This window comes from Streptomyces sp. NBC_00341 (assembly GCF_041435055.1).
Lineage (GTDB): Bacteria > Actinomycetota > Actinomycetes > Streptomycetales > Streptomycetaceae > Streptomyces.
Map to the genome: position 1 here is coordinate 7,711,508 of NZ_CP108002.1, position 115,343 is coordinate 7,826,850.

At 70.6% G+C, this 115,343-nt stretch carries 103 protein-coding genes and 1 pseudogene (2 of these 104 running past the window's edge); 55 read left to right on the forward strand and 49 right to left on the reverse strand.

Features of this window, described 5'->3' with window-relative positions:
- From OG892_RS34470 to OG892_RS34485, 4 genes are all read right to left on the reverse strand, one after another.
- Positions 1-1,083: the 5' portion of a beta-galactosidase gene (locus OG892_RS34470; protein ID WP_371631146.1), read on the reverse strand. The gene continues 894 nt to the left of window position 1, outside the view; 1,083 of the gene's 1,977 nt are visible here — the first part of the coding sequence; its start codon is at positions 1,081-1,083; the stop codon falls past the left edge of the window.
- A 52-nt stretch (positions 1,084-1,135) separates the two neighbouring features.
- Positions 1,136-2,107 carry a carbohydrate ABC transporter permease gene (locus OG892_RS34475; RefSeq protein ID WP_328864669.1) on the reverse strand — a complete coding sequence of 324 codons (972 nt, stop codon included), beginning with the start codon at positions 2,105-2,107 and terminating at the stop codon, positions 1,136-1,138.
- Entirely contained in the window at positions 2,104-3,237 is a 1,134-nt protein-coding gene (locus OG892_RS34480) for an ABC transporter permease (protein ID WP_371631147.1), read from the reverse strand. The genes OG892_RS34475 and OG892_RS34480 overlap by 4 nt, the downstream gene beginning before the upstream one ends.
- A 128-nt stretch (positions 3,238-3,365) precedes the next feature.
- Positions 3,366-4,973, reverse strand: a complete 1,608-nt coding sequence (locus OG892_RS34485) for an extracellular solute-binding protein (RefSeq protein WP_371631740.1) — start codon at positions 4,971-4,973, stop codon at positions 3,366-3,368.
- Between the two features lie 519 nt (positions 4,974-5,492).
- Between OG892_RS34485 and OG892_RS34490 the strand changes: the two genes are divergently transcribed.
- Positions 5,493-8,387 (forward strand): glycoside hydrolase family 3 C-terminal domain-containing protein, encoded by a 2,895-nt coding sequence (locus OG892_RS34490; RefSeq protein ID WP_371631148.1) that lies wholly within the window; start codon positions 5,493-5,495, stop codon positions 8,385-8,387.
- A 67-nt stretch (positions 8,388-8,454) separates the two neighbouring features.
- Positions 8,455-10,731 (forward strand): alpha-xylosidase, encoded by a 2,277-nt coding sequence (gene yicI / locus OG892_RS34495; protein ID WP_371631149.1) that lies wholly within the window; start codon positions 8,455-8,457, stop codon positions 10,729-10,731.
- Positions 10,732-10,790: 59 nt separating this feature from the next.
- On the opposite strand, the gene OG892_RS34500 is transcribed toward yicI, so the two are convergent.
- Entirely contained in the window at positions 10,791-11,318 is a 528-nt protein-coding gene (locus OG892_RS34500; protein WP_073734321.1) for a DUF4232 domain-containing protein, read from the reverse strand.
- Positions 11,319-11,547: 229 nt separating this feature from the next.
- Here OG892_RS34500 and OG892_RS34505 point away from each other — a divergent pair, with 229 nt between their 5' ends.
- Positions 11,548-12,117: a TetR/AcrR family transcriptional regulator gene (locus OG892_RS34505; RefSeq protein WP_073734322.1), complete on the forward strand. Its 570-nt coding sequence runs from the start codon at positions 11,548-11,550 to the stop codon at positions 12,115-12,117.
- Between the two features lie 78 nt (positions 12,118-12,195).
- Complete coding sequence (locus OG892_RS34510; RefSeq protein ID WP_371631150.1) at positions 12,196-13,383, forward strand: GDSL-type esterase/lipase family protein; 1,188 nt, start codon at positions 12,196-12,198, stop codon at positions 13,381-13,383.
- A 116-nt stretch (positions 13,384-13,499) separates the two neighbouring features.
- Here OG892_RS34510 and OG892_RS34515 read toward each other — a convergent pair whose 3' ends face one another.
- The 3 genes from OG892_RS34515 to xylB all read right to left on the reverse strand — a co-directional run bounded on the left by OG892_RS34515 (position 13,500) and on the right by xylB (position 17,179).
- On the reverse strand, positions 13,500-14,327 hold the full coding sequence (locus OG892_RS34515) for a hypothetical protein (RefSeq protein WP_327339986.1): 828 nt from the start codon (positions 14,325-14,327) through the stop codon (positions 13,500-13,502).
- The gene (locus OG892_RS34520) at positions 14,324-15,598 is read right to left on the reverse strand and encodes a VWA domain-containing protein (RefSeq protein WP_158072232.1); all 1,275 of its coding nucleotides are present in this window, start codon (positions 15,596-15,598) and stop codon (positions 14,324-14,326) included. Before OG892_RS34520 ends, OG892_RS34515 begins: the two co-directional genes overlap by 4 nt.
- Before the next feature lie 87 nt (positions 15,599-15,685).
- Positions 15,686-17,179, reverse strand: coding sequence for a xylulokinase (gene xylB, locus OG892_RS34525; RefSeq protein WP_371631151.1), 1,494 nt, complete (start codon positions 17,177-17,179; stop codon positions 15,686-15,688).
- Between the two features lie 315 nt (positions 17,180-17,494).
- On the opposite strand from xylB, the gene xylA reads away from it, so the two are divergent.
- The gene (gene xylA / locus OG892_RS34530; protein ID WP_328695039.1) at positions 17,495-18,664 is read left to right on the forward strand and encodes a xylose isomerase; all 1,170 of its coding nucleotides are present in this window, start codon (positions 17,495-17,497) and stop codon (positions 18,662-18,664) included.
- Between the two features lie 141 nt (positions 18,665-18,805).
- On the opposite strand, the gene OG892_RS34535 is transcribed toward xylA, so the two are convergent.
- From OG892_RS34535 to OG892_RS34550, 4 genes are all read right to left on the reverse strand, one after another.
- The gene (locus tag OG892_RS34535; RefSeq protein WP_327339989.1) at positions 18,806-20,050 is read right to left on the reverse strand and encodes an ROK family protein; all 1,245 of its coding nucleotides are present in this window, start codon (positions 20,048-20,050) and stop codon (positions 18,806-18,808) included.
- A gap of 105 nt (positions 20,051-20,155) precedes the next feature.
- Positions 20,156-20,821 carry a DUF305 domain-containing protein gene (locus tag OG892_RS34540; RefSeq protein ID WP_371631152.1) on the reverse strand — a complete coding sequence of 222 codons (666 nt, stop codon included), beginning with the start codon at positions 20,819-20,821 and terminating at the stop codon, positions 20,156-20,158.
- Positions 20,818-21,465: a DUF3105 domain-containing protein gene (locus tag OG892_RS34545; protein WP_328695038.1), complete on the reverse strand. Its 648-nt coding sequence runs from the start codon at positions 21,463-21,465 to the stop codon at positions 20,818-20,820. Before OG892_RS34545 ends, OG892_RS34540 begins: the two co-directional genes overlap by 4 nt.
- Before the next feature lie 83 nt (positions 21,466-21,548).
- The gene (locus OG892_RS34550) at positions 21,549-21,974 is read right to left on the reverse strand and encodes a hypothetical protein (protein ID WP_371631153.1); all 426 of its coding nucleotides are present in this window, start codon (positions 21,972-21,974) and stop codon (positions 21,549-21,551) included.
- Positions 21,975-22,087: 113 nt separating this feature from the next.
- Here OG892_RS34550 and OG892_RS34555 point away from each other — a divergent pair, with 113 nt between their 5' ends.
- The gene (locus tag OG892_RS34555; RefSeq protein WP_371631154.1) at positions 22,088-23,053 is read left to right on the forward strand and encodes a phospholipid scramblase-related protein; all 966 of its coding nucleotides are present in this window, start codon (positions 22,088-22,090) and stop codon (positions 23,051-23,053) included.
- A 106-nt stretch (positions 23,054-23,159) separates the two neighbouring features.
- Here OG892_RS34555 and OG892_RS34560 read toward each other — a convergent pair whose 3' ends face one another.
- Complete coding sequence (locus tag OG892_RS34560) at positions 23,160-24,515, reverse strand: uracil-xanthine permease family protein (protein WP_371631155.1); 1,356 nt, start codon at positions 24,513-24,515, stop codon at positions 23,160-23,162.
- 8 nt (positions 24,516-24,523) lie between these two features.
- Positions 24,524-25,648, reverse strand: coding sequence for an aryl-sulfate sulfotransferase (locus tag OG892_RS34565; RefSeq protein ID WP_371631156.1), 1,125 nt, complete (start codon positions 25,646-25,648; stop codon positions 24,524-24,526).
- A gap of 108 nt (positions 25,649-25,756) precedes the next feature.
- Here OG892_RS34565 and OG892_RS34570 point away from each other — a divergent pair, with 108 nt between their 5' ends.
- Positions 25,757-26,344, forward strand: coding sequence for a helix-turn-helix domain-containing protein (locus OG892_RS34570; RefSeq protein WP_073734334.1), 588 nt, complete (start codon positions 25,757-25,759; stop codon positions 26,342-26,344).
- A 27-nt stretch (positions 26,345-26,371) separates the two neighbouring features.
- Here OG892_RS34570 and OG892_RS34575 read toward each other — a convergent pair whose 3' ends face one another.
- Positions 26,372-27,130, reverse strand: coding sequence for a VOC family protein (locus OG892_RS34575; RefSeq protein WP_371631157.1), 759 nt, complete (start codon positions 27,128-27,130; stop codon positions 26,372-26,374).
- Positions 27,131-27,358: 228 nt separating this feature from the next.
- Here OG892_RS34575 and OG892_RS34580 point away from each other — a divergent pair, with 228 nt between their 5' ends.
- Together OG892_RS34580 and OG892_RS34585 are read left to right on the forward strand one after the other, a co-directional pair.
- Positions 27,359-29,005 (forward strand): FUSC family protein, encoded by a 1,647-nt coding sequence (locus tag OG892_RS34580; RefSeq protein WP_371631741.1) that lies wholly within the window; start codon positions 27,359-27,361, stop codon positions 29,003-29,005.
- Positions 29,002-29,508 carry a MarR family winged helix-turn-helix transcriptional regulator gene (locus OG892_RS34585; RefSeq protein WP_073734337.1) on the forward strand — a complete coding sequence of 169 codons (507 nt, stop codon included), beginning with the start codon at positions 29,002-29,004 and terminating at the stop codon, positions 29,506-29,508. Before OG892_RS34580 ends, OG892_RS34585 begins: the two co-directional genes overlap by 4 nt.
- Here the strand turns inward: OG892_RS34585 and OG892_RS34590 are convergent.
- Positions 29,456-30,253 carry an IclR family transcriptional regulator gene (locus tag OG892_RS34590; RefSeq protein WP_371631158.1) on the reverse strand — a complete coding sequence of 266 codons (798 nt, stop codon included), beginning with the start codon at positions 30,251-30,253 and terminating at the stop codon, positions 29,456-29,458. The genes OG892_RS34585 and OG892_RS34590 overlap by 53 nt on opposite strands.
- Before the next feature lie 500 nt (positions 30,254-30,753).
- On the opposite strand from OG892_RS34590, the gene OG892_RS34595 reads away from it, so the two are divergent.
- From OG892_RS34595 to OG892_RS34620, 6 genes are all read left to right on the forward strand, one after another.
- On the forward strand, positions 30,754-32,364 hold the full coding sequence (locus OG892_RS34595; RefSeq protein WP_073734339.1) for a sensor histidine kinase KdpD: 1,611 nt from the start codon (positions 30,754-30,756) through the stop codon (positions 32,362-32,364).
- The gene (locus OG892_RS34600; RefSeq protein WP_024494673.1) at positions 32,361-32,768 is read left to right on the forward strand and encodes a roadblock/LC7 domain-containing protein; all 408 of its coding nucleotides are present in this window, start codon (positions 32,361-32,363) and stop codon (positions 32,766-32,768) included. The genes OG892_RS34595 and OG892_RS34600 overlap by 4 nt, the downstream gene beginning before the upstream one ends.
- On the forward strand, positions 32,765-33,136 hold the full coding sequence (locus OG892_RS34605; protein WP_073734340.1) for a DUF742 domain-containing protein: 372 nt from the start codon (positions 32,765-32,767) through the stop codon (positions 33,134-33,136). The genes OG892_RS34600 and OG892_RS34605 overlap by 4 nt, the downstream gene beginning before the upstream one ends.
- The gene (locus OG892_RS34610; protein ID WP_073734341.1) at positions 33,117-33,731 is read left to right on the forward strand and encodes an ATP/GTP-binding protein; all 615 of its coding nucleotides are present in this window, start codon (positions 33,117-33,119) and stop codon (positions 33,729-33,731) included. Before OG892_RS34605 ends, OG892_RS34610 begins: the two co-directional genes overlap by 20 nt.
- 89 nt (positions 33,732-33,820) lie before the next feature.
- A complete protein-coding gene (locus OG892_RS34615) occupies positions 33,821-35,377 on the forward strand; it encodes a cytochrome P450 (protein WP_328864656.1) in 1,557 nt (518 codons plus the stop codon).
- 138 nt (positions 35,378-35,515) lie between these two features.
- Entirely contained in the window at positions 35,516-36,856 is a 1,341-nt protein-coding gene (locus OG892_RS34620; protein ID WP_073734343.1) for a 6-phospho-beta-glucosidase, read from the forward strand.
- Positions 36,857-36,910: 54 nt separating this feature from the next.
- Here OG892_RS34620 and OG892_RS34625 read toward each other — a convergent pair whose 3' ends face one another.
- The 3 genes from OG892_RS34625 to OG892_RS34635 form a co-directional block, all read right to left on the reverse strand.
- A complete protein-coding gene (locus OG892_RS34625; protein WP_371631159.1) occupies positions 36,911-40,534 on the reverse strand; it encodes a WGR and DUF4132 domain-containing protein in 3,624 nt (1,207 codons plus the stop codon).
- A 285-nt stretch (positions 40,535-40,819) separates the two neighbouring features.
- Entirely contained in the window at positions 40,820-41,257 is a 438-nt protein-coding gene (locus tag OG892_RS34630) for a hypothetical protein (protein ID WP_328864654.1), read from the reverse strand.
- Positions 41,251-41,709: an ATP-binding protein gene (locus OG892_RS34635; RefSeq protein WP_073734346.1), complete on the reverse strand. Its 459-nt coding sequence runs from the start codon at positions 41,707-41,709 to the stop codon at positions 41,251-41,253. The genes OG892_RS34630 and OG892_RS34635 overlap by 7 nt, the downstream gene beginning before the upstream one ends.
- Positions 41,710-41,914: 205 nt before the next feature.
- Between OG892_RS34635 and OG892_RS34640 the strand changes: the two genes are divergently transcribed.
- The 3 genes from OG892_RS34640 (at position 41,915) to OG892_RS34650 (ending at position 43,539) form a co-directional block, all read left to right on the forward strand.
- Complete coding sequence (locus OG892_RS34640) at positions 41,915-42,775, forward strand: helix-turn-helix transcriptional regulator (RefSeq protein ID WP_073734347.1); 861 nt, start codon at positions 41,915-41,917, stop codon at positions 42,773-42,775.
- Entirely contained in the window at positions 42,775-43,011 is a 237-nt protein-coding gene (locus OG892_RS34645) for a DUF397 domain-containing protein (protein ID WP_024490276.1), read from the forward strand. Before OG892_RS34640 ends, OG892_RS34645 begins: the two co-directional genes overlap by 1 nt.
- Before the next feature lie 72 nt (positions 43,012-43,083).
- Positions 43,084-43,539 (forward strand): YchJ family protein, encoded by a 456-nt coding sequence (locus tag OG892_RS34650; protein ID WP_073734348.1) that lies wholly within the window; start codon positions 43,084-43,086, stop codon positions 43,537-43,539.
- Positions 43,540-43,563: 24 nt separating this feature from the next.
- Here OG892_RS34650 and OG892_RS34655 read toward each other — a convergent pair whose 3' ends face one another.
- Positions 43,564-44,235 carry an NAD(P)-dependent oxidoreductase gene (locus OG892_RS34655; protein WP_371631160.1) on the reverse strand — a complete coding sequence of 224 codons (672 nt, stop codon included), beginning with the start codon at positions 44,233-44,235 and terminating at the stop codon, positions 43,564-43,566.
- Positions 44,236-44,330: 95 nt separating this feature from the next.
- Here OG892_RS34655 and OG892_RS34660 point away from each other — a divergent pair, with 95 nt between their 5' ends.
- Positions 44,331-44,714, forward strand: coding sequence for a helix-turn-helix domain-containing protein (locus tag OG892_RS34660; protein WP_073734349.1), 384 nt, complete (start codon positions 44,331-44,333; stop codon positions 44,712-44,714).
- A gap of 15 nt (positions 44,715-44,729) precedes the next feature.
- Here the strand turns inward: OG892_RS34660 and OG892_RS34665 are convergent, their stop codons facing one another.
- Complete coding sequence (locus OG892_RS34665; RefSeq protein WP_073734350.1) at positions 44,730-46,802, reverse strand: MDR family MFS transporter; 2,073 nt, start codon at positions 46,800-46,802, stop codon at positions 44,730-44,732.
- A gap of 55 nt (positions 46,803-46,857) precedes the next feature.
- The gene (locus tag OG892_RS34670) at positions 46,858-47,685 is read right to left on the reverse strand and encodes a hypothetical protein (protein WP_073734351.1); all 828 of its coding nucleotides are present in this window, start codon (positions 47,683-47,685) and stop codon (positions 46,858-46,860) included.
- Positions 47,686-47,764: 79 nt separating this feature from the next.
- Here OG892_RS34670 and OG892_RS34675 point away from each other — a divergent pair, with 79 nt between their 5' ends.
- A complete protein-coding gene (locus OG892_RS34675; protein WP_371631161.1) occupies positions 47,765-49,018 on the forward strand; it encodes a cytochrome P450 in 1,254 nt (417 codons plus the stop codon).
- A 90-nt stretch (positions 49,019-49,108) separates the two neighbouring features.
- On the opposite strand, the gene OG892_RS34680 is transcribed toward OG892_RS34675, so the two are convergent.
- From OG892_RS34680 to OG892_RS34695, 4 genes are all read right to left on the reverse strand, one after another.
- Positions 49,109-50,323: an acyl-CoA dehydrogenase family protein gene (locus tag OG892_RS34680; protein WP_328864650.1), complete on the reverse strand. Its 1,215-nt coding sequence runs from the start codon at positions 50,321-50,323 to the stop codon at positions 49,109-49,111.
- A 4-nt stretch (positions 50,324-50,327) separates the two neighbouring features.
- Complete coding sequence (locus tag OG892_RS34685) at positions 50,328-50,801, reverse strand: SCP2 sterol-binding domain-containing protein (protein ID WP_371631162.1); 474 nt, start codon at positions 50,799-50,801, stop codon at positions 50,328-50,330.
- A 103-nt stretch (positions 50,802-50,904) separates the two neighbouring features.
- Positions 50,905-51,168 (reverse strand): hypothetical protein, encoded by a 264-nt coding sequence (locus OG892_RS34690; protein WP_073734355.1) that lies wholly within the window; start codon positions 51,166-51,168, stop codon positions 50,905-50,907.
- 223 nt (positions 51,169-51,391) lie between these two features.
- Entirely contained in the window at positions 51,392-52,606 is a 1,215-nt protein-coding gene (locus tag OG892_RS34695; protein WP_371631163.1) for a helix-turn-helix domain-containing protein, read from the reverse strand.
- Positions 52,607-53,566: 960 nt separating this feature from the next.
- On the opposite strand from OG892_RS34695, the gene OG892_RS34700 reads away from it, so the two are divergent.
- The 17 genes from OG892_RS34700 (at position 53,567) to OG892_RS34780 (ending at position 70,728) form a co-directional block, all read left to right on the forward strand.
- Positions 53,567-54,184: a hypothetical protein gene (locus OG892_RS34700; RefSeq protein WP_073734357.1), complete on the forward strand. Its 618-nt coding sequence runs from the start codon at positions 53,567-53,569 to the stop codon at positions 54,182-54,184.
- A 135-nt stretch (positions 54,185-54,319) separates the two neighbouring features.
- Positions 54,320-55,786, forward strand: a complete 1,467-nt coding sequence (locus OG892_RS34705; RefSeq protein WP_371631164.1) for a DUF6801 domain-containing protein — start codon at positions 54,320-54,322, stop codon at positions 55,784-55,786.
- Between the two features lie 78 nt (positions 55,787-55,864).
- Positions 55,865-56,818, forward strand: coding sequence for a hypothetical protein (locus OG892_RS34710; protein ID WP_073734358.1), 954 nt, complete (start codon positions 55,865-55,867; stop codon positions 56,816-56,818).
- Between the two features lie 541 nt (positions 56,819-57,359).
- Positions 57,360-58,355: an ABC transporter ATP-binding protein gene (locus tag OG892_RS34715; protein ID WP_073734359.1), complete on the forward strand. Its 996-nt coding sequence runs from the start codon at positions 57,360-57,362 to the stop codon at positions 58,353-58,355.
- The gene (locus OG892_RS34720; RefSeq protein ID WP_328864646.1) at positions 58,352-59,209 is read left to right on the forward strand and encodes an ABC transporter permease; all 858 of its coding nucleotides are present in this window, start codon (positions 58,352-58,354) and stop codon (positions 59,207-59,209) included. The genes OG892_RS34715 and OG892_RS34720 overlap by 4 nt, the downstream gene beginning before the upstream one ends.
- A 3-nt stretch (positions 59,210-59,212) precedes the next feature.
- A complete protein-coding gene (locus tag OG892_RS34725; RefSeq protein ID WP_073734361.1) occupies positions 59,213-60,016 on the forward strand; it encodes an ABC transporter permease in 804 nt (267 codons plus the stop codon).
- Entirely contained in the window at positions 60,016-61,329 is a 1,314-nt protein-coding gene (locus OG892_RS34730; protein WP_371631165.1) for an MCE family protein, read from the forward strand. The genes OG892_RS34725 and OG892_RS34730 overlap by 1 nt, the downstream gene beginning before the upstream one ends.
- Positions 61,326-62,357 (forward strand): MCE family protein, encoded by a 1,032-nt coding sequence (locus tag OG892_RS34735; RefSeq protein ID WP_371631166.1) that lies wholly within the window; start codon positions 61,326-61,328, stop codon positions 62,355-62,357. Before OG892_RS34730 ends, OG892_RS34735 begins: the two co-directional genes overlap by 4 nt.
- Positions 62,354-63,373, forward strand: a complete 1,020-nt coding sequence (locus OG892_RS34740) for an MCE family protein (RefSeq protein WP_371631167.1) — start codon at positions 62,354-62,356, stop codon at positions 63,371-63,373. The genes OG892_RS34735 and OG892_RS34740 overlap by 4 nt, the downstream gene beginning before the upstream one ends.
- A gap of 1 nt (position 63,374) precedes the next feature.
- On the forward strand, positions 63,375-64,490 hold the full coding sequence (locus tag OG892_RS34745; protein WP_371631168.1) for an MCE family protein: 1,116 nt from the start codon (positions 63,375-63,377) through the stop codon (positions 64,488-64,490).
- Positions 64,487-65,650, forward strand: a complete 1,164-nt coding sequence (locus tag OG892_RS34750) for an MCE family protein (protein ID WP_371631169.1) — start codon at positions 64,487-64,489, stop codon at positions 65,648-65,650. The genes OG892_RS34745 and OG892_RS34750 overlap by 4 nt, the downstream gene beginning before the upstream one ends.
- Positions 65,647-66,912 (forward strand): MCE family protein, encoded by a 1,266-nt coding sequence (locus tag OG892_RS34755; RefSeq protein WP_371631170.1) that lies wholly within the window; start codon positions 65,647-65,649, stop codon positions 66,910-66,912. The genes OG892_RS34750 and OG892_RS34755 overlap by 4 nt, the downstream gene beginning before the upstream one ends.
- Positions 66,909-67,430 carry a hypothetical protein gene (locus OG892_RS34760; RefSeq protein WP_073734368.1) on the forward strand — a complete coding sequence of 174 codons (522 nt, stop codon included), beginning with the start codon at positions 66,909-66,911 and terminating at the stop codon, positions 67,428-67,430. The genes OG892_RS34755 and OG892_RS34760 overlap by 4 nt, the downstream gene beginning before the upstream one ends.
- Entirely contained in the window at positions 67,427-68,110 is a 684-nt protein-coding gene (locus OG892_RS34765; protein WP_371631171.1) for a hypothetical protein, read from the forward strand. Before OG892_RS34760 ends, OG892_RS34765 begins: the two co-directional genes overlap by 4 nt.
- Before the next feature lie 60 nt (positions 68,111-68,170).
- Positions 68,171-68,701 carry a hypothetical protein gene (locus tag OG892_RS34770; RefSeq protein ID WP_073734369.1) on the forward strand — a complete coding sequence of 177 codons (531 nt, stop codon included), beginning with the start codon at positions 68,171-68,173 and terminating at the stop codon, positions 68,699-68,701.
- A 40-nt stretch (positions 68,702-68,741) separates the two neighbouring features.
- Positions 68,742-69,470 carry a hypothetical protein gene (locus OG892_RS34775; protein WP_073734370.1) on the forward strand — a complete coding sequence of 243 codons (729 nt, stop codon included), beginning with the start codon at positions 68,742-68,744 and terminating at the stop codon, positions 69,468-69,470.
- Positions 69,471-69,492: 22 nt separating this feature from the next.
- The gene (locus OG892_RS34780; protein WP_371631172.1) at positions 69,493-70,728 is read left to right on the forward strand and encodes a hypothetical protein; all 1,236 of its coding nucleotides are present in this window, start codon (positions 69,493-69,495) and stop codon (positions 70,726-70,728) included.
- A 16-nt stretch (positions 70,729-70,744) separates the two neighbouring features.
- On the opposite strand, the gene OG892_RS34785 is transcribed toward OG892_RS34780, so the two are convergent.
- Complete coding sequence (locus OG892_RS34785) at positions 70,745-71,812, reverse strand: ATP-dependent DNA ligase (RefSeq protein ID WP_371631173.1); 1,068 nt, start codon at positions 71,810-71,812, stop codon at positions 70,745-70,747.
- 97 nt (positions 71,813-71,909) lie between these two features.
- Here OG892_RS34785 and ligD point away from each other — a divergent pair, with 97 nt between their 5' ends.
- Both ligD and OG892_RS34795 read left to right on the forward strand, forming a co-directional pair.
- Entirely contained in the window at positions 71,910-72,920 is a 1,011-nt protein-coding gene (gene ligD / locus OG892_RS34790) for a non-homologous end-joining DNA ligase (RefSeq protein ID WP_328868295.1), read from the forward strand.
- A complete protein-coding gene (locus OG892_RS34795) occupies positions 72,917-74,038 on the forward strand; it encodes an ABC transporter permease (protein WP_371631174.1) in 1,122 nt (373 codons plus the stop codon). Before ligD ends, OG892_RS34795 begins: the two co-directional genes overlap by 4 nt.
- 20 nt (positions 74,039-74,058) lie before the next feature.
- Here the strand turns inward: OG892_RS34795 and OG892_RS34800 are convergent, their stop codons facing one another.
- Together OG892_RS34800 and OG892_RS34805 are read right to left on the reverse strand one after the other, a co-directional pair.
- The gene (locus OG892_RS34800; protein ID WP_371631742.1) at positions 74,059-76,224 is read right to left on the reverse strand and encodes an OmpL47-type beta-barrel domain-containing protein; all 2,166 of its coding nucleotides are present in this window, start codon (positions 76,222-76,224) and stop codon (positions 74,059-74,061) included.
- A 74-nt stretch (positions 76,225-76,298) separates the two neighbouring features.
- The gene (locus OG892_RS34805) at positions 76,299-78,788 is read right to left on the reverse strand and encodes a ThuA domain-containing protein (protein ID WP_073734735.1); all 2,490 of its coding nucleotides are present in this window, start codon (positions 78,786-78,788) and stop codon (positions 76,299-76,301) included.
- A gap of 263 nt (positions 78,789-79,051) precedes the next feature.
- Between OG892_RS34805 and OG892_RS34810 the strand changes: the two genes are divergently transcribed.
- Positions 79,052-80,167 (forward strand): multicopper oxidase domain-containing protein, encoded by a 1,116-nt coding sequence (locus tag OG892_RS34810; RefSeq protein ID WP_371631175.1) that lies wholly within the window; start codon positions 79,052-79,054, stop codon positions 80,165-80,167.
- A 49-nt stretch (positions 80,168-80,216) separates the two neighbouring features.
- On the opposite strand, the gene OG892_RS34815 is transcribed toward OG892_RS34810, so the two are convergent.
- Complete coding sequence (locus OG892_RS34815) at positions 80,217-80,828, reverse strand: restriction endonuclease (RefSeq protein WP_371631176.1); 612 nt, start codon at positions 80,826-80,828, stop codon at positions 80,217-80,219.
- A gap of 295 nt (positions 80,829-81,123) precedes the next feature.
- A complete protein-coding gene (locus OG892_RS34820; protein WP_371631177.1) occupies positions 81,124-83,352 on the reverse strand; it encodes a DEAD/DEAH box helicase in 2,229 nt (742 codons plus the stop codon).
- A 186-nt stretch (positions 83,353-83,538) separates the two neighbouring features.
- Here OG892_RS34820 and OG892_RS34825 point away from each other — a divergent pair, with 186 nt between their 5' ends.
- Together OG892_RS34825 and OG892_RS34830 are read left to right on the forward strand one after the other, a co-directional pair.
- Complete coding sequence (locus tag OG892_RS34825) at positions 83,539-84,324, forward strand: VOC family protein (RefSeq protein WP_328864631.1); 786 nt, start codon at positions 83,539-83,541, stop codon at positions 84,322-84,324.
- Between the two features lie 82 nt (positions 84,325-84,406).
- On the forward strand, positions 84,407-84,661 hold the full coding sequence (locus tag OG892_RS34830; RefSeq protein ID WP_024490309.1) for a WhiB family transcriptional regulator: 255 nt from the start codon (positions 84,407-84,409) through the stop codon (positions 84,659-84,661).
- A 70-nt stretch (positions 84,662-84,731) separates the two neighbouring features.
- Here OG892_RS34830 and OG892_RS34835 read toward each other — a convergent pair whose 3' ends face one another.
- The 4 genes from OG892_RS34835 to OG892_RS34850 form a co-directional block, all read right to left on the reverse strand.
- A complete protein-coding gene (locus OG892_RS34835; protein WP_371631178.1) occupies positions 84,732-85,646 on the reverse strand; it encodes a chitosanase in 915 nt (304 codons plus the stop codon).
- A gap of 90 nt (positions 85,647-85,736) precedes the next feature.
- On the reverse strand, positions 85,737-86,711 hold the full coding sequence (locus OG892_RS34840; protein WP_073734379.1) for an acyl-ACP desaturase: 975 nt from the start codon (positions 86,709-86,711) through the stop codon (positions 85,737-85,739).
- A 277-nt stretch (positions 86,712-86,988) separates the two neighbouring features.
- Positions 86,989-87,180 (reverse strand): hypothetical protein, encoded by a 192-nt coding sequence (locus OG892_RS34845; protein WP_073734380.1) that lies wholly within the window; start codon positions 87,178-87,180, stop codon positions 86,989-86,991.
- Positions 87,181-87,189: 9 nt separating this feature from the next.
- Positions 87,190-88,041, reverse strand: a complete 852-nt coding sequence (locus tag OG892_RS34850; protein WP_073734381.1) for a Scr1 family TA system antitoxin-like transcriptional regulator — start codon at positions 88,039-88,041, stop codon at positions 87,190-87,192.
- A gap of 154 nt (positions 88,042-88,195) precedes the next feature.
- Between OG892_RS34850 and OG892_RS34855 the strand changes: the two genes are divergently transcribed.
- Positions 88,196-88,669 (forward strand): ATP-binding protein, encoded by a 474-nt coding sequence (locus tag OG892_RS34855; RefSeq protein ID WP_371631179.1) that lies wholly within the window; start codon positions 88,196-88,198, stop codon positions 88,667-88,669.
- 47 nt (positions 88,670-88,716) lie between these two features.
- On the opposite strand, the gene OG892_RS34860 is transcribed toward OG892_RS34855, so the two are convergent.
- The 3 genes from OG892_RS34860 to OG892_RS34870 form a co-directional block, all read right to left on the reverse strand.
- Complete coding sequence (locus OG892_RS34860) at positions 88,717-90,348, reverse strand: ABC-F family ATP-binding cassette domain-containing protein (RefSeq protein WP_371631180.1); 1,632 nt, start codon at positions 90,346-90,348, stop codon at positions 88,717-88,719.
- Between the two features lie 290 nt (positions 90,349-90,638).
- Positions 90,639-91,055: an SsgA family sporulation/cell division regulator gene (locus OG892_RS34865; protein ID WP_371631181.1), complete on the reverse strand. Its 417-nt coding sequence runs from the start codon at positions 91,053-91,055 to the stop codon at positions 90,639-90,641.
- 141 nt (positions 91,056-91,196) lie between these two features.
- Complete coding sequence (locus OG892_RS34870; protein ID WP_073734385.1) at positions 91,197-91,490, reverse strand: YciI family protein; 294 nt, start codon at positions 91,488-91,490, stop codon at positions 91,197-91,199.
- Positions 91,491-91,588: 98 nt separating this feature from the next.
- On the opposite strand from OG892_RS34870, the gene OG892_RS34875 reads away from it, so the two are divergent.
- Both OG892_RS34875 and mmpA read left to right on the forward strand, forming a co-directional pair.
- Positions 91,589-92,266 carry an endonuclease V gene (locus OG892_RS34875; RefSeq protein ID WP_073734386.1) on the forward strand — a complete coding sequence of 226 codons (678 nt, stop codon included), beginning with the start codon at positions 91,589-91,591 and terminating at the stop codon, positions 92,264-92,266.
- Positions 92,267-92,345: 79 nt separating this feature from the next.
- Positions 92,346-92,489, forward strand: a complete 144-nt coding sequence (gene mmpA / locus OG892_RS34880; protein WP_199884340.1) for a morphogenic membrane protein MmpA — start codon at positions 92,346-92,348, stop codon at positions 92,487-92,489.
- A 28-nt stretch (positions 92,490-92,517) separates the two neighbouring features.
- On the opposite strand, the gene OG892_RS34885 is transcribed toward mmpA, so the two are convergent.
- Positions 92,518-93,708: a saccharopine dehydrogenase NADP-binding domain-containing protein gene (locus OG892_RS34885; protein ID WP_328864627.1), complete on the reverse strand. Its 1,191-nt coding sequence runs from the start codon at positions 93,706-93,708 to the stop codon at positions 92,518-92,520.
- Positions 93,709-94,074: 366 nt separating this feature from the next.
- On the opposite strand from OG892_RS34885, the gene OG892_RS34890 reads away from it, so the two are divergent.
- The 4 genes from OG892_RS34890 (at position 94,075) to OG892_RS34905 (ending at position 99,902) form a co-directional block, all read left to right on the forward strand.
- On the forward strand, positions 94,075-95,235 hold the full coding sequence (locus OG892_RS34890; RefSeq protein WP_328864626.1) for a CaiB/BaiF CoA-transferase family protein: 1,161 nt from the start codon (positions 94,075-94,077) through the stop codon (positions 95,233-95,235).
- Complete coding sequence (locus OG892_RS34895) at positions 95,235-96,377, forward strand: acyl-CoA dehydrogenase family protein (protein ID WP_371631182.1); 1,143 nt, start codon at positions 95,235-95,237, stop codon at positions 96,375-96,377. Before OG892_RS34890 ends, OG892_RS34895 begins: the two co-directional genes overlap by 1 nt.
- 71 nt (positions 96,378-96,448) lie before the next feature.
- Positions 96,449-97,663 (forward strand): acetyl-CoA C-acetyltransferase, encoded by a 1,215-nt coding sequence (locus OG892_RS34900; RefSeq protein ID WP_327340039.1) that lies wholly within the window; start codon positions 96,449-96,451, stop codon positions 97,661-97,663.
- A gap of 31 nt (positions 97,664-97,694) precedes the next feature.
- Positions 97,695-99,902, forward strand: coding sequence for a 3-hydroxyacyl-CoA dehydrogenase NAD-binding domain-containing protein (locus OG892_RS34905; protein ID WP_371631183.1), 2,208 nt, complete (start codon positions 97,695-97,697; stop codon positions 99,900-99,902).
- Positions 99,903-99,926: 24 nt separating this feature from the next.
- On the opposite strand, the gene OG892_RS34910 is transcribed toward OG892_RS34905, so the two are convergent.
- Positions 99,927-100,658, reverse strand: a complete 732-nt coding sequence (locus tag OG892_RS34910) for a MerR family transcriptional regulator (RefSeq protein ID WP_073734392.1) — start codon at positions 100,656-100,658, stop codon at positions 99,927-99,929.
- A 163-nt stretch (positions 100,659-100,821) separates the two neighbouring features.
- On the opposite strand from OG892_RS34910, the gene OG892_RS34915 reads away from it, so the two are divergent.
- From OG892_RS34915 to OG892_RS34925, 3 genes are all read left to right on the forward strand, one after another.
- The gene (locus OG892_RS34915) at positions 100,822-101,730 is read left to right on the forward strand and encodes an aminoglycoside phosphotransferase family protein (protein WP_371631184.1); all 909 of its coding nucleotides are present in this window, start codon (positions 100,822-100,824) and stop codon (positions 101,728-101,730) included.
- A gap of 117 nt (positions 101,731-101,847) precedes the next feature.
- Positions 101,848-102,324, forward strand: a complete 477-nt coding sequence (locus OG892_RS34920; protein ID WP_328695009.1) for a macro domain-containing protein — start codon at positions 101,848-101,850, stop codon at positions 102,322-102,324.
- A gap of 86 nt (positions 102,325-102,410) precedes the next feature.
- Positions 102,411-103,067, forward strand: coding sequence for a TetR/AcrR family transcriptional regulator (locus OG892_RS34925; protein ID WP_327340043.1), 657 nt, complete (start codon positions 102,411-102,413; stop codon positions 103,065-103,067).
- 20 nt (positions 103,068-103,087) lie between these two features.
- Here the strand turns inward: OG892_RS34925 and OG892_RS34930 are convergent, their stop codons facing one another.
- From OG892_RS34930 to OG892_RS34960, 7 genes are all read right to left on the reverse strand, one after another.
- A complete protein-coding gene (locus OG892_RS34930) occupies positions 103,088-104,053 on the reverse strand; it encodes a formylglycine-generating enzyme family protein (protein WP_371631185.1) in 966 nt (321 codons plus the stop codon).
- Positions 104,050-104,985: a hypothetical protein gene (locus OG892_RS34935; protein WP_371631186.1), complete on the reverse strand. Its 936-nt coding sequence runs from the start codon at positions 104,983-104,985 to the stop codon at positions 104,050-104,052. The genes OG892_RS34930 and OG892_RS34935 overlap by 4 nt, the downstream gene beginning before the upstream one ends.
- A complete protein-coding gene (locus tag OG892_RS34940) occupies positions 104,982-105,830 on the reverse strand; it encodes a carbohydrate ABC transporter permease (protein WP_079193312.1) in 849 nt (282 codons plus the stop codon). Before OG892_RS34940 ends, OG892_RS34935 begins: the two co-directional genes overlap by 4 nt.
- Positions 105,827-106,678 (reverse strand): carbohydrate ABC transporter permease, encoded by an 852-nt coding sequence (locus tag OG892_RS34945; protein ID WP_242436610.1) that lies wholly within the window; start codon positions 106,676-106,678, stop codon positions 105,827-105,829. Before OG892_RS34945 ends, OG892_RS34940 begins: the two co-directional genes overlap by 4 nt.
- Positions 106,679-106,879: 201 nt before the next feature.
- Entirely contained in the window at positions 106,880-108,133 is a 1,254-nt protein-coding gene (locus OG892_RS34950) for an extracellular solute-binding protein (RefSeq protein ID WP_073734398.1), read from the reverse strand.
- On the reverse strand, positions 108,130-109,500 hold the full coding sequence (locus OG892_RS34955; RefSeq protein ID WP_371631187.1) for a sulfatase: 1,371 nt from the start codon (positions 109,498-109,500) through the stop codon (positions 108,130-108,132). The genes OG892_RS34950 and OG892_RS34955 overlap by 4 nt, the downstream gene beginning before the upstream one ends.
- On the reverse strand, positions 109,497-110,540 hold the full coding sequence (locus tag OG892_RS34960; protein ID WP_371631188.1) for a hydroxyacid dehydrogenase: 1,044 nt from the start codon (positions 110,538-110,540) through the stop codon (positions 109,497-109,499). The genes OG892_RS34955 and OG892_RS34960 overlap by 4 nt, the downstream gene beginning before the upstream one ends.
- A gap of 117 nt (positions 110,541-110,657) precedes the next feature.
- Here OG892_RS34960 and OG892_RS34965 point away from each other — a divergent pair, with 117 nt between their 5' ends.
- On the forward strand, positions 110,658-111,830 hold the full coding sequence (locus OG892_RS34965) for an ROK family protein (protein WP_371631189.1): 1,173 nt from the start codon (positions 110,658-110,660) through the stop codon (positions 111,828-111,830).
- Between the two features lie 54 nt (positions 111,831-111,884).
- Here the strand turns inward: OG892_RS34965 and OG892_RS34970 are convergent, their stop codons facing one another.
- On the reverse strand, positions 111,885-112,769 hold the full coding sequence (locus OG892_RS34970; protein WP_371631190.1) for an oxygenase MpaB family protein: 885 nt from the start codon (positions 112,767-112,769) through the stop codon (positions 111,885-111,887).
- Positions 112,770-113,054: 285 nt separating this feature from the next.
- Between OG892_RS34970 and OG892_RS34975 the strand changes: the two are divergent.
- A pseudogene (locus OG892_RS34975) lies at positions 113,055-113,261 on the forward strand (oxygenase MpaB family protein); the annotation flags it as partial.
- Positions 113,262-113,364: 103 nt separating this feature from the next.
- On the opposite strand, the gene OG892_RS34980 reads toward OG892_RS34975, so the two are convergent.
- Positions 113,365-114,402, reverse strand: coding sequence for a LacI family DNA-binding transcriptional regulator (locus tag OG892_RS34980; RefSeq protein ID WP_073734403.1), 1,038 nt, complete (start codon positions 114,400-114,402; stop codon positions 113,365-113,367).
- Between the two features lie 237 nt (positions 114,403-114,639).
- Here OG892_RS34980 and OG892_RS34985 point away from each other — a divergent pair, with 237 nt between their 5' ends.
- Positions 114,640-115,343, forward strand: partial view of a M14 family metallocarboxypeptidase gene (locus OG892_RS34985; protein ID WP_371631191.1) — the 5' portion only. 634 nt of this gene lie beyond the right edge of the window; 704 of the gene's 1,338 nt are visible here — the first part of the coding sequence; it begins with the start codon at positions 114,640-114,642; its stop codon lies off the right edge, out of view.

The window sequence follows — 115,343 nt, forward strand, 5'->3', positions numbered from 1 at the left end:
GCTGAGCATCCCGGAATGGAACTTCTCCGAGCCCTGCCGGGACTGGCGCCACTGGAAGTAGCAGACGGCGTCCGCGCCACGCGCCACCGCCTGGAGCGACCAGAGCCGGTTCAGTCCCTCCGGTTTGGGGTGGTTGACCCCACGCCAGTTGACCGGCCCCGCGGCCTGTTCCATGAGCATCCACGGCCCGGCGGCCTGCGAGCGCGTCATGTCGGCGATCATCGCGTTGTACTGGCCGCCGTGCGGGTCCCGGGGGTCCGGGTAGATGTCGACGGAGACGATGTCCTCCTGCGCGGACCACGCCCAGGCGTCCTGTCCCGACCACAGCGGCATGAAGTTGGTGGTCACCGGGATGTGCGGGGTGTGCCGGGCGACGATGTCGCGCTCGGCGACGTAGCACTCCATCAGCGCGTCGGAGGTGAACCGCTTGAAGTCCAGTACCTGTGCCGGGTTCTTCATGTACTGCGCCTTGCGCGGCGGCAGGATCTCCGCCCACGCGTCGTAGCGCTGGCTCCAGAACGCGGTGCCCCAGGCCTCGTTGAGCGCGTCGACCGTGCCGTACCGGCTGCGCAGCCAGCGGCGGAAGTGGGCGGCCGTCCCGTCGCACCAGCAGTGCGTGCAGTACTCGTTGTTGATATGCCAGACGGTGAGCGCCGGGTGGTCCGCGTACCGGGCGGCGAGGTCCTCGGTGAGAGCGGCGGCGTAGCGGCGGTAGACCGGGGAGCTCGCGCAGAACTGCTGGCGCGAGCCGTACCAGATGACGGAACCGTCCTCCGCGCGCGGCAGCGTCTCGGGGTGCCGCGACCCCATCCAGGGCGGCGGGGAGGCGGTCGGGGTGGCGAGCACGACGCCGATCCCATGGGCGTGCATCAGGTCCATCAGCGTGTCCAGCCAGCCGAACTCCCTTGCGCCGGGGCGGGGTTCGATCTTCGCCCAGGAGAAGACGCCGAGGGTGACGGAGTTGACCCCGGCCTCCTTCATCAGCCGGGCGTCGTCCTCCCACACCTCCTCGGGCCACTGCTCGGGGTTGTAGTCGCCTCCGAAGAGGATGCGGCCGCGGGCCGCGTCGCGCAGGGACGGCATGGCGTCTCTCGTTCCTTGGAATGGGTTCTGCGACAGGGAGCTCGGTTGTGGATCAGCCCTTCACGGCGCCCGTGAGCATGCCCTTCTGGAAGTGCTTCTGGACGAACGGCGACAGCACCGCGACCGGGATCAGCGCGAGGATCATGACCGCCATCTGCACGGCGAGGCTGTTGATCGCCCCGCTGCTGACCGCCGCACCCATGGCGCCCGGGGGGACTTGGTGCTGGAGGACCAGCTGACGCAGGATCATCTGGAGCGGGTACTTGTCGCTGTCCTGGATGTAGAGCATCGCGTTGAACCACTGGCTCCAGTAGCCGACCGCGTAGAACAGCGAGATCACGGCGATCACCGCACGCGACAGCGGCATGATGATCTGGAGCAGGATGCGCCACTCGCCGGCGCCGTCGATGCGGGCGGCGTCGATGAGTTCGGGTGCGGTGTCCATGAAGAAGCCGCGCAGGACCAGCACGTTGAAGACGCTGATCGCGCTGGGCAAAATCATCGACCAGTAGCTGTCGCTCAGCCCGATGCCGGTGACCAGCAGATACGTCGGGATGAGACCGGCACCGAAGAACATCGTGGCCATCAGGGTCATCAGCAGCGGACGGTGCGCGTACGAATCGCGGCGGCTCAGCCCGTACGCGCACAGGACGGAGACGACCATGCTGACCACGGTGCCGACGACGGTGAGGCCGACGCTCACGGCGGCCGCGCGGGTCACCGCACCTCCGCTGAGCAGCTCCTTGTAGGCGATGAAGGTGATGTGCCTCGGCCAGACGACCAGGCCGCCGGCCTCGTTGATCGTCCTGGTGTCGGAGAGGCTGGTGACGAGCACCACCCAGATCGGGATGATCACGACCGCGCAGATCGCGACGAGACCGAATCCCTTGAAGGCGAGACCCGCCTTGGTGGGCTCCTCCTCCCACACCGGGCGGGGTTCCATGCGCAGGGCGCGCTGGAGCGGGGTCTCGGTGCGGGGCGCGGGGTCCACCGGGTCCTTCGCACGTTCCAGGAGAGTTGTCATTTCTTGGAGTACACCCCCTGCTCACCCAGCATGTGGGCGACCTTGTTGGCACCCAGCACCATGGCGACGCTGAACAGCCCCTTGAAGATCCCGGCGGCGGCCGCGTAGCCGAAGTCACCGGTCTTGATGCCCGTCCACCAGATGTAGGTGTCCAGGATTTCCGAGGCCCCGGCCCCGGCCTGGTCGCGCTGGAGCAGGATCTGCTCGAAGTCGAGGTTGAGCGCGCTGCCCACCCGCAGGACGAGCAGCAGCGCGATGACCGGGCGCAGCGCCGGCAGCGTCACGTGCCACATGCGGCGCCAGCGGCCCGCCCCGTCCACGGCGGCGGCCTCGTACAGATCGGTGTTGACGGCGGCGAGCGCGGCGAGGAAGACGATGACGCCCCAGCCGGCGTCCTTCCACACGGCCTGGGCGGAGACCAGGAACTTGAAGAAGCCCGGATTGGTCATCAGGTCGAAGCCCTCGTGACCGTGGTCGCGCAGCCACTGGGCGACCAGCCCGGCGCCGCCGAACATCTGCTGGAAGACGGTGACGACCAGCACCCAGGAGAAGAAGTGCGGCAGGTAGACGACGGCCTGCACCCAGGCCCGCACCCGGGCGCTCATGATCGTGTTGAGCAGCAGCGCGACCGCGATCGGGATGGGGAAGAAGAGGACGAGCTGTGTGACGAAGATGACCAGGGTGTTGATGAGGACTTCCCAGAAGCGGTAGTCCTCGAGGATCCGGGTGAAATTGTCGAACCCGACGAAGGGGCTGCCGGTGATGCCCAGGTCGTAGACGTCGTAGTCCTGGAAGGCCACGATGTTCCCGAGCAGCGGGATGTAGTTGAAGATCAGCAGCAGGGCGATGGCCGGCAGCGTCATCAGCACCAGGGTGCGGTCGCGCCGCAGCCGCTGGCGCCAGGTGATGCCTCCCGCCTGCGGTCCGTTCCTCACCGGTCTGCTCTTCGCCGGTCGGCTCTTCGGCGTACGGGCACGGCGGGCTCCGCTCGTCCGTGACCTGCCCGTTTGCCCGCCGGTCGGGTCCTTGCCGTCTCCCTCGCCGTCACCGGTGCCGCTGCCGCCGGCCGGGGCGTCCGCCCCGTCGGCGGTGCGGTCCGGGTCGGTCGCGACCGTGGCCCGTGGCTTCACCGTGTGCTCCCCATGTCGTGCTCTCCGCCCTGGCCGCCGGGGGTCGTGCGCCCGGCGGGCCCTCGTGCTGTCCTGCGTACGGTTGGTGCGCGTCGTACGTGTCGTACGCGCTGTACGTGCCGTACGCGTCAGTTGCCGGAGCCGTTCTTCTCGAGAATGTCCTGGTACCAGGCGCGCAGCTTCTCGCCGCCGCTCTTCTTCCAGGTGTTCACCGCGTCGTCGATGTCGCTGACCTTCTTGCGGCCGCGCCGGACGTCCTTCTGCAGGTCGTCGAAGGGCGTGTAGAGGGAGGCGTACCGCTGGGGTTCGACGATCTGCATGCCGAAGAAGAGCGGCTTCTTGACGTTCGGGGCCTGGCGCGCCATCCAGGCCGCGTAGTCCTTCGCCAGCTGCGGCTGGTCCGGGTAGGCGATGGAGGTCGGCGGTGAGGCGAGGTACAGGAAGGTGGCGGGCTGGGCCTCCTCGACACCCTGCGGGGTGAAGGCGGGTGCCCCGTCCTTGATCGTGTAGTGGGTGCCCTTCACGCCGTAGTTGGTGAGCATGAACTCCTCGGTGCCGAAAGGCGCGGCCGCGTAGTCGGCTATCGCGAGGAACTCCTCGATCCGCGCCTTGGAGAGCTTCTTGCTGAGGAAGGTGAAGATGCCCGCCGGGTCGTCCTGCCACAGGACCGGCCTGCCGCCGTCCTGGTCGAAGAAGTCGAGCGCCTGCATGTCGAACTTCGGGTTGGCGGTCGCCTGTTCGGTGACCATGCCTTTCCAGCCGCCGGTGCCGTCGTTGTACATCACCACGTGTCCGCTGGTGAAGCGGATCTTGGCGTCGGCGTCCTTGTTGGCCTCCGCGTCCGGGTGCACGTATCCGCCGTCGTGGAGCTTGCGGGCGAAGGCGAGCGCCTCGCGGTACTCCTTCGTCTCGATCTTGTGGACCAGCTTGCCGTTCTCCAGCTGCCAGTAGTGCGGCGCGTCGGGCAGCAGACCGTAGATCTTCTGGATGCAGGTCCAGAGGTCGTCGAAGGCCCAGACCTTCTTCCTGGGCGACGTGTACTCCTTGCCGAACGCCAGCAGGTCGTCCGCGCTCGCCGGTACGGCGCCGGAGCCGGTCAGGTCCTTGCGGTAGAAGATCGCGTTGCCGATGACCGGCGTCGGCATGGGCAGTCCGCGCAGCTTGCCGCCGAAGACGGAGTACTGCCAGGCGCCCGTCGGGATGTTCGCCAGGTTCGGGTACTTCTTGACGGCGTCGCCCGCCAGATAGGGGCTCAGGTCCGCGAACTTGGCGGTGATCGCGTTGCGGATCTGTCCCTGCATGTTCCAGCCGGGGATGGTCATGACGTCCGGGATGTCCGAACCGGCCAGCACCGCACCGATCTTGTCCTGGTAGGTGTTGCCGTCCTGCGGGTCGAAGTTCAGCGTGGCGCCGACCGCCTTGTTCACCGCCGCGTAGTACGGGTTGTTCTTCTTCGGGACGGTGCCCCACAGCGGGGTCATGACGCGGAACTGTGAACCCTTGCCCGGGACCGACTTCACCGAGGTGACCAGCGGGTCCGGCAGCTTGGTGAAGCCGGGGCTCGAACCGTTGACGCTCGCGACATCCGGCTCGACCAGGTTCAGCGGGGCGTACGCCGGCACAACCTTCTTGAGTGCCTTGCCCGTTGTCGCACCCTCCTTGCTCCCGGAGCCGGAGCCGGAGCCGCCGCACGCGGCGAGCAGCGGTACCCCGCCGGCCACGGCGACAGCGGCCACCGCGCCGGTGGCGAGGAAGCTTCTCCGGCTCGGGGCCGTGGAGGAGGGGGAGGAATTCGGCGTCATTGCGTCAACCCTTCGAGGCGCACCAGGACGACACGTGGCGGGTGACCGCCGTTCGGTTCCTGTGTCTGAGGTGGAGCGTTGCTGACTGGACCGGCGTGACCGGCCGCAGGTGAAGCGGTTCAACAGGGAGGTGGCAGAACCTGTCGCCGTCCCGGGAAATCCAGGGCGTCGGGCGCCCCGTCGAAGCTCTGTCGAAGCGCTTCGATGTTGCAGCGAGGTTAAGTGAAGGGTCCCGGTCGCACAAGAGTCCGTTTCCAGATTCCTCCGACCTGTTTCCTAACCGTTTCCTGACTCAACGGGAGCTGGTGTGAGCGGTGGTCGAGGTAGAGGCCTTGACACTGGCGGGGTTGGCCGCAGAGCATCGAAGCGCTTCGAAGGATCTTCTGAGGGTTCTCGGAAGCTCGAACGAGGTCCTGGCACCAAAACCTCCCACCTCTCCAAGGGGACCCGCACGTGACGGAACAACCGCAGCCCTTCCGCGACCCGCGACTGCCCTTCGCCAAGCGCATCGACGACCTGCTCCAGCGGCTCACGCCCGACGAGCGGATCGCGATGCTGCACCAGTACGCACCGGCCGTCGACCGGCTCGGGCTCGGCGCCTTCAGGACCGGTCAGGAGGCCCTGCACGGCGTGGCGTGGATGGGACCGGCGACGGTCTTCCCGCAGGCCGTCGGGCTCGGCGCCACCTGGAACGACGCGCTGGTGCGCCGGGTCGGGGAGGCGGTCGGCAACGAGGTCCGGGCCAAGCGCGCACAGGACGACCGGGTCGGCCTCAACGTCTGGGCCCCGACCGTGAATCTGCTGCGCAACCCGCTCTGGGGCCGGGGCGAGGAGGGGTACTCCGAGGACGCCTGCCTCACCTCCGCCATCGCGGTCGCGTACACCCGGGGGCTGCGCGGCGACCACCCGCTCTACTGGCGGACCGCCCCCGTCCTCAAGCACTGGCTCGCCCACAACAGCGAGACCGACCGCGACACCGCCTCCTCCTCGGTCCGCCCGAGGGTCCTGCACGAGTACGACCTCAAGGCCTTCCGCGACGCGGTCCGGGCCGGCGCGGTGGCCGGGGTCATGCCCGCGTACAACCTGGTCAACGGGCGGCCCAACCACCTGTCGCCGCTCCTGGCCCAGCAGTTGCGCGGCTGGACCGACCAGTCGCTGGTGGTCTGCTCCGACGCGGGCGCGCCCTCCAACCTCGTCGACTCCGAGCACTACTTCGCCACCCATGAGGAGGCGACGGCCGCCGCCCTGCGGGCCGGTGTCGACAGCTTCACCGATCACGGCCAGGACCCCACCGTCATGACCGGCCGCATCCGGCGAGCCCTGGAGCGCGGGCTGCTCGACGAGCACGACATCGACACCGCGGTCCGCAGACTGCTCGAACTGCGTTTCTCGCTCGGTGAGTTCGATCCCGGCCTCGACCCCTTCGCGGGCGCCGCCGACTTCGACACTGCCGAACACCGGGCGCTCGCCCAGGAGGCCGCGGAGCAGGCCGTCGTCCTGCTGAAGAACGACGGCCTGCTGCCGCTGGAGCCCGCCGCCGGGAAGACCGTGGCGGTCGTCGGGCTGCTCGCGGACGCCTGCAAGCTCGACTGGTACAGCGGCACGCTGATCCACCGCTCCACCCCGCTCGACGGGATCCGGGAACGGTTCGGCGCCGAGCACGTGGTGTTCGCGGAGGGCGCGGACCTGGTCCGGCTGAAGTGCGCGGACGGCTGGCTCCAGGTGCCGGCCGCGGACACCGGCCAGGACTCGGCACGGGGTGCCCAGGGCGCCCTTGACCCGGCGCTCCTCGCGGGGCGCACCGATCTGCCTCCGCTGACCTGCGGCGACACCCCGACAGACCTGGCGCTCGTGGACTGGGGAAACGGTGTGATCACCCTGCGCGAGCCGGCGGGCCGCTATCTGTCGGTGGCCGAGGACGGCTGTCTGCGGGCGTCCGCGGACGAGCCCGGCGGCTGGATCGTTCAGGAGACGTTCCGGCTGGAGGCGGTGGAGGGGCATGCGGGCGGTCACCGGATTCTGCACATCGGCACGGGTGGGTATGTCTCTGTCGCCGCCGACGGCGTAAAGGTTGCCGTCCCGGGCGAAGAAATCCCGGCCCCCGGTACAGGAGCCCCCGGAGCGGACGACGCCCCCGGGACGGTCTTCGAGGTGGAGGTGACCGAACGCGGTGAGGACGCCGTGGCCCGCGCCGCCGCCTCGGCCGACACCGTGATCGTCGTGGCCGGCAACGACGCCCACATCAACGGCCGCGAGACCGAGGACCGCACCACGCTCGATCTGCCCGCCCAGCAGGAACGCCTCTGGCGTGCCGCCCACGCCGCCAACCCGCGCACCGTCCTTGCCGTCACCTCCGCCTACCCGTACGCCCTCGCCGACGCGGCGGCCACGATCCCCGCGCTGCTGTGGACCGCGCACGGCGGACAGGCCGCCGGAACGGCGCTCGCCCGGGTCCTGGCGGGCGACGTCTCGCCGGCCGGCCGGCTGCCGCAGACCTGGTACGCCTCCGACGCGGAACTGCCCGGTCTGCTCGACTACGACATCATCGGCTCCCGGCAGACCTACCTCTATTACCGGGGCACACCGCTCTACCCGTTCGGCCACGGCCTCTCGTACAGCGAGTTCACCTACAGCGGCCTGACCGCGGAGCGTGCGGGCGACCTCGTGCGGGTGTCGCTGACCGTCACCAACGCGGGGGCCGTCGCCGCCGACGAGGTCGCCCAGCTCTACGTGCGGGCGGTCGCGCCGTCCGTCCCGAGGCCGCTGCGGCAGCTGGCCGGCCACCGCAGGCTGCACCTGGCGCCCGGCGCAGCGGAACGCGTCGAGTTCGGCGTCCCCGTGACCGAGCTCGGCCACTGGGACGTGGCGCACGGCCGCTGGACCGTCGAGCCCGGCGCGTACGAGATCCAGGCCGGCGCTTCCAGCGCCGACATCCGGACCGTCACCGTGCTCACCGTCGAGGGTGAACCGGCCGGCCCGCGGCAGGTCCTGACGCGAGGTCTGGAGGCGGCCGACTACGACGAGCAGTTGGGCACCGTGATCGTCGACCGGACGAAGACCGAGGGCGACGCCGTGTCCGCGTCCGCCACCCGCAACGAACTCCTCTACCGAAGCTGCGACTTCGGCGCCGGGGCCCAGGACCTCGCGGTGTCGGCGTCGGGGGAGGGGGCCGTACACATCACCGTCGACGGCGCCACGGTCACCGTTCCGGTGAGCGCCACCGGCGGACCGTACGACTACCGCACCCACCGGGCCGCGATCAGCGCCTCCGGCGTCCGCGACCTGCGCGTCACCCTGGACGGCGCCGTACGTCTGGCCCGGATGTCCTTCACCGGGGAAACGCAGTGAACCGTCCCGCGACGCGAACCCCCTCTCCCGCCAGTCCCGTTCGAGCTGCCCCCGGCAAGGAATCCTCATGAAGTTCACCGACGGCTTCTGGCTCATGCGTGAGGGCGTACGTGCCTGCTACGCCACCGAGATCCGCGATCTGCGCGTCAGCGAAGAGCGGTTCACCGCCTACGCGGCGGTCAAGCACGTCGCCGAACGCGGCGACACCCTCAACACCCCACTGATCACCGTCGAATGCTTCTCCCCGGCCGAGGGGATCATCGGCGTGCGCGCCACCCACCACGCCGGGACGGTGAACCGGGGGCCCGACTTCGCGCTCCCCGGACTGGACCCGGCAGCCGCCGGTGCCCGGACCCGGCAGGACGGGGCCGTCACCGAACTGACCAGCGGACCGCTCACCCTGCGCATGGACGGCGACGGGCCGTGGGGCCTCACCTTCCTCGACGCCGACGGCCGCCGTCTCACCGGGGCGGGCGACAAGGGCACCGCCTTCGCCACCACGTCGGACGGCACCCACCACATGGTCGCCCAACTCGCCCTGGACATCGGTGAGAACGTCTACGGCCTCGGTGAGCGCTTCACCCCGTACGTCAAGAACGGCCAGAGCGTCGACATCTGGCAGGCGGACGGCGGCACCAGCAGCGAACTGGCCTACAAGAACATCCCGTTCTACCTCTCGTCACGCGGCTACGGCGTCTTCGTCAACCACCCCGGAAGGGTCTCCTTCGAGATCGGCTCCGAGTCGGTCGGCCAGGTGCAGTTCAGCGTCGAGGACCAGTCGCTGGAGTACTACATCGTCGCCGGGCCGACCCCCAAGGAGGTGCTGGCCCGCTACACCGCGCTCACCGGCCGCCCCGCACTGCCGCCGGCCTGGTCGTTCGGTCTCTGGCTCACCACGTCGTTCTGCACCTCCTACGACGAGGAGACCGTGACGTCGTTCGTCGACGGCATGGCCGGACGCGAAATCCCGCTCTCCGTCTTCCACTTCGACTGCTTCTGGATGCGTGAGTACCAGTGGTCGGACTTCCTGTGGGACCCGGACGTCTTCCCCGACCCCGAAGGCATGCTGGCCCGGCTCAAGGAGCGCGGCCTGCGGATCAGCATGTGGATCAACCCGTACATCGCCCAGAAGTCCGCACTGTTCGCGGAGGCCGCGGAGCGCGGATACCTGGTCCGCCGGCCCAGCGGTGACGTCTGGCAGTGGGACCTGTGGCAGCCCGGCATGGCCCTGGTCGACTTCACGGACCCGGCGGCGCGCGAGTGGTACAGCGGCAAGCTCCGCGCCCTGCTCGACCAGGGCGTCGACTGCTTCAAGACGGACTTCGGCGAGCGCGTGCCCACCGATGTGGTGTGGCACGACGGCTCGGACCCCGAGCGGATGCACAACTACTACGCACAGATCTACAACCGGACGGTCTTCGAACTGCTGGAGAAGGAGCGCGGACCCGGCGAGGCGGTGCTCTTCGCCCGCTCCGCGACGGCCGGCGGCCAGCAGTTCCCCGTGCACTGGGGCGGTGACTGCTTCGCCTCGTTCACGGCGATGGCCGAGTCCCTGCGCGGCGGCCTCTCACTGAGTCTGTCCGGCTTCGGCTTCTGGAGCCATGACATCGGCGGCTTCGAGGGCACCCCGGACCCGGCGGTCTTCAAGCGCTGGCTCGCCTTCGGCCTGCTCTCCTCGCACAGCCGGCTGCACGGCAACGTGTCGTACCGGGTGCCGTGGGCGTTCGGCGAGGAGGCGGTGGACGTCGCCCGCGCGTTCACCCTCCTCAAGCACCGGCTGATGCCGTACCTGTACGGGGTCGCCGCCACCGCCCACCGGACGGGCGTGCCGATGATGCGCCCCATGCTGCTGGAGTTCCCGGACGATCCGACGACCCGGATGCTGGACCGTCAGTACATGCTCGGACCTGACCTGCTGGTCGCACCGGTCTTCACCGAGGACGGGCAGGTCGAGTACTACGTCCCCGAGGGCACCTGGACGTCGCTGCTGACCGGCGAGACCGTCACCGGGCCGGTCTGGCGCCACGAGACCCACGGCTTCGACAGCCTGCCGGTCCTGGTCCGCCCCGGCGCGGTGCTCCCCTGGGGCGCAGAGGACCAGCGCCCGGACGGCGACTGGCTGGACGGACTCACCCTGCGCGCCTACGGTCCGGTGGCCGCCGCCGACGCCGTGGTCACGGTGCCGGACCTGACGGGAGCGGTCGCCGCGACGTTCCGGGTGGTCCGGGACGGGGCGGCCCTGAGCGTCACGGCCGAGGGGAGCGACCGGCCCTTCCGGGTGGTCGACGAGGAGACCGGAGCCACCGGGGAGGGTGCGGGCACGGTGACGCTGCGGGGCGCCTGAGGGAGCTGCCCCCGGGACGCGCGGGGCGGTGACCGGCTCCCCCCGGCACCGTCCCGCGCTCAGCGTGTCGCGTCCGCCAGGGCCCGGTCGGCGGCGGCGCGGGAGGTGTGCCACAGGGTGGTGACCGGCTCCCACACCTGGATCCCGCGGCCCATGCCCACCGTCGCGGCGCCGAACGTGACGCCGTGGTGCGAGGGGTCCGCCGCCACGGACAGGGTGCGGACGACGTGGCCCTCGGTGGCGCCCGGGGCCGCCGTGCGTACGGCGGCGTACCCGTGCTCGCCCGGCGAGAGCACATAGGGGCCGCTGGTCGCCGGCGGCACGGCCTCGGCCGAGCCGTCCAGCCCCCGGAAGGTGACCGTGGGGATGCGGTCCACCACACAGGTGCTCCCGCCCCGGTTGGTGACGGCGATCCGGGCCACGTTCCGCTGCCCGCCGGACGAGGCCGAGACGCTGAGGGACTGCTCCTGGCAGATACCCGGACGGGGGGCCGACGTACCGGCCGGGGCGGCGGTCACGCCGGTGGCGGTCAGGGCCACGGCGGCCGTCGCGGTGAGCGCGGCGGTGAGAGCGGAGGACGGGCGCATGTTGTTTCTCCCCTTGGATCGACAGCCTGCGGTCGTGGCCGGAGGACCCGGCGACCGGTACAACCGACAGGGACATTCTGGACGGTATGCCACGCTCCTGGCGATAGATGGGGCATATCGCTTCAATATCTACCGTCGAGATGCCTGGGTATCCGGACGATTCCTATACCTCTTAGGTAAATCCTTAATAGGTATAGGATCGTGGGTGACGGCTGACGGAAGGAAGAGCATGGTGCGCGCAGGGCTGACGGCTGACCGCCTGGCTCAGGCCGGGGCGGAGCTGGCCGATGAGGTCGGCTTCGACCAGGTGACCGTCTCGGCGCTCGCCCGGCGGTTCGACGTCAAGGTCGCGAGCCTGTACTCGCATCTGAAGAACTCCCACGACCTCAAGACCAGAATCGCCCTGCTCGCCCTGGAGGAGCTCGCCGACCGCGGGGCCGCCGCACTCGCCGGACGGGCGGGCAAGGACGCACTCAAGGCCTTCGCGGACGTCTACCGCGACTACGCCCGCGAGCACCCCGGTCGTTACGCCGCCGCCCAGCTGAGGCTCGACCCGGAAGCGGCCGCCGCCAGCGCAGGCGGCAGGCACGCGCAGATGACCCGGGCCATCCTGCGCGGCTACGAACTGACCGAGCCCGATCAGACACACGCCGTCCGGCTGCTGGGCAGCGTCTTCCACGGCTACGTCAGCCTGGAGATGCAGGGCGGATTCAGCCACAGCGCCCCCGACTCGCAGGAGAGCTGGTCGTGGTCCCTGGACGCACTGGACGCCCTGCTGCGGAACTGGCCCGCGCCCTGACCGGAGTTCCCGGGCACCTCAGCGTTCCGAGCAACACCTCAACGTTCCGAGCAACAGGTAGAGGCAACAGGTAGAGACATGCAGACCGAATCCGACTGGATCACCACACCGATCACCGCAGACCTCCTGCGCGGGGCGCTCGACCTGGAGCGCACCGAGCACGGAGTGCGCCCGCACCGGCTGCCCGCCCGCGCCCGCGCACAGTGCGCAGACGCGCAGTTGGCGATGGCGGAGGCCCAGCCGTCCGGCGTGCGGCTGGTGTTCCGTACCGCCGCCACCGTGATCGAGCTGGACGCACTCCGCACCAAGACGGCCTACCAGGGCGCGCCGCCCCGCCCCGACGGCGTCTACGACCTGCTCGTCGACGGCCGCCTCGCGGGGCAGGGGAGCGTGACCGGCGGCAACGTCCTCCTGGTCGACATGACCGCCGGGACCGCGCAGACGCAGCCGGGACCGGTCGGCACCGTACGGTTCGCCGGGCTGCCCGAAGGCGTCAAGGACATCGAGATCTGGCTGCCGTACAACGAGAACACCGAGCTCGTCGCCCTGCGAACCGACGCCCCCGTCGAACCCGCCCCCGACCGGGGCCGCAAGGTGTGGCTGCATCACGGCAGTTCGATCAGCCACGGCTCGGACGCCGCGAGCCCCACCAGCACCTGGCCCGCACTGGCGGCCTCCCTCGGCGGGGTGGAGCTGGTCAACCTGGGCCTGGGCGGCAGCGCGCTGCTCGACCCGTTCACGGCGCGGGCGATGCGCGACACCCCCGCGGACCTGATCAGCGTCAAGATCGGCCTCAATCTCGTCAACGCCGACCTGATGCGGCTGCGGGCCTTCACCCCGGCGGTGCACGGCTTCCTCGACACCGTCCGCGAGGGGCACCCCACCGCTCCGCTGCTGGTCGTCTCGCCCGTCCTGTGCCCCATCCACGAGGACACCCCGGGCCCGAGCATGCCCGACTTCAGCAACCTCAGTGAGGGAAGGCTCCAGTTCAAGGCCATGGGCGACCCTTCGGAGAGGGCCGCGGGGAAGCTGACGCTCAACGTCATCCGGGAGGCCCTGAGCGACCTCGTCGAGCAGCGCGCCGCCGACGACCCGAACCTGTACTACCTCGACGGCCGCGCTCTGTACGGAGAGCGGGACTTCGCCGAACTGCCGCTGCCGGACCAGCTCCACCCGGACGCGGCCACCCACCGGCGCATGGGCGACCGGTTCGCCGCCCTCGCCTTCGCCCCCGACGGCCCGTTCGCCGCGGAACGCCCGGCCTGATCAATTCGTCGGTCACTGGGTCACCGCGTCACCGCGTCACCGCGTCACCGCGTCACTGCGTCAATGCGTCAGCCCGTCGGCCGGTCCGGGGTTCCGGTCCGGCCGACGGGCGTACGTCACATGCCGGGCGGGACCCGGGACGGGCGGCCGTTGCCACGGGTCAGCGAGTAGCCGAAGACGGCCGCGAGCGCGCCCAGCACCCCGCCGCCGACGGTCCACAGCCAGCGGTCGGTCCACCACCCCGAGGCCCAGCCGTCCTCGGGCTCACCCGCGAGCGGGACCGGGGCGGCGGAGGCGTCGTCGTCGGAGGCCTGCTCGGCCGAGGACACCCCGGGCACCAGCGGCTTGGAGAGCGTGCCGTCGACGTCCCCGGCACCGCCCTTCCCGGCCGAGGTGACCTCGACCTCGGTCCGCACCGGCAGACCGAGATCCGCCGAGGGCAGATCGACGACGGTGAGGCGGACGTAATAGCTTCCGGGCAGCGGGTCGTTGGCCCACGGCTCCGACCAGGCCCTGACGGTCCGCAGGACGCAGGTGAGCTCGACCGTGGCGGCGTCGGCCGCGGCCTTGCCGGTCTGCTTGCCGTACATGCAGGCCTGACGGCGCCGCAGCCCGTCGTACACGTCGATCTGCCACGTCGAGACGCCGTGCCGGGTGGCGGCCTCGGGCAGGGTGACCTTCGCCTTGACGGTGGGCCGCTGGCCCGCGTCGGCCGGGAACACCCAGTACAGGTAGTCGCCCGTGGATCCGCCGGCGGTGGCGGTCTGGTTCTGCTGGATCGCGGTGGCGGTACGGAAGGCGGTGCCCGCCTCCGTGGGGCCGGAGCCGTCGCCGGAGGCGCTGGGGCTCGGTGACGGGTCGTCCGCGACGGCGGCCCCCGCCCCGGTCAGCAGGGCGAGGCCGGTCAGCAGCGCACCCGCGAGCACACGTGTCGTACGGATCATCGGTTGGTCCTCCAGACGGCGATGCGCCAGCGCGAGATCCAGCCGGTCAGCAGGCCCGCGACCAGTCCGGTGAGGACGAGCACGCCGAGCAGCCACCAGCCGCGGCCCAGGCCGAACGCGGCGACATCGGCCGCGTTGTCGGGCCCGTCCACCACGTCGACGGTCAGCTCGACCGGCATTCCGGGCGAGGTCTTCACAGAGGCGGGCGCCGAGAAGGAGTTGCTGACCTGGAGGCAGACGGTCTCGGGGACCGGCTCCTCGTCGTCATCGTCCTGCTCGGGCCTGGGGTAGCGCAGTCCGGACGAGATGGCGTCGGTGCGCCCGGTCCCGGATTCGGAACCCCTGACGATCTCCCGGCCGTGCACGGTCACCGCCCGCAGCAGGGTCCCGTAGTCGTTGTTCACGGCGCGGTCCGCGAAGACGCTGACCGAGGCGCGCAGTTCCTGGCCGGGGAGTACCTCCACCCGGTACCAGCGGTGCTCACCGATCTTCTCGCGGTCGGTGTAGAGGCCCGCCTTGAGCTTCGGGGCGTCGGTGCAGCTGTCCGCGCCCTCCGTCGCCACGGGGGTGACGACGGGCTCTGCCGCCCGGTCGACCAACTGCTTTACGCGGCCGGAGAGTTGATCGGTGTGCTGGACGGCGGTGTATGTGCCGCCGGTGGCCTCCGCGATGCAGGTCAGCTGCTTGCGGATCTTCTCGTTCGGCACCAGGCCGAGGGTGTCGATGACCAGGTGGATGCCGCGTGCGGCGATGTCCCGGGCCACCTCGCACGGGTCGAGCGGGCCGCAGGTGTCCTCGCCGTCGCTGATCAGCACGATCCGGCGGGTGGAGTCGCCGCCCTCCAGATCGTCGGCGGCGCCCAGCAGGGCGGGTCCGATCGGGGTCCAGCCGGTGGGCGCGAGGGTGGCGACCGCGGTCTTGGCCTCCGTGCGGTCGAGCGGGCCGACCGGGTAGAGCGCCTTGGTGTCCTTGCAGCCGACCTTCCGGTCGTCGCCCGGGTAGTCGGCGCCGAGGGTGCGGATGCCGAGCTGCACCTGCTCGGGCACCGCGTCCAGGACCTCGTTGAACGCCTGCTTCGCCGCGGTCATCCGGGACTGGCCGTCGATGTCGCGGGTCCGCATGGAGCCACTGACATCGAGCACCAGCTCGACCTTGGGGGACGCTTTCGTGGGGGTTTCATCGGCCGCGGCGGGGAGGGCCGAGCCGAGCCCGGCGGTCAGGGTGGCGAGCAGAATACCCACCCCGACCGTCAGCCTTCTTCTTATGATCATCGCCGGATAGTAGTGAACATCAGTTCGCTATCCAAAACGGGTCGCTGACGGGACGTCGGCCGGTCGCCCGGCTGCCACCGCCCGCGTTCAGCCCTGCGGGCGGTCCGCGCCCAGCAGCGGTCCGGCCGCCCGGTCCAGTACCGAGCCGATCCGGTCCCAGGTGGCCAGGTCCCTTTCCACCGCCGCGAGTTGCCGGTCCTCGCCGGAACGCCAGCCGGTGGCGACGGCGACCGGGTCCGTCCCCGTGGCGGCAGAGGCGGCGAGGGCCGCCGCGCCCACCGCGACGAGTTCGCCGCTGGCCGGTACCGTCACCGGACGCCCCGACAGCCGCCGTACGGTCTCCACCCACTGGTGTCCCTGGGCGCCGCCGCCGATCAGCAGCAGCGGCCGGGCCGCCACCTCGGGGTCCGCCGGGTCGAGCCCGCAGGCGCGGAGCAGTTCGTCGAGCGCCCGCAGCACGGTGAAGACCGCGCCCTCGTAGGCGGCGCCCAGGAGTTGCTGGGGGGTGGTGTCGTGCCGCAGCCCGGTGAGGAGGCCGGAGGCGGTGGGCAGGTCGGGGGTGCGTTCGCCGTCCAGGTAGGGCAGGACCACGGCCTCGCCGCCGGGTGCGGCGTCGGCGCGGTCCAGGCCGAGCAGGGCGGCGACCTTGTCCACGGCGAGCGTGCAGTTGAGGGTGCAGGCCAGCGGGAGGTACGTGCCGTCGGCCGCGGCGAAGCCGGAGAGCGCGGCGGAGGCGGGCCTGGTCCGGGAGGCGGCGAAGACCGTGCCGGAGGTGCCCAGGCTGAGCACCGGGTGGTCCAGGAGCCCGGCGCCGCCGAGCCCGAGACCGACGGCGGCGCTCATGTTGTCACCGGTGCCCGCCGCGACGGCGATACCGGCGGGCAGGCCGAGTGCCTCGGCCGCACCTGCGGTCAGTGAGCCGATGCGGGCCGCGCCGCTCGCGGCCACTTCGGGCAGCGACGCGGGCTCGATGGAGAGGAGTTCGAGCAGCTCGGGGTCGTAGGTTCCGGTGGCGGTGGAGTACCAGCAGGTGCCGGACGCGTCGCCGGGGTCGGTGACGGCGCGGCCGGACAGCCGCTCGGTGAGGAAGTCGTGGGGCAGCCGGATCGCCGCCACCGCCGCGGCGGTGGCGGGTTCGTTCTCCCGCAGCCACTGCCATTTCGACGCCGTCATCGCGGCCACCGGCACGGAGCCGGTGCGCGCGGTCCAGGCGTCGGGTCCGCCCAGCGCCGCGGTGAGGGCGGCGGCCTGCGGGGCGGAACGGGTGTCGTTCCACAGCAGGGCAGGGCGCAGTGGGGCGCCGTTCGCGTCCAGTACGACGAGGCCGTGCTGCTGGCCCGCCACGGCGATCCCGGCGACAGCGGAGGCGGGGACGCCCGACTCCTCGAGCCCGGCGGCGACCGCGTCGCACAGCGCCTGCCACCACACCTCGGGGTCCGTCTCGCGGGCCCCGGCCTCCCCGGTGACGACATGGGGGGCACGGCCGACGGCGAGCAGCCGGCCGGTCGCGATGTCGACGAACGCCGCTTTGGTGGACTGGGTGGAGCTGTCCACACCGATGACGACGGTGAGCGGCGGCATGGCTGGCCTCATTCTCTGGTCTCAGGGGTCGGTCCCGCGTGGCGGGATGCCGTGGGGACATCGCCCTGCGGGTATTTGATCGTACGGAGAACAAATTAGGTGATCGAAGCGGCGGGGAACAGGGGGTGGGGTGGATTTCCGTCAAGCGGCGGATTAGGTAGTCGGGCGGGTGTTCGTGCGAGAGGGTGGGTATGGAGTCGGGCTGGGGGGTTACGTCGCCGGGGTGGTCGGTGCATGATTAGTCATGACACTGAACAAATTGAGGTTCGGCCGCCCGACCGGCTGCGGACCCATGGCACCGAAGGCGGTTGGACCATGACCGAGCGTTTCACCCCCACCCCGCAGGACAAGTTCACCTTCGGCCTGTGGACCGTGGGCTGGCAGGGGCGCGACCCGTTCGGCGACGCGACCCGGGAGGCGATCGACCCGGTCGACACCGTGCAGCGCCTCGCGGAGCTCGGTGCGTACGGTGTGACGTTCCACGACGACGACCTGATCCCGTTCGGCTCGACGGACTCCGAGCGCGAGGGCATCGTGAAGCGGTTCCGCCAGTCGCTGGACGCGGCCGGTCTCAAGGTTCCGATGGCCACGACGAACCTGTTCACGCACCCGGTGTTCAAGGACGGCGGGTTCACGTCGAACGACCGTGATGTGCGGCGGTTCGCGCTGCGCAAGGTGATCCGCAACATCGATCTGGCGGTCGAGCTGGGCGCTGAGACGTATGTGGCGTGGGGTGGCCGTGAGGGTGCGGAGTCCGGGGGTGCGAAGGACATCCGTCTCGCGCTGGACCGGATGAAGGAGGCGTTCGACCTGCTCGGGGAGTACGTCGTCGAGCAGGGCTACGACCTGAGGTTCGCCATCGAGCCGAAGCCGAACGAGCCGCGCGGGGACATCCTGCTGCCGACCGTCGGTCACGCCCTGGCGTTCATCGAGCGCCTGGAGCGCCCGGAGATGTACGGCGTGAACCCGGAGGTCGGCCACGAGCAGATGGCCGGGCTGAACTTCGCGCACGGCATCGCGCAGGCGATCTGGGCGGGCAAGCTCTTCCACCTGGACCTCAACGGCCAGTCCGGCATCAAGTACGACCAGGACCTCCGCTTCGGCGCCGGTGACCTGCGCCAGGCCTTCTGGCTCGTCGACCTGCTGGAGACGGCCGGCTACGAGGGCCCGCGCCACTTCGACTTCAAGCCGCCGCGGACCGAGGACTACGACGGCGTCTGGGCCTCGGCCGCGGGCTGCATGCGCAACTACCTGATCCTCAAGGACCGGGCCGCCGCCTTCCGCGCCGACCCGGTGGTGCAGGACGCGCTGCGCGCCTCCCGGCTGGACGAGCTGGCGCAGCCCACCGCCGCCGACGGGGTGGCGGGGCTGCTGGCCGACCGCTCCGCGTACGAGGACTTCGACGTGACGGCCGCGGCCGAGCGCGGCATGGCGTTCGAGGCCCTGGACCAGCTGGCGATGGACCACCTGCTCGGCGTCCGCTGACCCTGTCGCGGGGGCGGACGCGCTACTGGGACGCGCTCACTGGGACGTGCCTCCCTGGAGGCGCCTCCAGGGGGGCGCCCCGGGGCGCGTCCGCCCCCGCGTCGCAGGTCGTGTCCGCGGGCAGACTGTCCGCAGCGCCCCTCAGGCCGTGCCGCGCCCCGCGTACGCCACCGGGTCCGCGAGCACGTCCGTCATGACCAGGGCCGCCGCACCCCGTGCCGCGTCACCCGCGACGGACGAGGCGCGCAGCCTGCCGCTGCCCGGGGACCACAGCCCGGACACGACCCGGCCCGTCAGCTCCTCGTCCACGGGCGGCGACAGCCACGGCATCAGGTTCCGGTAGATCCCGCCGAGCACCACGGCGTCCGGGTCCAGCAGATTCACCGCCCCCGACAGCACCCGGCCCAGCATCCGGCCCGCCCCGGCAACGGCGGCGACCGCCCGTTCGTCGCCCGCCCGGGTGCGCCGCTCCAGCTCGGCGACCGCGATGCCGCTGCCGGTCTCCTCGATGCCGGCGGCCCGCAGGAGCGCCGCCTGGCCCGCGTACTGCTCCAGGCAGCCGCGCGAACCGCAGCGGCACTGCGGCCCCCGCGAGTCCACCACCACGTGCCCGATCTCGCCGGCGAAGCCGTGCGCCCCGCGCAGCAGCTCGCCGTTGATGACCAGGGCGCCGCCGACGCCGATCTCACCGGTCAGGTAAAGGAAGCTCCGGATCCGGTCCAGCCCGCCGAACCACAGTTCGGCCAGCGCCGCCAGATTGGCCTCGTTCTCCGAACTCACGGCCAGCGCCTCGCGTCCGGGACGCTCCTCGGCCAGCGCGGCCGCGAACAGCTCCTGCGCCGGGACCTGGTTCCAGCCGAGGTTCGGCGCCTGGCGCACCGCGCCGCCCGAGACCAGTCCGGGCAGCGCCAGCGCGACGCCCACCGGGAACAGCTCCTGCTCGCCCGCCGACTCCAGGGTGCGCGCGGCGATCCTGGCCGCCCGCGCCAGCACCTCCGCGGGGGGCGCGCCCCGGTTGTCGAGGTGCTCGGTGAGCCGGACCCGGCCGGTGCCCGCCAGATCGACGACGCACACCGACACGTAGTCGATGTTGACCTCGACACCGAGCCCGGCCGGACCGGTCCTGGCCATCTTGAGCGCGGTGCCGGGCCGGCCCGCCTGCCCGCTGAACGTCTTGCCGGACTCCGTCAGGAACCCGCTGTCGAGCAGCTGCTCGACGAGCGAGGAGACGGCGGCCCGGGTCAGCCCTACCCGCGCGGCGACCCCGGCCCGGGTCGCCTCGCCCTCGCCCTCGTCACGGACGGCCCGCAGCACGAGGCTGAGGTTGCTGCGCCGGACGGTGTCCTTGTCGGCCTTGGGCCCCAGCGGCGTGAGGTTGCTCTTCATATCGGTGCCGAGCCTATGCGATCTCGTACACCGGTACGGTCCGGATGCGGTTGCCCCCGGCCCCGGCCACGCCCGGTTCAAGGGGTGTGTCCGGGGCCGGCGGGCTCAGCCGGTGGCCCCGCGCTCCTTGAGCATGTCCGCCATGAGCGCGATCTCCGACCGCTGGGCCGTCACCATGCCCGATGCCAGGTTCCTGATCTCGTCGGTGCCCGCGGCATCCGCGGCGGCCTGTGCCATGTCCGCGCCGGCCCGGTGGTGCGCCGTCATCAGCCGCAGGAACCGCACCTCCGCGTCCTTGCCCTTCGCCTTGCGCAGCGCGTCGAGTTCGGTGTCGGTCGCCATGCCGGGCATCAGCGCCCCGTCGCCGCGCGGGGTGACGGTGTGGCCCATCCACTCCATGGGCGGGCCGGGCGAACTCTTCGCACGGCCCCATATCTCCAGCCAGCCCAGCATCATGCCGCGCTGGTTGGCCTGGGTGTTGATGATGTCGAACGCGAGCCGGCGCACCGCCACGTCGGTGGTCCGGTCCCGGACGATGAACGCCATCTCGACCGCCTGCTGGTGGTGGACCGCCATGTCGCGGGCGAATCCGACGTCCGCGGAGGTCTCGGCGGGAGCGGACGCCGCCGCCTTCGCGTCCGGTGCAGGGGCCGAGGCGGAGGGGCGGGCCAGCATGAGCGCGACCAGGGCCAGCGCGAGCAGCAGCAGGGCGCCGCCGGCCAGCACCAGCGGGCGGGACGCACGGACCGTGGACCCGGCCGAGGGGGTCACTTGGCGATCCCGCCGCTGCACGCGGCACCGGGCTCGGGGGTCTGCGGGCCCTGGACGTACTTCGTGAAGAACTGTGCGACCCGGGCGTCGGAGGCGCTCTTCACGGTCACCTGCTTCCCCCAGGCGCTGAGCATCAACGGCGCGGCCTGGTCCTCGACAGGGCTCATCAGGGAGTACGGGGTGGCCGATACCCGTTCACCGAGCTTCTTCACGTCGGCGGGCGCCGCCTTGCCGTTGTACGTGACCCAGACGGCGCCGTGCTCCAGCGAGTGGACCGCGTTCTCCTTCGGTATCGCCTCGGTGTAGACGTCGGCGTCGCAGTTCATCCACGCCGGGTTGTGGTCGCCGCCGACCGGCGGGTTCATCGGGTAGTCGACCTTCTTGTCGACGTGGTCGCGCCCGAGCTTGTCCCAGCTCTTCTCACCCCGGACGGGCGAGGACTGGGCGGCGGTCTCGGCCTTGTCCTTCTTGTCGGCGGTGTTCATCAGGTAGCCGCCGCCCGCGACGAGGCCGGCCAGGACGACGACGGCGGCGGTGATCGTGATGACGCGGCTGCGGCGCTCGCGGGCCCGCTCCTTGCGGCGGGCCTCCTCCAGCTTGGCGCGGCGGGCGTTGGCGGGCGTGTGCTTCTTGGCGGAGGCCATTGGTGGGTCCTCTGGTTCGGTGAGCCGGACGGTTTGCGGGCAGACGGATGAGCCCCCTCAGGAAGGGGGGACAGGCGCTGCTGCTAGATCCGTTGAACCTGGAGGCGCAGGTGGTCGACGTCGCCGACGGCGTCGTTGGAGGGGCCCCGGATGCCCGCGGCCCCGGTGAGGGAGCCGGCCGGGAGGACGGCCGGTGCGCAGGGGAGCGTGGCCGGTGCGGGCGGGGCGGTCAGGACGACCGGCGTGGCGTCGTCGGGTGCGACGTGGCAGGAACTTCCCCGGTTGCGCGGGGCGTCGGCCACCACGACGCGTGCCTCGTCCGCCACCGCCGCCCGGGTGAAGGAGTGGAAGGCGCTGAGGGGGACGGTGCCGTGATGCGGGTCCGCAGTGGGTCCCGCGGAGTTGAACGAGCAGCACGACGCCACGGAGAGCAGCACCAGCAACCAGCCGAGCAGCACGGGGACGCGGGCGCCGCGCACCCGGACGGTCCGTCCGCTCAGCCTGTTCATCCCGGACATCCTAGCGGTGTGTGAACTTTCAAATGAGTGCGGAGGGCCGTTCCGAAGCTGTGGATGTGCCGGGAGGGGGTTCCGCCCGCGGCATGGCGGGATAGTGTGCCCCGGTGACAACGCACTCGAACGTATCTGCGGGATGGTATCCGGATCCGCACGGCGCGCCCCAGCTGCTGCGCTACTGGGACGGCTCCCAGTGGACCGAGCACACCAACCCGGCGGGCGGCCAGCAGCAGGCTCCGGCCCAGGGCCAGGCTCCCGCTCAGGCGCAGGTGCCGCACCAGCAGGCCCCGCAGCACAACCAGCAGGCGGCCCAGCAGCACAGCCAGCAGCAGGCGCCCCAGCAGCAGTACCAGCAGCAGGCGGCCCCGCAGCACCAGCAGCAGGCTCCTGCCCAGCAGCCGGCCGCGATGCCGCAGCAGGGTGTCCACCCGCAGCAGGGCGCTCACCCTCAGCAGGGCGGCGGTCCGGGTGCGGGCTCGCTCTTCAACCAGCAGGTCCTGGTGGTGAACCAGAAGGCCAAGCTGATCGAGGTCACCAACGAGTACAGCGTCTTCGACCAGCACGGCAACACCGTCGGCTCGGTCGTCGAGGTCGGTCAGAGCGCGCTCCGCAAGGTCGTGCGGTTCCTCAGCAGCATCGACCAGTACATGACCCACCGTCTTGAGATCCGTGACGCCTACGGTCAGCCGCAGCTGCTGCTCACCCGCCCGGCGAAGTTCATCAAGTCCAAGGTCATCGTCCAGCGCCCCGACGGGCAGCCGGTCGGCGAGATCGTCCAGCAGAACGCCATCGGCAAGATCAACTTCGCGATCATGGTCGACGGGCAGCAGGTCGGCGCGATCAAGGCGGAGAACTGGCGCGCCTGGAACTTCGCGATCGTGGACCACAACGACGCCGAGATCGCCCGGATCACCAAGACCTGGGAAGGCCTCGCCAAGACGCTGTTCACCACGGCGGACAACTACGTGCTGCAGATCCACTACCAGCTGCCCGAGCCGCTGCTGAGCCTGGTGGTCGCCACGGCGCTGACCGTGGACACCGCGCTCAAGCAGGACTCCCGCGGCCTCGGCTGAGCCGCGCGGCCCGTACGCGAGACCGCCCGCGCCCCCCACCTGACACGGTGAGGGACGCGGGCGTTCGGCTGTGTTCAGTCCGCAGGAGTGCGGGCCGTCGCCGTGTTCAGTCCGCCGCGCGCTCCGGCTCCCGGTCCGGCTCCCGGTCCGGCTTCTGGTCCGGCGGCCCCAGCCTGGCGAACACCGCCGCGAGGATGACCGCGGCCAGCGCCCCGGCGGCCACACCGCTGCCGAAGACGGTCCGGGCCCACACCGGCATCCCCGCGTACATCTCGGGGGCGAAGACCGGCAGCAGCCCGACGCAGAGCGCGAGCGCGACCACGATGCCGTTGGTGCCGTGCGTGAGGTCCTCCCGGCTGAGCATGCCGAACCCCATCGTCGCGATCACCGCGTAGATGATCAGCCCCGCCGCGCCGACCACCGGCTCCGGGATGGCGGCGAGCAGCCGGGTGAGCGGCGTGATGAGGCCGCACAGGATCAGCAGCACCCCCGCGCCCGCCGTGACGAACCGGCTGCGCACCCGGGTCAGCTGGACGATGCCGATGTTCTCCGCGCTGGTCACCATCAGCGACGTACCGAAGATCCCGGCACCCAGTGAGGTCACGGCGTCCGCGCGGGAGATCCGCGGGACGTCCCGGGCCGGGTCCGGAGTCCGCCCCACCGCCTCACTGTTCAGGACGGTCTGCCCGGTCGCCTCGGCCAGCGACGCGAGCGCGAACACCAGCAGCGGCACGGCGGCCAGCAGGTCGAAATGCGGCGTGCCGTACGGGAACGGGTCGGGCAGCGCGAACGTACTGCCGTGCGCCATGTGGAACGCCGTACCGCTGAGCGCGGCGACGACGGTGCCTCCCACGAGCCCGAAGAGCACCGACATCTGCCGCCAGACGCCGCGCATGAACAGGAAGAACAGGGCGATGATGCCGAGCGTGGCGAAGCCGAGCCCGGGGCCGGAGGCGATCATCGGCGCGGTGATCTTGATCATGTTGATCCCGATCAGGACCACCGTGGTGCCCATCACCAGCGGCGGGAAGAACCGCACCAGTCGGCCGTAGAGCGGCAGTACGGCGATCAGGAAGACCGCCGCGATCAGCACGGAGCCCGAGGCGGTGGCGGGCCCGTGCTCCTTGGCGACCTGGAGGAAGATCGCCACCGCCGCACCGCCCGGCAGCATCAGGAACGGCAGCCTGGCGCCAACGCGCAGCGCCCGTACGCCGAGCGACTGGAGCAGCGCCCCGATACCGCAGAGCACCAGCGTGGCGCTGAGCAGCGACGCCGTCTGCGACGCCGACAGTGACAGCGTGGTGCCGATCAGGATGACCGAGGAGACCGGGGCGGCGACCCCGGCGAGCAGGTGCTGGAAGGCCAGCGGGACCAGCCGGGGGAGCGGCAGCCGCTCGTCGACCGGTGCAACGGACGGAACCGGCGCGGCAGGGGCGGCCGTGCCGGGGGCGGGGGAGGCCATGGTCCGGCTCAGCCCTTCGGGACGTCGAGCCAGGGGAGCTCCCCGGCCGAGTAGCGGTAGGAGCGGAACACGGCGTTGGGCTCGGACGGGAACAGCTTGCGCACTTCTTCTTCCTGGTAGCCGCCGAAGAACGGCACGATGTACTCCCAGCACAGGTAGCCGTCCCGGGTGACCTCGAAGAGCCGTCCGGCCGGGGAGTCCGTCACGAGCGTGTTCCCGTTCGGCAGCCGCTGGGCGCTGCCCATGAACGGCGCGAAGAACGACTCGCGTGCCGGGTCGTGGTACTCCCAGACAATGGTGCCACTCGACCGCTCGATCTCGATGACCCGGCTGAACGGGACGTCCCAGTGCGGGCGGAAGACGCCGTTGTCGAAGACCAGGAAGTTGCCGTTCTCCAGCTCGGTCGGGCAGTGCTGCTGCGAGACGACACCGGGCTCGCTGCGCCAGATGATCTCGCCGGTCTCCCGGCTGATGACGATCACCGCGGACGCGGAGCGAAGGCTCGCCAGGATGTTGCCGTCGCTGGTCGGCAGCACGCTGTTGATCAGCGGGTAGTGCTCGCGCGAGTAGTCGGGATGCAGCGGGAAGCCCTCGCGGTCGAGGTGCTCCGAGACCTTCCACTCCCAGACCGTGCGGCCCTCGGCGTCCACCTCGACGATGGTGTCCGCCCAGACCGTGCCGTCCGGCTCCGAGCCGGGGACCCCGCCCCGGACGGCGGCCGCGGCCTCGCCGGTCAGCGGCTCCAGCGCGGCGTAAAGCAGCCGGCCGTCCCCGTAGTGGTACGCGTCGTGGTGCTGGTAGCGGTCACGGTGCTCGCGTACGACGGTGCCGTCGGGGGTGATCTCCTGCATGATCCCGCCGCGGTACTTGTGCCACATCGGGAAGAGCGCCGGCTCGTCCGGGAGGACACCGCTGTACGCGAGGTTGCCATTGGGCAGGATCCTGGCGTGCCGTCCCGGCCGGTGCGGGAGGTCCCACCGGTGGACGACCTCACCGCGCATGTCGATGAGGTACACCTCGCCGCCGCCGGTCAGCGGGGCGAAGAGGGTGTACCCGCCGTAGGAGGCCTCCTCGTCCAGGGCTATGAGTCCGGTGCCGCGGCGCCGTCGCTGGTTCTGGTCCACGAGGGGCATGGATCGGTCCTCCCGGTTAACTTTATTAGGTGGGACTTAAAAGATTAACCGGCCCGGTAGGCTGCTCACTGCCCCGCCGGCTGTGGTGTGCGGCACGCGGGACACGGAATGAGTGAGATGAGCGAGGCGGACACCCCACTGGTCGGCCCGGGAATTCGCCGACGGCGCCGCGCCCTTGAGCTGACCCTCGCGGAGGTCGCGCGCCGGGCCGGTCTCTCCACGCCCTTCCTCAGCCAGATCGAGAACGGCCGCTCCCGGCCGAGCATGGGATCGCTCCAGCGCATCGCGGACGCGCTCGACACGACCGCGGTCCAGCTGCTGGCCACGGCGGAGGCGCCCCGCCCCGTCGATGTGGTGCGCGGCGCCTCCGCGTCCGTGCGGGAGACCGGTGCGGAGGGCGGTGACGGCCGGATGCGCCCGCTGGTGCGCGGCCATCAGCGCCTGCACGCCCTTGAGTTCACCGGGGACCACGACTGGGGCCGGGAGTTCAGGCACCGCAACGACGAGATCCTCTACGTCGCGGACGGCGGAGCCGAGGTCGAGGCGGACGGCAGCTTCTACCGGCTGGAGCGGGGCGACACCCTCTACTGCGCCGGCGGTCTCGTCCACCGCTGGCGCCCGACGGAACCGGGCACCCGGGTCCTGGTGGTCGGCATCGCGGACCACGTCCAGGCGACGGACGAGCAGACCGGGTGACCGGGGCGTTGCCGGGTTCCTCCGCCGCTACCCGTCCGTGCGGTGAACGCCGAACACGGCGCCCTGGGGGTCCCGGACCACGGCGATCCTGGGGCCCTGCGGAATGCTCGTGGGCGGCATCAGCAGATCGCCGCCGGCCTCCTTCGCCTTCTCCGCCGTCGCGTCCACGTCCGCGACGACGAAGTACGGCACCCAGTGCGGCGGCACCTCCGGCGGGAACTTCTCGTCCATCGTCAGCACACCGCCGAAGTCCGCGCCGTCGATGCCCCACTGCGGGTACGTCTTCGAGGCGCTGACCGTCCAGCCGAGGACGGCGGGATAGAAGGTGAGCGCCGGCCCGGCCTCACGGGTGACGAGCTCGGTCCAGCCCAGTGCGCCCGGTTCGTTGAACAGGTCGGCGCCCGCGAACGCGCGCCCCTGCCAGAGCGAGAACACCGCGCCGGACGGGTCTGCGACCACCGCGAACCTGCCCTGGTCGAAGATGTCCATCGGGCCGACCAGCAGTGAGCCGCCCGCCGCCGTCACCTTCCCGGCCGAGGAGTCCACGTCCCCGGTGGCGAAGGAGACCGTCCAGGCCGGCGGCCGGCCCGGCTGGTAGGCGGGGCTGAGCGCCGCGACGCGGGCCTCACCGAGGTGCGCCATCGTGTAGCCGCCCGCCTCCTCGCGCGGATCGGTCTCGCACCGCCAGCCGAAGAGAGTTCCGTAGAACGACTTCGCCGCCGGGACGTCGGAGGTGCTCAGTTCGATCCAGCAGGGACCACCGGGCACCGGTGCCGTGAGTTTCATCCTGATTCCTCCGCACATGCGTCGGTCCGCGTGACTTCTCTGTCGTTCGAACGCTATGGCCGTGGGCGGTCGCGGGCCATTGGAACGGAGATCTCGATCAAAGTGTTTTATATGTGTAATACCTGTTAACGTATTTGGGTGAGCGATACAACTACCCGGCCGCGTCGGCAGCCCTCCGTCCACCGGCTCCCGCTGGCGGGACCGCTGCGCCTGGCCCGGCCCTCCGACATGTGGCTCAAACCGGCCTCCAGCGTGGTCGTGGCCACGGCGATACCCAACCTGGTGCTGTTCTCCGTCGACCGCCTCGACCTCGTGATGTACACGATGGCCGGCTCGCTCTGCGCGCTGTACGGCCACAACCTGCCGTACGCGCGACGCGCCCGGAGCATCGCCGGAGTCGTCCTCGGAATGCTCGCCGGCCTGGCGGTATCGCTCATCACCGCGTCGCTGACCGGTTCGACCGCCGTCCTGATCGCCGTCGGCGCACTCCTGGCGGCCGGGCAGAAGCTGCTCTGCGACGCCACCCGGATCGGTCCCCCCGGACCGCTGATCTTCACGTTCGTCAGCTCCGCAGCCCTGTTCGCCCCGCAGCACCTGAGCCAGGTACCCGGTCACCTCGCCCTGACCCTCGGCGCGGGCGCGGTCTCCTGGCTGGTCACCGTCGCCGGTCCCGCGCTCATCCGCCGCGAGGGGCCCGAGCGCCTCGCGACGGCCCGCGCCCTGAACGCGGCAGCGGCCCACGCCGCGGACCCCGGTCACCACACCCGGCGCGCCGCGGTCGCCGCGGTGCACGCGGCGTGGCAGACCCTCCTCGCGGCCGGACGCCCCACTCCCGTACGCCGTGCGCTGGAGCGCCTCGTCGTGCACGCGGAGACCGCACTCGCCGCGGGCACGCCCGCCGCCGACGGGGGAGCGGCTGTCCACGGCGGGGGAGTCCCCGAGGCCGCCGACCCCGCCCTGCTGCGCGACTGGGCCGCCCGGACCCGGGCCCGCGGACCGGTGCCCACCCCGCCGGCCGCCCCCGGAACGGCCGCCGAACTCTTCGGCATCGAAGCCGAACGCACGGCCCTGCGCCCCACCGCACCGGGCGAGGCGCGCCGCGCACTGCTGCGCCGGCTGGGCCCCGGCTCCCCGCTGCTGCCGATCGCGGCCCGCGCCCTCATCGGCTGCGCCCTGGCCGGTTACCTCTCGGCGGCCGTCGGCGTCGGCCGCCCCTACTGGGCCATTGTCACCGCGGCCTCCCTCTTCCAGGCCAATGTCACGCTCTCCTGGAACCGGACCCTCCAGCGCACCCTCGGCAACCTCGTCGGCGTCCTGGTCTTCGCCGCCGTTCTCCCGGTCGCCCGGACCGGCCCGCTGGCCCTGATCGGCTTCTGCCTCTTCTTCAGCTTCGCCGCGGAGGCCCTGATCACCCGCAACTACTGGCTCGGCTCCGTCGCGGTGACCCCGATGGCCCTGCTCGTCCTGGAGTACGCCGGAAGCCACCCGGCCGGTGAACTCATCGGCGACCGGGTGCTGGACACCGTCATCGGCGCCGCGGCCGGAATCCTCACCGCGATGCTCGTCACCAACCGGCGCGCCGCGGGGCGGGTGGAATCGGCACTCGCCGCCGCCGAACTGGCCCGCGCCCACGCCGTACAGACCCTCGCCGCCCCCGGTTCGAGCCCCGCCGCACTCGAAGCCGCCCGCCGCGGGCTCACCGGCTGCCTGGTCGAGCTGCGCGAGGCGGACGAGACGGCGGCCGGCGAATGGTGGCAGCGCGACCTGCCCCAGGAGGAGGTACTCGCCGCCGAGCAGGCCGGACACCGTACGCTCGCGGCGACAGCAATACGGCAGGGGCTGATCGCCCCGGCCCCGGAGAACGGAGCGGTGTGACCGACGACATCGTCGCCTCGGTGGTACGGCAGTGGCAGGCAGTCAACCCGGAGCTGGACACCGGACCCATGGAGCTCATCGGCCGGATCAACCGCTGTGCCGCCCTGCTCCAGCAGGCCGAGGACGCCCCGCTGCGGGCCGCCGGACTGACCCGTGCCGAGTTCGACCTGCTCGGTGCGGTGCGCCGTACCGACCGCGAACTCACCCCGGGCGAACTGGCCAGGGAGACGTTCTCCTCCGGCGCGGCCGTGACCAAACGCCTGCGCGTCCTCCAGGAGCGCGGCCTCACAGAGCGTCGCGGCGACGCCCGGGACCGCCGGGTCGCGCACGTGCGGCTAACCGACGAGGGCCGCGCGCTCGTCGACGGACTGCTGCCGCAGCAACTGGCCTACGAACGCGCGGTGCTCTCCGGCCTCGACGCGGAGTCCAGGGACCGACTCAGCGCGCAGCTCAGCGAGCTGCTGGTACAGCTGGAGGGGCGGATCGGCGGGGCCCGCCGCTGACCGCCCGGAGCGCGGCGGACCGCCGCAGCTCCTCCGCGCGGCGCACCAGCGCGGCGTCGTCACCCCGGTCCGCGGGCGCGCAGGCCATCAGCGCGAGCAGGTCCCGCCGGCCGGAACCGGCCAGCGGGACGGCGACCGTGTTCATGCCCGGCACCGGCTCGCCGCGGCCCAGCGCGTATCCGCACGCGCGGATGTCCGCCAGCTCGTCGAGCAGCGCCGACGGCGGGCCGGCCGCGTCTGCGCCCTCGTCCGGCCGCTCCCGCGGATACAGGGCGTGGACCTGTTCCGGGGTCATCCGGGAGAGCAGCACCCTGCCGCCGGACGTGGCGTACGCGGGATAGGTGCGGCCCGCCTCCAGCACCACCCGCACCGGCTGCCCGGACTCGCGGCCGTCGGTGATGACGATCCGGTCCCCGATGAGCGTGACGCTCTGCACGGTCTCGCCGGTGCGCCGCACCGCGTCGTCCAGTACCGCACCGATCTGTTCGCGGTCCTCCGCACGGAACCCGGCGAGCCGCCCCAGCGCCATGAGCTCTGGACCGGGGGAGTAGCCGCGGCCCGAGGCGTCCCGGACCGCGAAGCCGCGCCCCTCCAGGGTGCTGAGCGCGCGGTGGGCGGTGGAGCGGCCGACGGAGAGCAGCGCGGCCGCCCCGGAGACGGTGAGCGAGTCGTGCGTGAGGTACAGCCGCAGCAGCCGAAGCCCGGTGTCGAGTGACTCGATGGTGTAGTCCCGTGTCGGCTCCATGAGATGTCCGTTCCTCTGTTCGTTCGGACGGCGACCACGCGCTCCACTCGCGTGCCGGTCAGAAATCTGTTCCTTTCGATCCGCTTCGATCACATGTGCCCCTGTACCGCTGTCCGGTACGGACTGCGTCGATCCGGAGTCGCTGTGTTCGCCGGTTTTCCCAGCAACCCTACGCCGCATGGGTGTTGAGGCCGTACAGGATCCGGCAGGCGGGTGCGTGCGTCCCGTACAGCGGGACGCAGGGGAGTGATTTATCCGAAATCTCCCCTCCCGTCACTCCCCGCGCACGCTCGGAGGCGGTGTGTGCAAAACCCGCGAGTGTATTACCGCTGGAGTGCTCGCGCAGGGGGTTGGGTGAATGTGCCGAAGCACTGTTTCGATCTGACTAAGCTCACGCGCAGTGAAGTCGAGTTGATGCGAATTCGAGCGCTTGTTCCCAACTGACCTGTAAGCGCTGTACTTCCTGAATAATCCCCCGAGTCAACCGCCAGAGGTTTTAGATGGTTCGTGTTGAATCACCGCCGATCGACCGAGAAACACCTGTCGTCCGCGCCGTGTTGCTGCCCGTTGTCGCGATGGCGGGCGCGACCGCCGCAGCCGTGGCGCTGGTTTCCGGGGCCGCGCGGATACCAGTCGTCCTGTGCGGCGTCTTCGCCACCGTCGTGGTCGCCGTGCTCACCGCCGAACTCGCCCGCCGCGCACGGACGATCCGCCGCCAGCGCGCCGAGTACGAGCACCGCTGCAGCGGCCTTGAACGCCGGCTGGCCAACCATGACGAAGAGACCGTGCGGATCAGCAAGGAGCTGCTGCCCGCCGCGATCCACCGGCTACGGGTGGGCAACTCCCCGGACGAGGTGCTGCGCGACGTCGTGGACGCCGACCCGGTCTACCGGCATCTGCCCGACGCCCAGCGCTCCCTCGTCTACACGGTGCTGGACATCATCGACAACGAGGAGGCGACGCGTGACTCCGCGCAGCGCGCCTTCGTCAACGTCGCCCGCCGCGTCCAGGCGATCGTCCACCGGCAGGCCAGTGAGCTGCGGGAGATGGAGGAGCACCACGGGCGCAACCCCGACGTCTTCGACGACCTGCTCCGCATCGACCACGGCACCGCGCTGATCGGCCGGCTCGCGGACTCCATCGCCGTCCTCGGCGGTGCCCGCCCCAGCCGCCAGTGGCCCAAGCCCGTACCGCTGTTCAGCGTGTTGCGCGGTGCCATGTCGCGGATCCTGGAGTACCCGCGCGTCGATCTGCACTCGATCGCCAAGGTCGCCATCATCGGCACCGCGGTCGAACCGCTCATCCACGCCTGCGCCGAACTCCTCGACAACGCGACCCGGTACTCGCCGCCGCAGACCCGTGTGCACGTCACCGCCGTCGAGGTGCAGACCGGCATCGCCATCGAGATCGAGGACGGCGGCGTCAGCCTCAGCGAGGAGGCCCGCGCGCGGGCCGAGAACATGCTCGCCAGGGCCCAGGCCGGCTCCAGCATGAACGACCTCGGTGAGTCCCCGCGGCTCGGCATGGCGGTCGTCGGCCGGCTGTCGCGGATGTACGACCTCCAGGTCTCGCTGCGGCAGTCCGCGTACGGCGGTGTCCGCGCGGTACTCATCGTGCCCCGCTCCATGATCACCACCGGTCCCGCGCCCGGCATCGCCCACGGCATCGGTGCCACCTCGCGGCCGACCAGCGACATCGACCTCGCGGACATGAAGCACGTCGTTCCGGCACGCAGCACCCACCGCAAGCCCAGCCCGCTGGGCGCCCGTCCGGCCACCGGTCCGGTGGCCCCCGCCGCCCGTCCGGCCGCCCCCATCGCCCCGGTCGCCATGGAGGACGAACTCCCCGTGGTGACGGAGTGGACCGCCGGCGGACTCCCGCAACGCCGCAGCCGCGGCCGCGCACCGCTGGGTTCGCACCACCTCCCCGCGCAGCCCGCAGACCCCACCGCGGGCCGGACCAACGGCCACGGAAACGGCCATGAGAACGGCAAGGAACCGCCTCCCGGAATCTGGCTGGAGGCGTTCACCAAGGGCGCCAACGGCGTTCCGCGGGAACCCGGGCCCGACGAAGACTCCGATGACGCGTGGGACAAGGGGGACCTCAAGTGATCCAGCAGCGGGGCAACATGGACTGGATGCTCAAAGAGCTGGCCGACGACGTTCCGGACATTCACCAGATCGTGGTGCTCTCCGCGGACGGCCTGCGCATCGCCCGGCACGGCGGCGACCCCGATGTCGCCGACCGGCTCGCGGCGGCCTGCGCCGGACTGCAGAGCCTGGCCGCGGCCGTCGCCTCCGAGATCCCGTACAGCGACGGCCGGATGCGGCTCGTCGTCATCGAGGTCACCGGCGGGTTCTTCTACCTGATGGCCGCCGGAGCCGGCGCGTATCTCGCCGTGCTCGCGGGCGAGACGGTGGACGCGGGGCTCGTCGGATCGCGCATGCGCGACATGGTCGTACGGATCGGCGCCCATCTGACGAGCCCGCCCCGGCACGACGGGCAGGCCGGATGAGTTCGATCCGACGAGAACGCCGCACGGTCGATCCGGCGCTGAGCGATCCGGAGCGGCTCTACGTGATCACCGGCGATCCCGACGGCAGCGAGCGGGCCGCACTCGACCTGGTCACGATGGTGGTCTCCAAGTCGCAGCCGACACCGACGGTCCAGCCCGAACAGGCCGTGATCCTGCGGCTCTGCCAGGCCCCCTTGTCCGTCGCGGAGATCTCCGCCTACCTCAGCCTGCCGTTCAGCGTGGTGACCTCGCTCCTCACCGATCTCCTCGCGACCCAACTGATCGAATCGCGAGCGCCGATCATCCGCGCGACCCTCCCGGACAGGTCCCTCCTCGAAGCGGTGATGCATGGACTTCAGAAACTCTGACACGATCACGGGCCCCCGGAGCGAGGACATCCTGCCCACCACGGCCACGGCCGCGGTGAAGGTCGTGATCGTCGGGGGGTTCGGGGTCGGCAAGACGACGATGGTCGGCTCCGTCAGCGAGATCCGGCCCCTGACCACCGAAGAGACCATGACCCAGGCCGGCGTCGGCGTGGACGACAACTACGGCGTGGAGAGCAAGACCGCCACCACCGTGGCCATGGACTTCGGCCGGATCAGCATCAGTGAGGAACTGATCCTCTATCTGTTCGGCACCCCCGGCCAGGAACGCTTCTGGTTCCTCTGGAACGGCCTGTTCGAGGGAGCGCTGGGCGCCGTCGTCCTCATCGACACCCGTCGGCTGGAGGTCAGCTTCGACGTCATCGGGCGGCTGGAGGAGCGCGGCGTACCGTTCGTCGTCGCCGTCAACACCTTCCCCGACGCACCGAAGCACCCCGTCGAGGCCCTGCGCAGCGCGCTGGACCTGCCGGACGAGGTCCCGATGGTCGACTGCGACGCCCGACTGCGCGCCTCCAGCCGCGATGTGCTGATGACGCTGATGCGGTACCTGCACACTGCGGCCGTCCCGCTCGGCTGACGTCCCACGCGTCCCGCGCACCCGTTCCGCGCGCCCCCACCGCGTACCCCCATTCGTCCGCCCTTGGCAGTCTGATCCCTGGAGCGATCGTGACAACCCCATTTCACTACGAGCCCGGAGCGGCCACGGGGCCGGTTCCGCCCCCCGAGTGCCCGGCCCACGGCCTCGGAATCGGCCCCGGCGGCCTGCGACGGCTCTACGGCCCCGAGGCAGAACAGGACCCGCACGGCCTGTACGACAAGCTGCGCGCCGAGCACGGCTCCGTGGCGCCCGTGCTGCTGCACGGCGACGTGCCGGCCTGGCTGGTCCTCGGGCACAGCGAGAACCTGCACATGACCCGTACGCCCTCGCAGTTCTCCCGCGACTCCCGCCGCTGGCGGGCGCTGCAGGACGGCACCGTGGCCCCCGACCACCCGCTGGCCCCGATCTTCACCTGGCAGCCGATCTGCGCCTTCGCGGACGGCGCCACCCACGAGCGCCAGCGCGGTGCCGTCACCGACTCCATGAACCGGATCGACACCCGCGGCGTCCGCCGCCACGTCAACCGCTACAGCAACCGGCTCGTCAACGACTTCTGCCGGGAGGGCCGCACCGACCTGGTCAGCGAGTTCGCCGAGCGGCTGCCGATGATGGTGATGTGCGCGATCCTCGGGATGCCGGAGGAGTACAACGACCGGATGGTGGGGGCCGCCCGGGACATGATCCGCGGCACCGCCACCGCCGTCGAGAGCAACGCCTACGTGCTCGCCGCGCTGAGCCGCCTCGTCGAACGGCGCCGCCGCGAACCCGCGGACGACTTCGCCACCTGGCTCGTCGAGCACCCCGCGGACATGAACGACCAGGAGGTCGCCGAGCATCTGCGGCTCATCCTGATCGCCTCCTACGAGTCGACCACCAACCTGATCGCCAACGTGCTCCGCATGGTGCTCACCGACCCGCGGTTCCGGGCCAGGCTCAGCGGCGGCCACATGACCGTCCCGGAGGCGGTCGAGCAGACCCTGTGGGACGAGCCGCCGTTCACCGCGGTCTTCGGCCGCTGGGCGGTCGGGGACACCGAGCTGGGCGGGCAGCGCATCAAGGCGGGCGACGCGATGATCGTCGGCATCGCCCCGGCCAACACCGACCCGGTGGTACGGCCCGACCTCAACGCCAACATGGAGGGCAACCGAGCCCACCTCGCGTTCAGCGGCGGCCCGCACGAATGCCCGGGGCAGGACATCGGGCGCGCCATCGCCGACGTCGGCGTGGACGCGCTGCTGATGCGGCTGCCCGACCTCGAACTCGCCGTGGACGAGAGCGAACTCACCTGGGTCGGCAACATCATGGGCCGCCACCTGACGCAGCTCCCGGCCGAGTTCGCCTCCCGTCCGCCGCAGGACGACCGGGAACCGCCGTCCATGGGCAAGCCGAACCCGGCCCGCCAGGACTGGGAGGTGCAGTCGGCGGTCCGCCACACGGCGCCGATCCCGGTCCGCGCCTCCGTGTCCCCGGACCCGGCCGGCACCGGTCCGACCGGGGCGACCGTCGCGGCCGACGGTTCCGCGGCCGCGCCCGGTGATGCCTCGGGCCTCGTTCCGCAGCAGCGCCGGCCGCCGGCCCCGGCCCGGCTGTGGAGCGTCGTGACGCGCTGGTGGAGCGGCCACTGACCTGCGGTGGAAGGTGACGACGGCCCGGCGGAAGGGGACCATCCGGTTTCCTTCCGCCGGGCCGTTGTCACCGTCGGGCGGCAGCACCGGCCCGTCGCACCGAGCCACTCGCGACGCCCCCACGTACCATGCGGAAGCGTGAAGCTGACAATTCTGGGTGGCGGCGGGTTCCGGGTTCCTCTGGTCTACGGGGCGCTGCTCGCCGACCACGCCGAGGGGCGGGTCTCCTCGGTCACCCTCTACGACACCGACCCCGACCGGCTCACCGCCGTCGCCCGGGTGCTCACCGAGCAGGCCGAGGGCATCGCGGACGCCCCGGCCGTCATCGCCACCACCGAACTCGACGAGGCGCTGCGCGGCGCCGACTTCGTCTTCTCCGCGATCCGGGTCGGCGGGCTCGCGGGCCGGGCCGCCGACGAACGGGTGGCCCTCGACGAAGGCGTGCTCGGACAGGAGACCGTCGGCGCGGGCGGGATCGCCTACGGACTGCGCACCGTGCCGGTCGCGGTCGACCTGGCCCGGCGCATCGCCCGGCTCGCCCCGCACGCCTGGGTCATCAACTTCACCAACCCGGCCGGACTGGTGACAGAGGCGATGGCCGCCCACCTCGGTGACCGGGTCATCGGGATCTGCGACTCGCCGGTCGGGCTCGGCCGCCGGATCGCCCGGGTGCTCGGCGCGGATCCCGACCGGGCCCGGATCGACTACGTCGGCCTCAACCACCTCGGCTGGGTGCGGGGACTGTACGTCGACGGCCGGGACGAACTGCCGAGGCTGTTCCAGGACCCGGAGCTGCTCGGCTCGTTCGAGGAGGGCAGGCTCTTCGGCACCGACTGGCTGCGGTCCCTGGGCGCGATCCCCAACGAGTACCTGCACTACTACTACTTCAACCGCGAGGCGGTCCGCGCCTACCAGGAGGCGGAGCAGACCCGGGGCGCCTTCCTCCGGGAGCAGCAGGAGGGCTTCTACGGCCGCATGAAGGACCCGGACACCCCCGCCCTGGCCACCTGGGACCGCACCCGCGCGGAGCGCGAGGCGACCTACATGTCGGAGAACCGGGAGGTGGCGGGGGCCGGCGAGCGCGAGGAGAGCGACCTCGACTCCGGCGGCTACGAGCAGGTCGCGCTGGCCCTCATGCGGGCCGTGGCCCGCGACGAACGGACCTCCCTGATCCTCAACGTCCGCAACCGCACCACGCTTTCCGTGCTCGACGCGGACGCCGTCATCGAGGTGCCCTGCCTGGTGGACGCGAACGGCGCCCACCCGGTCGCCGTCGACCCGCTGCCGTACCACGCGGTCGGGCTGGTCACCGCGGTGAAGGCCGTCGAGCGCGCGGTGCTGGACGCGGCGGCGAGCGGTGCACGTGCCGACGCCGTCCGGGCGTTCGCCCTGCATCCGCTGGTCGACTCGGTCTCGGTCGCCCGCCGACTGGTCGACGGCTACACCGGGGTCCACCCGGGGCTGGCCTATCTGAGGTAGCACGTCCTGTGACCGCCCCGCTGCCCCGCAGAGCGACCGCCGTCGGCGGTACGGTCACGCCGCCACGCCCTCCGTGAGTTCCGTCAGATCGGCGAGCAGCTCGGAGACGGTCACAGCGTCGAGGCCGCTGAAACGCAGCGTGTGGTCGCGGCTCTCCCGGTAGTCGTCGGGCCGGGTGTCGAGCCAGACCGTTTCGAGGGTCTGTCCGGGGTCCATGCCGACGGTGCCGGCGGCGATTACCTCCCGCAGCGCGATCACCAGGCAGCAGTCGTCGCCGAGCCGCTTGGAGATCCAGCGCTCCACGCCCGCGTCCTGTGGTACCCCTCGTTCCCAGCCGTGCCGCAGGAGTCCGAGGACCCTGCCGGCCGGAACCTGGAGCCCCTCGAAGCGCTTCAGCCGGTCGCTTCCCGCCTCCGCCTCGCTCAGCGTGAACACGCCGCGCCCGAGCTGTGCGAACGGCTGCTGGATCCCGTGGTCCGCGAACACCTCCGACCAGGCGGTCAGCTCCTCGCCGAGGTGCAGCGGATGTGCCGGTCGGACGGTCGCGTCCTCGGGCAGCGTGAAGGCCCCGGACCCGGCATCGGTGAAGGTGCGGTCCTCGGCGACCCGGAACGCGGTGTGCCCCTCGTCCGTCCCGCTCAGCCACACCAGTCGGCGCACCAGGTGCCACACCAGCGGATGGGCCACGAACAGATCGTGGAACTCCTGTGCCGACCAGGACCGGCCCGTAACCATCGCGGTCTCCAGTCGGCACACCTGGTCGGACGCGATGGTCCGCACGTCCCTCTTGAGCGCCGTGAAGCGCTTGCGCGTGGCCTGGGCCGACTTCATGTCGTCCCCGGAGCCGGGCGTCGGCAGGCCCTTGAGGAGCTTGCCGACGCCGTCCACGACGTACGGCCGCAACTGCTCGTCGAAGCCCACCGTGAACGTCCGGGTGCCGTAGTCGAGGACCGTCGAACCCTCCGCGTCCAGACCGAGGTCGGGCACCAGCCGGTCGGAGAGCTGTTCGCCGGTGAGGCCGAGATCCGAGGCCACTTCGGCGATCTTCTCCGTGGCCCGGATCTTCAGTGCCTTGGACTTCACTCGCTGGGAGATGTCGTGCAGGTGCCGGAGGGCGGCATCACCACCGATCGCTGCGAGCACATCGAGCCCTTCGACGGCCCGGTGGTGATCACCCTGGACGGGCCAGTAACAGATCACCGGGGTCAGCCGACGGACTGTCCCGGCGTCACCGAGCAGCCCCAGGGCGGACAGCGCCCATGATCCCTCGGCGGGGCAGGAGGCGAACTGCCACTGCTCGAAGAGCTTCCAGGCGAACTCGGTCAGAGAGGCGGGATCCGCCGTCCGCACGACATCGTCGAGCCCCGGATACACCTCGCCCGGCCTGGACATCGCCAGCATGGTCAGGACATGGCACACCGACTCCTGCGGCAGTGCTCCGCCGGAGCGGACGGCGATCGGCGGCAGCCGTGCGGGATCCGCCCAGCCCGGCAGGGCCGGCACGGCGACGGGCAGCGCCCGCTCCAGCGGATCGGCGGCCAGCAGCTCCGCCACCGCTTCCACCGCCAGGTCCCCGTGGCGTTCGGCGGCACCGTGCACGACGGCGTCGCCGTGCACCGCGGCGATCCGGAAGAGGGCCCTTTCGGCGGCACGCCGGGCCGGGCCGGCCTTCCCCACCGCGTCGGGCACCAGAAGCGGCGCAGCCGCGACGCCGTGCCGTTCGAACCAGGAACGGGTGAGGGCTCCCGTGGATTTGAGCCGTGCCGCCCAGGCGGCCATGTGCCGGGCGACGGTCACGTCGATGAACGGCAGCAGCAGCGGGGCCAGGGAGCTCGGCTGCCGGGGCACGGTCCGCAGCAGCAACGGCAGGGCGTCGAGCCCGAAGCGGGCGGCGATCGGCTTCAGCGTGTCCGAGCCGTTCCAGAGATCGGTCGGGTCCCAGACGGCGAGCGCCGGAGCGACCAGCTCCTCGGGCCCGTGCGCGTAGACCCACGCGGGCTGCAGGCTCGACGCGTTGAGGCCGTGCTGGAGGGTGGCGATCGTCTCCTCCCAGTCGTCGTCGCCGTCGAGCTGCCGCCGGTTGTACCAGGTCGTGGCCGCCGCCCACTGCTCCCGCTCACCGGGCAGCCATACCACCGCGGGCTCGGAGGCCGCCGTCAGGCCGGTCACCGCGGAACGCTTCGCCTTGCTCAGGGGCCGGGTCCACGGCGGCGCCGTCAGCACGGACGGCAGGGTGTCCGCGTCGGAGGCGTCGGCGACCCGGTTCACCGGGTTGAGGAGGGGTTCGACGATCTTCACGAGATCACTGTCGAGTGTCGGCAGTACGGCCTCCACGAGGCTGCGGTGGGCGGCGATGTGCCTCGGCAGCAACAGCTGTGCCGTGCTGTAGGTCCTGTCCGGACGGTCGCGCACATGTGCGGTCAGCAGGCGCAGCGCCCGTACCGGATAGCGGAGCATCGCCTGGGCGAGGGCGGCGTTGACCTGTTTCGTGTACGCCCGGTCGAGCAGCAGAAGGAACGCCTCGTCCGTCGGGACCTCCACGAGAGCGTTGGCGATCTGCCTCCTGCCGTCCGCGTCGGTGTAGGTGTTCTTCAGCCATTCGGCCAGTAGCGGGACGACGGCCGTGCCGATGCCCTCGGCCATCGTCGCGATCCGGGCCAGGCTCTGGCAGAGGCCCGGCAGGGGCGGGAACGCCGCAGCCTGCTCGGCGGAGTTGAGCGTGCAGTACACCAGGGACAGCAGGCCGTAGTCCTGTCCGGCGATCACTTCCGGATCGGTGCAGAGAGCGGCGACCCAGTCGGTCTCGCTCGGCGCCAGATAGGCGGTGGCGATCCTGCGGTGGGCGTCGGTTCGGCACCGGGTGAGCCCCTCGACCGTCGCGCGGTAGGTCTCCTCGTCCGTGGCGGCGAGCAGCGCGCGGACCCGGTCGGCTTCCGGGAACTGCGCGTTCGCCCAGTAGATGTAGTGAGGCCGGGGCAGCGCCTCCAGCCAGGGGCCGGAGCGCACTTGTCCACCCCGTTCCCAACGCGCCCGGACCATGAACAGCTCCACCGTGGCGCGGGCCGCGAACGGCAGGCCGTGGTCCCGCACCCAGCTGTCCACCCACGTCGCGGCAGTCGGCGAGGCGGGGCGGACGATGGAGGCCAGCCCCGCCGCCCCGGCCGGTGAGGGACAGCCCGCGAGGTGGTGCCGCACCTGGTCGACGAGTGCGGGATCGCTGCGGGGCGAGTCCAGGAATTCCTGGGTCAGGGCCATCTCTTCGGCCGTCCGGGCCGAGAGAGCGTCCAGGGCCTTTCGCTGCGGCCGGGCGGGGGTGCGGGCCACTCCGCCCCGGCGGGGATGGAGCAGCCGCTGCCAGCCGGCCGGCAGCACGAACGTGTCCTCGTCGGGCAGCGCCCGGGGCTGCCCGGTCAGGACACCGGCCCCGGAGGTGCTCGCCTCCGCAGCGGGACCGTCACCTGAGGGCGCCGCGGCCCCCACCTCCCGGTACCCCTTGCGTTCCTTCTCCGCCACCGACTTGGCCACCTGCGCGTCCGCCGCCCGCGCGGACGCGTACTCCTTCGTCTGCGTACGCCCGTCGCTCCCGCAGCGCCCGTGGCGCACCGTCACCACGGCCCCGTCCGCGCCGGTCTCCCAGAACTTCGACGCACTGCCCTCGACGTACTCCCAGCGACGCACAGGCCCGCCCCCTTCACATCCGGTCGACCCCTACTGCCACGGGTTTCTCGTTCAGTGGTTCCACAGTAGAGCCGGCCACTGACAACGCAGCGTGACCAGAGCCCCGGAGCGGGTGAAAGGGCGAGGCCGCCCTCCCGTACGCGGGCACCGGCGCCAGGCCGGGGCGTGAGCGGTGTGCTCCAGGTACGACTGGACAGCCCGAAGGGCCGGATCGTGGATGTGCGAGTACGCGGGTGGGGGGCGTCGCATCGTCGATGCGACGCCCCCCACCCTTGTCCCCGTCGGTCAGGGGGCGGAGGAGACCCGCGGGCCGCCCGCGGACGTCCACGAGGGCGTCACCCCGGTCACCTGGCAGACCATCAGGTAGAGCGGGATGGGCGGCGTGTAGGGCGTGCGGCTGTCGGGCTGATGGATCAGCCGGGGCCGCACCGCCGGGACGTAGGCGCCGCGCGCGTACGCCGCCTGATCGGGCCAGTCCAGTTCGAGATCGGAGCCCGACGGGACGATCCACCACCAGCGCTCCCCGTCGTCGAAGACACAGCCGGTACGCGGCAGATGAGACATCAGCCGGAAGCCGTACCGCGCCGGCACCCCCACCGCGTCGCAGCCCAGGGTCGCCGTGAGGGCCGAGGGGAGCGGGAGCTGCACCCGTCCGCCACCGGGGCGGCCCGGCTCACGGGGGCGACGGGTGCCCAGGAGATGGGACATGGCGTTCTTCAGCATGAGTGCTCCGAGCCGTGCGGCAGTTCTGCCCAGACGATGCGGCCCGAGCCGTCCCCCGCGTCGCGGGACCCCCAGGCGCTGCACATCGCGTCCACGAGCAGCAGGCCGCGTCCGTGCTCGTCGTCGGCGTTGCGGCACAACCGAGGTCCGCCGGGCTGGTGTCCTTGGTCCTGTACGGCTATGCGCAGCCGGTGGTCGAGGCAGCGCAGCTCGCACACGACGCGAGAGCTGGAGGTGTGCACCACCGCGTTGGTCACCAGCTCGGACACGATGAGGATCGCCGCGTCGTGGGCGTCGTCGTCCAGCCGCCACTCGTCCAGCCGGGCCCGTGTGAGCCGACGGGCACCGGCCACCGACTCCGGGTGCGCGGGCAGCGCGAAGCAGTACCGGAGCGCTTCCGTCCCGGGACTGAGGTCGACGAGCCGGGAGATGAGCGCACTGCCAGGTGCCACGACCGAATCCTCACAGTGGGGGCTGTGTCACGCTTCGCGATCTTGATGAAAAGAGGTGAACGCGACTAGTGAACTGGTTCACTCACCAACTGTCCCCCTGTCGCGAACACTTGGCAAGAGGCACTCTGAAATTTCCAGAGTGGCTGTGTCTTTGATGGCACGCGCATGGCACACTGCTCGCAAACAGCGCATGGGGAGGTCTGAAGTGAGTGAACCGCGGTCCGCCCCGACCGTGGGTCAGGTCGTTCTCGGCAAGCGCCTGCAGGATCTGCGGGAACGTGTCGGCCTGAGCCGTGACCAGGCTGCCAAGGTGCTGCGTGTCGCGCCCGCGACGATACGCAGGCTGGAGACGGCCGAGGTCGCCCTCAAGATCGCCTATGTGCAACTCCTCCTGAAGGCCTACGGGATCTCCGAGGAGGAGGCCGACGCCTTCGTCGTCCTCGCGGAGGAGGCCAACAAGCCGGGCTGGTGGCAGCGTTTCCACGACGTGCTGCCCGACTGGTTCAGCATGTACGTCAGCCTGGAGGGCGCGGCGAGCCTGCTGCGCATGTACGAACCGCACTTCGTCCCTGGGCTGCTGCAGACCGAGGACTACGCGCGCTCGGTGATGCGCACCGGGGCCGTCGGCCAGACCCGGCCGGAGGACATCGAGCGCCATGTGGCGCTGCGGATGGAGCGCCAGTCCCTGCTCACCCGGCCGGATGCCCCGCGGCTGTGGGTCGTGATGGACGAGACGGTGCTCCGCCGCCCGGTGGGCGCCCCGGAGACCATGCGCGCCCAGGTCGACCAGCTGCTCGAAGCGACCTCGATGCCCAACGTGACCGTCCAGATCGCCGAGTTCTCCACCGGCCATCACCCGGGCACCTACGGACCCTTCGTGCTCTTCCGGTTCGCCGTCCCCGAGCTCCCCGACATGGTCTACAGCGAGTACCTGACCGGGGCCGTCTACTTCGACGCCCGCCCCGAGGTGGCCTCCTACCTGGAGGTCATGGACCGAATGGCGGCCCAGGCCGCGACTGCACAACGCACGAAGGAAATCCTCCGGGGCTTCCGCAAGGAGCTGTGATGACACCCATATACAACGGCATGCCGGCCGCCGAACTCGGCTCCGAGGGCTGGTACAAGCCGTGGAGCGGGGGCAACGGCGGCAACTGTGTCGAGGCGATGAAGCTGTCCGACGGAAGAATCGCCATGCGCCAGTCCGCGGACCCGGACGGCCCCGCCCTGATCTACACCCACCGCGAGATCGCCGCCTTCATCCAGGGAGCCAAGGCCGGCCAGGCGGACTTCCTGCTGACGTGAGGTGACGTGAGGTGACGTGACGGAGAGCGGTCCGGTTGCCGGCCCGGTGCCGTCGCAGGCCACAATGGATCCATGTCCCGACGCACCGCACGCCCCCGGCGCCCGTCCGCCGGTGGCGCCCGTACCGCTCCAGTCGCTGAGATCACCGCGGCATCGCCCTGCCCGTGCGGGCTGCCCGCCGAGTACGGCGCGTGCTGCGGGAGGCTGCACGCCGGGGCCGCCGCGCAGACCTGCGAGGCGCTGATGCGTTCGCGGTACGCGGCCTTCGTCGTCCGGGACGCCGCGTATCTGCTGCGCACCTGGCACCCCGGCACCCGGCCGGACACCCTCGACCTCGATCCGGGGACGCGCTGGGAGCGGCTGGAGATCCTGGGGACGACGGAGGGCAGCGCCTTCCACACCACGGGCACGGTCACCTTCCGGGCGCACTTCAAGGACCACGGCCGCGCCGACTCGCTGTACGAGAAGAGCCGCTTCGTCCGGCACGAGGGCGCCTGGGTCTACGAGTCGGCGGTCTTCGCGGACTGATCGCGGGCGCGCGGGCCGCCGACGTCAGTTGAACACGGACACCCGCGTCCGGTGCAGGGTCGGCCTCTCGTGCTCGTCGACGAGGGCCACGGCCAGATCCGCGTACGAAAGGTGTGCCGTCGGCGAATCGGGCACGTCGTCCCCGCCGGTCCGGTAGCCGCCCGTCCTGATCCCGCCCGCCTCCAGCCGCGCGGGCGGCGTCAGCATCAGCCAGTCCACGGCGCCGCCATGGGTGCGCAACCGGTCGAGGCCCGCCGTGTGCGCGGCGGCGAACGGCCTGATCTCCCTGGGGAAGGCCTCGGGGTCGTCGAGCACCAGGTGCCCGCCGGCCGCCTTCAGGTTGGCGAACAGGCCGACCACCAGCAGTCGTCCCACGCCTGCTTCCGGCAGGCCCCCAATCAGCGCATCGGCCGCTTTGACGTAGAACAGCGGGTCGAGTCCGGCGAAGCCCTGCTCCGGTCCGGAGAAGGGGCTCACGGCGTGGACGACCGAGCCGTGGCCCCGGACGAGCCCGGCGATACCGGCGGCGTCCGTCACGTCGCCCTGCACCAGCCGCACACCGTCGTCCGTCGCGAGCCCGGTGTACTTGTCCGGGTCCCGCACCACCGCGGTGACCCGGTGGCCGCGCGCCCGCGCCTCGGCGGTGACCGCCCGCCCCGCCCGACCGCCCGCACCGAACACGACCACGCTGCTCATGGAACAGCCCCCTTCCGGCGGCGGCGATCGCCACCGAAAATGACGGTATCCACGGGATACTGGTTACTTCAAAGATACCGGGAGGCCCTCACGTCATGGATCACGAGCCGCTCGACCCCGCCATGTTCGATCCCGTGTGCCCGTCGTCACCGATCCCGGTCCGGATCGGTGACAAGTGGACCGCGATGGTGGTGCTCTGCCTCCAGGACGGTGCCCGCAGGTTCAGCGAGCTCCGGGTGCCACTGGCCGCCATCACGCCGAAGGTGCTCACCGCGACTCTGCGGGCGATGGAACGCGACGGCCTGGTCATCCGCACGGCCCACGAGGAGAACCCGCCCAGGGTCGAGTACGAACTGACACCGCTCGGCCGCTCCCTGCTCACTCTGATCGACGCGACCCGGAGCTGGAGCAGGGACCACCTGCCCGCGCTCCTCGAAGCCCGCAGGACGTACGAGGCGTCAGCCCGGCGGGCGCCGTAGTCCGCCCCGCTCTGCTCAGACCGGCGCGCCGGCCGGGGCCGCCGGGGACAGTTCCTGGGTGAGGTCCTCCGCCAGCAGCCGCTTGGCGATGACGTCGACCGCGGCGCGCAGGCGGGCGTCGTCCGGGCGTTCGCCGTCGTGGCCCAGCTGGTCGTTGAGCCAGGCCGCCCAGGCGTTCGTGATGGTCGCGGCCTCCCTGCTCCCCGCCTCCGTGTGGGCGAAGAGGTGGCCGTCCCCGGTGAGGTAGCCCTCCTCGATCATCCGGTCGAAGACGGGCACCAGTACCTCCGGCGGAAGCCGGTGCCGGGCCGCGATCAGCCGGAGCCCGGCGTGGCCGACCATCCGGGTGAACAGCTCGACCTGCATCACCGCCCAGGCCCCCGCCATGTCGAGCCGGGTGTCCGACTCCGCGATGATCCGCCGGGCCGTGTCCGGGTCGACCCGGCGCAGGACCTTGGCCACCGAGAATTCGAGCAGCCGTGCCGAGTCCCCGGTGCTCGGGGAGGCGAAGCCCTCGCCCATGTCGGTCGAGCCGGCCCGCACCGTGTCGCGCAGCTTCACCTCCTTCAGGAAGAGCGCCACGACGAATCCGAGCACCGCGACCGGCACCGTCCACAGGAACACCGTGTGCAGGGTGTCGGCGTACGCCTGGGCCAGCGCCGCCGTCTGCGCGCCGGGCAGTGAGTGGAGGCCCTCCGGGCTCTGCGAGGCCTTCACCAGCGCCGCCGGATCGCCGCCCGCCCGCGCCGCGGCGGCGATCCCGTCCTTGAGGTTGGGGCCCAGCGTGTTGGCGTAGATGGTCCCGAACACCGCGGTGCCGAAGGCGCTGCCGAGCGTACGGAAGAAGGTCACGCCGGAGGTCGCCGTGCCCAGGTCCGAGTAGTCGACGGTGTTCTGCACCGCGATCGTCAGTACCTGCATGGACAGGCCGATGCCGAGACCGAGCACCAGCATGTACAGCGACTCCAGCCACACCCCGCTGTCCGGGCCCATCCGGGAGAGCAGGAACAGGCCGACCGCCATGACCAGCGAACCGATGATCGGGAAGATCCGGTAGCGGCCGGTCTTGCTGACCACGTTGCCGCTGAAGATCGAGGCGACCAGCAGCCCGATGACCATCGGCAGCGTCCGGACGCCCGAGAGGGTCGCGGAGTCCCCGTCCACGTACTGCAGATACGTCGGCAGGAAGATCATCGCGCCGAGCATCGCGAACCCCACGATGAAGCTGAGGATCGAGCAGACCGTGAAGACCGGGTTCGCGAACAGCCGCATCGGCAGCATCGGTTCCTTCGCCCGGAACTCCACGAGGCAGAAGAGCGCGAGCGCGACCACTCCGAGCGCGAACAGCCCGATGATGACGGGGGAGCCCCAGGCGTACTGGTTGCCGCCCCAGCTCGTCGCCAGGATCAGCGAGCTCGCCCCGACCGTGACCATGGCGATGCCCAGGTAGTCGATGACCGGACGCCCGGCGGCCTTCACGGACGGGATGGTGCGGGCTGCGGCGATGACCACCACGATCGCGATCGGCACATTGACGTAGAACGCCCAGCGCCAGGTCAGATGGTCCGTGAAGAGCCCGCCCAGCAGCGGCCCGATGACCGTGGAGACACCGAACACCGCACCGATCGCACCCTGGTACTTGCCCCGGTCGCGCAGCGGGATGACGTCCGCGATCAGCGCCATCGACGTGACCATGAGCCCGCCGGCGCCGATGCCCTGGAGACCGCGCCACACGATCAGCAGCGTCATGTTCGTCGCGAGACCGCACAGGAACGAACCGGTGATGAAGATGATCGCGGACAGCTGGAAGACGATCTTCCGGCCGAACAGGTCGCCGAACTTCCCTACCAGGACCGTCGCCACCGTCTCCGCGAGCAGATAGGCCGTGACCACCCATGACATATGGGCGGCGCCCCCGAGGTCCGAGACGATCGTGGGCAGCGCGGTACCCACGATCGTCTGGTCCAGCGCGGCCAGCAGAATACCCAGCACGATCGTGGCGAAGACGATGTTCCGGCGGCGCGGATCGAGCAGGGGCGGCGCGGCGGCACTCTGCGCGGCGGGGGCGGTCTCGCTGGCAGTGGTCACGTTTGCACCCTCACACCGCGCCCCGTCACCCGCATGCCGGGCGCCGCCGGACGTGTCAGGCCGGCAGATCCCTGAGCGAGGCCTTCATCCGCGTGACGAACGCCTCCCGCACCGGCTCCGCCACCCGGTCCAGCGAGAGGTACGGGTTCAGGTCCTCCAGTTCGACGAGGAGCAGCTCGCCGTCCGCCGTCCGGCACGCGTCGATCCGCTGGATTCCGTGATCGAGGGTGTTCCACGCGACGAAGGACCGGGCGAACTCCAGGTCCGCCGCACTCGCCGCGTACGGCTCCAGCACCCAGCGCCGCTCCGGGTGCGGCGCGTGCAGCGCGTACTGGAAGTCGTGGTCCACGAAGTAGAAGGACACCTCGTAGCGGAAGTCGATCCGGGGCTGGATCAGCTGTGTCCCGTCCGCCTCAGGGCCCACGTCGGGACTCCGTACGAAGCGCAGCCCGGCCGAGTCGGCGCCCAGCTTCGGCTTGATCACGTATCCGTCGGCGTCCGGCAGCAGTCCCAGGTCCGCGACCCGGTCCACGGTGGGGATCACCGGATAACCGGCCCGGCTCAGATCGACCAGGTACTGCTTGCCCGCCATGTCGCCGCGGCCGGTCAGCGGGTTGTAGACCCGGGCGTCCAGTTCCCGGGCCCGTGCGCGGAACGCGTCGTACGCCTCCTGGTAGTGCAGTACCGGGCCGCTGTTGCGTATGACGGCCACGTCGAATCCGGCCAGCAGCGCGGCGGCGTCGCGCGGATGGCACAGCGCCGTGTCGAAGTCCTCGCGCAGCCGTGAGGTCAGGAAGATGTCCTCGTCGCAGTAGCGGCGACCGCGTGCCGCATAGGCCAGGTCGGTGACGAGGAGGAGGGACGGGCGGGGGCCGGTGGCCATGGTGTTCCCCAAAGCGTGTGCGAGCGGACGGGTGGTCAATAACCTGGACGGCGTTGCCCGTCAACGACCCTGGAGCGTCATGACGTCTGCCCCGCAAGAGTCGCTCGCCCCGCACGAGCCGCCGGTGCCCGACATTCTCTCGCCCGCCTTCGCCGCCGACCCCTACGGGGCCTACCGGATCATGCGCGACAGCGCCCCGCTGATCAGGCACGAGGCCACCAACAGCTACATCGTCTCCCGCTACGAGGACGTCGAACGGGTCTTCAAGGACAAGGCGGGGGAATTCACCACCGACAACTACGACTGGCAGATCGAACCCGTCCACGGCCGCACCATCCTCCAGCTCAGCGGCCGTGAACACGCGGTCCGCCGGGCCCTGGTCGCCCCGGCCTTCCGGGGTACGGACCTCCAGGAGAAGTTCCTCCCCGTCATCGAACGCAACGCGCGCGAGCTCATCGACGCCTTCCGCCACACCGGGGAGGCCGATCTCGTCGGGGCGTTCGCGACGCGGCTCCCCGTCCTGGTCATCGCGGACATGCTCGGCCTGGACAAGGCGGACCACGACCGGTTCCACGGCTGGTACACCAGCGTCATCGCCTTCCTCGGCAACCTCGCGGGCGACCCGGCGGTGGCGGCCGCCGGCGAACGCACCCGGCGGGAGTTCGCCGGGTACATGATCCCGGTCATCCAGCAGCGCCGGGCGGCCCCCGGCGGCGACCTCCTCTCCGCGCTCTGCGCGGCGGAGGTCGACGGCGTACGGATGAGCGACGAGGACATCAAGGCCTTCTGCAGCCTGCTGCTGGCCGCGGGCGGCGAGACCACCGACAAGGCCATCGCCTCGGTCTTCGCCAACCTGCTCACCCACCCCGAGCAGCTCGCGGCGGTGCGGCAGGACCGCGGTCTCATCGACCGGGCCTTCGTGGAGACGCTGCGCTTCACCCCGCCGGTACACATGATCATGCGTCAGGCCGCCACGGACGTGGAGCTCGGCGGCGGCCTGGTGCCCGCGGGGTCGACCGTCACCTGTCTGATCGGCGCGGCCAACCGGGACGCGTCCCGGTACCGTGACCCGGACCGGTTCGACATCTTCCGCACGGACCTGACCGGCACCACGGCGTTCTCCGCGGCGGCCGACCATCTGGCGTTCGCCCTGGGCCGGCACTTCTGCGTGGGCGCGCTGCTGGCCAGGGCCGAGGTGGAGACCGGGGTGAACCAGTTGCTGGACGCGATGCCCGACGTACGGCTCGCGGACGGATTCACCCCGTCCGAGCAGGGCGTCTTCACCCGGGGCCCGCGGTCGCTGCCGGTTCGCTTCACCCCGGTCGCGGGCTGAGACGGGGAGGGGCGGCGGCGCGGACGTCCGTGCCGCCGCCCCGGCGGCGCGCACGCCGCGGCGTCCGGACGGCGGGTGCCCCGTACCGCCTCAGCGGATGTGGCGTCCCGAGATCGCCCGCGCGATGACCAGGCGCTGGATCTCGCTGGTCCCCTCGAAGATGGTGTAGATCTTGGCGTCCCGGTACATCCGCTCGACCGGGTGTTCCCGGCTGTACCCGGCGCCGCCGAGGATCTGCACGGCCTTCTCGGTGGCGGAGACGGCGAGTTCGCCCGCCCGGAGCTTGGACATGGAGCCCTGCCCCGCGTCGAAGGTGCGGTCGTTGCGGGCCATCCACGCGGCCTGCCAGATCAGCAGCCGCACGGCCTCGATCTCGGTGCGGATGTCGGCGAGCGCGAAGGCGATCGACTGGTTCTCGATGATGGGGCGGCCGAACGCCTCGCGCTGACCGGCGTACTCCAGCGCGTACTCGTACGCCGCTCGCGCGATGCCGAGCGCCTGGGCGCCGACGGTGGGGCGGCTGACCTCGAAGGTCGCCATCGCCGCCTGCCCCTTGCCGCCCGAGCCCTCGCGGGCGCGGGCGAGGCGGGTGTCCAGCTTCTCCTTGCCGCCGAGCAGGCAGTGCCCGGGGACCCGGACGTCGTCGAGGAAGACGTCCGCGGTGTGCGAGGCGCGCAGGCCGAGCTTCTTGATGGTGCGGCCCGCCTCCAGGCCCTTCGTGGCGGGCGGCACGATGAACGCGGCCTGTCCGCGGGCGCCGAGCGCCGGGTCGACGGAGGCGACGACCACATGGACCCCGGCGATCCCGCCGTTGGTGATCCACGCCTTCTGGCCGGAGAGCACCCACTCGTCCCTGGCCTCGTCGTAGCGGGCCTTCGTGGCCATCGCGGAGACGTCGGAGCCGGCCTGCGGTTCGGAGACGCAGAACGCCGCCACCTTGGGGTCGTCCTCGTCGCCGTAGCACTGCGGAACCCACTCGGCGAGCTGGTCCGGCGTGCCGGAGGCGAAGATCCCGGCGACGGCGAGGGAGGTGCCGAAGAGCGCCATGCCGATTCCGGCGTCGCCCCAGAACAGCTCCTCGTTGGCTATCTGGAGGGAGAGCCCCGTCGGATCGCCGTACATGTCGGCCAGTGACTCGAACCCGTACAGACCGATCCGGGCCGCTTCCTGGATGACCGGCCACGGGGTCTCCTCGCGGGCGTCCCATTCGGCGGCCGCCGGGCGCACCACCTGGGCGGCGAAGCCGTGCACCCAGTTGCGCAGGTCCTGCTGCTCCTCGGTGAGGGCGAGGGAGAAGTAGCTCATCGGCTCAGGCCTTCGGGATGTCGAAGTAGCGGGTGAGGCCCGAGGCCAGACCGACGTCGCCGGCCACCTTCAGCTTGCGCATCATGAACATCGTCACGGGATTGCCGTTGCCGGAGACCAGTTTGAGGAACTCCGCGTCGCCCATCACCAGCGTCGTGCGGGGTTCGGCGTCGGAGCGGCCCGCGCTGACGGTGCAGACGCCGTCGGCTATCGCGGTCTCGTACACCTCTTCGGTGTCCCCGGTGATCTTCCAGCGGATCAGCGCCCTGAGCTGTCCGGCCGCCTCCGGGCGGAACTGCTGCCTCATCCGGCCGAAGACCTCTCCGAGCACCCGGGCGCGCAGTTCGCCGTGCATGACCTCGCCGAGCTGCCTGGCGGACAGGCCCTTCACGATCCGCGCGAACTCCGGCGGGGAGACGGCCGCGAAGTCGAGTGCGGCCAGTTCACCGGTGAGGTTGCCGCTGCTGTTGTCGGCCACGCCAGTTCCTTACTCTGAAGTAAACTTACTTTTGAGTAAGGTAAGCGCCGGGCAGCCCCTCCGCAAGCAGCTGCCGCCTCTTCGCAAGGGGTGCCCCCCGCGGTCACCAGGCGCTGCCGGGGCGCACCGTCAGCAGGGGGTGGTGGGCGGCCAGGACCTTGTTGGCGCGGGCCAGCTCCGACAGGGCCTGCTCGCGGTCCGCCTGGTCCTCGATGCCGAGCCGCGGACCGCGGAACCTGCGGACCTCGCGCGCGGCGCACTCGGCGTCGAACTCCGCCTCCAGGATGTGCTGCGGGATGCAGGAGCCGATCAGTGCGGCGACCCGGTCCGGGATCGGCACGGGGACGAGCAGGTGCGAGGCGGTCATGGGAGGTTCCCTCTCGAATGGTGGCCAGGAGGTCGAACGGTGCGGCCGCCGGGTGGGCGGTCGACTCCTCCATATAACGGGACGCAGTTCCGGGTTTCTCGTTGAGAACGTCTCCGTGTGGCAACCGTTTGGGAGTGACCGGGTATTTCGCCTTACCTGTAAGTAAGTTGACTCGCGGCGCCGGGCGTGATCCGACTGGAACCCGTCCCGGCCGCACGGTGCACTACAGCGCGGATTCCTCGCTTCGGGCGCGCAGTTGGAGCGCCCGCAGGACCGCCTCGGTGGAGAACCTGCTCTCTGGGTCGATCAGTTGTTCCCCGAAGATGGACTCCAGGTTGCGCATGCGGTAACGGACGGTCTGTGGGTGGACGTCGAGCAGCTCGCCCATGTGGGCCGCGGTGCCGCGGGTGTCGAGCCAGATGCGCAGGGTCTCGACGAGGCGTTCGCGGCGGTTGGCGCTGATTCCGGCGATGGGCGCGAGTTCCCGCCGGGCGAGCTGGTCGAGCAGGACCGGATCGGACAGCAGCCACAGGGTGATCAGGTGGTCCGCGCACAGGACGAAGGGCGCGTCCTCGATGACACCGGTGTCGACGAGTTCGAGGACCCGCCTGGCCCAGCGGATCGAGTCGGAGGCCAGAGCGGTGGGGACGGTCAGGCCGATCGCGGCGCGACTGCCCAGGAGCGACTGGTCGAGCATGGATCTTCGCGCGTCGTCGAGGGGGCCGGGGATCAGTAAGTGCGGCTGCGGATCGCTGAGATCGGCCAGGATGTCGCGGTCGGCGCTGACCCGGTCGAGCCTGGCCGGAGCGCGCACGGCGACGAGGGTGACCTCCTCGGGCAGCGTCCACCCGGTCTGTTCGCACAGCTCGGCGATGGCGGTACGGGGTACGGGGCGGCCGGCCAGGATCAGGTGGAGCAGGCGCCGGCGCATGGCCTCGCCCTGCTCGCCCGACTGCGACTGCACCTCCAGGAAGCCCTCGCGGGAGAGCGATTCGAGCTCGTCTATGTAGGCGAAGAGGGCGTCCGCGAAGCTGAGCATCAGGGTCGGTGAGAAGTTGTAACTGCGGCCGACCTTCTTCGCCCGTCGCAGCGCGACACGGGCACCGAGTCTGTAGGCGCCCTGGAGCGTTTCCATAGTGCGGCCTTCGTATGCCTCGAACCGTCCGAACCGGCGGCACATGTCGTCGCGCAACGAGGTCGATGTGGACGGTTCCGCGACCAGATCCACGAACGAGGAGAGGCTCTGTTCGACGCCGACGCGAATGGCCTGGCCGTTGGGTCCGCTGAGCAGGCGCGCGTATTCCGGATAGGCGCGGGTGACCTCGACGCCGATCTCTTTGATGAGGCTCGGCAGTTCGGGCCGCATGATGGCGGCGAACTCCTGGGGAAGCGGTCCCAGCGGGTCCCCTGTGTCCAATGGCGAAATGACTTCTCGCATGACGTGTCCCCTTGCTCTCCAGCGCCCGGTGGGGGGTGAGGCAGTGGGGGAAAGCGCTCCCACGAACCGACAGGTGCGTACCAAGTCCGCGATGAAGATAGACCAAGTCAGCTGTCGTGCCCACCACTTGTGCAAGATCGAAATGCAGGGGGCACACATCCTGGCCGCATCGTGGTGCTCCGGTGCAGGTAGGGCGGGAGTGCTCACTTCCGGACAATATTTTCAGCCGCCGGCTTCGTCATGGAAACAGGGGCTGCGGAGCGGCGGGGCGCCGGACTGTGACGCGAGGAGCGGATTCGGCCCGTGCAGTAAAACGGAGCCGGGCATTCAGCGATCTGTCTTTCCTGCTCACGGAGTGACAAAGAGCCGGTGGAAGCGGTTTCGGCCCAGGTGTGTGGAATGCCCCAGCCGGCTTCCGGTGCGCAGGGGACCGGCAGGAGCGGCGGCGCCCGGAAAGGGCCGGCGGGTGGATATGCGCTCCTCCGCCGGGAGAATGCTTCCGCCGCTGAGCCGGCCGGGGCCGCCGACCGGTGCTCTCCGTGTCCGCGCCGGGTGCCGTGGCCCCGGTCCGGGGCGGGTGGGTCCGGGCCCTCGTGGCGCGTCCCTGGTGCGGCTTCCCTTCCGGTGGGCCGTGGGTGACTCCGCGGCCGGTGCGACTGCCCGGCGCCGGCTCCCCGGCGGAACCGCGAGCGAGACTGCGCACTAAATGACAAGTGGTTCGGGAGAGTTAGTAAGCCGGGTACGAGAAAAGAACTCCGTGCGAGCAATTTCGACCAGCAGGATTGTGCTCGAAGTTTCTCGCAAGTAACGTCACGGCCTGTCACAGATTAGATGTGGCCGAGAGTGTACGTCTCCCCCTCGGAGAAGTGGTTCGTAGACGTTCTTCCTGCCCCTTGGGCAGCTGTGAAGCACGTCCCCGCAAGCAGTGCCACCCGCATTGTCGAATCGGAGGAACTAACTGTGCGTAATACCCTCAAGAAGATCGCCGTCACCACCGGCGTGGCTTCTGCGGCTGTCGTACTCGGTGCCGTCCCGTCCATGGCCCTCGCCGCCACCACGTGGACGGTCTCGCCCAACCCGGCTCCCTTCACCGCCGTGTCGACCAACACCGTCCTGTCGGTGAGCGGCATCCCGCTCACGTGTCCGACGGCGAGCGCGGGCGGTTCCGCGTTCAGCGCCACGGGCAACCCCGCCACGGTCGGCAACATCACCTCCGCCACCTTCGGCACGACGTCCAGCCCGTGCACGAGCGCGCTCGGCCCGGTGACGCCGGTCGCCACGACGACCCCGGCGTGGCAGCTCGTGGCCCAGGACTACACCTCCGGTGTGACCACCGGCTACATCAAGAACATCCAGGCCAAGCTCACCGTTCTCACCTGCAGCTTCAACGTCACCGGTGAGGTCAACGCCAAGTACACGAACAGCACCAAGAAGCTGTCGGTCTCCAACTCGAGCGCCCACCAGCTGACCGTCTCGGGCGCCACCGCCGCGTGCGCCGGGATCGTCGCCAACGGGTCCCACCCGACCTTCACGGGCGACTACAGCGTCACCGGGATCACGAGCATCATCGGCACCTGACGGACTGGGGCTGCCGGGCAGTCGAACGTTCAGCAGACCGCACCGCGGGAACCCTGCCGTGCGGTCTGCGCCGTCGATGGAAGGAAATGACGAGGGATGATGATGCGCGGGACAGCAGGGCGGAGCCGTGGGCGTGTGACGGCACGGAGCGGAGCCGTTCTGGCCGCGGTCCTCATGGCCGGAATGATCCCTGGCGCGCAGGCGTCCGCCGGGGATCGTGACGTCCACATCGACGTGAAGTACGGCTGCGACTTCCCCTCCGGAACCAGACCGGTCTCGGTCCGCGTGTCCGCGACGGTTCCGGAAGAGGGGGAGGTGGGCAAGCCCGTTCAGCTCAGGGACGTGAGCACCGAACTGGTTCTGCCCGAGGCCGGGCTGCCGGACCTGGCCGGTCTCGGGGAGGCGGGCGCCGAGGCCGAGACCAAGCTGACCATGGGTGTGGCGCAGGGCGATCACACTGCCGAGACCGTATGGATCGGGACCACCGGCGACCCGGTGGCCGTTCCGGACGCGGGGAAGTTCACCGTCACCTCATCCGGTGACGTTCCCTCGGTGACCGCGGGCTCGTCCGGCGGCCTCACCTTCACGGCGGGGAAGCTCACCGCGCTGCTGACCTCACCGAAGACCGCCGACCCGGCAGCCGAGCCCTCGGCCGTGATGCTGAACTGCGTCCCGGAGCCGGACCAGGTCCTGGAGCTCGGCACGGTACGGATCGCCGGAGACCCGCAATGGCCTTCGCCGCAGCCCTCCGCGACCGATGAGGACACAGCCTCCGGTGACAGCGGTACCAGCCGCGACGAGGCGACGCCGAAGGTGGACGACCCGGTGAAGCCGACCCTCCAGGACGGGAAGGCCCCGCCCTGTGTGGGCGACCAGGACGACCAGTTCAGCCTGAACGCCTATGTCACCGGCTACGCGAACGTGGCCAAGCTCAAGGCTGCCACGTTGTTTCCGGTCGCCTGCTCGCAGATCGAACAGGGTGCGACGGTGATCAAGATCGTGGACGGTCTCGTCCACATCTTCCAGGACTCCTCGGTGCTCCTGGACTACCGGGGCAAGCCCCAACTGCCGCCTGCCACAGGTACGTTCCTGACGTTCGGCTTCATGCCGACGACCGCGACCCTGGAGATGACCCAGATCCCGCCGGCCGACGGCCCGGACGGCAAGCCGTCGGCCAACATTCATTCCGACCTGAAGATCCTCAGCCCGGGAAACAGTGAGGGCACGACCACCATCGATCTCCAGCTCCAGTTGCGGCTGCACGACGTGAAGGTCAACGGCGTCGCCCTGGACGTCGGCGCCAACTGCCGTACCGAACGGCCCTTCGAACTGCCGCTTCGGGGGCGCATGGTCCTCAAGGACGGCGTCCAGACCGGATACACACTGGTCACGGGCGGTGTCCTCACCGGCCAGGTCACCCTGCCGCCGTTCTCGGGCTGCGGGGTCGGTGAGGACCTGGACGACATCTTCACCGCCTCCATATCGGGTGTACCCGGCTATGTGAAGCAGGTCCAGGCGCCGCCCTGTGCGGCGGCCCAGCACGACCAGGCGGTGTGCACGGAGGACAACCAGCCGGTGCACGTTCCCAAGCCGGAACGCTGAACCGGAACCTGTCCCCCTGTTCCCGTCGTCGCTGCCGAACCATTCCATTCGCTCAGCCCACCATGAATTGAGGGAGTAATGAGAGCTGTCCCGAAGAGATGGCGTACCGGCCTGCTCGCCGCCGGCGCCGCCGCGGTGGTCGCGATCCCGCTGACCCCTCTGTCCGCCTCCGCCGCCTCCGCCGCGAACCTCAACGGGGACTGGGCGCCCTTCTCCCGTTGCCCCGTCGACGATCCCGCCATGCTCGCGGCGGACGGCCAGGACTTCGTGGCGTCCTGTGTGTCCTCGTACTCGCCCAGCGGTTCCATCAAGCTGGGCAGCACGGAGGCCACCACCGGCGCCAACGACATGCAGTTCGGTGTCATCCAGGACACCGCCGCCGGTACGTTCAAGGTCGTTCCCCCGGCCGGCGGCTCACTCGTGGGCGCGCCGACGGCGATACCCGGCGGGCTGCTCGGGCTCATGTGCCCCAGTGACATTCCCGTGGTCACGGGCGTCTGCAACTCGATCACCAATATCAGCCTGAACAAGGTGATGGCGACGGTGGAGTCGGCCGGAACGCCCACCGAGTTCAACCTGACGGCCGGGCTCACCACCGGCCAGCAGATCGTCAAGCTGCCGGTCCGGATTCATCTGGAGAACCCGCTCCTCGGCTCCAACTGCTACATAGGCTCGGCATCGGACCCGGTGATCCTGCGTCCGCAGAACACCACGGCTCCGGCCATCGCCATCGAGCGGTTCGACGGCAACGGTACGCCCAACGCCAGCGACGGCTCGATGCTGAGGTTCGCGCTCACCGGGAACACCCAGGGCGACACCACGTTCTCCGTGCCGAAGGCCACCGGCTGCGGTCTGGGCGGAATCCTGAGCTGGGCGGTGAACCTGAAGACGGGCCTGCCGTCCTCCTCGGGGAACAACCACCTCACGCTCAACAACGCCTCGACGTACAGCGGCGCGCTCACCGCACCAGGGCTCGTCCTTCCCAACGCGGGCAAGGTGCTTTCCCAGAACTGGCACTCCGCGGTGAAGTAGCAACGCTTTTCACCGCAGTTCGACGATGCCCGCCCCGTCCGGGAAATCCGCCGGCGGGGCGGGCATCGTCATGGGCTGTTCCATCGGAAAGTGAGCACTCCGGATGACAACGAAGGCTCCGGAGCCACTCACTTTCCGACAACTCCGCAGGGGTCCCTGCTCACCTCCGTACAGAAACAGCACCGCTGTCGAGAAGCGCGCAAAAAGTTCAGGAACCGCTATTGCGGAGGCAGGTTACTGAGCCGTAGCGTCCCAGGACCAGGGGCGGCTCCCCCGCTGCCGGGGTCCAGCGGCCCCGATTCGCACGTCGGAGATCTTGCGCAGATTCCGACAAAGCCGGTGCACGGCTTTGTCATTCGGTGACAAGTGATCCACAACGAGCACCGTGTTCGTCGATTTCCGCTGTTCAACGGCTTGTCCTGGCGGTTTCTGCGGACATAACGTGCGCCTCCTGGTGCATGTGTGACGAGCCGCCATTGGATTTCTCTGAGCCGGAGCGCTGACAGATGACCACGTTCACCTATACGTCGAGGGAGGGCCGATGGGAATCGAAGTAGTCGTTGAAGGCCTCACGAAATCCTTCGGTAAGCAGAACATCTGGCAGGACGTCAGCCTCACCCTGCCCGCCGGCGAAGTGAGCGTGATGCTCGGTCCCTCCGGTACCGGAAAGACCGTCTTCCTGAAGTCGCTCATCGGACTGCTCAAGCCCGAGCAGGGACGCGTGCTCATCAACGGCGTCGACATGGTGAACAGCCCGGAGCGGAAGATCATGGAGACCCGGAAACTCTTCGGTCTCATGTTCCAGGACGGTGCGCTCTTCGGATCGATGTCCCTCTTCGACAACATCGCCTTTCCGCTGCGGGAACACACCCGCAAAAGGGAATCCGAAATCCGCCGGATCGTCATGGAGCGGATCGACATCGTCGGACTCCTCGGCGACGAGGACAAACTGCCCGGCGAGATATCCGGCGGTATGCGCAAGCGGGCAGGCCTGGCCCGCGCACTCGTCCTGGACCCGCAGATCATCCTCTGCGACGAGCCGGACTCCGGGCTCGACCCGGTCCGCACCGCCTACATCTCGCAGCTGCTCATCGACCTCAACGCGCAGATCGACGCGACGATGCTGATCGTCACCCACAACCTCGACATCGCGGCCACCGTCCCGGACAACATGGGCATGCTGTTCTGCCGCAACCTGGTCACCTTCGGGCCGCGCGAGGTACTGCTGACCAGCGATCTGCCCGTCGTCTCGCAGTTCCTCTCCGGCCGCCGCGAGGGGCCCATCGGCATGTCGGAGGAGAAGGACGCCGCCACGCTCGCCGCCGAGGAGGTCAACGGCTACGGGCAGGGCATCAGTTCGGCCAACGCCACCCGCACCGTCGTCCCGCAGCTGGAGCCTTCGCCGGGGCTGCCCGTCCGGCAGGGCGCGCTGCGCCGCCGGGAGCGGGTCATGTCGATGATGGGGCAGCTGCCGGAGGCCGCCCGTACGGCCATCCTGAACAGCTACAGCCCGGCGGCGGGCGGTGGACGCCCGTGACCGCCCCCATGCCGGTGCGGCCCCCGGAGCCCCCCGGGCCGCCCTCGGCCCGGTTGCCGGAGAAGGCGCCGGAGCAGAGACGCCCGAGCCGGCTGTTCGCGCCGCTGCGTGAGACGGGCAGGCTCTTCACCCTCGCCGGGACCGTGTGCCGCGAGACCTTCCGCCGGCCCTTCCAGGTGCGGGAGTTCATCGAGCAGTTCTGGTTCGTCGCCAGCGTCACCATCCTGCCCGCCGCCCTCGTGTCCATCCCGTTCGGCGCGGTCATCGCCCTCCAGGTCGGCTCCCTCACCCAGCAGCTCGGCGCCCAGTCGTTCACCGGCGGCGCCAGTGTGCTCGCCGTCATCCAGCAGGCCAGCCCGATCATCGTGGCGCTGCTGGTCTCCGGGGCCGCCGGCTCCGCGATCTGCGCCGACCTCGGATCGCGCAAGATCCGCGAGGAGCTCGACGCGATGGAGGTCATGGGCGTCTCGCCCGTACAGCGCCTCGTCGTCCCCCGGGTGCTGGCGACGATGCTGGTGGCCGTGCTGCTGAACGGACTGGTCTCCGTCGTCGGCACCCTCGGCGGCTACTTCTTCAACGTGATCCTCCAGCACGGCACCCCCGGCGCCTACCTGTCCAGCTTCTCCGCCCTGGCCCAGCTGCCCGACCTGTACATCAGCGAAATCAAGGCCCTGATCTTCGGCTTCATCGCGGGCATCGTCGCCGCCTACCGAGGCCTCAACCCGCGCGGCGGGCCGAAGGGGGTCGGGGACGCGGTCAACCAGTCCGTCGTCATCACCTTCATGCTGCTGTTCTTCGTGAACATGATCCTCACGGCGATCTACCTCCAGATCGTCCCCGCGAAGGGGAGCTGACCGATGTCGATGCTCAGCTGGCTCGACCGATCCGGTGACCAACTCACCTTCTACGTACGGGCACTGCTCTGGATACCCAGGACCCTGCGGCGCTACCTCAAGGAGGTGCAGCGACTCCTGGCCGAAGTCGCCTTCGGCAGCGGCGGACTCGGGGTCGTCGGCGGCACCATCGGCGTGATGATCGCGATGACGCTGGCCACCGGTACGGTCGTCGGCCTCCAGGGGTACGCGGCGCTCAACCAGATCGGCACCGCCGCGTTCACCGGCTTCATCTCCGCCTACTTCAACACCCGGGAGATCGCCCCGCTCGTCGCCGGACTCGCGCTCTCCGCGACCGTGGGGGCGGGCTTCACCGCCCAGCTCGGCGCCATGCGGATCAACGAGGAGATCGACGGCCTGGAGGCGATGGGCGTGCGCTCGATGCCCTACCTCGTCACCACCCGCATCATCGCCGGGGTCGTCGCCATCATCCCGCTGTACGCGATCGGACTGCTCTCCTCCTACGTCTCCTCCCGCTACGTCACCGTCCTGTTCAACGGGCAGTCGGCCGGCACCTACGACCACTACTTCAACCTCTTCCTGTCTCCGCAGGACGTGCTGCTGTCGGTGCTCAAAGTGCTGATCTTCAGCGTGATGGTGATCCTCGCGCACTGCTACTACGGCTTCCACGCCACCGGCGGACCCGCCGGGGTGGGGGTGGCCGTGGGCCGCTCCGTGCGCAACGCGATCGTGCTGATCAGCGTCACCGACTTCTTCCTCTCGCTCGCCATCTGGGGCGCCACGACGACGGTGAAGGTGGCCGGCTGATGAACACCCGGACCACGCGGAACACCCGCCGCAGACTCGCCGGAGTGGCCCTCCTGCTCGTGCCCGCCGTACTCGTCTGGGTGTCGATAGCGGTGTACAACAAGGACTTCACCGACGACGCGACCGTGACGGTACGGACCGGAAGCGTCGGCAACGAGATGCACGACAACGCCGACGTGAAGCTGCGCGGAGTCGTCATCGGGCAGGTCCGCGACATCTCCGCCGACGGCGAGGGCGCCCGCCTCACCCTCGCCATCCAGCCCGGCAAGCTCGACCGGATCCCCGCCGACGTCACCGCCCAGATGCTGCCCACCACCCTCTTCGGGGAACGGTTCGTGGCACTCGTACCGCCCGCCGTACCGTCCGCGGACACGCTCCGGGCCGGAGCCGTCATCCCGCAGGACCGCTCCAGCAACGCCATCGAGCTGGAGGAGGTCCTCGACAACGTCCTGCCGCTGCTGACCGCAGTACAGCCGGAGAAGCTCTCCGCCACACTCAACGCGGTCTCCCAGGCGCTCAAGGGACGCGGCGAGAAGCTCGGTGACACCCTCGTCAGGCTCGACGCGCACCTCCAGAAGTTCAACCCCCAACTCCCCACGCTCAACGCCGACATCAAGGAGCTCGTCAAGGTGAGCAGGGTGTACGGGGACGCCGCACCCGATGTCCTGGACGCGCTCACCGACTTCACCACCACCAGCGGGACGCTCGCGGACCAGCAGGCACAGCTCGCCGACCTCTACGGTTCCACGACCGCCTCCGCGCAGGACCTCACGACGTTCCTCCAGGAGAACAAGGACAACCTGATCCGGCTCTCCGCGACCGGCAGGCCGACGCTGGAACTGCTCGCCAAGTACTCCGACGAATTCCCCTGCACCCTGCGGACCATGGCCGGATTCGTCCCCGCGATGGACAAGGCGCTCGGCAAGGGCACCGGACAGCCCGGCCTCCACGTCACCCTCAAGGCCGTGAAGTCCAAGGGGAAGTACGTGGCCGGCAAGGACACCCCGGTCTACGACGCGACCGGCGGACCGCACTGCTACTCGGTGCCGTACGTCGGTACGACGGAGCCGACGGCGGCCGGGCGGGCCGCGGCGTCCCCGGCCCCCGGCGACAAGGCGGCGGCGGACCCGCCCGCCGACAGCGGCCGGAAGGCGACGGACACCTCCCTCGGCATGCCCAACTCCCCGCAGGAGAGCCGGCTCGTCAACGAGCTGGTCGCTCCCTCACTGAAAGTCCAGCCGCAGAGCCTGCCCGACTGGAGCAGCGTGCTCATCGGCCCGGCCTTCCGCGGTGCGGAGGTGAAGCTCAAGTGAAGCGCCGCTCCCTCGCGGGACCGCTCGCGAAATCGATCGTCTTCATCCTGGTGACCGTCCTGGCCACCACCGTCCTGGGGCTGTCCATCGCCAACACCGGGGTCGGTGACACCACCTCGTACAAGGCGAGGTTCACCGACGCCACCGGGCTGATCGTCGGTGACAGCGTGCGGATCGCCGGGGTCAAGGTCGGACAGGTCGAGTCGATCAAGGTCGCGGACAAGCGGCTCGCGGAGGTCGGCTTCGCCGTCCGCAAGGGGCGCAGCCTCCCCGCCTCCGTGACCGCGTCGATCAAGTACCTCAACATGGTCGGCCAGCGCTACATCGACCTCGACCGGGGCGCCGGACCGGTCGGCCGCAACTTCCAGGCCGGAGCGACGATCCCGCTCTCGCGCACCACACCGGCCCTCGACCTCACCCAGCTCTTCAACGGCTTCCAGCCGCTCTTCGAGGGACTCTCCCCGCCCGACGTCAACCAGCTGGCCGGCTCCATCGTCCAGGTGCTCCAGGGCGAGGGCGGCACCGTCGACAGCATCCTCCAGCACGTCGGCTCACTGACCTCCACGGTCGCGGCCAAGGACAAGGTGATCGGTGAGGTGATCAAGAACCTCAACACGGTCCTGAAGACCGTGAACGACCGGGAGGCCGGCTTCAACGACCTCGTCGACACGCTCCAGAAGCTCGTCACGGGCTTCTCCGGCGACCGCAAACCCCTCGGGCAGGCGGTCACCGCGATGGGCGCGCTGACCACCGTCACCGCAGGGCTGCTCCAGGACGGCCGGGGGCCCCTCAAGGCCGACATCAAGCAACTCGCGCGGCTCTCGGACCAGTTGGGCAAGGGGACCCCGCAGATCGAGAGCTTCCTCCAGAAGACCCCCGCCAAGATGGAGGCGATCAGCCGACTCGCTTCGTACGGCTCCTGGCTCAACCTCTACCTCTGCGAAGCCAAGGTCAGCGGTGTGACGACAGAGGACGGCAGCGTGCCGCCCACCGGCATCGCGATCACCCAGCCGAGGTGCCTGGCATGAGAATCAAACCCCTGCGGGAACGCAACCCCGTCGCCATCGGCATCGCCGGACTGCTCGTCCTGGCCCTCATCGGCTTCGGCGCCTACCGCGCCGACTCTCTGCCCTTCATCGGCGGCGGCACCACCTACACCGCCGACTTCACCGAATCCGCCGGGCTCGGCTCCGGCGACGAGGTACGGATCGCCGGCGTCAAGGTCGGAGAGGTCACCGGCGTCTCGCTCGACGGCGACAAGGTCAAGGTCAGCTTCCGGGTGAAGGACGCCTGGATCGGCAACTCCTCCACCGTGGGCATCGCCATCAAGACCCTGCTGGGCGACAAGTACCTCGCCGTCGACCCGCTCGGCACCGGCCCCCAGGACCCGGACCGGCGCATCGCCGCGAGCCGTACCACCTCCCCGTACGACGTCACCCAGGCGTTCAACGGACTCGGCGAGACCATCGGGGAGATCGACACCAAGCAGCTCGCCAAGAGCTTCGAGACGATCTCCGCCACCTTCAAGGACTCACCGCCCGACGTGAAGAGCGCCGCCGACGGGCTCTCCGCACTCTCCAGGACGGTCTCCCAGCGGGACGCGCAGCTGGCCACCCTCCTCAAGGGCAGCAAGCAGCTGACGAAGACCCTCGCCCACAAGAAGAGCAGCTTCGAGACCCTGCTGGAGGACGGCAACCTGCTCCTCGGCGAGATCCAGGCCCGCCGCGACTCCATCCACCTGCTGCTCACCGGCACCCAGGAGCTCGGCACCCAGCTCACCGGACTGGTCGCGGACAACAACAAGCAGCTGAAGCCCACCCTGGAGTCGCTCGGCCGGGTCACCGCCGTCCTGGTCAAGAACCGCAAGAGCCTCGACAAGGTGCTGTCCCTGACGGGCTCCTACAACCGGCTCGTCGGCAACACCCTCGGCAACGGCCGCTGGCTCGACAACTACGTCTGCGGAGTCGTGCCCAGGGACTACCTCCCCGCCGGCACGCCCCCGGCGACCGGATGCATGCCACCCAAGCAGCAAGGCGGCCGCTGACATGAGAATCACGCGCATCGTCGGCATCGGCGCCGGACTCGCCGTCGTGGCCGTCGCGGCCACCTCGGGGGTGATGGCCATGGACGACGAGGGCAAGACGACGGTCACCGCCTACTTCGACCAGGCCACCGGCGTGTACGCCGGATCCGACCTGCGGATCCTCGGCGTGAAGGTCGGCACGGTCGAGTCCGTGCGGCCCAAGGGCGAGGAGGTCGAGGTCAGGCTCCGCGTCGACAAGGGCGTCAAGGTGCCCAAGGACGCGCACGCCGTCGTCGTGGCCCCCAGCCTGGTGGCCGACCGGTACATCCAGCTCGCCCCCGCCTACCACGGGGGACCGCTGCTGGCGGACGAGGCAGAACTGCCCGCTTCGCACAACGCCACCCCGGTCGAGGTCGACCAGCTGTACGCCTCCATCACGGAGCTCTCCACCGCGCTCGGCCCCGACGGGGCCAACTCCGACGGCGCGCTGGCCAGGCTCCTGGACACCGGGGCCAAGAACCTCGACGGCAACGGAAAGGCGATCGGGAACTCCATCGAGCAGTTCGGCAAGGCGACGAAGACCCTCGACAAGAGCAGCGGGAACCTCTTCGACACCCTGTCCTACCTGCAGACCTTCACCACCATGCTGAAGGACAACGACGGCAACGTCCGCAAGGCAGAGCAGCAGCTCAACTCGGTCACCGGATTCCTGGCCGACGACAAGGAGAACCTCAGCGCGGCCCTGAAGGAACTGGGCACCGCCCTCGGCCAGGTCAAGACCTTCATCAAGGACAACCGCGGCGTCCTGAAGGCGAACGTGGACGCCCTGGTGCCGATCACCCAGACCCTGGTGGACCAGCGGGCCTCGCTGGCCGAGTCGATGGACACCCTGCCGCTCGCCGCGGACAACGTGATCAAGGCCTACGACCCGTTGAACCGCACCATCAACGGCCGCACCAACCTCAACGAACTCTCCATGGGCGGACCGCTCACCGACGAGTCCGCAGACCTCAGCGGACTCACGCCGGTGGGCGCCACCCGGCAGAAGGCGCTGCCCTCGCTGCCGCTGCCCGCGGTGGGCACCGTCTACGGCACCTCGGAGAAGTCCGCCACGCAGAAGAAGGGGGCGAAGCGATGAGCCGCTTCCCGCGCCGGCCCGGCGCCCGTGCGACCGGCGTCGCCGCCGTGCTGGCGGTGGGCGTCGGCCTGGCCCTGATCGCCACCACGGTCGACCTGCCGACGTTCACCGGCATCGACCAGGTGCCGCTGCCCGGCGGCGCGGACCTCGGCGACCACCCGTACGAGATCACCGCCGAGTTCGGGGACGTGCTCAGCCTCGCCCCGCAGTCCTCCGTGAAGGTCAACGACGTGGCCGTCGGCCGCGTCACCAAGATCTCGCTGGCCTCGGGCAGCTGGAACGCCAAGGTGACCATGCGGGTCAACGGGGGGATCAAACTCCCCGCGAACGCGTACGCGCACCTGGAACAGTCCAGCCTGCTGGGTGAGAAGTACATCCAGCTCTCACCCCCCGCGGCCGGCACCGCAAAGGGCGCCCTCGCGGACGGGGACCGCATCCCGCTCACCCGGACCAACCGGAACCCGGAGGTCGAGGAGGTGTTCGGCGCACTCTCGATGCTCCTCAACGGCGGCGGCATCAACCAGCTCAAGACCATCACCACCGAGCTCAACAAGGCACTGGCCGGACAGGAACCCCAGGTCCGCTCCATGCTCAAGCGGGTCAACACCCTCGTCACCAACCTGGACGACCACCGGGCGGACATCACCGACGCCCTCGACGGCGTCAACCGGCTGTCCGCCACCCTCGCCACCCGCAAACAGGACGTCGGCACCGTCCTCACCAAGCTCAGCCCCGGCATGAAGGTCCTGGAGAAGCAGCGCGGCTCGCTCATGACCATGCTGCGCTCGCTCGACACGCTCTCGACCGTCGCGGTCGACACGGTGAACAAGAGCAAGGCCGACATCGTCGCCGACCTCAAGGCCCTCACCCCCACCCTCCAGGCACTCGCGGACTCCGGCCAGGACCTGCCCGACTCCCTCCAGGTGCTGCTCACCTACCCGTTCACCGACGAGGTGCTGCGCGGGGTGAAGGGCGACTACCTCAACGTCTACCTGGATGTCACGGCCCTGCCCGGCACCCAGATCATTCCGCCGATCATCCCGGCCGGCGGCGCCGCGCCCCCGGCCGCGGGGGGCACCAACGCCCTGAAGTCCGGCACCGCACTGCCGCTGCCGCTTCCCTCGGTCACGGGACCGGCCACGAAGGGGAGCAACCGATGATCACCCTGGCCATCCGGCTCAAGAACATCGCCTTCCTGATCATCGCGGTGCTCGTCCTCGGCTACCTCGGGGTGCGCTACGCCGACCTCGGCCACTACGTCGGCATGCGCAGCTACTACACCGTCAAGGTCCAGCTCCCGCGGACCGGCGGCCTGTTCACCCACTCCAACGTCACCTACCGGGGCGTGTCCGTGGGCCGGGTCGGTCCGATCGAGCTCACCGACGACGGCGTGGAGGCCGAACTCCGCATCGAGAAGGACGCCCCACGCATCCCGGACGCCCTGAAGGCCGTCGTCGCCAACCTCTCCTCTGTGGGCGAGCAGTACGTCGACCTGCGGCCGACCCGCTCCCAGGGCCCTTACCTGGCTAACGGCTCCGTGATCGACCAGGCCGACACCACGGTCCCGGCGCCCGTCACCGATGTGCTCACCAGCGTCAACGACCTCGCCGGCTCCGTCGACCTGGAGTCCCTGCGCACGGTCGTCGACGAATTCGGCACCGCTTTCGAGGGGCGCGGCGACGACCTCCAGGTCCTGCTGGACACCAGCAGCGACTTCGTCCGGGCGGCCGACGACGCGCTGCCCGTCAACACCCGGCTGATGATCGACGGAGAGACCGTGCTGCGCACCCAGGCCGAACAGGGCGACGCGCTGAAGGGCTTCGCGTCCGGTGCCAAGGAACTGGCCGCGGAGCTCAAGGGATCCGACACCGATCTGCGCAAGCTGATCGCCGTCGCCCCCGCCGCCACCGGCCAGATCAGCGGACTGCTGCGGGACCTCGACCCGAGCTTCGGGGTCGTGGTCGCCAACCTCCTCACCACCTCGGACGTGGCCGTCACCCGGCAGCGCGGACTGGAGGAACTGCTGGTGAGGCTCCCGGAGGTCGCCGCCGTGGGCTCCAGCGCAGTCGACGAGAACGGGGCCAGGTTCGGCATGTCCGTCACCTTCTTCGAGCCGCTGCCCTGCACCTCCGGCTACGGCGGTACGACCTACCGCAACGGCCTCGACGTCACGGCAGGCCCCGCGCTCAACACCAAGGCCCGGTGCGCCTCTTCGCCCGGAACCGGCATCAACGTCCGGGGCAGCGCGAACGCGCCGAAGGGCGGGGCCCTGCCCCCGCCCGCCAAGCCCGGCTCGATGCTCCTGGGCGCAGACAAGGCGGCGGACCGGCTGCCCGGGGCGCTCGGTGTCACCCCCGACACCGCCCCGGCCGCCGACGGCATGGCCGGACTGCTGGGCCTCGGTCAGGGAGACGGCTCATGACCGCGCGTACGAGAACCTCGATCGGCTGGGCCGCGCTGCTCGCCGCCGTACTCGTCTGCGCACTCGGCGGCTGGTCGTACGCCCAGGCGCGCGGTGACGACGACCTGGCCTACGCCAAGAGCCGGGACACCGCGCTGGCCGACGGGAAAGCCCACCTCGCCCGGCTCAACAGCCTGGACGGCAAGGACGCCAAGAGCGTGGACGCCGGACTCAGCGGCTGGCTCGGGTCCTCCACCGGCCCCCTGCACGAGCAGCTGAAGCGCACCCGGACCAAGGACGCGAGCGAGCTGACGAAGTCCGGCTCGACGGCGCGCGGCAAGGTCACCGACGCGGCGCTCACCGCGCTCGACGAACGGACCGGAACGGCACAGATGATCGCGACGGTCGATGTCCAGGTCACTCCGCGCACCGGAAAGGGCGGCACGGAACGCAAGCGGTTCGAGGCCACCCTCGCCCGGACCGCGGAGGGCTGGAAGGTCAAGGCACTGACGGCGATACCGGTCGGGAGCGGCACATGAGGCGACAGGGCGGGGCGACGGCCGTGACCACCCCAACGGAGGGGCCGGCAGCGGGGGACCCGGTAGCGGAGGCCCTCACCACTGAGGAACCGGCTGCGGAAGACCTCGCGACGGAAGACCCCGCGACGGACGAGACCGCGACGGACGAGACCGTACCGGACGAGGCACCACCCGGTGCGGGCCACCGCAGGCTGCGCCTCGTGGCCTGGACACTGGTCGCGGCGCTGCTCGTCGCCGGAGGCGGGCTCTTCGTCATGGGCCGCCAGCTGCGCGACACGCCCGCCACCTCCAACGCGGCGCTCACCGACAGCGAGGCGACGACCCGGGTCGCGGGAGACGTCACCAACGCACTCGGCAAGGTCTTCTCCTACAGTCCCTCGGCCACCGCCGTCACCAAGGAGTCAGCAAAGCAGCTGCTGGCGGGCAAGGCACTCCAGCAGTACGCGGCGCTGTTCGGCCAGGTCGAGAAGCAGGCCGCCGAACAGAAGCTCACCCTCACCACCCACGTCGTACGGGCCGGGGTGACCCGGCTGACCGACGACAGCGCCCATCTGCTCGTCTTCCTCGACCAGGTCTACGAACGCCGGGGCAAGACCGCCAGCACGGCGGCGGCGCAGCTCTCCGTCACCGCCCAACTGCGGGACGGACGCTGGACGATCGTCGAGATCACCTCCAGATAGCGCAGCAGTACGGAACACCGAACAGCACAGCACAGGGTCGGCCGGCAGGGAGAGGCAGCAATGGCACGGGTACGGATGACGAGGAATCCGCTGGTGGCGGCGGCGATCGTGCTGACGGTCGCGGCGGCGGTCGCGGCGGGCTGGGGCGGGGTGTCCCGGTATCAGGCATCGCACGACGACTCGGCGGCGTACGCGCAGACCCGCGACGACGCGCTGGCAGCGGGCGAGCAGGCCGTGCAGAACATGAACACCCTCGACCACCAGAAGCTCGTCCAGGGGCTCGACAGCTGGGAGGACTCCACCACGGGCGACCTGCACCAGCAACTCGTTGACGGGCGGGACGCGTTCGTGAAGCAGATCAAGGAGGCGAAGACCGTCAGCACGGCCAAGGTGCTGTCCGGTGCGGTCACCGAGCTCGACGACCGGGCCGGCCGGGCCGGGGTCATGGTGGCGCTGCGGGTGACCGTCACCGCGCCGAAGGGCAAGCCCGCGGTGAAGGAGAGCCGGATGCTCGGGCAGCTCACGCGCACCTCCGAGGGGTGGAAGCTCAGCGCCCTCGGTCAGGCGCCCGTCGGCAACACCGCCGGCTGACGCCACCGACTCCCACCCCGCACCGAGAGGACCCCCGGACATGTCGACGACCCGTCACCTCGTCAACCGGCAGCGCCGCCTGGCCACCGTCGCCGCGGCGGAACGCACCGCCACGCCCACCGCAACGCCCACCACCGTGCCCGAGCCCGCCGGTCCGGACACCGAGTCCCGGTCCGAGAGCGAACCGGCGGGCGAACCGGAGGCGGACAAGGAGGAGAAGGCGGAGGAGGCGCCGCGGTCCGCGGGTCCGCTGCGGCTGCGGGTCTCACTGCCCGCCGTACTGTGCGTCCTGACCGTGCTGCTCGGTTCCTTCGCCGCGTGGTCGTTCACCTCTGCGGGCAGCCTGCGCGACGAACCCGGCCGGCAGAACACCGCCCTCACCGACATCAGCCGCACCAGCGAGGTGAAGGGGCAGATCACCGAGGCGGTGGGCGCGGTGTTCTCGTACAACTACGCCTCGCCGGCCAAGGCCGACACCGCGGTGAAGACCTACCTGGTGGGCAAGGCGGTCCAGCAGCACAAGGACATGCTCGCGGAGGTACGGGCCCAGGCGCCCAAGCAGAAGCTCGTCCTCACCACGACCGTCACCGAGAGCGGTGTGGAGCTGCTCGACGGCGACCGGGCCCGGCTGCTGATCTTCGCCGACCAGAGCAACACCCGTACCGGCAAGTCGCAGGAGACGACCTACGCCGCGGCGATGTTCGCCGTGGACGCGGTCCGCCGGGGCGGCAGCTGGCGGATATCGGCCATCGACACGTTCTCCCGGTGACCCGGGGGAGAGGAGAGCACGCATGAGGTTCAACGGCACCATGCGCCGCGGACTCGGCGGCACCGCCGCCGCCGTCGCCGCGATGGCAGCGCTCACCGCCTCCCAGGGACCGGGGCTCGTGGCGCACGAGGAGACGGCGAAACAGCGCCAGGAGCCCGACGAGGTCAGGTGGTCGGAGGTCCCCAACGATGACTCCTACCACACCGAACTGCCGCCGCTGAAGAGCCCGGAGCCCCCGAAGCCGGGCGTCAAGCGGAGCCCGGTCGTCGTCGCTTCGTGGGCCCAGGCCGGGATTCCGGCCACCGTGCTCGACGCCTACCGCAAGGCGGAGACCGCGATGCGGCGCAGCGATCCGGGCTGCGGGCTGCCGTGGCAGTTACTGGCCGCCATCGGCAAGGTCGAGTCCGGACACGCGGGCGGCGGCAGGGTCGACGCCCATGGCACGACGCTCTCCCCGATCCTCGGCCCGGTACTCAACGGCGCGGGCTTCGCCAACATCTCCGACACCGACGGCGGGGCGTACGACGGGGACAGGACCTTCGACCGGGCGGTCGGCCCGATGCAGTTCATCCCGTCGACCTGGGCGCACTGGAAGCGGGACGGGAACGGCGACGGGCGCAGCGATCCGGGCAACGTCTACGACGCGGCCCTGGCGGCGGGGGCCTACCTCTGTGCCGGATCGCGTGATCTGACGGTACGGGCCGGTCTCGACGCGGCGATCCTGAGCTACAACCACTCGGACACGTATCTGCGCACCGTGCTGTCGTGGCTGGAGTTCTACCGCAAGGGCACCCATCCGGTCGCCGACGGCGAGGGCCCCGTGCCGAAGAGCCCCGGCGCCGGGAGCCCGAACGAGCCCAAGCATCCCGTGGGCGGGCCCGGCAGCGAGAAGGACGGCGACAACGGGGGCATCGAGGTCGGCCCGCAGCCGGGCCACACGAAGACCCCGCCGGCATCGGCGTCCCCTGACCCCTCGCCCGGCGATTCCGGTTCCCCGGACCCCGGCGGCTCCACGGATCCGGGCTCTTCACCCGATCCGACCGACAGCGGATCCACCCCGGACCCCGGCACCAGCCCCGACCCGTCCACCACTCCGGATCCCGACCCGAGCACCACGAAGCCCGATCCGGGCTGTACGACGGACGCCCCGTCGCCGGACCCGACCGACACGGCCGGGTCCACCGAGTCGCCGTCTCCGGAGCCGAGCACGACCCCCGAGCCCTGCACCACGCCCACGGTGCCGCCCGCCGCCGGCTGAGCCCCGGCGGGGCCGTTCAGCCGCCACCGGCCGACAGCACGGAGGCGAGGTCGTACCGCACCACCTCTTCCAGCTGCTCGTACGTGCAGCTGCCGGGGGCGCGGTCCGGCCGCCACCGGCGGAACTGGGTGGTGTGCCGGAACCGGTCACCCTCCATGTGGTCGTACGCCACCTCGCAGACCCGCTCCGGGCGCACCGGCACCCACGACTGGTCCTTCTTGCCGGACCACCGGCTCGGGGTGCCGGGCAGCCGGGCGTGCTCGTGCGCCTCGGCGTCCTGCCAGGCCCCCCAGGGATGGTCGGTGAAGTCCGTGACCAGGGACTCCAGTTCGGCGACGAGCTCCGCGCGGCGTTTCATCGGGAAGGCGGCGCACACCCCCACGTGCTGGAGGACGCCCGCCCCGTCGTACAGGCCGAGCAGCAGCGATCCGACGACCGGGCCGCTCTTGTGGTGGCGGTAGCCCGCCACCACGCAGTCGGCGGTCCGCTCGTGCTTGATCTTGTACATCACCCGGGTGTCCGGCCGGTAGGGCAGGTCGAGCGGTTTGGCGACTACCCCGTCGAGACCCGCCCCCTCGTACCGGTCGAACCACTCCTGGGCGACGGCCGGGTCGGTGGTCGCGGGCGCGAGGTGGACCGGGGCGGAGGCGGCGGACAGCGCGGCCTCCAGCACCTTTCTCCGATCCGACTGCCTCGTACCCATCAGCGAGTCGTCGCCCACCGCGAGGACGTCGAAGGCGACCAGGGAGGCCGGGGTCTGCTCGGCCAGCAGCCGCACCCGGGAGTCAGCGGGGTGGATGCGCTCGCTGAGCCGCTCGAAGTCGAGCCGGCCCCCGTGCGCGATCACGATCTCGCCGTCGATCACACAGCGCTCCGGCAGGTTGTCCCGGACCGCCGTGACCAGCTCGGGGAAGTAGCGGGTGAGCGGCTTCCCGGTACGGCTGCCGATCACCACCTCGTCGCCGTCCCGGTGCACGATCGCCCGGAAGCCGTCCCATTTGGCCTCGTACTGCATGCCCGGCGGGATCCGGGACACGGACTTGGCGAGCATCGGCTTCACGGGCGGCATCACCGGCAGGTCCATGGATCGATTGTGGACCGTCCGGCGACCGGAGTCTCCCGATATGCGGCATATGTGGGCCCGGCCTACCGTGGCCGACATGGCAGCAGCGGGCAAAGCGGTGGAGCTGGACGCGGGCGGACGGCCCGTCCGGCTGTCCAGTCCGGACAAGGTCTACTTCCCGGAGAAGGGTTACACCAAGAGGGACGTGGCCGAGTACTTCCTGGCCGTGGGACCCGGCATCACCCGCGCCCTGCGCAACCGGCCGACCACCCTCCAGCGCTTCGTGGACGGGGTCGAGGGCGAGTTCTTCTACCAGAAGCGGGCCCCGAAGAACCTCCCCGAATGGATCCCCACGGCCCGCATCGCCTTCCCCAGCGGCCGCCCGGCCGACGAGATCTGCCCCACGGAGGTGGCCGCCGTCATCTGGGCCGCCAACCTCGGCACGCTCACCTTCCACCCCTGGCCGGTCCGCGGCGCCGACACCGACCACCCCGACGAGATGCGCATCGACCTCGACCCCCAGCCCGGCACCGACTACGCCGACGCGGTGCGGGCCGCCCACGAGCTGCGCGCCGTACTGGACGACCACGGACTGCGCGGCTGGCCCAAGACCTCCGGCGGCCGGGGCATCCACGTCTTCGTCCCGATCGAGCCCCGCTGGACGTTCACCGAGGTCCGCCGGGCGACCATCGCGGCCGGCCGCGAGCTGGAACGCCGGATGCCGGAGCGGGTCACCACCGCCTGGTGGAAGGAGGAGCGCGGCGAGCGGATCTTCGTCGACTTCAACCAGACCGCCCGGGACCGCACGATCGCCTCCGCCTACTCCGTACGCCCCCGCCCGCACGCCCCGGTCTCGGCGCCGCTGCGCTGGGAGGAGATCGACGACGCGGAGCCGCGCGACTTCGACATCCGGACCATGCCGGTGCGGTACGCGGAAGCGGGCGACGTGCACGCGGACATGGACGAGCACGCCTTCCGGCTCGACCGGCTGCTGGAGCTCGCGGACCGCGACGAGAAGGAGCGCGGGCTGGGCGACCTGCCGTACCCGCCGGAGTACCCCAAGATGCCCGGCGAACCCAAGCGGGTCCAGCCGAGCCGCGCCCGGCACGACGAGGCGAGCGAGGCATGAGCACGCCCGACGACGGGCCGACCCCGCCCGAATCCGTTCCCGGCCCGCCCGGACCCGATCCGACACCGCCGCACGGAGCACACGGCCGGCCGCTGACCCGGGGCCAGAAGTGGACGAAGTACAAGGGCTCGCCCTACTTCCCGGCGACCGTCCTCCTCTTCATCCTCGCGGCCGCCGCCGGGCTCTTCGCCGGCTCGTACACGTACGCGATGGCCAATCCGACCCCGCACCGGATCCCGGCCGCCGTGGTCAGTCTCCAGGAGACGGCCCGGGGCAAGGCGTTCGTCACCGCGATGGACGAGGCACTGGACGCCTCCCTCGACGTCCACCGGTACGACACCGCCGCCGAGGCGCGCGAGGCCCTGGAGGAGCAGGAGGTCTTCGCGATCGTGCGGCCCAGCAGGGCGGGGGTGGCCCTCGACGTGGCCGGTGCATCGGGCGCGGCCGTCGCCCAGGTGCTCGCGGAGTCCGCGGTGAAGGTGGGGGACAAGCTCGAAGTGCCCGTCTCCGTCACGGACGTCAAACCGCTCCAGAAGGGCGACCCGCGCGGGCTCGCGCTCTTCTACATCTCGCTCGCCGCCGTGATCATCGGCTTCGTCGGCTCCATCCAGCTGAGCGTGCACGCCAGAGGCCTGATCCCGCTGGAACGGATCGCGTTCACGGTCGCCTACTCAGCTCTTGGAGCCTTCTCCATCGCCGCGGTGGTGGACTGGCTGCTGGGCGCCGTCGATCTGCCCTTCGCCGAGTCCTGGGCGATCCTGGCGTTCACCATGTTCACCTCGGGCATGGTCTTCACCATGTTCAACACCCTGATGGGGCGCTGGGCCATGCTCCCGACCTGGGGCCTGATGGTGATTCTGGGCAACCCGTCCTCCGGCGGAGCCGTGTCCTGGCCGCTGCTGCCCTCGCTGCTCGGTCACATCGGGCGCTGGCTGCCGCCGGGCGCCTCGGTCAACGCCCAGCACACCGCCGTCTACTACCAGGGGCACCAGCGGCTCTTCCCGTTCCTGGTGCTCGCGGCCTGGGCGCTGGTCTCCTGCACGGTCTTCTGGGTATGGCGCCACCGGCACCCAGGAGGCCGCGACCACATGCCTCAGCATGCGGCCGCGGCCACCTGAATCACTCCCGGCCGTACTGCCTAGAGCTCCTGGATCCGGATGTCCCGGTAGGAGATCACGTCCGAGGTGCTGTGGACCTGGAGACCGATGTAGCCGGAGGCGTAACGCCGGCCGTCGGTGCCCGGGTCGTCGTCCCGCGGCGGCTCGAAGGACTGACCGCCGTTGTTGTCGAACTCGTTGAGCAGGACACCGTTGCGGTAGATCGAGTAGTGCTGGTCCACCACCCGGATCTCGTAGTCGTTCCAGGTGCCCTTGGGGGTGACCCCGGCGCCGCCGAGACCGATCCGGTCGAATCCGTAGACGGAACCGGTCTTGTACATGTCGCCGTCCGGCCGGTCGTTGATCTGGATCTCATGGCCGTACTTGATGGCGACCCACTCCGGATTCGACTCCTCCGGGTTGTCGTGGACGTTCGGGAACCGTACGAACACACCGCCGTTGGCGTTGCCCGTGCCCGGGGCGTCGTCCCGGAACTGGAGCTTCAGCGAGAAGTCCCCGTACTGCCTGCCCGGGAACCACAGCATGCCCATGCCGTCCACCGTGGTGGAGCTGTTGAGCGAGCCGTCCTCCTCGTTCAGCGAGAACTGCCCGCCGCCGACCTGCTGCCACTTGGCGAACGAGGCCGCCGTGCCGTCGAAGAGCTTGTGGTAGCCCTCGTCCTGGCCCGGCTTGCCGATCCCCGACTGCTTGGCCGCCTTGTAGATCTTCTTGTGCTCGCGGGCGTCGACCACCCCGGCGGTGAGCAGCTGGTCGAGAACCTTGTCGACGTGCTTGAGGAACAGCGCGTGCGACGACCAGTCCTTCTCGTCCTCGATCAGCTCGTTGATCGTGCAGCGGTTGCCGGTGATCCGGTTGGGGACCCCGGTGTCGACGGTGCCGACGATGACGGTGAGCCGTTCGTCGAACTCCGGGCAGTTGGGCGCCGGTACGCCGCCGCTCTGCGCGACGGTGAACGACGTCTGCTTCGCCTCGGAGGTGTTGCCCGCCTTGTCCGTGGCCCGGTGGGCGACGGTGTGGTAGCCGACACGGTCGACGATGACCGTGGCGGTGTAGGCGAGGTAGGGGCCGCCGTCGAGGGAGTACTCGACCTTGTCCACCCCGGTGTCGGCGTCGGTCGCGGTGACCGTCACCTTGGCGCTGGTGAGGTAGGCGCCGTCGGAGTTCTTGTCGCCCGCGACCTTCGCGGAGGTCTCCGGCGGCGTGGTGTCCTTCGTCGGCGGCTCGACGACGGTGAACTCCACCGCCTGCTCCTCCGCGGCGTTGCCCGCCTTGTCGGTCGCGCGGTAGCGGATCTTCTGCGCGCCGAGCTCGTGCACCATCACGGGGCCGGTGTACGGCTGCCATGCGCCGTCCGCGCCGACCGCGTACTCGATGGTGTTGACGCCGGACCCGGTGTCGGAGGCGGTCACGGTGACCGTCGCCATGCCCAGGTACTGCCCCTGGTCGTCCTTCTCACCGGAGACGGTCGCGGAGGTCTCCGGCGGCGTGGTGTCGTCCGTCGGCGGGGCGGCGACGGTGAACTCCGCCGTCTTCTCCGCGGCGGCGTTGCCCGCCTTGTCGGTCGCGCGGTAGCGGATGGCGTGCGCGCCGACCTCGTCCACCACGACGGGCACGGTGTACGGCTGCCAGTCGCCGTCGGCCCCGACCGCGAACTCGACGGTGTCGACGCCCGAGCCCTCGTCGGTGGCCGCGACGGTGACCGTCGCGGAGCCGATGTAGGCGCCGTCGGCGTTCTTGTCGCCGTCGACCTTGACCGAGGTCTCGGGTGCGGTGGTGTCGTCCTCACCGCCGCCCCCGTCGGTCACGGTCAGGATGCCCTGCATCGCCTCGTGCCCCGGCATCGTGCAGTGGTAGAAGTACCGGCCGGGGGTGAGCGTGACCTCCGCGGTCTGCTTGCCGCCCTGGTCGTCGCCCGGGTTGGCCAGCAGGTTCAGCGGGACGTCGTTGTTGAACTCCGGGTCCGAGACGCTGAAGGTCAGCGTGTGCGGCATCCCGCTGGTGTTCCCGGTCCCCTCACTGTTCTCGAAGACGATGGTCGCCTTGCCGGCCACCGCCGTCTTCGGTGCGGACAGGTAGTGGTCGATGGGGTTGCCGGCCGTCCAGGTGAGCACCTGGTCGGCCGCCGCCGCGCCGGCCGGGGCGGTGGTACGCCCGTAGGCCGCCGTCGAGGTCAGTCCCAGCACCATCAGGAACGACCCCAGCAGGGCGAGCCACAGCCGGGCCGGCCGTGACCGCCTTCGGAAGAAGATCGAACGGTGTCTCACTGCACTGCCGCCTTCCTGGCCAGGTCCTTGACGGCCGGGGTCGGTGCGCCGCCCTTGTACGTCACGCGCCACAGCGCGGACTTGGAGTCGGAGGTGAAGAAGCCGCGCCCGTAGTCCAGTACGTACAGCGAACCGTCCGGGGCGAACTTCCAGTCCATCAGGTTGCGGATGCCGTCCGCGCCGACCGGGATGATCTCCTTGAGGGACTCGGCGTGCGTGGGCAGTCCGCCCTTGCCGACCGTCTTCGGGTCGGTGAGCACGGCGTGCCGCGGCTGGGTGTCGTCGTAGAAGTCACCGACGAACCACTTGCCGTCCCAGTAGGACGGCCACTTGTCGGCGCCGGCCTTCTCGTCGTACCGGTAGACCGGGCCGTTCATCGTGGCCTGGCCGCCGCCCTTGAGCCAGGGCAGCAGCTCCTTCTGGTCCTCGACCTTGTAGCTCGGGATGCCGTTCTCGTCGCGCGGGTAGTCCACGCCACCGCCCTGCGGCGAGTACCAGATGTTGTTGGCGGTGACCGGCGGCAGGTTCACCAGCCCGTCGTTGTTCGGGGACTCGTTCTTGGGGTGGTCGCAGTCGTACCAGCCGAGCGGCTTGCTCGGATCGGGCAGATTGCGGTCCCGGTAGGGCTGCTTGTTGCCCATGCAGTACGGCCAGCCGCGGTTGCTCGCCTGGGTGATCGCGGCGAACGTGTCGTACTTGGCCGGGCCCCAGGTGGTGCTCGGCTCGCCCGCGTCGGGGCCGACCCAGCCCGCGTACAGCGTGTCGGTCGACTTGTCGATCGAGATCCTCGCCGGGTTGCGCACCCCCATCACGTAGATCTCGCCACGGGTCTTGCCGCCGCCCTCGTCCGGCTCCTTGCCGGTGAAGAGGTTGCCGGCGGGCAGGGTGTAGGTGCCGTCGTCCTCGGGGTGGATCCGCAGGATCTTGCCGTTGAGGTTGTTCGTGTTGCCCGCGGTGCGCCGGGCGTCGGCGAACGATACGCCCTTGTAGTTCGGCTCCGGGTTGTTGCCCGAGTAACCGTCGCTGAACTGCGAGGAGTTGTTGTCACCGGCCGCGATGTACAGGTTGCCCTTGGAGTCCCAGGCCATCCCGCCGCCCGCGTGGCAGCAGCTGTGGATCTGGACCGGCCAGTGCAGCAGCACCTTCTCCGAGGAGAGGTCCAGCTTGTTCGTGGCCAGGTCCATGGTGAACCTGGAGACCTGACGGACCGCCATCTGCTTGTCGCGGTCGATCTTGTCGTGGGGTGTGTAGTGCAGGTACACCCAGCCGTTCTTCTCGAAGTCCGGGTCGAGCTCGATACCGAGCAGACCCTCCTCGACCTTGACCAGTTCGTCGCCGCCGCCCTTGTTGCCGAAGACCGTCAGCTCTCCGGCGAGGGTGACCTTCTTGGTCTTCGGGTCGTAGACGTGGATCTGGCCCAGGCCCTTGCCGACGTTCGGGTCCTTCCAGTCGGTGACGACCGGCACGCTGCTGTCGGCGCCGCCGCGGCCGATGTACAGCACGCGTCCGTCGGGGGCGGTCACCAGCCCGTGCGGTTCACCGATCTGGTCGTTCTGGCCGGGCTTGTTGGGCTCGGTGACCCGCTCCGCCTTGTAGTTGGAGGTGATCGTCGCCTTGCAGTCGGCCTGCGAGATCCGGGTCGTCCAGTCTAGGGCGCCGCGCAGGTGGTCGCGGAAGTCGGCCTCCGCGAAGCTGTCGACCGTACCGCCCATCGCGGTGTAGAAGGACCGGCCGCCGTCGTAGTCACGGCACCAGGAGACCGGGTGGTCCCAGCCGTTGGCGCTCGCCCCGGGCTTGTACGTGATCTCCCGGACGCGCGCCACGGTGTGCACGTCGCCGGACGGGTTCTCCTTCCAGTTCAGCCACTTGTCGGGACGCTTCCACTCCAGCGGAAGGTTCTTGGTGGCCGGGTGCTGCCGGTCCCCGATCTCCACCGTCGCACGCTGTACGGCGGTGGGGCTGTCGGCCGCCGGACGGGCACCGACCAGTCCGGTGAACCAGTCGGAGTACGGCTCGGTGCGCGCCGCGTCGTGGATGCCGAGGAAGCCGCCGCCGGCCTCCATGTACGCCTCTAGGCCGGCCTCCTGCTCCGGATCCAGGACGTCGCCGCCGCCCGTCAGGAAGACGACGGCGTTGTACTTGCCGAGCTGCTTGCCGTTGGTGAAGACGGCGGGGTCGTCACTGGCCACGGTCTTGAAGCGGCCCGCCTCCGGACCCGTGAGCCCGATCTTCTCGATCGCCGCGATACCGGCGTCGACCGTCGGGGACTCGTCGGACGCGGAGGCGTGGAAGACCAGCACCTTCACGTTCGCGCCGCCGGGCGGCGTTGGCAGGGACAACGTTGTCGCCATGGACTCGTTCGGTCCGGGATACGGCCTGGCACTGGCGGCATTGCCGCCGAGCAGGGATGCGGTCAGTGCGCCGGCCGCTACGGCCGCCGCAAGTCCGCGTCGCGATCTGGACCTGTGATGTGGTGTGCGCTGCATGTGGTCACCCACCCCTCGTTGGTCACTTCAACAGCGCATGAAGCTAGACCTCTTTTCGCGACTCGCCAATAGCTATGGCAGCAATCGCACGAACTTTGTCCTTAGTGTGGATAAACGAAGATCCCCGGGCTACGGTATGGCCCGTCCCCGAGGCCCACCCGTGCCCGGCGGCGTTGACCGCCATGACCTGCGTACCTCTGTGCCGTGTGCCGTAGTTGCCTTGGGTTTCTCCGCAACACCCGTCCGATAGTGGGGAGTTCGACATGGATCGACGTAGCTTCAACCGGCGGATTCTGATGGGCGGCGGGGTGGCTGCGGCGACCGGGGTGACATCGTTGTCCCTCGGCGCGATCGAGGCCACCTCCGCAGAGAACCCGCCCCGCACCGCCCCGGCGGGAGGAGTGGTCCGCCACCTCAAGATGTACGCGGAGAAGCTGCCGGACGGGCAGATGGGGTACGGCTTCGAGAAGGGCAAGGCGTCGATCCCCGGCCCGCTCGTCGAGATCAACGAGGGCGACACCCTGCACATCGAGTTCGAGAACACGATGGACGTGGCGGCCAGCCTGCACGCGCACGGCGTCGACTACGACATCGCGAGCGACGGCACGCGCATGAACAAGAGCATCGTCGAACCGGGCGAGACCCGCACCTACACCTGGCGCACCCATGCCCCGGGCCGCCGGAAGGACGGCACCTGGCAGGCGGGCAGCGCGGGTTACTGGCACTACCACGACCACGTCGTCGGCACCGATCACGGCACGGGCGGCATCCGCAAGGGGCTGTACGGTCCGGTGATCGTCCGGCGCAAGGGCGACATCCTGCCGGACAAGACGATCACGATCGTCTTCAACGACATGCTGATCAACAACAAGCCCGCCGACAAGAGCCCCGACTTCGAGACCACGGTGGGGGACCGGCTCGAAGTCGTCATGATCACGCACGGCGAGTACTACCACACGTTCCATGTCCACGGTCACCGCTGGGCGGACAACCGAACGGGCCTGCTCACCGGCCCCGACGATCCGACCCGGGTCATCGACACGAAGATCGTCGGACCGGCGGACTCGTTCGGCTTCCAGGTCATCGCCGGCGAACACGTGGGCGCGGGCGCGTGGATGTACCACTGCCATGTGCAGAGCCACTCCGACATGGGCATGGCCGGGATGCTGCTGGTCGCCAAGGCGGACGGAACGGTGCCGGGGCACGAGGCGCACTCGATGTCCTCGCACGGCGCCAAGACCCCTGATGCGAAGTCGCCGGACGCGAAGAGCGCGGATGCGAAGAGCCCGGATGCGAAGAGCCCGGATGCGAAGGCGTCGGGCGGCAGGTCACCCGACGCCAAGGCGTCGGACAAGGCCGCGTCGCACGACAGCCACTGACGGGTGAGGGCGCCGGGCCGCGCGCCTCCCGAGCGGGCCGCGGGCCTTGTCAGGACAGGGCGGTAGGCCTGCGTGGCGGCGGGACGGCCCCGAGCAGCTTCCACAGCGGGCGGGAGCCGGACGCCCACGCCGCGAGGGTGTGCCGGTCGACGACGTGCAGCCGCTGCTGTTCGGCGAAGACCACGGCCGGTGCGGTCACCCTGCCGTTCGTCACGATCACCGCGATGTCGGCGCCGTGCACCTGGCGGGCGGTGCCGTTGAGGACCTGGAGATCCGGTGTACCCACCGCGGAGCCGGCCAGGCCGTTGCGCCGGTGTTTGCACTGGATCACCCAGCGGCGCCCGTAGGGGTCGGTGGCCTTCACATCGGCGCCGAGGTCTCCGCCGCCCCCGACGCGGAGCGCGTCCTGGCAGCCGTCGCGGCGCATCAGGTCCCGTACGGCGTCCTCGAACCGGGTGTGGTGCAGGGCGTCCAGCTGGGCCAGCTCGTACCGCAGTCCCTGCGCGCGGACCGCCTCCCACCTGGCGTTCTGCCGCCGCTGATGGAGCAGGCCACCGCCGGTCAGCAGCGCGATCGAGGCGAGGACCAGCAGGACCCACCAGTGGGCCAGCAGCCAGTCGACCAGGGTCACCGCCACAGCGGCGGCCAGGACCACGGCCACGAGGCGGCCGGTCAGCCGGTCGTCCGTGCGCCGGCTCCGCCTCCCGGGCCCGCGGGTACGGCGCCGTACCGGCGGGCGCCTACTGGTCGCCCGGCCTCTGCGCGACCGGGGGCTCACCGCTCGGACCGCGTGATCAACAGCAACTGCCGGACCTCCCACCAGAACACGGCCGTTTCCACAGAGCAGCGGACGCCGGTCCGAGCCCCTCTCTTGTTTAGCCGGGTCCGGCCGGTGCCGTGACCGGGTTGCCGTTGAATGGCAGTAAAACGATGCCCTGGCCGAATCGCCGCAGTCGTCAGGAACCGTCCACCTCTCTTTCCGGCTCCGCCCCCACCTTCGCCCTCGACTCCACGGCGAGGCGCCGCTGTTCCTCCTCGACGATGCGGCGGGCCAGCGAGCCGTCCGACACGTCCACGGCGTCCGGCGTCGTCTCCGCGACATCACTGCGCCGTGCATAGGCGTCGAACAACCGTTCCTTGCGGGCCAGGATGTCCAGCATGCGTTCGTCGACGCTGTCCGCCACGAGCAGCCGGTGCACCTGGACCGTGCGTATCTGGCCCATCCGATGGGCGCGGGCCACCGCCTGGTGCTCCATCGTCGGCTTGATCTGCGGCTCGCAGAGGATGACGACCGAAGCGGCCTGCATGTTGAGCCCGATCCCGCCGGCCTGGATCTGGCTCAGCAGGACCGCATGGCCGTCGGCCGCCGTGAAGTCGTCGATCAGCTCCTGGCGCCGGGCGGCCGGCACGCTCCCGGACACCGGCCCGAACACGTCCTCGTCCAAGGCCCGGCGAACCGTCTCCAGCACCTCACGGAAGTACGAGAACACCACGACCTTCAGCCCGTTGCCCGCCGCCTCCGCGACCAGCTCGCGCAGCCGGTTCAGCTTCGCGGAGGTGGCCGGGCCGGCGTACGCGGCCCGGCGCATCCGCATGAACTGCCCGGCGGCCACCGCCTCCCGGTAGGCCAGCAGATCCGCCTCGCTGAACTCCTCCCACTCGTCGACCTGCACCAGCGCCGGGAGTTCGGTGAGGACGTCGCGCTGGTTGCGGCGCAGATAGGCGGGGGCGACGGCCCGGCGGAACGCCTGGGATCCGGCGGCACCGTGGCTGGTACTGATCAGCGGGGCCAGCTCGGGCTGGAGCTGGCTGACGAGGCTGCGGAACTCCGCCACCCGGTTCTCCATCGGGGTGCCGGTCAGGAACAGCACCCGCTCGGTCCGCTGCGACCAGCCGGACACCGCCCGGGAGCGCCGGGTGGCGGGATTCTTGACGTAGTGCGCCTCGTCGACCACGAGCATGCCGGGCCGTATGCCGCAGTCGTCCGCGACGGGCAGGGTGTGCAGGGCGTCGTACGTGGTGAGCGCGACCCCGCCGCCCTCGCGCCACTCCGCGAACGCGCCCTGCCGGTCCGGTCCGTGCACCGGCAGCACCCGCAGCGTCGAGCGGGACCGGACCTCCCGGGTCCAGTTGATCAGCACGCTCGCCGGGCAGACCACCAGGAAGTGGGTCTCGCCCCCGGCCGCGAGATGGGCCAGCGCGGCGATGGCCTGGACCGTCTTGCCGAGCCCCATCTCGTCGCCGAGGATCACCCGCTTCTGCGCGAGCGCGAAACGGGCGCCGAAGGACTGGTAGCCGCGCAACGACACCCGCAGCCGGGCGTCGTCCAGCCGCAGACCGCGCACCCGGTCGGCGATCCCGGACGGCAGGAACCCCTCGGCCGCGTCCCGGTCCGGTCCGGTCCCGGACATCTCGGCGAGCAGGCTGTAGTACTCGGCGGAGCGCACCTCGAAGTCGACCCAGGCCGCGATCGGGGAGTCCGGATCGCGCAGCAGATCGGCCGAGACCTGCCCGAACAGCAGCGGGAGTTCGCGCTCCCGCGCATCGGCCAGCACCGCGCGGGCGGCGGCGACGGCGGCCAGTGCCCGCGTCCGGGCCGGCCGCCGCGTGAACACCATCCGCAGCCGCCCCCGCGCGGGCGCCGCCGTGACCAGCAGCGGATCCAGCCGCTCGGCCAGCCCGCGGGCGCCGTCCACCGCCCGCCGGACGTCCGGCCCTGCCTCGACCAGCCGGTACAACGCCGTGACCAGGGCGGTCGTGGCGTCGTCCGGGGATTCGACCGCTATCCGCACCGTGACCGTGTCCCGTACGGCGTGGGCGATCTGGCCCGCTGCGGCGAGTGCCTGGGCGGCGGTCTGCGCACCGACGCCGGGGATCTGGCGGAGCTCGTAGCGGCTGGTCCCGTGCACCTGCCCGACGGTGGTGAAACCGGCCTGCTCGATCGCACCGATGCGCAGCCGGCCCTCGGTGACGTCCTTGAGCCGGGACGCCGGGATGGCCGAAAGCTCGTCCCGGACGAGCGCGTCGAGCAGGGGGTCCAGGGCGGTGCGTACGGCATCGACGGCGCGGCCGTGGTCGGCCAGTACCGCGCGTGACGCGCCCAGCAGCTCCTCGGCCCGCGCGAGCAGCTCCCTGGCCGCCCGCCCGGTCGTCGCCCCGCCCTCCGTGGACCCGGCCTCAGTCATGTACGTCCTCTGTCCCCGCAAACCGCACCGCCGCACCGCCCGGCAGCCGGCCGGAGCGATTCGTATCGTCCCATGCGCTGCTGACACGGGGCCGACGGACTGCGGTTGTCAGTGCCCGGTGCAAGACTCGGACACATCAGGAGAAACCCTGTTCGTACGGGAACGGGACCACTGAAGGAGCGCACCATGCTCACCACCCGATTCGTCGACGGAGCCCCCAACTGGCTGGATCTCGGAACCCCGGATCTCGATGGGGCCGCGGCCTTCTACACCGCTCTCTTCGGCTGGGGGTACGAGGCCGGTGGCCCAGAGACCGGTGGCTACGGCATGTTCACGCTCGACGGGAAGTCGGTCGGGGGTGTGATGACCGTGACGGAGGAGCAGGCGAAGTCATCCTGGTCGGTGTACTTCCAGTCGTCGGACACCGACGCCACCGCACGGCTCGTGGAGAAGGCCGGCGGTTCGGTGCCGTTCGCGCCGATGGACGTGCTGGAGTTCGGCCGGATGGGCGGGTTCGCCGACCGGGGCGGAGCGTACTTCGGCGTATGGCAGCCGAAGCAGCTGCCGGGACTCGGAGCCGTGGGGGACACCGGCAGTCTGTGCTGGGCCGAGCTGTACACCCCGGACGTTCCGGCGGCGGCGGCGTTCTACGGCGCGGTCTTCGGCTGGGATTGCAGCCAGGTGCCCTATCCGGAAGGCGGCGGATCGTACACACTGGTCCGGACCGGGGGAGGCGGCGAGGAAGCCGGCTTCGGCGGGCTCGTCCCGCTCGACGCCGTACCGGTCCGGGCGGTCGTGGGCCCGCACTGGCTGCCGTACATCGAGGTCGACGACTGCGATGCCACGGTGGCGGAGGTCGAGCGGCTGGGCGGCAAGCTGACGCTGGAGCCGCTGGAGATGGACGGCGTGGGCAGGTTCGCCAACGTCGCCGATCCCTACGGCGCGCCGTTCGCCGTGATCAAGAGCGCTTAGCCTTCCCCCTCCGGGCGGACCGGGAGGGGTGGTTGATGCATCGTTGATCAGTCGTTTATCGCGGCAGGGCACTGTGTGCGGCATGCTGATCAACACCCCGACCGACCCCGCTCTCGCCTGGCAGGAGACAGCGCTGTGCGCGCAAGCGGGGCCCGAGTTCTTCTTTCCCGCCCCCGGCAGCTCCACCCGGGAGGCCAAGCAGCTCTGCAACGCCTGCGAAGGGCGGGTGGCCTGCCTCGAGTACGCCCTCGACAACGACGAGCGCTTCGGCGTGTGGGGCGGCCTCTCCGAGAAGGAGCGGGACCGGCTGCGCAGAGCGGGACGCGACCGGGCGTGACCGCGGGCGCCGGGCCGGTCACCCGGCGCGGCCCGGCGCACGCGGCAGGGGCCGCGTCAGGGCGCCCGCGTCAGGACGTGACGTGGAATGTCTCGCCGTACATCTTCCAGGTCAGCGGCGGTTTCAGCGCCAGGTTGCCGTCGTACAGGAACTCCCGCTGCGCCGTGTCGATGCGCGAGGTGTCGTGCTGGTTCCTCTTCGACTTCATCACGGCTCGCGCGGCGTCCAGGAACGCGTCCAGATAGACCTTCTCGTCCCCGCCCTCGTCGACCGTGTCGGCCTCCGCGAGTGCCGCCTTCCGGATGCCGTAGAAGGCGTCCGGCTCCGTTCCGGGGCCCTGCAGCACCATGGCGTCGAAGTAGATGAACTGGCCCAGGGTGCCGAGCCCGTCCAGTTTGGCCAGCCGTACGGCCGGCTCGAAGTACTGCTTGTCCCTGACCCGGTCCTGCGCGGCACGGAACACCGGATCCTCGGCCGACTTCTTCCACGCGGCGGTGAAGCCGGGGTCCAGGCCCTCGTGCGAGCCGGTGCCGTCCACCTTGCGCAGCGCGGGGACGTACGGCTTCAACGGGCTGTCCGGGTGGTCCTTGGTGAACGCCTCGACGAACGTGAGCATGTCGTGCGTTCCGGAGCAGAATCCGACGATCCCGGCCGTGTAGCCGGTGCCGTCGCCGTTGTCGTCGATCACGCCGTACTGGCTGCGCCAGTCCAGCGTGGAGCTCTCCGAGGTGGCCAGCAGCTTCCAGGCCAGTTCGCGTTCGGCCGGTGCGGCCAGCCCGGCGGGCATCGCCGCGACACGTTCGTCCAGCTCCCGGCGCCCCTCCTCGTCCGCGGCGGCGTACGGGTCGGGGCCCACCGCCGAGTCGGCCGGGTCCGCGGCGGCGGCGGGGGAGTCGTCGGGCGGTTCGGGGTCGTCGCCGCCACCGTTGAAGACGATGGAGGCGACGATGGCTATCGGCGCGGCGAAGAGAACGAAACGCGTCATAGGTTTCACCGGCACAGAGTACGGTCCGTGCACCGGTGGTGAGGGCCGACCACCCCGCTGTGACGGGTCACAGCGGGGTGGGGCGGGCCGTCAGGCCTGGGCGCGGGCCGCCATCCGCTCCTTGCGGGCGGCCAGCTTCGCGTCGAACTTCGACGCCTCGCTGTCCAGCCCGTTCATGTACAGGCCGAGCTCCTCCTGTGCCTTCAGACCCTCCGGGCCGAGCCCGTCGATGTCCAGCACCTTCAGATAGCGCAGTACCGGCTGGATGACGTCGTCGTGGTGGATGCGCATGTTGTAGATCTCGCCGATCGCCATCTGTGCGGCGGCCCGCTCGAAGCCGGGCATGCCGTGGCCGGGCATCCGGAAGTTCACGACGACGTCGCGCACGGACTGCATGGTCAGGTCCGGTGCGAGCTCGAAGGCGGCGCCGAGGAGGTTGCGGTAGAACACCATGTGCAGGTTCTCGTCGGTCGCGATCCGGGCCAGCATCCGGTCACAGACCGGGTCGCCCGACTGGTGGCCGGTGTTCCGGTGGGAGACCCGGGTGGCCAGCTCCTGGAAGGAGACATAGGCCACGGAGTGCAGCATCGAGTGGCGGTTGTCGGACTCGAAGCCCTCCGCCATGTGCGCCATCCGGAACTGCTCCAGCTTGTCCGGGTCGACCGCACGCGACGTGAGCAGGTAGTCGCGCATCACGATGCCGTGCCGGCCCTCCTCGGCCGTCCAGCGGTGCACCCAGGTCCCCCAGGCGCCGTCGCGGCCGAAGAGCGAGGCGATCTCGTGGTGGTAGCTGGGGAGGTTGTCCTCGGTCAGCAGGTTCACGACCAGGGCGATCTTGCCGATGTCGGTGACCTTGGACTGCTCGGACTCCCAGGCCTGGCCGTCCTCGAAGACGCCGGGGAAGTTCCGGCCGTCGGAGAACGGCACGTACTCGTGCGGCATCCAGTCCTTGGCGACCTTCAGATGGCGGTTGAGTTCCTTCTCCACCACCTCTTCCAGCGCGTAAAGCAGTTGGGCGTCAGTCCACGCCTGTGAACTGCCGAGGTGGGGAGAGGTGATAGTCACGGGGGCTCCTGGGGACGGGAGAATTACCTACGGCTTCGTAGGTTACGAGACCGTAGGTTAAAGCGGCGGTAAGGCCGGAGCCAAGCCCGTCCGGGCGATATTCGATTACGTTATGTCATTTACGCAGCTCAGATGGGTGTACAGAGGGTCAGGGCGGCTGCGGGAAAGGGGGCTCAGATGGTGACACGGCCGGGCCCGGCCCCCGGTGGCGGCGCGCTCTGAACAGTCGGCGTACTCGGAGCGCGGGCGCACAGGGGACTCGGCCGGTCGGTCGGGGTCAGAGCAGATGGTCCGCCGCGCCGGACTTCACCGCGAAGATCAGTGCCCGCAGCGCCTCCATGGAGTCACTGACGTAGATGGCGGTGTCGGTGGTGGAGCCGATGTAGGCGCGGCCCTGGTCGTCCAGTCCGAAGCGGAAGCAGTTCGCCCCCTCGCTGCAGAACGCCTCGTCCCAGCAGATGTCGTTCATGGTCTCTCCTCAGAGGTCCTTGGCTATGCACTTGATGAAATCGCGTGATTCCGCGACGGGCAGTGCGAGCGTACGAAGCCGCCCCAACAGGCCGCGATAGCGCCGCAGTTGCATGTCCGCATCGAGCAGTATCGAGCCGTGCGAGGAATCGAGCTGCACGGTATCGAGCTGGGGTACCGCCGCGCCGACATAGGTGAAGGACTGTCCGGCGCCGGGGAATCCGCCGGCCGCGAACGGGATCACCCGGACGGTCGTCCTGTCCCGTTCGGACTGGCAGAGGATGTGATCCAGCTGCGCCTGCGTGACCTTCGGGCCGCCGAACTGCATCCGGAGGGCGGCCTCGTGGATCACCGCCTCGTACAGGGGCGGCCGGTCACGTTCGAGCACCTCCTGGCGGCGCAGCCGCAGGGAGAGCCGGGCCATCAGATCGGGGCGCGGCAGCTGGGGGTCGGCGGTGTCGAAGACCGCCCGCGCATGTTCCTCGGTCTGCAGCAGGCCGGGGATGTGCGTGGTGGTCGCGGTGTTCAACTCCACCGAATGGAACTCGAGTTCGGCGATGTCCAGCAGGCTGGGCAGCAGGAGTCCGCGGTGCTCCTCCCACCACCCCCTGGCCCGCTCCTGCGCCATCTCGGCCAGCAGGTCCACCAGGCCCGTGTCGGGGCAGCCGTAGTTGAAGGCGAGGGTGCGGACCCGCTCGGCGCTGATGCCGAATCTGCCCGACTCGATGTTCGGGATCCGGGTGCGATCCACGCCGAGCAGTGCGGCGGCCTGCTGCGCCGTCATTCCGGACTGCTCACGCAGCTTGCGCAGTTCGTACCCGAGCCGCTGCTGCCGGGCGGTCGGGGTGCTCCTGGGAGGCACGTCGTGTGTCCTTCCGGGTGTGGGGAGTCAGTGAAATGACCGGAACCACACAAGTAGTAGCACTGTGCTCCACTTGTGGGCTACGGTCGGTAGCGTAAGTCTCACACGGGGCGACCATGCCTCTGTGTGACCGTCGCCACATGAGCCGGGAATCGTGAGTACTTTGATGAAGGGCGCACTGCGTTGCCTCCCTGCCCTCGCCCCCACCGGGCCCCATCCGCCGAGAGCGGACAATCTGAGCTATTCGTTCGCTCTGCCCGGTGGCGCCTTCTGCGCCGGCCTCGCCCGCCGTGTCGTCAGCGACCTGCTCACCCGGCACGACCTCGCGGAACTCCGCGACACCGCGGTGCTCGCCACGTCCGAACTGGTCGCCGCGGCCTACCGGTTCACTCCGGACCGGGAGATGCTGCTGCGGATCCACTGGCAGTTCGACGCGCTGCGGATCGTCCTCTACGACCAACACCCCTGCCACGGAACGCCCGAGAGGGCCGAGGGGTGCAGGGAGCGCCGCAGCGCCGACATGTGGCTGCTGGCCGCCGCGGTCGAGGCGCACGGCGGGGACTGGGGGCTCGCCCCCGCGCTGACAGCCACCGGCGGCTCGAAGACCTGGGCGTTACTCCACCCCTAGCCCCGCACAGCCCCGGCCCCGCACACCTCCGGCCCCTACCCCATACCTCACATCCCGGCGCGCACCTCATCCGCCGTGGTGTCCCGGAGCTCGCCGTCGAGCAGCAGCCAGCGCGTGATTCCGAGCGACTCCAGGAACGGCACGTCGTGACTCGCCACGATGAGCGCTCCCTCGTACGCGTCCAGCGCAGCCGTCAGCCGGCGCACGCTCGCCAGGTCCAGGCTGTTCGTCGGTTCGTCCAGCATCAGCAGCTGAGGTGCCGGTTCCGCGAGCAGCAGCGCGGCCAGAGCGGCACGGAACCGCTCCCCGCCCGACAGCGTTCCCGCGGGCCGGTCAGAGCGTGCCCCCTTGAACAGAAAGCGTGCCAGCCTCGCCCTGATGGCGTTGTCCGTGGCATCCGGTGCGAACCGCGCCACGTTCTCCACCACGCTCAGTCCGTCGTCGAGCACGTCCAGCCGCTGCGGCAGGAACCGCGTCGGGACCTCCACCGCGGCCTCTCCGGACACCGGCGCCAGCTCACCGACGAGCGTCCGCAGCAGCGTGGTCTTGCCCGCTCCGTTACGCCCCACCAGCGCGATGCGCTCCGGACCGCGCACCTCGAACGAGCCCTGGACCCGGGCCCCGTAAGCCAGTTCCAGATCGCGCAGCACCAGCACGCCACGGCCCGGATGGACCTTGGTGTGCGGGAGCTCGACCCGGATCTCGTCGTCGTCGCGCACCGCCTCCTCCGCGGCGTCCAGGCGCTCCCTCGCCTCGGCCAGCCGCTCGGTGTGCATGATGCGGTGCTTGCCCGCGGACTCCTGCGCGGCGCGCTTGCGGGCACCCATGACGATCTTCGGCTCGCGCTTCTGGTCGTTCATCTTCTGCCCGTAGCGCTTGCGTCGGGCCAGCTTGACGTGAGCGTCCGCGAGTTCGCGCTTCTGCCGGTGCACATCGGCCTCCGCGACCCGCACCATGCGCTCCGCGGCCTCCTGTTCCACGGCGAGCGCCTCCTCGTACGCCGAGAGGTTTCCGCCGTACCAGGTGACCTCCGAACCCCGCAGGTCCGCGATCTGATCGACGCGGTCCAGGAGTTCCCGGTCGTGACTGACGACGACCAGGACCCCGCTCCACGCCTCGACCGCGGCGTACAGGCGCTGCCGGGCGTACAGGTCCAGGTTGTTCGTCGGCTCGTCGAGCAACAGCACGTCCGGCCGGGCCAGCAGCAGCGCGGCCAGCCGCAGCAGCACGCACTCCCCGCCGGACACCTCACCGATGGTCCGGTCGAGCCCGATGTGTCCGAGGCCGAGCTGGTCGAGCGTGGCGCGGGCCCGTTCCTCCACGTCCCAGTCGTCGCCGACGGCCGCGAACCGCTCCTCGCCGACGTCGCCCGCCTCGATGGCGTGCAGCGCCTCACGGGCCCCGGCGATGCCCAGGGCCGCGTCGACCCGCAGAGCGGTGTCCAGGACCAGGTTCTGCGGCAGGTACCCGACCTCGCCCGTGGCCCTGATCCGGCCCCCGGCCGGGACGAGGTCACCGGCGATCAGCCGCAGCAGGGTCGACTTGCCGGCGCCGTTGACGCCGATGAGACCCGTACGGCCGGGCCCCACGGTCAGGTGGAAGTCGTCGAACACCTCGCTGCCGTCGGGCCAGGCGAAGGACAGCGACGAGCAGGTGATGTGTGCGAGCGGAGCTGACATCAGGGAATCTCCCGGTTGCGAGGAAGGTCAGGGGCAACGGGATGAGACACCGGTCACTGGCGTTCCACGGAAGGTTCCGGGGGTGTGGAGGAAAGCCCTGGTCACGGAGGACGGCTCGAAGAGCTGAGGTCACACTCGGGCACGCGGGCATGTACGGACATGGCACGGCGTGCGACACGGTGTCTCAAGACCTCAGACGAGCAACGTCCTACTCCGATCGGCGACGACAAGGACACCGCAGACGCTACGCCCGGCCCGGGGGACCGGCAAACGAATTACCGGCGGCCGAGTCAGCAGGAGCCGTCGAGCAGATCCGTCAGGCTCCGGTCCAGGTCCAGGAACCGGTGCTCCCCGCCGACGGGCACCAGCTGCTGGGTCCGCCGCAGGAACCGGCGCAGCTCCGCGGTACGCACGTGCACCATCGCGATGCCCTCCGCGGCGTGGAACTCCAGCACCGTACGGTCGTACCCGAAGGGCCTGATCCGTACGTCACCCACGCCCGCCGGTACGTCCATGCCCTCCGCGAGCAGCTCCCGGGAGAACTCCCAGGACACCTCGGTGCCCTCCAGCGTCGCGGGTGCGGGGAAGGCCATGCGGATCGCGAAGGGGTCCGTGCGGGCGTAACTCAGGACGGCGGGAAGCGTCTCCATCTGCGGAGCGGACGCCACCATGCGGGCCTGTACGGACTGCTCGATAACGATGGACAAGACCTGCTCCCTCTCACGACCGGATGAACGGGTTCCCGGCACTGATACAGACGACGGATGCCGCCGATCCGTGCACCGGGGGACCGCGTGAGCTGCGTCACCGCCCGCCGCCCACCGTTCACCTGACCCCGAGCGGCGCGATCACACCTGCTGACGGTGGGGCGCGAGGGCGTCCGATGTCCTGGTCGCGAGGAACTCCGTGATCCGGTACACGCAGACACCGTGCACGGCGAACGGATCGGTCGCCGCGAGCCGCTCGATCTCGGCCCGGTCCTCCCCGACCGCGAGAATCACTCCGCCGTCCCGCGGGTTCTTGCGCCCGGAGGCGATGAACACCCCGGCCGCGTACTGCGTGTCGAGCCAGCCGGCATGATCCTTCATCAGCGCGTCGACACGGTCCAGCGGGGCGGCGTAGGAAAGCTCGAGTACGAACATGATCTCCAGGCTACGGGAGCGGCGGGGTGGCTACGGCAGGTCAGGTACCCCTCCCCTCGGCCGTCATGCGCCGGGCAGCTCCTAAACTGGTCGGCACCATGACACGTCTTGAGATGCCCGCCGACGAGGCCGCAGCCCGCGCCCTCCAGGACTCCCTGCGCGCCCGGGTGGTGCTCGACGAACCGGGGCCGCCGCCCGGCACCGGCCGGGTGACCGGTGTCGACGTCGCCTACGACGACGAGCGCGATGTCGTCGTGGCCGCGGCCGTCGTGCTCGACGCGGCCACCCTGGACGTGGTGGCCGAGTCCACCGCCGCCGGCCGGGTCACCTTTCCGTACGTGCCCGGACTCCTGGCCTTCCGCGAGATCCCCACGGTGCTGTCCGCGCTGGAGTCCCTGCCGGTCGACCCGGGCCTCGTCGTCTGCGACGGGTACGGGCAGGCCCACCCGCGCCGCTTCGGGCTCGCCAGTCATCTGGGGGTGCTCACCGGGCTGCCGGTCATCGGCGTGGCGAAGAACCCGTTCACCTTCTCGTACGAACAGCCGGGACCGCGTCGCGGCGACTGCTCGCCGCTGCTCGACGGGGACGAGGAGGTGGGCCGGGCGCTGCGCACCCAGGACGGCACCAAACCGGTGTTCGTCTCCGTCGGCCACCGCACCGGCCTCGACAACGCCTGCGCGCACACCCTGCTGCTCGCCCGGGACTTCCGCCAGCCCGAGACCACCCGCCGGGCGGACGCGCTCTGCCGGCGGGCACTGCGCGAGGCGACCGGCTGAGGGCGGTGCGGGCGGCGGCGAGGGCGTCTGAGTATCCGTACGGATAGCGTTCGACGATCATGGTCGGCACTCTGGACACATGAACGTACCTCGCACACCCACCCGAACCGCACCCCTTCATCCCATCCGGCGCCGAGCCGAGGCGGGCATGCTGATCGGGGGTGCGGTGGCGTTCGTCTGGGCCGGGGCGATGCTCTACACACTCGCCTCCTGGATCTTCTAGTGCTGCCCCTCCCGGCCGCCGCGGCGCGTCAGCGGACCGCCGCCACCCGGAAGCGCAGACCGGACGCCCGGAGACGTTCCCCCAGCGCGTCGCCCATCGCGACGGCCGTCGTGACCTGCCCCGACACCGCCGGCAGCTCGTCCAGCGCCAGACACAGCGAGGCCTCCGCGAGCATCCGGGCCGTCTCCCCGTAGCCCGGATCACCGCCCGACACCTCGGTGAACACCCGGCGGCCGCCGCCCTCGCCGACGAACCGGACCGTGAACCAGCTGCGGTGCCTGCGCTCCGCGTCCGGGCCCGCGCCGGGCTCGTACCGGCTCATCAGCCAGGCCCGCGCGGCCGGGACCTGCGCCGCGCCCAGCAGGGCGCCCATCGCAGCCGTGCCGCCCAGGGCCACCGGGAGGTGCTTGACCGAGGCGTAGTGGCGGTAGCGGAAGTCGGGGCCGTAGCGGGGCAGGGCGCTGGCGGAGCGCTTCACGAGCTGCCCGTCGATCGTCGGCAGCGGTAGCGCCCAGGTGCCGGTCTCCGTGCTGAAGCGCGGTCCGCCGAGCGGTGCGCTGGCGCGGCGGCCGACCAGGCGCGGCTCGTGCAGCCGGCGCTCCCGCGCGGCGCGCACCATCTGGGGACCGCGGCTCATCGTGTTGAGCGCGGAGGCGAACGTACCGCCGGAGAAGGCCGCGTTGCTGCGGACGAAACCGTCGATGCGCAGGGGCACGCCCTCGGGCAGCTGCTGGACCGTGAAGTACACGCCGAGGTCGTGCGGTACGGAGTCGAAGCCGCACGCGTGCACGATCCGGGCGCCGGTCTCGCGCGCCCGTGTGTCGTGCTCCAGGTAGACCCGGTCGATGAACTCCGGCTCGCCGGAGAGGTCCGTGTAGTCCGTCCCCGCCTCCGCGCAGGCCGCGACCAGCTTCTCGCCGTACCAGATGTACGGGCCGACCGTCGTGGCCACCACATGGGTGGACTCGGCCAGTTCGCGCAGCGATCCGGTGTCGTCCGCGTCGGCGTGCAGCAGGGGGATGTCCGCGCAGGCGGGATCGAGGGAGGTGAGGTGATTGCGCAACTGCTCCAGTTTGGCGCGATTGCGACCGGCCAGGGCCCACCGGCAGCCCTCCGGCGCGTGTGAGGCCAGGTATTCGGCGGTGAGGACTCCCACGAATCCCGTGGCGCCGAAGAGGACTACGTCATAGGGGCGTTGTGCCCCGCTCTGCCTGTTCACGAGTGCCTCCGCACGGGCCGGCGCCGATGTAGCAGCCAGAGGTTAGCCGAGGCGGACGTGGCGGTGTGCGGCCGGGAGGGATTCGTGGTGGAAGATCGGCCGAAAAGAACTAAAGAGGGTCCGGCAATTGGGGGGCGGGTGAAGGAGCGGGGCCGGGTGCGTGCAGCCGCAAGGCGGAGGATCGAGGCAACGCGGAGCGTTGTTGATTGACGGCAACGCCGCAGATGGGCGTGCTCGGCCCCGCGACGCCGCCCCCCAATTGCCGGACCCTCTAAGCGCTTGCTCGGCCGAAAGGGTTGTGCGGAGCGCGGTCCGTTCTTAGCATCATCGGTGTTACATCAGTTGTGTCATACCGCTGGGGGCTTGATGGCAACAGCAGGGAACGGTGCGCACGGCCCCCGGGGCCCGCTCGCCGGAGTACGGGTGGTCGAGCTGGCGGGCATCGGGCCCGGTCCGTTCGCCGCGATGCTCCTGGCCGATCTGGGCGCCGACGTGGTGCGGGTCGACCGGCCCGGCGGCGCCGGGCTCGGCATCGATCCGGCCCACGACCTCACCAACCGCAACAAGCGCTCCGTCCTCGTCGACCTCAAGGCCGAGAGCGGCCCGGACACGGTCCTGGACCTGGCCGGACGCGCCGACATCCTGATCGAGGGCTACCGGCCGGGCGTCGCGGAGCGGCTGGGGGTCGGCCCCGACGCCTGCCTGGCGCGCAATCCACGCCTCGTCTACGGGCGGATGACAGGCTGGGGCCAGGACGGTCCGCTGGCCGAGCGGGCCGGGCACGACATCGCCTACATCGCCCTCACCGGCACCCTCTCCATGATCGGGAAGCCGGACGAGCCGCCCACCGTCCCGGCCAACCTGCTCGGGGACTACGCGGGCGGCTCGCTGTACCTCGTCGTCGGCGTCCTCGCCGCCCTCCAGCACGCCCGCACCCCCGGCGGCTCGGGCCAGGTCGTGGACGCGGCGATCGTCGACGGCACCGCCCATCTCGCCATGATGATCCACGGGATGCTCGCGGCCGGCGGCTGGCAGGACCGGCGCGGCTCCAACCTGCTGGACGGCGGCTGCCCGTTCTACGGCTCGTACGAGACCGCCGACGGCGAGTACATGGCGGTCGGCCCGCTGGAGCAGCGGTTCTACGCCGAGTTCACCGAGCTCCTCGGCATCGCGGAGACGGCGCCGGACCGCGGCGACATCTCCCGCTGGGACGAACTGCGCGAGGTCGTCGCCGCCCGCTTCCGTACCCGCACCCGCGCCGAGTGGACCGAGGTGTTCACCGGCTCCGACGCCTGCGTGGCGCCCGTCCTCTCGCTCCGCGAGGCACCGCACCACCCGCACCTCGCCGCCCGCGCCACCTTCGTCGAGCACGGCGGACTCACCCAGCCCGCGCCCGCGCCCCGGTTCTCGGCCACGCCCGCCGCCGTGCACAGCGGCCCGGCCCTGCCGGGCGCCGACACGGAGGCCGTCGCCGCCGACTGGGACGTACCGGCCCTGCGGACCACCCGGAAGGACACCACCGACTGATGCAGCGGCAGATCTTCACCGAAGAGCACGACGCGTTCCGCGAGGCCGTCCGCACCTTCCTGGCCAAGGAGGTCCTCCCGCACTACGAGCAGTGGGAGAAGGACGGCATCGTCTCGCGCGAGGCCTGGCGCGCGGCCGGCCGGCAGGGACTCCTCGGCCTCGCGGTGCCCGAGGAGTACGGCGGCGGCGGCAACACCGACTTCCGCTTCAGCGCCGTGCTCGCAGAGGAGTTCACCCGCGCCGGCGCCCCCGGGCTCGCGCTCGGCCTGCACAACGACATCATCGGCCCCTACCTCACCGGCCTCGGCACCGAGGAGCAGAAGCGGCGCTGGCTGCCCGGCTTCTGCAGCGGCGAGATCATCACCGCCATCGCCATGACCGAACCGGGCGCGGGATCCGACCTCCAGGGCATCCGCACCACGGCAGAGGACAAGGGCGACCACTGGCTGCTCAACGGCTCCAAGACCTTCATCTCCAACGGCATCCTGGCCGACCTGGTCGTCGTCGTGGCGAAGACCACCCCGGAGGGCGGCGCGAAGGGGCTCTCGCTGATAGTCGTCGAGCGCGGTACGGAGGGCTTCGAGCGCGGCCGCAACCTCGACAAGATCGGCCAGAAGTCCCAGGACACCGCCGAGCTGTTCTTCAACGACGTCCGCGTGCCCAAGGAGAACCTCCTCGGCGAGCCGGACGGCGCCTTCATCCACCTGATGACCAACCTGGCCCAGGAGCGGATGGGCATCGCGGTCGCCGGCATCGCCGCGGCCGAGCACCTGCTGGAGATCACCACCGAGTACGTCAAGGAGCGAGAGGCCTTCGGGCGGCCGCTCTCCAAGCTCCAGCACATCCGGTTCGAGATCGCGGAGATGGCCACCGAGTGCGCCGTCACCCGCGCCTTCCTCGACCGGTGCATCGTCGAGCACTCGGAGGGGACACTCGACGCCGTGCACGCCTCGATGGCCAAGTGGTGGGCCACCGAACTCCAGAAGCGGGTGGCCGACCGCTGCCTCCAGTTGCACGGAGGCTACGGCTACATGACGGAGTACCGGGTGGCCAAGGCGTTCACCGACGGCCGCATCCAGACCATCTACGGCGGAACGACCGAGATCATGAAGGAGATCATCGGCCGCTCGCTGCTCGCCTGATCCGGCCCGGTCGAAACGAAAAGACCCGACCCCCTCACCGGGCCGAAAACCACCCCCGAAAGGCAGCTGTCTTGAGTACCGAAGCATTCGTCTACGACGCGATCCGCACCCCGCGCGGCCGAGGCAAGGCCAACGGCGCCCTGCACGGCACCAAGCCGATCGACCTCGTCGTCGGACTGATCCACGAGCTCCGCGGCCGCTTCCCCGGCCTGGACCCGGCGGCCATCGACGACATCGTCCTCGGCGTGGTCAGCCCGCTCGGGGACCAGGGCTCCGACATCGCCCGCATCGCCGCCATCGCGGCCGGCCTCCCCGACACGGTCGCGGGCGTCCAGGAGAACCGCTTCTGCGCATCGGGCCTGGAAGCCGTCAACCTGGCCGCCGCCAAGGTCCGTTCGGGCTGGGAGGACCTCATCCTCGCGGGCGGCGTCGAATCGATGTCCCGGGTGCCGATGGGCTCGGACGGCGGCGCGTGGGCGATGGACCCGATGACCAACTACGAGACCGGCTTCGCGCCGCAGGGTGTCGGCGCCGACCTCATCGCGACGATCGAGGGCTTCTCGCGCCGCGACGTCGACGAGTTCGCCGCGCTGTCGCAGGAGCGGGCCGCCGAGGCGTGGAAGGACAACCGCTTCGCCCGTTCCGTCGTCCCCGTCAAGGACCGCAACGGTCTCGTCGTCCTCGACCACGACGAGCACATGCGGCCCGGCACCACGGCCGACTCCCTCGCCGCGCTCAAGCCGTCGTTCGCGGGCATCGGCGAGATGGGCGGCTTCGACGCGGTGGCACTCCAGAAGTACCACTGGGTGGAGAGGATCGACCACGTCCACCACGCGGGCAACTCCTCCGGCATCGTCGACGGCGCGGCCCTGGTCGCGATCGGCTCGAAGGAGATCGGGGAGCGGTACGGCCTCACGCCGCGTGCCCGGATCGTCTCCGCGGCCGTCTCGGGCTCCGAGCCCACCATCATGCTCACCGGACCGGCGCCCGCCACCCGCAAGGCACTCGCCAAGGCCGGGCTCACCATCGACGACATCGACCTCGTCGAGATCAACGAGGCCTTCGCCGGCGTCGTCCTGCGCTTCGCCAGGGACATGGGGCTCTCCCTCGACAAGATCAACGTCAACGGCGGCGCCATCGCGCTCGGCCACCCGCTCGGCGCCACCGGCGCGATGATCCTCGGCACCCTCATCGACGAACTGGAGCGCCAGGACAAGCGCTACGGCCTGGCCACCCTGTGCGTCGGCGGCGGCATGGGCGTCGCCACCGTCATCGAGCGTCTCTGACCGTTCCCCTTCCTACGGAGAAGACAGACACATGACCGAGAGCACGACCATCCGCTGGGAACAGGACGAGACCGGCGTCGTCACCCTCGTACTCGACGACCCCAACCAGTCCGCCAACACGATGAACCAGGCCTTCAAGGACTCCATCGCGGCGGTCGCCGACCGCGCGGAGGCCGAGAAGGACACCATCCGGGGCATCATCTACACCTCTGCCAAGAAGACCTTCTTCGCGGGCGGCGACCTCAAGGACATGATCAAGGTCGGCCCGGAGAACGCCCAGGCCGCCTTCGACACCGGCACCGCGATCAAGAGGTCGCTCCGCCGCATCGAGACCCTCGGCAAGCCCGTCGTCGCCGCCATCAACGGGGCCGCCCTCGGAGGCGGTTACGAGATCGCCCTCGCCTCGCACCACCGCGTCGCCCTCGACGCGCCCGGCTCCCGGATCGGCCTGCCCGAGGTCACCCTCGGCCTGCTCCCCGCGGGCGGCGGCGTCACCCGCACCGTACGCCTCATGGGCATCGCGGACGCGCTGCTCAAGGTCCTCCTCCAGGGCACCCAGTACACCCCGCGCCGCGCCCTGGAGAACGGCCTGGTCCACGAGGTCGCCGCCACCGCCGAGGAGATGCTGGCGAAGGCCCACGCCTTCATCGACGCCAACCCCGAGTCCCAGCAGCCCTGGGACGTCAAGGGCTACCGGATCCCCGGCGGCACCCCGTCGAACCCCAAGTTCGCCGCCAACCTCCCCGCCTTCCCGTCCAACCTGAAGAAGCAGCTGAACGGCGCCCCGATGCCCGCGCCGCGCAACATCCTCGCCGCCGCCGTCGAGGGCTCCCAGGTCGACTTCGAGACCGCCCTGACCATCGAGGCCCGGTACTTCACCGAGCTGGTCACCGGCCAGGTCTCCAAGAACATGATCCAGGCATTCTTCTTCGACCTCCAGGCCGTCAACTCCGGTGCCAGCCGCCCCAAGGACATCGAGGAGCGCCAGGTCCGCAAGGTCGCCGTGCTCGGCGCCGGGATGATGGGCGCCGGCATCGCCTACTCCTGCGCCCGCGCCGGGATCGACGTCGTGCTCAAGGACGTCTCCACGGAGGCCGCCGCCAAGGGCAAGGCGTACAGCGAGAAGCTGCTCGACAAGGCGCTGTCCCGGGGCCGTACGACCGAGGCCAAGCGCGACGAGCTGCTGGCCCGCATCACCCCGACCGGCGACCCGGCCGACCTCGCGGGCTGCGACGCCGTCATCGAGGCCGTCTTCGAGAGCACCGCGCTCAAGCACCAGGTGTTCCAGGAGATCCAGGACATCATCGAGCCCGACGCGCTGCTCTGCTCCAACACCTCCACGCTGCCCATCACGGCCCTGGCCGAAGGGGTCACGCGCCCGGCCGACTTCATCGGGCTGCACTTCTTCTCGCCCGTCGACAAGATGCCGCTCGTCGAGATCATCAAGGGCGAGAAGACCGGCGACGAGGCCCTGGCCCGCGCCTTCGACCTGGTCCGCCGGATCAAGAAGACCCCGATCGTCGTCAACGACTCGCGCGGCTTCTTCACCTCGCGCGTCATCGGCCAGTTCATCAACGAGGGCGTCGCGATGGTCGGCGAGGGCGTCGAGCCCGCCTCCGTCGAACAGGCCGCCGCCCAGGCCGGATACCCGGCCAAGGTGCTCTCCCTGATGGACGAGCTGACGCTCACCCTGCCCCGCAAGATCCGCGACGAGACCCGCAGGGCCGTCGAGGAGGCGGGCGGCAGCTGGGCCGGCCACCCCTCGGACTCGGTCATCGACCGCATGGTCGACGAGTTCGGCCGCCCCGGCCGCAGCGGCGGCGCGGGCTTCTACGAATACGACGAGAACGGCAAGCGCACCCGCCTCTGGCCCGGCCTGCGCGAGCACTTCGGAGGCTCCGGGGGTCGTCCCTCGGGTGGGAACAGCACGAAGCCGGACACGGACATCTCGTTCACCGACATGCAGGAGCGGATGCTCTTCTCCGAGGCACTGGACAGCGTCCGCTGCCTGGAGGAGAACGTCCTGATCACCGTCGCGGACGCCAACATCGGCTCCATCATGGGCATCGGCTTCCCGCCGTGGACCGGCGGCGTGCTCCAGTACATCAACGGGTACGAGGGCGGCCTGCCCGGCTTCGTGGCCCGCGCCCAGCAGCTCGCCGAGCGGTACGGCGACCGCTTCCTGCCGCCCGCGCTGCTCGTGGCGAAGGCGGAGAAGGGCGAGACCTTCCACGACTGAGGCCTCCGCGCGCCGCGTTCACCGTCACTCGGCGGTGAACGCGGCCCGCAGCTCCTCCTTCAGTGACCGCTGGAAGGCGGTCACCAGCGCCTGGAGCACCATCGGCTGCATGTGCGCCGACAGCGACTTCATCGCCTTGACGTGCTCCGGGTCCGACTCCCGCTCGCGGTACGGACTCCACACCTCGTCCCGGAAGAGCCGGGTCAGCTCCTGGGCGGCCGAGCGGGTGTGCTCCAGCAGGACCGTACGGGCGGCCAGGATCGTCTCGTGCGCGATCGGCACGTCGAGCAGCTCCACCCCGAGCCGCAGCAGCCCCGGATCCACCCGGTAGGGGGCCTCGCCCGGATCGGCCCGTTCCAGCACCCCCATCGCGGCCAGCCGGTCGAGGTCCTGCCCGGTCAGCGACCGCCCCGCCCGGCGTTCCAGCTCCGCCCCGGTCACGTCCTCCGCCGAGTCCGGCGCCCAGGAGGCCACCAGCGCCCGGTGGATCGCCAGGTCCTGGGCGCTCAGATCGGGCGGCAGCTGCTCCAGGTAGCGTTCGATCGCGGCGAGCGTCATGCCCTGGTGCTGGAGCTCCTCGATCAGCGCGAGGCGGGAGAGGTGGTCGTGCCCGTAGTGCCCCACCCGGCGCGGACCGATCACCGGCGGGGGCAGCAGCCCCCGGGTGCTGTAGAAGCGCACCGTGCGCACCGTCACCCCGGCGCGAGCGGCCAGCTCGTCGACCGTGAGCGTCGGCTCCTGTGTCCCGGTCGCCATCTCTGCTCCTCGTGTCCGACCCCGCGGATGAACTGCCGGGCGTGTGCGTCGATCAGGTTCAACAGTATTGCTGTCTCACCACTGTTGTGAAAGTGCCCCGGCGACGGCGGAGCGCGAGGTAATTTCACTGGCGGCGGCGGAGCCCGCGCACCAGGCTGTCGCCGTGACACTTCATGAGAACGAGATCGACGCGGATGAGGCCGTCGTCCGGGAGCTGCTGCGGGAGCAGCGCCCCGAATGGGCCGCCCTCCCCGTCTCGCCGGCCGGTGCGGGCACGGACAACACGATGTACCGGCTCGGCGAGCAGCTGCTCGTACGGCTGCCGCGCACCGCGGACAACGCGGAGGCGGTACGCAAGGAACAGACGTGGCTGCCTCGGCTGGCACCGCATCTTCCCTGCCGCATCCCGGAGCCGGTGCACGCCGGCTCCCCGAATTCCGCCTACCCGCTCGCCTGGTCGGTCTACCGCTGGATCGACGGCGAGGAGCCCGGCCCGGGAACGGTCACCGACTGGACCCTCTTCGGGGCGGATCTGGCGGCGGTCGTGCGGAAGCTGCACTCCATCCCCCTCATGGGAGCCGCTCGTGAAGGCGGACTCAGCTGGTACCGCGGAGGTGGCTTGCGGGATTGTGACCGGTCGGTCAGCGGGTACTTCGACGACTGCCGGTCGATCCAGGGCCTCGACCTCGACCTCGCACGCCTGCGGGACCTGTGGCGCAGCGCGCTCGAACTGCCCGAGCCCTCCGGCCGGCAGGTGTGGCTGCACGGCGACCTCAAACCCACCAACCTTCTGGTCCACCGGGGCAGGCTGCACGCGGTCATCGACTTCGGAGCCCTGTCGATCGGCTTCCCCGACGCCGAGCACGCGCCCCTGTGGGATTTTCCACCCCAGGCCCGACAGGCGTACTGGGACGCGATGGGCCTCGACGACCTCACGTGGCTGCGCGCCCGCGCATGGGCCGTCGCCGTCGGAATCAGCGGGATGCCGTACTACTGGCATACCTTTCCCGCCTTCGCCCGCGAGTGCCTGTCACGGCTCCGCGCGATTCTGGAGACGGCCGACGAGCGGTGAAGCAGCCCCGGACGAGCCTCCCCGCGGAGCCCGGCCCCCGGCAGGAGCGGAGCCCGGCCCCCGGCAGGACGGGTGCGCCGCCCGCCCGTTGTCAGTGCGCGCTCGTACGCTGGTGCGATGACCGAGATCGTTTACGTACGGGGGGACGCCACCGCACCGCAGGGCAAGGGCGTCAAGCTGATCGCCCATGTCTGCAACGACCTGGGCGGCTGGGGCAAGGGCTTCGTCCTCGCCGTCTCGCGCCGCTGGCCCGAACCGGAGGCCCGGTACCGCACCTGGCACCGCGAACGGGCCGGCAACGACTTCGGGCTCGGCGCCGTCCAGTTCGTCCGGGTGAGTCCGTACGTCTGGGTGGCGAACATGGTGGGCCAGCGGGGGATGCGCACCGGCAGCCAGGGGGTGCCGGTGCGCTACGAGGCGATCGGTACAGCGCTGGGCGCGGTGGCCGACCGAGCCCTTGAGCTGGGGGCCTCCGTCCATATGCCGCGGATCGGCTGCGGACTGGCCGGCGGGAAGTGGTCCCGGATCGAACCCCTGCTGGAGCAGCGGCTGTTGAGCCGGGGGATCGAGGTGACGGTGTACGACTTCGACTGACGCGGAAGCGACAGAGTGACAGGACGGAGCTCTCTGTTGCGGCGCCACTATGGTGGACCCGAACCGGCACAGAGCGGGGAGGTCCCATGGCCGCACGGAGCACGGACGAGGCACTGCTGGCCCGGGCGCTGGACGGTACGCCGCCCTCCGACGCGCTGAGCGAGCAGATCCTCGACGCCGCGCGTGAGCAGTTCATGACCTTCGGGCTGCGCCGTTCCACCGTCGACGACGTCGCCAAACGGGCCGGGGTGTCGCGCGTGACCGTCTACCGGCGGATCGGCAACAAGGACAGCCTCGTCTCCGCCTGCCTGCTGCGTGAGTACCGGCGCTTCCTCGTGGAGGTGGACGACGCGGTCGCCGCTCTGCCCACGACGGAGGACCGGCTCGTCGAGGGCTTCACCGCGGTGCTCCGGCACATCCGCGAGCATCCGCTCATCGGCGGTCTGCTGAGACTCGAACCCGAGACCATGCTGCCGTTCCTGACCCTGGAGAGCGGACCGGCCCTCCTCGCCATCCGCGGGTACCTGGCGGACCGGCTGCGTGAGGCCCGGCGCGCGGAGGGCGGCCCGGCCAGTGATCCGACACCGGTGGCCGAACTGATGGTCCGGATCACCGTCTCCTTCCTCCTCAACCCCGTCAGCTGCTTCGAGCTGGACGACGACACCCAGGTACGGGAGTTCGCCCGGAGCTATCTGCTGCCGCTGCTCGCGACCCGTTCCGCGGACCGCCCGCGGGGTGGCTGAGGGGCAGAGGCCGCGATCAGTCAGTCGATGCCGGCCACGCAGCGGAATCCGATGTTGCCGGCGCTGCTGTCGGGTGTGTTGGAGCTGCGCGCGTCCACACGGTAGCGGAAGCAGTAGCTCTCGTGGCAGAGGTACGAGCCACCGCGCATCGCCTTGCGCTCGCCCCTCGGCGGACCGGCCGGAGCGGTCCGCGGACCGGTGACGTGCCAGCTGGGGTGGAACCAGTCGGAGCACCACTCCCAGACGTTCCCGCAGGTGTTGTACAGGCCGTATCCGTTGGGCTCGTACGCGTCCGCGGGGGCCGTCCCAAGGTAGCCGTCCGCACCGCTGTTGTGCGTGGGGAACTCGCCCTGCCACACGTTCATCCAGTGCACGCCGCCGGGTTCGCGCTCGTCGCCCCATGGGTAGCGGGCCTGGACCAGACCGCCGCGGGCCGCGTACTCCCACTCGGCCTCCGTGGGCAGCCGTTTGCCCGCCCACCTCGCGTAGGCGCGCGCGTCACGCCAGGTGACGTGGACCACCGGGTGGTCCATCCGGCCGGCCAGATCCGAGCCGGGGCCCTCCGGCCGGCGCCAATCGGCGCCCGTGACCTGGTACCACCACGGCGTCGCCGGTACGGGACGCGCCCCGCGTGGGTGCTCGGGCAGGAACGCGGAGAACACGAAGGAGGTGCCGAACCGCTCCGCCAGGGTGACCCAGCCGGTCGCCTCTGTGAACTCCGCGAACGCGGTGTTCGTCACCGCCGTGGTGTCGATCCGGAAGGGGGCCAGTTCGACCTCACGCACCGGGCCCTCACCGTCGGCCGGGTAGCCCTGCCCGTCGTCGGTCCCCATCAGGAACCTGCCGCCGGGCAGCAGGGCCATTTCGGTGCGCGACGGTTCCACGGGGCCGTTGAGGTCGCCCGTGGCCGGCCGGGGCTCCGGTAGGGGCGGTGCCTGCGCACCGGCCGCCCGGCTCGCGGCGCAGCACGACGCGTCACTCGTCACGGGCGCGCTTCCCCGGATCGGTGGGGCAGTCGCACCGGCGCTCCGGTGAGCCGGCTGCGGTGGGCCGCTTCGACGACGGCCACGATGTCGAGGACCTCCGCCTCGGGGACGTTCGGGACGCCGGTCCGGCAGCTCGCGACGATCGACGTGAGCAGTCCGGTGAGCATGGCGGGCCCCGCCTCGATGGCGAATGCCCTTCCGCCACCGGGGCCGTTGAGGTGCCCGGTCGTCAGCGGTGACCACTCCGCTTCGCCGCCCAGGGTCGCGATCCGTCCGTCGGCCCAGGTCAGTTTCGTGCGCCGGGCGTCCGTGGCGTCGACCGCGACGCATCCCGGCCCGAGGGCCGCGACCGCCAGATCCACCAGGTGCACTCCGTACCAGGCCAGGAACGGGTGGCCGGGCTGGGTGGGCAGCGGCCCCGTGAGATCGATGCGGTCGACGTCGCCGGAGCCGAGTGCCTGCCGGAACTCGGGCGTGAAGCGCTTCGGTGAGCCGGCCAGGGGCAGGCACGCGTGGTGACGTGCCGTGGCCAGCATCGCGTGGGCGTCACGGAGCGCGAGGGCGAACCGCGTGTCCACGTAGACCGGCTTGCCGAACGGTGCGAGCCGGGTGAAGTACCCGTGGTGGGTGCGGGCGTCGGCGGCGACGATCAGCAGCGCGTCGCAGCGCTCGGCGACCTCCTCCGGGCTGGAGCACAGCGGAACTCCGAGGTCCCTCACCTCGCCGGCCAGGGCGTCGACGCGGTCCCGGCCGAGGGGGAAGTCCGCGGCTGCCACGCCCTTCCACGCCGCCGTCACGGTGGCGCCGGGCACGGCGCCGGTGACACCGTCCCCGAACAGACGGGTGAAGGACGGCGCGTGCGGCGAGTCGACGCCGATGAGCCCGAGTCGCAGGGGCGCGGGTGCCGGTACCGGTGCCGGTGCGGGCGTCATCCCTTCACCCCCGAGGAGACGACGCCAGCGACGATGTGCCGCTGGAGCACGACGAAGATCACCAGGCAGGGCAGGAAGCTGATGCACGCCGCGGACATGATGCCCGCCGTCGACACCGTCTCGGTGTGCAGGGTGGCGAGTCCGACGGTCAGGGTGCGTGCCTCGTCGGTCTGGCCCACGACCAACGGCCACAGCAGGTCGTTCCAGTGCCACAGGAAGACGAAGATGGCGAGCGTCGCGAGCACGGGCCGGATCAGCGGCAGCACGATCCGGCTGAAGGTGCGCCACTCGCCCGCCCCGTCGATGCGCGCCGCGTCGAACAGCTCGTCGGGCAGATCGCGTACGAACTGCCGGATGAGGAAGACGGCCTGCGCGTTGGCCAGGGTCGGCATGATCAGTCCCCAGAGCGTGTTCACCCCGTCCAGGCGCGCGACGAGGATGAACGTCGGGATGAGGGTGGCCTGCATCGGCACCATCAGGGTGGCGACGATCGCCCACAGCAGGGCGTTGCGCCCGGGGAACCGCTTGCGCACCAGGGCGTAGGCGGCCATGGAGGACGTGAGCAGGATGACCACGACCGAGACGGTGGAGTAGACGAGGGAGTTGAGCAGCCAGCGGGGGAAGTCGCCCACCTCGAAGACGCGGGTGATGTTGTCGAACGTCAGCGAGTGGGGGATCGCCTGCGGAAGGGTGGGGGCGTCCTCCGGCGACAGCGCGAGGACGATCACGGCGAGCAGCGGTCCGACGGTGAACAGCGAGATCAGGGTGAGTGCGAGGGCCGGCAGCCACCTGCGGGGCGGGCGGGCGTCCGGGCGCAGGCCCAGCGCGGTCGGCGGGGTGGTCACTTGGTCTCCTTTTCGTCGATGAACCGTCGCTGTACGAGGGACAGGACGAGCACGATGGCGAAGAGGACCATGCCGATCGCCGAGGCGTAGCCGAAGTCGAGGAACTTGAAGCCCTCGTCGTAGAGGAAGTAGATGAGGCTGCTGCTGGCCCGGTTGGGGCCGCCGCCGGTCATCACGTAGATGGTGTCGAACACCTGGAAGCCGGTGATCGTCTCGATCACGAGGACGAAGAACAGCACCGGCCTGAGCAGGGGCAGCGTCACGTACCGGAACGCCTGCCGGCTGTTCGCCCCGTCCAGGCGCGCCGCCTCGTGCACCTCGGCGGGCAGTGCCTTGAGTCCGGCGAGGAAGACGAGCATCGAGTAGCCGAACCCCTTCCACACCGAGACCAGGGCGAGGCACGAGAGCACGAGCAGTTGGTCACCGGAGAGAAAGGGCACCGGGCCGAGTCCGCCGAGTCCGCCGAGTGCCGCGTTGAGCGGTCCGTCACTGGCGAAGATCCAGGACCAGATGATGCCGGCCATCACGAACGAGCTGAGATACGGCAGGAAGAGCACGGCCCGGAACGTCCCCTGGAAGCGCACCAGTTTGTTCAGGAGCAGCGCGCCGGCCAGGGAGACCACGATGATGAGCGGGACGAAGATCAGCACGTAGGTCGCCGTCACCCCGAGGCTCTTCCAGAAGAGCGGATCAGAGGACAGGCGCGTGTAGTTGTCGGCCCCGAGCCACGACACGTCCCCGTTGAGGCGGTAGCGCGTGAGGCTCATCGCCCCGGCGCCCGCGATGGGCAGGAATTTGAACACGGCGAAGATGACGACCGTCGGCAGGACGAACAGGAGGCCGGTCATCGCCTCCCGGCGCTTGAGCCGTCTCCGGGCCGCTTGACCGCCCGGGGACGGAGACGGGGCCCGGGATGCCGGGGGAGGTATCTTGCCGCTCTTTGAGACATGGCTCGGGGTGTGCACGGACATGGCGACCTATCGGTGATGGAGAGACGGACCGGGGGAGTCCGGTACCGGGCGGGGACCGGACTCGCTGCACTGGCTGCGTCAGGACCGGGAGAGCAGCTCCCGCGCTTCCTTCGCCGCCTTGTCCAGGGCCTCCTTCGGCGAGAGATCACCGCCGAGTGCGGCCTGGATGCCGGGTGCCAGAGACGCCATCACCTGACGCGCGGCGGGCGAGGACTCACCGGGATTGGCGAACCGGAGCGCTTCGTTCAGCACCTGGTAGTCAGGTCCCGTGCTCGGCGCCTTGACGTCGGTGCGGGTGGGGAAACTGCCAGCGGCGGCGTTGAGCGACTTCTGCGTGGTGGGCGAGCTCAGGTAGGCGAGCACGTCGTTGGCGGCGTCCCGGTTCTCGTCCTTGCTGATGGAGGTCAGGGAGAGCAGGCCAGGGTTGCCGTAGGTCGCGCGGACCTTGCCCTGGAGGGGCAGACCGAGCGACACGTTCTTCGCGCCCAGTGCCGCCCGCATCTGGTCCAGTTCCGGCAGGGACGTGACGGGCCGCATCGCGACCTTGGAGGCGGCGATGGGGGCGCCCTGCACGGCGGGGCCCTCGGTGGCGGCGTCGGCGGGCAGGCCGCCCGCCTTCTTGAGGTCGACGAGGAACTGAAGGGCGGAGACCCCCGCCGCGGAGTCGAAGGCGACATCCTTGCCGTCACCGCTGAAGACCCGGCCCCCGGCCTGCCAGAGCAGCGGGTAGAAGGAGAGGTTCAGCGTCTGTTCCGGGCTGCCGGCGTAATCCATCACGGCGACGCCCTTCTTGGCGAGCACCGGCGCGGCCTTGCGCACGTCGTCCCAGGTCTTCGGGAGTTCGAGGCCGGCGTCGGCGAATATCTTCGTGTTGTACGCGGTGGTGTTGATGTTCTGGAAGATGGGTACGCCGTACAGCTTGCCGTCGATGGTGGCGGCCTTGAGGGTCGCGGGGAAGAAGGCCTTGCGCTCCTTGGCGACGGCGTCGTCGACGGGCAGCAGCCCCCGCACCTTGTTGTAGGTGGCGGCCTGGTCGGGCGTGATCAGCACGATGTCCGGACCGGTCCCGGCGGCGAGGGCGGCGGAGATCTGTGCGTCGCGCTTGTCGAAGGTCTGGAGTTCGATGTTCAGGTCGATGTCGGGGTGCGTCTTCTCGAACGCGGACTCCGTCCCTTCCCAGAACTTCTTGCTCGCTGCCTCGTCCTTGATGACCGGGTACATCCACACGGTGACGTGTGACTTGCCGTCGTCGGCGCCCGATGCCGAGCAGGCGGAGGCGGTCAGGGTGGCCGCGGCGGCGACGGCCGCGCAGCGAAGCAGTCGTGTGCTCATGCTCGTTCTCTCTTTCGTTGTGCGGCGCCGGCCAGCGCGGTGAGGGCGTCCACATGGCGGCCCAGCAGGGGAGGGGCGGTCAGGAGCGGGTCGTCGACGTCGCGCATCCACTGCGACAGCGCGCGGGCGAGTTCCTCGCGGACACCGGCGCAGGCAGGGTCCTCCGCACGGTTGTCACGCTCGTGGGGATCGCGCACGAGGTCGTACAGCTCGACGGTCGGGCTGGTTTCCACCGTGGGTCCCCGCAGGTCGGCGGGGAGGCTGCGGCGCACCCAGGACTGCGTGGGGTCCATGGCACGCGGGGCGTTGGCGAAGTTGACGACCAGCTTGTGCGAGGCGGAGCGGACCGAGCGCTTGGGGTCGTAGTAGATGTGGTGGGTGAGCTGGCCGAAGGTGTGCGTCCGTGCGGCCGTACCGCTCTCCACGACCGGGACCAGGCTGGTGCCCGGCAGCTCCGCCGGCGCGGGCAGGCCCACGAGTTCGAGCAGCGTGGGCAGTACGTCGATGTGGCTGACCATCTGCGTGACCCGGCGCCCCGGCCATCGCGTGCGGCCGGGTGCCCGTACGAGGAGGGCGACCTCCAGGCCCGGGTCGTAGAGGGTGCACTTCGCGCCGGGCAGCGCGAGTCCGTGGTCGGTGGTGAACACCACGACGGTGTCGTCGCTCAGACCGAGCGCGTCGAGGCGGGCCAGTATCCGGCCGACGCCCTCGTCCATGTGGCGTACGGCCCCCTGGAGTTCGGAGATCTCCTCGCGGGCGCCCGCGTCGTCCTGGAGGTAGGCGGGGACGGTGACCCCGAGGGAGCTGTCCGGGCTCACCGTGTCGCCGAGGAAGCCCATCACGCCGGGGCGGTCGTCGCGCGCCGGCGTGCGGTGCGGTTCGTGGAAGCCGACCTGGAGGTAGAAGGGGGCGTCGGAGGCGGCCGCCCGGTCGAGGGCTTCGGTGGTCCGCTCGACGACCGTGTCCCGGTCACCGCCGGAACGCACCCGGTCGAACCCCAGCCGTTCGGCGACGACATCGTCGGACAGCACCCTGGACTCGTGGTGCACGCCGATCAGTTCGGTGCCGTAACCGGCCGCGGAGAGCCTGCTCGCGAGGTGGGACGAGGGATCGGTGAGGTCCCATCCGAAGGGGTCGTGGGTGAGGCCGAGCACGCCGTTGGTCTGCGGATAGGTGCCGGTGAACAGCGAGGCCCGAGCGGGGCTGCAGTGCGGGGCGGTCGCGAACGCCGACTCGAACAGTGCCGATTCGGCGGCGAGGGAGTCCAGATGGGGGCTGACCACGGTGGGGACTCCGTACGCTCCGAGGAAGCGGCCCAGATCGTGGCAGTGGATCAGCAGGATGTTGCGTGCTTCGGTCCGGGTCATCCCATCCTCGCCAGGTCCTCGCGCGTCAGCGCGTGCTCCAGGGGCCGTCCGGCCAGGAAGCGGCCGATCTCCTCCACGACGATCTGCCCGCCGCGCTGCCGTGAGTCCGAGGTGGCGCCCGCGATGTGCGGTGTCAGCAGGGCATTCGGCAGGCCGCGCCAGCGGTCGTCGACGGGCAGCGGCTCACTGGTGAACACGTCGAGCGCGGCGTCGATCCGGCCGGAGGCGACCTCCGCGAACAGCGCGTCCATGTCCACCACGGAGGGCCGCGCGGTGTTGACGAACACCGCCCCGTCCCGCATCGCCGCGATCTCCCGGGCGCCGATCATCCCGTGGGTCTCCGGGGTCGCGGGTGCGTGCACGGCGATGACATCACTGGTGGCCAGCAGTTCGGCCAGTCCGGTACGGAGCTCGGTGAGCGGGTCGCCGGACGGGATGTAGGGGTCGTGGACCCGTACGTCGGCGCCGAGCGCCCGGCACATGCGGATGTAGTGACGGCCGGTGCGCGAGGCGCCGACCACACCGACGCGCGCCCCGCTGATCTCGCGCCCGCGCCGGGTCTCCCTGGCCGCGTCCCACTCCTGGCCGGAACGCAGGGCGTGATCGTGGCGGTGGGTGCGGCGCAGCAGCGACAGCGTCAGCCCGAGGGAGAGCTCCGCGACGGCGGGAGCCATCGCGGCTCCCGCCTGGGACACGGGCAGACCGGTCGCCCAGAAGTCGTCGCCCACCAGCCAGTGGATCGAGGACGCCGCGTGCATGACGAACCGCAGATCGGGGGCGAGCGCGAGGCGGGCGGCGTCGAGCCGGGGGAACCCCCAGGCGGTCACGAGTACATGGACGCCGTCGAGGGCCCGGCCGAACGCGTCGGGCGTGTGCAGTGCGGCCGGCTCGCTCTCGGTGATCTCGCCGAGCGCGGCGAGCGCGGCGAGCGTCGGCGGAGGGAAGAACGCTGCCCGTTCCCCGGGTGCGACGCTCAGGTGGATCCGGATGGGCGAGCCCTGGGGATGTCGCCCCTGACCCGTTCCGAGGTGGTCATTCATGGTGTGGAAGCTAATCAGCGTACTTACTTCTGTCAATGACCGAATAAATTACACTGGGCCTCGCCACGGGCCCTGAGGGGTGCCCGTCCGCCGGATCGCCAGGAGGAAACGTCAGTCATGAAGCCACGTGCCGGGAGCAAAGCCCTGATCCGGGAGATCAACGAAGCTCTGGTTCTCGACGTCGTGCGGGTGCGCCGCCCGGTCGCCAGGGCGCGGATCGCGGCCGAGACGGGACTGAGCCCGGCCACCGTCACGGGCATCACGGCCCGGCTCCTGGGTGCCGGGCTGCTCACGGAGGCCGAGGCCGGACGCAGCACTGTGGGCCGGCCCGCCCGGCTGCTCGACCTGAGCAGTGACGGGGTGCTCGCGGCCGGGGTCAGGCTGTCGAGCACCGAGGCCTATGTGGTGCTGGTCAACATGCGCGGGGAGGTCGTCGCCTCGCATCAGGAGCAGCTCGCCTCCACGCGGCCGGAGGACGCCGCCGAGACCATCGCCCGCGCGGTGCGCTCCACGACCGGGAGCAGGGCCTCGGCCACGCTCGTCGGCGTCGGGGTCGCCGTGTCGGGCGTCGTCGACCAGCAGGGCGGAATCGTGCTGCACAGCGGCTCGATGGGCTGGGAGAACGTCGCGTTCCGGCGCCGCCTGGCGTCCCTGATGGACACCCCGGTCGTCCTCGACAGCTACGTCAACTCCGTGGCCTCCGGGCTGCTGCTCTTCGACGGGGGGCTCGGCGGTCGCAACCTCGTGATCTTCAGCGTCGGGGAGAGCCTGGGCGCCTCCGTGGTGGTGAACGGGAACATCCACCGCGGCTTCAATGGCACCGCGGGCGGCTTCGCCCACGCCCGCGTCGGGACCGGCAGCGCGCGCCCCTGTCACTGCGGAGCCGAGGACTGTCTGGAGACCTGGTCCAGCCGCTGGGGGATCGAGCGTGAGATGGAGAGACGCGGGGCGGCGCCGGGCAGTCTCGCCGGTGGCGACGACGTCATCGAGAGCGCGGCGGACCGGCTCGGCGCCGCCGCGGCCAACGCCGCCAAGATGTTCGGCCCCGAGGGCGTCGTCATGGCGTTCACGCCGGAGATGAACATCCCGGCGCTCACGGCCCGCACGGAACAGGTGTTCCGCGGTCACTACGCCCACAACGCCACGCCGCACCCCACGCTGGAGCTGACCGCGACCGGCCCGTTCGACCACGCGTCCGGCGCCGCCCACACCGTGCTCGCCCAGCTCTTCACCGCCAGCACATCCGATGCCGCACCCGGCGACTCCCCGAGCACGGCGGGCGTCGGCTGACCCGGGCGCACCGGCGCCGCAGGGATGCGGCGCCCGGTCGTGGGGCGGGGCGGCTCAGGCGGCGGCCGTCTCGTCGGGCAGCGGCTCCAGGGGCCGGCTGCCCGCCCAGTGCGGCCCGAGGTCGTCCAGCCGCCAGCCGAACGGATAGGAGCGCGGCTGCGGACGTGAGGGCAGCCGGCGGGGCCGCGCCGGGAGGAGGCGGACACAGTGCGAGCGGGCGCGCAGCGATCCGGCGGCCGCGGAGCGGACCCAGCGGGGCTGCGCCCGGAACCCCAGGGCGCGCAGCAGCGGTTCGTCCAGCAGGGCGAGCGAGAAGCGCGCGATCAGGGGGCGCAGCGGGCGCGGGTACCAGCCGGCCATGGTCCGGAACGTGGCGTTGGCGACCCGCCGGTTCGCCGGGTCGTACGCGAACATCCGCTCCTCGTAGGAGTCCAGCAGCCGCTCGAACCCCTCGTAGGTGTCCGGTGCGCCCTCGATGCCCATCATCGCGGCCATCTTCCGGCCCACCTCGGTCAGCGCCTGCGTCTCCACCCGGCACAGGGGCCGCCAGCCGAACCGGTCGATCCAGCGCTTCGGTCCGACGACCGTGGTCGCCAGGACGTACAGGAAGTCCTCGTTGGGTATCCGGTACTTGCCGTGGATCCGGTTGAGGTGCCGGGCCGCCGCCCGGCCGCGCTCCGAGTCGAAGCCGTCGGCGGCCATCTCGTACCCGATCAGCACCGTGTCGTCGTACCGCTTCTGCCCGGCCCGTTCGAACTCCTGGGTCCGGTCCAGGAGTACGGAGATCCGGGGGACGCCGTAGTCGCGGAGGAAGGCGACGCTCACCCCCTGCCGGTAGTCCCAGGGGAACTCGTACTGAGAGATCAGCCGAAGGATCTCGGCGTAGTCGCGCGCCGGATCCATCCGGCGTATCTCGCGCAGGCGGCTGTATCGGCCCATGGTGCGCCCTCCTGTCCGTGTACCGGTTCCCTGCGGGACCGCTCCGGTGTGTGGTGCCTGGTTGTGATGCTCCAACTCGCCTGATGCATAAGGGATGTGAGGGGTCGTCTGTTCTGGGAGTCAAAGTTACAAATACTATTGACTTGTTTCACGGGTCCCGTCAACAGTGCGGACGGGTGGGTGCGCGACCGGGCGCGGCGGGGGCCGGTGCGCGTGACGTCGGAAGCGTTCGCATGCTGGATCGGGCGGGGGCCGGGCGCCCGCACCGACCATCAGGAGCACCGAATGAGCAGCGAGCAGGACCCCGTACCGCCCCCGCCCGGGGGTGTGCTGTGGAGCCTGTCCGGCGACATCCGGGCCCTGCTGATGCTGCCCGCCGCCCTCACCCTCCAGGTCGCCCATCCCGCGGTCGGCGCGGGCGTCGACGAGTACTCCGTCTTCCGTACGGACCTGATCCGCCCGCTCGGCGGGGAGCAGGAGCGGGCGCTGCGGCGGTTCTGTGGAGTGGTGCGGGTGGTGGTGCCGCTGCTGCCGGAGCGACTGCGCTACCTGCCGAGGGCGCGCCGGGCACGGGCGGCCCACCGGGAGGCCGGGATCAGGCGGAAGCGCGCCGGATCAGCTGGGTCGGCATGATGACCGGACCGGCGTCCCCGGCGCCGTCGTTGAGCCGGTCCATCAACAGCCTTACCATCAACCTGCCCATGCTGACGACGTCCTGACGGACCGTCGTCAGCGGGGGGTCGGTCGTCTCCGCGACCGACTCCATGTCGTCGAAGCCGACCAGCGCCACATCCTCCGGTACCCGGCGGCCGTGCTCGCGCAGCACCCGCAGGGCGCCGGATGCCATCAGGTCGTTGGCGGCGAAGACGCCGTCCAGGTCCGGCCGCCTCGCCAGCAGCCCGGCCATGGCGCGGGCGCCGCCCTCCGCGGTGAAGTCACCGTCCGCGACCAGTGCGGGGTCACCGTCCGGCAGTACGTCGAAGTAGCCGTCGACGCGGTCCAGGGCCGAGGTCTGGTCGCGCGGGCCCGCGATGTGCGCGATGTGCCGGCGGCCCAGCGAGGCCAGATGGCGTACGGCCTCGCGGGCGCCGCCCCGGTTGTCGCAGTCGACGTAGGGGACCGCGGGGCCGGAGGCGCCCGGCCGTCCGGGGCGCCCGCCGTAGACCGTCGGCACCCGGAACCGGCTTATGACCGCGGACAGTTCGTCGTCCGTGTGCAGCGAGAAGGCCAGCACACCGTCCACATGGCCACCGGCCAGGTAGCGGGTGACCCGGTCGAAATCCCCGCTCCCCTCCACCAGGAGCAGCACCAACTGGGCGTCGTAGGTGATGAGTTCACGGCTTATGCCACGGATGTGCTGGGAGAAGAAGGGATCGGAGAAGATCCGGATCTCGGGTTCGTCGATGATCACGGCGACCGCCCCGTTGCGCCGGGTCACCAGGGTCCGGGCGGCGTGGTTCGGCACATAGCCGAGCTCGTCGACCGCCTTGCGCACCTGGTCCACCAGCGGCTGACGCACCCCCGCACCGCCGTTGACCACCCGGGAGGCCGTCGCCCGGGACACCCCGGCGCGGGCCGCCACGGCTTCCAGTGTGGGGCGTGCGTGAGAGGCATCGGGGGTGGAACGGGGCAAGGGACGCTCCTCGGAGGCGCGGGAGGGGGGCGGGATCCGGCCGGGTCCCGGCCGAACAGCACGGACCCCGCCAGCCTACGACCTGGCGCGGTGCGGCGACCGGGGTATCCCGCCGCGCGGACGCGGGCTCGGGGGCCCGGGTCGGCCCCGGGCCCCGTCGTGCGGGCGCCGGGCCTCGTCGTGCGGGTATCGGCCCGATACCTGTCGCGCGGGCGCCCGGCACGGTACCTTCCGGCCATGCCGAGACGTGCACGGGGTGACCGCGCGCCGGACGGACGCAGCCGGTGGGTGGGCCGTCGCCGGGTCCGCGGCCTCGTGCACGCGGCCGTCGCCACCGCGCTGGCCGGCGCGCTGCTCACGGGCTCCGCCGAGGCCGCGCGGACCCCGCCGCGTACCGGATTCGAAACCGCCGACGGGGCGCGCTGGACCTCCCCGGCCGGGGAGCGCTCGCTGCTCGCGGCCGTTGGTCGACGCGGCGACCGGGTCTCCGTGGAGCGGATCGGTACGACGGAGCAGCGCCGCCCGTTGCGGCTCGTCCGGATCGGCAGTCGGCGTCCGGGCGCGCTCACCGTGCTCCTCGTGTGCAGCCAGCACGGCAACGAACCGGCGGCCCGTGAGGCCTGTCTGACGATGGTCCGCGACCTGGGATACGCCAGGGACCGGGCCACCCGTGACTTCCTCGCCCGCACCGAGATCCTCGTCGTTCCCACCGCCAACCCCGACGGCAGCGCCGCAGGCACCCGGGGCAACTCGGACGGCATGGACATCAACCGCGACCACATCGCGCTGCGCACCGCCGAGGGCCGCGCCATCGCGGCGGTGCTCCGGGACCACGCGCCCGAGGTGGTCTACGACCTGCACGAGTACGGCGCCGGCCCGCCGTATTACGACAAGGACCTGACCGTGCTGTGGCCCCGCAACCCCAACGTCGACGACCGGGT

Coding starts and splice junctions, on each gene's coding strand:
- OG892_RS34520 (WP_158072232.1), bottom strand. CDS start 15,598: ATGATCATAAGAAGAAGGCTGACGGTCGGGGTGGGTATTCTGCTCGCC.
- OG892_RS34965 (WP_371631189.1), top strand. CDS start 110,658: ATGAAGCCACGTGCCGGGAGCAAAGCCCTGATCCGGGAGATCAACGAA.
- OG892_RS34710 (WP_073734358.1), top strand. CDS start 55,865: ATGAGAGCTGTCCCGAAGAGATGGCGTACCGGCCTGCTCGCCGCCGGC.
- OG892_RS34670 (WP_073734351.1), bottom strand. CDS start 47,685: ATGGCCACCGGCCCCCGCCCGTCCCTCCTCCTCGTCACCGACCTGGCC.
- OG892_RS34860 (WP_371631180.1), bottom strand. CDS start 90,348: ATGTCAGCTCCGCTCGCACACATCACCTGCTCGTCGCTGTCCTTCGCC.
- OG892_RS34810 (WP_371631175.1), top strand. CDS start 79,052: ATGGATCGACGTAGCTTCAACCGGCGGATTCTGATGGGCGGCGGGGTG.
- OG892_RS34760 (WP_073734368.1), top strand. CDS start 66,909: ATGACCGCGCGTACGAGAACCTCGATCGGCTGGGCCGCGCTGCTCGCC.
- OG892_RS34680 (WP_328864650.1), bottom strand. CDS start 50,323: ATGAGCTACTTCTCCCTCGCCCTCACCGAGGAGCAGCAGGACCTGCGC.
- OG892_RS34950 (WP_073734398.1), bottom strand. CDS start 108,133: ATGAGCACACGACTGCTTCGCTGCGCGGCCGTCGCCGCCGCGGCCACC.
- OG892_RS34550 (WP_371631153.1), bottom strand. CDS start 21,974: ATGAACAGGCTGAGCGGACGGACCGTCCGGGTGCGCGGCGCCCGCGTC.
- OG892_RS34630 (WP_328864654.1), bottom strand. CDS start 41,257: ATGCTGAAGAACGCCATGTCCCATCTCCTGGGCACCCGTCGCCCCCGT.
- OG892_RS34570 (WP_073734334.1), top strand. CDS start 25,757: ATGAGTGAGATGAGCGAGGCGGACACCCCACTGGTCGGCCCGGGAATT.
- OG892_RS34765 (WP_371631171.1), top strand. CDS start 67,427: ATGAGGCGACAGGGCGGGGCGACGGCCGTGACCACCCCAACGGAGGGG.
- OG892_RS34605 (WP_073734340.1), top strand. CDS start 32,765: ATGAGTTCGATCCGACGAGAACGCCGCACGGTCGATCCGGCGCTGAGC.
- yicI (WP_371631149.1), top strand. CDS start 8,455: ATGAAGTTCACCGACGGCTTCTGGCTCATGCGTGAGGGCGTACGTGCC.
- OG892_RS34890 (WP_328864626.1), top strand. CDS start 94,075: ATGGCAACAGCAGGGAACGGTGCGCACGGCCCCCGGGGCCCGCTCGCC.
- OG892_RS34920 (WP_328695009.1), top strand. CDS start 101,848: ATGACCGAGATCGTTTACGTACGGGGGGACGCCACCGCACCGCAGGGC.
- OG892_RS34730 (WP_371631165.1), top strand. CDS start 60,016: ATGAACACCCGGACCACGCGGAACACCCGCCGCAGACTCGCCGGAGTG.
- OG892_RS34775 (WP_073734370.1), top strand. CDS start 68,742: ATGTCGACGACCCGTCACCTCGTCAACCGGCAGCGCCGCCTGGCCACC.
- OG892_RS34750 (WP_371631169.1), top strand. CDS start 64,487: ATGAGCCGCTTCCCGCGCCGGCCCGGCGCCCGTGCGACCGGCGTCGCC.
- OG892_RS34660 (WP_073734349.1), top strand. CDS start 44,331: ATGGATCACGAGCCGCTCGACCCCGCCATGTTCGATCCCGTGTGCCCG.
- xylB (WP_371631151.1), bottom strand. CDS start 17,179: ATGCCGCCGCTCACCGTCGTCATCGGTGTGGACAGCTCCACCCAGTCC.
- OG892_RS34645 (WP_024490276.1), top strand. CDS start 42,775: ATGACACCCATATACAACGGCATGCCGGCCGCCGAACTCGGCTCCGAG.
- OG892_RS34610 (WP_073734341.1), top strand. CDS start 33,117: ATGGACTTCAGAAACTCTGACACGATCACGGGCCCCCGGAGCGAGGAC.
- OG892_RS34725 (WP_073734361.1), top strand. CDS start 59,213: ATGTCGATGCTCAGCTGGCTCGACCGATCCGGTGACCAACTCACCTTC.
- OG892_RS34565 (WP_371631156.1), bottom strand. CDS start 25,648: ATGCCCCTCGTGGACCAGAACCAGCGACGGCGCCGCGGCACCGGACTC.
- OG892_RS34955 (WP_371631187.1), bottom strand. CDS start 109,500: ATGACCCGGACCGAAGCACGCAACATCCTGCTGATCCACTGCCACGAT.
- OG892_RS34545 (WP_328695038.1), bottom strand. CDS start 21,465: ATGGCCTCCGCCAAGAAGCACACGCCCGCCAACGCCCGCCGCGCCAAG.
- OG892_RS34805 (WP_073734735.1), bottom strand. CDS start 78,788: ATGCAGCGCACACCACATCACAGGTCCAGATCGCGACGCGGACTTGCG.
- OG892_RS34515 (WP_327339986.1), bottom strand. CDS start 14,327: ATGATCCGTACGACACGTGTGCTCGCGGGTGCGCTGCTGACCGGCCTC.
- OG892_RS34895 (WP_371631182.1), top strand. CDS start 95,235: ATGCAGCGGCAGATCTTCACCGAAGAGCACGACGCGTTCCGCGAGGCC.
- OG892_RS34650 (WP_073734348.1), top strand. CDS start 43,084: ATGTCCCGACGCACCGCACGCCCCCGGCGCCCGTCCGCCGGTGGCGCC.
- OG892_RS34845 (WP_073734380.1), bottom strand. CDS start 87,180: ATGAACGACATCTGCTGGGACGAGGCGTTCTGCAGCGAGGGGGCGAAC.
- OG892_RS34785 (WP_371631173.1), bottom strand. CDS start 71,812: ATGGACCTGCCGGTGATGCCGCCCGTGAAGCCGATGCTCGCCAAGTCC.
- OG892_RS34905 (WP_371631183.1), top strand. CDS start 97,695: ATGACCGAGAGCACGACCATCCGCTGGGAACAGGACGAGACCGGCGTC.
- OG892_RS34910 (WP_073734392.1), bottom strand. CDS start 100,658: ATGGCGACCGGGACACAGGAGCCGACGCTCACGGTCGACGAGCTGGCC.
- OG892_RS34770 (WP_073734369.1), top strand. CDS start 68,171: ATGGCACGGGTACGGATGACGAGGAATCCGCTGGTGGCGGCGGCGATC.
- OG892_RS34925 (WP_327340043.1), top strand. CDS start 102,411: ATGGCCGCACGGAGCACGGACGAGGCACTGCTGGCCCGGGCGCTGGAC.
- OG892_RS34755 (WP_371631170.1), top strand. CDS start 65,647: ATGATCACCCTGGCCATCCGGCTCAAGAACATCGCCTTCCTGATCATC.
- OG892_RS34580 (WP_371631741.1), top strand. CDS start 27,359: ATGTGGCTCAAACCGGCCTCCAGCGTGGTCGTGGCCACGGCGATACCC.
- OG892_RS34970 (WP_371631190.1), bottom strand. CDS start 112,769: ATGGGCCGATACAGCCGCCTGCGCGAGATACGCCGGATGGATCCGGCG.
- OG892_RS34780 (WP_371631172.1), top strand. CDS start 69,493: ATGAGGTTCAACGGCACCATGCGCCGCGGACTCGGCGGCACCGCCGCC.
- xylA (WP_328695039.1), top strand. CDS start 17,495: ATGACCGAGCGTTTCACCCCCACCCCGCAGGACAAGTTCACCTTCGGC.
- OG892_RS34500 (WP_073734321.1), bottom strand. CDS start 11,318: ATGCGCCCGTCCTCCGCTCTCACCGCCGCGCTCACCGCGACGGCCGCC.
- OG892_RS34870 (WP_073734385.1), bottom strand. CDS start 91,490: ATGTTCGTACTCGAGCTTTCCTACGCCGCCCCGCTGGACCGTGTCGAC.
- OG892_RS34740 (WP_371631167.1), top strand. CDS start 62,354: ATGAGAATCAAACCCCTGCGGGAACGCAACCCCGTCGCCATCGGCATC.
- OG892_RS34695 (WP_371631163.1), bottom strand. CDS start 52,606: ATGCGAGAAGTCATTTCGCCATTGGACACAGGGGACCCGCTGGGACCG.
- OG892_RS34835 (WP_371631178.1), bottom strand. CDS start 85,646: ATGACGCGTTTCGTTCTCTTCGCCGCGCCGATAGCCATCGTCGCCTCC.
- OG892_RS34960 (WP_371631188.1), bottom strand. CDS start 110,540: ATGAATGACCACCTCGGAACGGGTCAGGGGCGACATCCCCAGGGCTCG.
- OG892_RS34945 (WP_242436610.1), bottom strand. CDS start 106,678: ATGACCGGCCTCCTGTTCGTCCTGCCGACGGTCGTCATCTTCGCCGTG.
- OG892_RS34715 (WP_073734359.1), top strand. CDS start 57,360: ATGGGAATCGAAGTAGTCGTTGAAGGCCTCACGAAATCCTTCGGTAAG.
- mmpA (WP_199884340.1), top strand. CDS start 92,346: ATGAACGTACCTCGCACACCCACCCGAACCGCACCCCTTCATCCCATC.
- OG892_RS34795 (WP_371631174.1), top strand. CDS start 72,917: ATGAGCACGCCCGACGACGGGCCGACCCCGCCCGAATCCGTTCCCGGC.
- OG892_RS34745 (WP_371631168.1), top strand. CDS start 63,375: ATGAGAATCACGCGCATCGTCGGCATCGGCGCCGGACTCGCCGTCGTG.
- OG892_RS34875 (WP_073734386.1), top strand. CDS start 91,589: ATGACACGTCTTGAGATGCCCGCCGACGAGGCCGCAGCCCGCGCCCTC.
- OG892_RS34935 (WP_371631186.1), bottom strand. CDS start 104,985: ATGACGCCCGCACCGGCACCGGTACCGGCACCCGCGCCCCTGCGACTC.
- OG892_RS34825 (WP_328864631.1), top strand. CDS start 83,539: ATGCTCACCACCCGATTCGTCGACGGAGCCCCCAACTGGCTGGATCTC.
- OG892_RS34560 (WP_371631155.1), bottom strand. CDS start 24,515: ATGGCCTCCCCCGCCCCCGGCACGGCCGCCCCTGCCGCGCCGGTTCCG.
- OG892_RS34820 (WP_371631177.1), bottom strand. CDS start 83,352: ATGACTGAGGCCGGGTCCACGGAGGGCGGGGCGACGACCGGGCGGGCG.
- OG892_RS34690 (WP_073734355.1), bottom strand. CDS start 51,168: ATGACCGCCTCGCACCTGCTCGTCCCCGTGCCGATCCCGGACCGGGTC.
- OG892_RS34830 (WP_024490309.1), top strand. CDS start 84,407: ATGCTGATCAACACCCCGACCGACCCCGCTCTCGCCTGGCAGGAGACA.
- OG892_RS34475 (WP_328864669.1), bottom strand. CDS start 2,107: ATGACAACTCTCCTGGAACGTGCGAAGGACCCGGTGGACCCCGCGCCC.
- OG892_RS34655 (WP_371631160.1), bottom strand. CDS start 44,235: ATGAGCAGCGTGGTCGTGTTCGGTGCGGGCGGTCGGGCGGGGCGGGCG.
- OG892_RS34800 (WP_371631742.1), bottom strand. CDS start 76,224: ATGGTGCTGGGACTGACCTCGACGGCGGCCTACGGGCGTACCACCGCC.
- OG892_RS34510 (WP_371631150.1), top strand. CDS start 12,196: ATGCAGACCGAATCCGACTGGATCACCACACCGATCACCGCAGACCTC.
- OG892_RS34675 (WP_371631161.1), top strand. CDS start 47,765: ATGACGTCTGCCCCGCAAGAGTCGCTCGCCCCGCACGAGCCGCCGGTG.
- OG892_RS34575 (WP_371631157.1), bottom strand. CDS start 27,130: ATGAAACTCACGGCACCGGTGCCCGGTGGTCCCTGCTGGATCGAACTG.
- OG892_RS34535 (WP_327339989.1), bottom strand. CDS start 20,050: ATGAAGAGCAACCTCACGCCGCTGGGGCCCAAGGCCGACAAGGACACC.
- OG892_RS34505 (WP_073734322.1), top strand. CDS start 11,548: ATGGTGCGCGCAGGGCTGACGGCTGACCGCCTGGCTCAGGCCGGGGCG.
- OG892_RS34595 (WP_073734339.1), top strand. CDS start 30,754: ATGGTTCGTGTTGAATCACCGCCGATCGACCGAGAAACACCTGTCGTC.
- OG892_RS34590 (WP_371631158.1), bottom strand. CDS start 30,253: ATGGAGCCGACACGGGACTACACCATCGAGTCACTCGACACCGGGCTT.